The 109,892-nt window shown below is 58.9% G+C and carries 118 protein-coding genes, 4 tRNA genes and 2 pseudogenes (2 of these 124 running past the window's edge); 84 read left to right on the top strand and 40 right to left on the bottom strand.

The window, feature by feature from the left end; translation table 11 throughout:
* Both JZY08_RS09195 and ilvN read left to right on the top strand, forming a co-directional pair.
* Positions 1–694: the 3' end of an acetolactate synthase 3 large subunit gene (locus JZY08_RS09195; RefSeq protein ID WP_216329967.1), read on the top strand. Its footprint begins 1,100 nt before the window's first position; 694 of the gene's 1,794 nt are visible here — the last part of the coding sequence; its start codon lies off the left edge, out of view; the stop codon is at positions 692–694.
* 19 nt (positions 695–713) lie between these two features.
* Positions 714–1,286, top strand: a complete 573-nt coding sequence (gene ilvN, locus JZY08_RS09190) for an acetolactate synthase small subunit (protein ID WP_216329966.1) — start codon at positions 714–716, stop codon at positions 1,284–1,286.
* Between the two features lie 70 nt (positions 1,287–1,356).
* Here ilvN and JZY08_RS09185 read toward each other — a convergent pair whose 3' ends face one another.
* Positions 1,357–2,235, bottom strand: a complete 879-nt coding sequence (locus tag JZY08_RS09185) for a hypothetical protein (protein ID WP_216329965.1) — start codon at positions 2,233–2,235, stop codon at positions 1,357–1,359.
* A 39-nt stretch (positions 2,236–2,274) separates the two neighbouring features.
* On the opposite strand from JZY08_RS09185, the gene JZY08_RS09180 reads away from it, so the two are divergent.
* From JZY08_RS09180 to JZY08_RS09170, 3 genes are all read left to right on the top strand, one after another.
* Entirely contained in the window at positions 2,275–2,535 is a 261-nt protein-coding gene (locus tag JZY08_RS09180) for a hypothetical protein (protein ID WP_216329964.1), read from the top strand.
* A 259-nt stretch (positions 2,536–2,794) separates the two neighbouring features.
* Positions 2,795–3,163 carry a helix-turn-helix transcriptional regulator gene (locus JZY08_RS09175; RefSeq protein WP_216329963.1) on the top strand — a complete coding sequence of 123 codons (369 nt, stop codon included), beginning with the start codon at positions 2,795–2,797 and terminating at the stop codon, positions 3,161–3,163.
* Positions 3,156–3,686, top strand: coding sequence for an SRPBCC family protein (locus JZY08_RS09170; RefSeq protein ID WP_216329962.1), 531 nt, complete (start codon positions 3,156–3,158; stop codon positions 3,684–3,686). Before JZY08_RS09175 ends, JZY08_RS09170 begins: the two co-directional genes overlap by 8 nt.
* Positions 3,687–3,839: 153 nt before the next feature.
* On the opposite strand, the gene JZY08_RS09165 is transcribed toward JZY08_RS09170, so the two are convergent.
* A complete protein-coding gene (locus JZY08_RS09165) occupies positions 3,840–4,685 on the bottom strand; it encodes an aldo/keto reductase (RefSeq protein ID WP_137037930.1) in 846 nt (281 codons plus the stop codon).
* A gap of 163 nt (positions 4,686–4,848) precedes the next feature.
* On the opposite strand from JZY08_RS09165, the gene JZY08_RS09160 reads away from it, so the two are divergent.
* Positions 4,849–5,442 (top strand): LysE family translocator, encoded by a 594-nt coding sequence (locus JZY08_RS09160; protein ID WP_216329961.1) that lies wholly within the window; start codon positions 4,849–4,851, stop codon positions 5,440–5,442.
* Positions 5,443–5,446: 4 nt separating this feature from the next.
* On the opposite strand, the gene JZY08_RS09155 is transcribed toward JZY08_RS09160, so the two are convergent.
* The 3 genes from JZY08_RS09155 to JZY08_RS09145 are packed head-to-tail and all read right to left on the bottom strand — an operon-like array spanning position 5,447 to position 7,201.
* Positions 5,447–6,235: an anti-sigma factor gene (locus JZY08_RS09155; protein WP_216329960.1), complete on the bottom strand. Its 789-nt coding sequence runs from the start codon at positions 6,233–6,235 to the stop codon at positions 5,447–5,449.
* A complete protein-coding gene (locus JZY08_RS09150; protein WP_216329959.1) occupies positions 6,232–6,789 on the bottom strand; it encodes an RNA polymerase sigma factor in 558 nt (185 codons plus the stop codon). The genes JZY08_RS09155 and JZY08_RS09150 overlap by 4 nt, the downstream gene beginning before the upstream one ends.
* Positions 6,773–7,201, bottom strand: a complete 429-nt coding sequence (locus JZY08_RS09145) for a hypothetical protein (RefSeq protein WP_035242263.1) — start codon at positions 7,199–7,201, stop codon at positions 6,773–6,775. Before JZY08_RS09145 ends, JZY08_RS09150 begins: the two co-directional genes overlap by 17 nt.
* A gap of 94 nt (positions 7,202–7,295) precedes the next feature.
* Between JZY08_RS09145 and JZY08_RS09140 the strand changes: the two genes are divergently transcribed.
* The 3 genes from JZY08_RS09140 (at position 7,296) to JZY08_RS09130 (ending at position 9,338) form a co-directional block, all read left to right on the top strand.
* On the top strand, positions 7,296–7,655 hold the full coding sequence (locus JZY08_RS09140) for a helix-turn-helix transcriptional regulator (RefSeq protein WP_216329958.1): 360 nt from the start codon (positions 7,296–7,298) through the stop codon (positions 7,653–7,655).
* Entirely contained in the window at positions 7,652–8,134 is a 483-nt protein-coding gene (locus JZY08_RS09135; protein WP_216329957.1) for an SRPBCC family protein, read from the top strand. Before JZY08_RS09140 ends, JZY08_RS09135 begins: the two co-directional genes overlap by 4 nt.
* A 76-nt stretch (positions 8,135–8,210) precedes the next feature.
* On the top strand, positions 8,211–9,338 hold the full coding sequence (locus JZY08_RS09130; RefSeq protein ID WP_003495011.1) for an ATP-dependent RecD-like DNA helicase: 1,128 nt from the start codon (positions 8,211–8,213) through the stop codon (positions 9,336–9,338).
* 240 nt (positions 9,339–9,578) lie between these two features.
* Here the strand turns inward: JZY08_RS09130 and JZY08_RS09125 are convergent, their stop codons facing one another.
* Positions 9,579–10,274 (bottom strand): MerR family transcriptional regulator, encoded by a 696-nt coding sequence (locus tag JZY08_RS09125; protein WP_216329956.1) that lies wholly within the window; start codon positions 10,272–10,274, stop codon positions 9,579–9,581.
* A gap of 230 nt (positions 10,275–10,504) precedes the next feature.
* Between JZY08_RS09125 and JZY08_RS09120 the strand changes: the two genes are divergently transcribed.
* Both JZY08_RS09120 and JZY08_RS09115 read left to right on the top strand, forming a co-directional pair.
* Positions 10,505–11,260: a pyridoxine 5'-phosphate synthase gene (locus tag JZY08_RS09120; RefSeq protein WP_216329955.1), complete on the top strand. Its 756-nt coding sequence runs from the start codon at positions 10,505–10,507 to the stop codon at positions 11,258–11,260.
* Between the two features lie 71 nt (positions 11,261–11,331).
* Positions 11,332–12,597 (top strand): NAD(P)/FAD-dependent oxidoreductase, encoded by a 1,266-nt coding sequence (locus JZY08_RS09115; protein WP_216329954.1) that lies wholly within the window; start codon positions 11,332–11,334, stop codon positions 12,595–12,597.
* A gap of 241 nt (positions 12,598–12,838) precedes the next feature.
* Here JZY08_RS09115 and JZY08_RS09110 read toward each other — a convergent pair whose 3' ends face one another.
* Positions 12,839–13,885, bottom strand: a complete 1,047-nt coding sequence (locus tag JZY08_RS09110; protein ID WP_087744533.1) for an NAD(P)-dependent alcohol dehydrogenase — start codon at positions 13,883–13,885, stop codon at positions 12,839–12,841.
* Positions 13,886–14,078: 193 nt separating this feature from the next.
* On the opposite strand from JZY08_RS09110, the gene JZY08_RS09105 reads away from it, so the two are divergent.
* From JZY08_RS09105 to ilvC, 3 genes are all read left to right on the top strand, one after another.
* Entirely contained in the window at positions 14,079–14,987 is a 909-nt protein-coding gene (locus tag JZY08_RS09105) for an AraC family transcriptional regulator (RefSeq protein WP_137037923.1), read from the top strand.
* A gap of 400 nt (positions 14,988–15,387) precedes the next feature.
* Entirely contained in the window at positions 15,388–16,041 is a 654-nt protein-coding gene (locus tag JZY08_RS09100) for a TetR/AcrR family transcriptional regulator (RefSeq protein ID WP_003495025.1), read from the top strand.
* A 49-nt stretch (positions 16,042–16,090) separates the two neighbouring features.
* Positions 16,091–17,110, top strand: a complete 1,020-nt coding sequence (ilvC, locus tag JZY08_RS09095) for a ketol-acid reductoisomerase (protein WP_003495030.1) — start codon at positions 16,091–16,093, stop codon at positions 17,108–17,110.
* Positions 17,111–17,179: 69 nt separating this feature from the next.
* On the opposite strand, the gene JZY08_RS09090 is transcribed toward ilvC, so the two are convergent.
* Together JZY08_RS09090 and JZY08_RS09085 are read right to left on the bottom strand one after the other, a co-directional pair.
* Entirely contained in the window at positions 17,180–18,211 is a 1,032-nt protein-coding gene (locus JZY08_RS09090; protein ID WP_082182592.1) for an endonuclease/exonuclease/phosphatase family protein, read from the bottom strand.
* A 107-nt stretch (positions 18,212–18,318) separates the two neighbouring features.
* Positions 18,319–18,771: an RbsD/FucU family protein gene (locus tag JZY08_RS09085; protein ID WP_216329953.1), complete on the bottom strand. Its 453-nt coding sequence runs from the start codon at positions 18,769–18,771 to the stop codon at positions 18,319–18,321.
* 273 nt (positions 18,772–19,044) lie between these two features.
* Here JZY08_RS09085 and JZY08_RS09080 point away from each other — a divergent pair, with 273 nt between their 5' ends.
* The 5 genes from JZY08_RS09080 to JZY08_RS09060 all read left to right on the top strand — a co-directional run bounded on the left by JZY08_RS09080 (position 19,045) and on the right by JZY08_RS09060 (position 25,698).
* Positions 19,045–20,289, top strand: coding sequence for a PLP-dependent aminotransferase family protein (locus JZY08_RS09080; protein WP_216329952.1), 1,245 nt, complete (start codon positions 19,045–19,047; stop codon positions 20,287–20,289).
* 330 nt (positions 20,290–20,619) lie between these two features.
* A complete protein-coding gene (locus JZY08_RS09075) occupies positions 20,620–21,603 on the top strand; it encodes an ABC transporter substrate-binding protein (RefSeq protein ID WP_216329951.1) in 984 nt (327 codons plus the stop codon).
* Between the two features lie 9 nt (positions 21,604–21,612).
* Complete coding sequence (locus JZY08_RS09070) at positions 21,613–23,307, top strand: iron ABC transporter permease (RefSeq protein WP_216329950.1); 1,695 nt, start codon at positions 21,613–21,615, stop codon at positions 23,305–23,307.
* Positions 23,295–24,323 (top strand): ABC transporter ATP-binding protein, encoded by a 1,029-nt coding sequence (locus JZY08_RS09065; protein ID WP_003495042.1) that lies wholly within the window; start codon positions 23,295–23,297, stop codon positions 24,321–24,323. The genes JZY08_RS09070 and JZY08_RS09065 overlap by 13 nt, the downstream gene beginning before the upstream one ends.
* A gap of 265 nt (positions 24,324–24,588) precedes the next feature.
* On the top strand, positions 24,589–25,698 hold the full coding sequence (locus JZY08_RS09060; RefSeq protein ID WP_216329949.1) for an endonuclease/exonuclease/phosphatase family protein: 1,110 nt from the start codon (positions 24,589–24,591) through the stop codon (positions 25,696–25,698).
* Positions 25,699–25,716: 18 nt separating this feature from the next.
* Here the strand turns inward: JZY08_RS09060 and JZY08_RS09055 are convergent, their stop codons facing one another.
* Positions 25,717–27,456: a diguanylate cyclase gene (locus JZY08_RS09055; protein WP_082182586.1), complete on the bottom strand. Its 1,740-nt coding sequence runs from the start codon at positions 27,454–27,456 to the stop codon at positions 25,717–25,719.
* Between the two features lie 211 nt (positions 27,457–27,667).
* Here JZY08_RS09055 and JZY08_RS09050 point away from each other — a divergent pair.
* Positions 27,668–27,743 (top strand) — tRNA-Thr (locus JZY08_RS09050).
* A gap of 60 nt (positions 27,744–27,803) precedes the next feature.
* Here the strand turns inward: JZY08_RS09050 and JZY08_RS09045 are convergent.
* Positions 27,804–28,157, bottom strand: a complete 354-nt coding sequence (locus JZY08_RS09045; protein WP_003495084.1) for a nuclear transport factor 2 family protein — start codon at positions 28,155–28,157, stop codon at positions 27,804–27,806.
* A 396-nt stretch (positions 28,158–28,553) separates the two neighbouring features.
* Here JZY08_RS09045 and JZY08_RS09040 point away from each other — a divergent pair, with 396 nt between their 5' ends.
* A complete protein-coding gene (locus JZY08_RS09040; protein WP_003495086.1) occupies positions 28,554–29,156 on the top strand; it encodes a J domain-containing protein in 603 nt (200 codons plus the stop codon).
* Positions 29,157–29,175: 19 nt separating this feature from the next.
* Here JZY08_RS09040 and JZY08_RS09035 read toward each other — a convergent pair whose 3' ends face one another.
* Both JZY08_RS09035 and JZY08_RS09030 read right to left on the bottom strand, forming a co-directional pair.
* A complete protein-coding gene (locus JZY08_RS09035) occupies positions 29,176–29,787 on the bottom strand; it encodes a DUF922 domain-containing Zn-dependent protease (protein WP_035242298.1) in 612 nt (203 codons plus the stop codon).
* Between the two features lie 157 nt (positions 29,788–29,944).
* A complete protein-coding gene (locus tag JZY08_RS09030) occupies positions 29,945–30,400 on the bottom strand; it encodes a PRC-barrel domain-containing protein (RefSeq protein ID WP_003495090.1) in 456 nt (151 codons plus the stop codon).
* 141 nt (positions 30,401–30,541) lie between these two features.
* Between JZY08_RS09030 and JZY08_RS09025 the strand changes: the two genes are divergently transcribed.
* On the top strand, positions 30,542–30,976 hold the full coding sequence (locus JZY08_RS09025; protein ID WP_082182585.1) for a DUF1801 domain-containing protein: 435 nt from the start codon (positions 30,542–30,544) through the stop codon (positions 30,974–30,976).
* 12 nt (positions 30,977–30,988) lie between these two features.
* Here JZY08_RS09025 and JZY08_RS09020 read toward each other — a convergent pair whose 3' ends face one another.
* On the bottom strand, positions 30,989–31,957 hold the full coding sequence (locus JZY08_RS09020) for an alpha/beta hydrolase family protein (protein WP_216329948.1): 969 nt from the start codon (positions 31,955–31,957) through the stop codon (positions 30,989–30,991).
* Positions 31,958–32,147: 190 nt separating this feature from the next.
* Here JZY08_RS09020 and JZY08_RS09015 point away from each other — a divergent pair, with 190 nt between their 5' ends.
* Positions 32,148–32,747, top strand: coding sequence for a hypothetical protein (locus JZY08_RS09015; RefSeq protein ID WP_216329947.1), 600 nt, complete (start codon positions 32,148–32,150; stop codon positions 32,745–32,747).
* A gap of 82 nt (positions 32,748–32,829) precedes the next feature.
* Here the strand turns inward: JZY08_RS09015 and uvrB are convergent, their stop codons facing one another.
* Positions 32,830–35,781 carry an excinuclease ABC subunit UvrB gene (gene uvrB / locus JZY08_RS09010; protein ID WP_216329946.1) on the bottom strand — a complete coding sequence of 984 codons (2,952 nt, stop codon included), beginning with the start codon at positions 35,779–35,781 and terminating at the stop codon, positions 32,830–32,832.
* A 255-nt stretch (positions 35,782–36,036) separates the two neighbouring features.
* Between uvrB and JZY08_RS09005 the strand changes: the two genes are divergently transcribed.
* Both JZY08_RS09005 and JZY08_RS09000 read left to right on the top strand, forming a co-directional pair.
* A complete protein-coding gene (locus JZY08_RS09005; RefSeq protein ID WP_003495099.1) occupies positions 36,037–36,390 on the top strand; it encodes a DMT family protein in 354 nt (117 codons plus the stop codon).
* A gap of 45 nt (positions 36,391–36,435) precedes the next feature.
* Entirely contained in the window at positions 36,436–36,897 is a 462-nt protein-coding gene (locus JZY08_RS09000) for a GNAT family N-acetyltransferase (protein ID WP_253204006.1), read from the top strand.
* Between the two features lie 36 nt (positions 36,898–36,933).
* On the opposite strand, the gene JZY08_RS08995 is transcribed toward JZY08_RS09000, so the two are convergent.
* Positions 36,934–37,317, bottom strand: coding sequence for a helix-turn-helix domain-containing protein (locus JZY08_RS08995; protein ID WP_216329945.1), 384 nt, complete (start codon positions 37,315–37,317; stop codon positions 36,934–36,936).
* Positions 37,318–37,473: 156 nt separating this feature from the next.
* On the opposite strand from JZY08_RS08995, the gene JZY08_RS08990 reads away from it, so the two are divergent.
* Entirely contained in the window at positions 37,474–38,085 is a 612-nt protein-coding gene (locus JZY08_RS08990) for an NAD(P)-dependent oxidoreductase (RefSeq protein ID WP_216329944.1), read from the top strand.
* Between the two features lie 12 nt (positions 38,086–38,097).
* The gene (locus JZY08_RS08985; protein ID WP_003495107.1) at positions 38,098–38,574 is read left to right on the top strand and encodes a nuclear transport factor 2 family protein; all 477 of its coding nucleotides are present in this window, start codon (positions 38,098–38,100) and stop codon (positions 38,572–38,574) included.
* A gap of 66 nt (positions 38,575–38,640) precedes the next feature.
* Here the strand turns inward: JZY08_RS08985 and JZY08_RS08980 are convergent, their stop codons facing one another.
* The 5 genes from JZY08_RS08980 to rlmB form a co-directional block, all read right to left on the bottom strand.
* Positions 38,641–40,005 carry a PepSY domain-containing protein gene (locus tag JZY08_RS08980; RefSeq protein WP_216329943.1) on the bottom strand — a complete coding sequence of 455 codons (1,365 nt, stop codon included), beginning with the start codon at positions 40,003–40,005 and terminating at the stop codon, positions 38,641–38,643.
* Positions 40,006–40,051: 46 nt separating this feature from the next.
* The gene (locus JZY08_RS08975; RefSeq protein WP_216329942.1) at positions 40,052–40,453 is read right to left on the bottom strand and encodes a DUF2946 family protein; all 402 of its coding nucleotides are present in this window, start codon (positions 40,451–40,453) and stop codon (positions 40,052–40,054) included.
* 64 nt (positions 40,454–40,517) lie between these two features.
* On the bottom strand, positions 40,518–41,111 hold the full coding sequence (locus tag JZY08_RS08970) for a hypothetical protein (RefSeq protein ID WP_035224010.1): 594 nt from the start codon (positions 41,109–41,111) through the stop codon (positions 40,518–40,520).
* 8 nt (positions 41,112–41,119) lie between these two features.
* On the bottom strand, positions 41,120–41,512 hold the full coding sequence (locus tag JZY08_RS08965) for an acyl-CoA thioesterase (RefSeq protein WP_003495115.1): 393 nt from the start codon (positions 41,510–41,512) through the stop codon (positions 41,120–41,122).
* A gap of 76 nt (positions 41,513–41,588) precedes the next feature.
* Positions 41,589–42,476 carry a 23S rRNA (guanosine(2251)-2'-O)-methyltransferase RlmB gene (gene rlmB / locus JZY08_RS08960; RefSeq protein WP_082182576.1) on the bottom strand — a complete coding sequence of 296 codons (888 nt, stop codon included), beginning with the start codon at positions 42,474–42,476 and terminating at the stop codon, positions 41,589–41,591.
* Positions 42,477–42,686: 210 nt separating this feature from the next.
* Here rlmB and JZY08_RS08955 point away from each other — a divergent pair.
* From JZY08_RS08955 to JZY08_RS08945, 3 genes are all read left to right on the top strand, one after another.
* Positions 42,687–42,771 (top strand) — tRNA-Tyr (locus tag JZY08_RS08955).
* Positions 42,772–42,796: 25 nt separating this feature from the next.
* A tRNA-Gly gene (locus JZY08_RS08950) sits at positions 42,797–42,870 on the top strand.
* A 310-nt stretch (positions 42,871–43,180) separates the two neighbouring features.
* Positions 43,181–45,031, top strand: a complete 1,851-nt coding sequence (locus tag JZY08_RS08945; protein WP_216329941.1) for an ABC transporter ATP-binding protein — start codon at positions 43,181–43,183, stop codon at positions 45,029–45,031.
* Between the two features lie 59 nt (positions 45,032–45,090).
* On the opposite strand, the gene JZY08_RS08940 is transcribed toward JZY08_RS08945, so the two are convergent.
* The 7 genes from JZY08_RS08940 to JZY08_RS08910 form a co-directional block, all read right to left on the bottom strand.
* Positions 45,091–45,801 (bottom strand): anti-sigma factor, encoded by a 711-nt coding sequence (locus tag JZY08_RS08940; RefSeq protein ID WP_082182575.1) that lies wholly within the window; start codon positions 45,799–45,801, stop codon positions 45,091–45,093.
* On the bottom strand, positions 45,798–46,340 hold the full coding sequence (locus JZY08_RS08935; RefSeq protein ID WP_082184467.1) for a sigma-70 family RNA polymerase sigma factor: 543 nt from the start codon (positions 46,338–46,340) through the stop codon (positions 45,798–45,800). The genes JZY08_RS08940 and JZY08_RS08935 overlap by 4 nt, the downstream gene beginning before the upstream one ends.
* A 131-nt stretch (positions 46,341–46,471) precedes the next feature.
* On the bottom strand, positions 46,472–46,903 hold the full coding sequence (locus JZY08_RS08930) for a DUF2177 family protein (protein ID WP_082182574.1): 432 nt from the start codon (positions 46,901–46,903) through the stop codon (positions 46,472–46,474).
* Positions 46,904–46,917: 14 nt separating this feature from the next.
* Positions 46,918–47,295 (bottom strand): DUF2147 domain-containing protein, encoded by a 378-nt coding sequence (locus JZY08_RS08925; RefSeq protein WP_216329940.1) that lies wholly within the window; start codon positions 47,293–47,295, stop codon positions 46,918–46,920.
* Between the two features lie 30 nt (positions 47,296–47,325).
* Positions 47,326–48,558: a cyclopropane-fatty-acyl-phospholipid synthase family protein gene (locus tag JZY08_RS08920; protein WP_216329939.1), complete on the bottom strand. Its 1,233-nt coding sequence runs from the start codon at positions 48,556–48,558 to the stop codon at positions 47,326–47,328.
* Complete coding sequence (locus JZY08_RS08915) at positions 48,545–49,363, bottom strand: DUF1365 domain-containing protein (protein WP_216329938.1); 819 nt, start codon at positions 49,361–49,363, stop codon at positions 48,545–48,547. The genes JZY08_RS08920 and JZY08_RS08915 overlap by 14 nt, the downstream gene beginning before the upstream one ends.
* The gene (locus tag JZY08_RS08910) at positions 49,360–50,733 is read right to left on the bottom strand and encodes an NAD(P)/FAD-dependent oxidoreductase (RefSeq protein ID WP_216329937.1); all 1,374 of its coding nucleotides are present in this window, start codon (positions 50,731–50,733) and stop codon (positions 49,360–49,362) included. The genes JZY08_RS08915 and JZY08_RS08910 overlap by 4 nt, the downstream gene beginning before the upstream one ends.
* 191 nt (positions 50,734–50,924) lie before the next feature.
* On the opposite strand from JZY08_RS08910, the gene JZY08_RS08905 reads away from it, so the two are divergent.
* Together JZY08_RS08905 and JZY08_RS08900 are read left to right on the top strand one after the other, a co-directional pair.
* Complete coding sequence (locus JZY08_RS08905) at positions 50,925–51,713, top strand: DUF1295 domain-containing protein (RefSeq protein ID WP_216331532.1); 789 nt, start codon at positions 50,925–50,927, stop codon at positions 51,711–51,713.
* Positions 51,710–52,735, top strand: coding sequence for a cyclopropane-fatty-acyl-phospholipid synthase family protein (locus JZY08_RS08900; RefSeq protein WP_216329936.1), 1,026 nt, complete (start codon positions 51,710–51,712; stop codon positions 52,733–52,735). The genes JZY08_RS08905 and JZY08_RS08900 overlap by 4 nt, the downstream gene beginning before the upstream one ends.
* 61 nt (positions 52,736–52,796) lie before the next feature.
* On the opposite strand, the gene JZY08_RS08895 is transcribed toward JZY08_RS08900, so the two are convergent.
* Entirely contained in the window at positions 52,797–53,111 is a 315-nt protein-coding gene (locus JZY08_RS08895; protein ID WP_035242767.1) for a BA14K family protein, read from the bottom strand.
* A gap of 258 nt (positions 53,112–53,369) precedes the next feature.
* Here JZY08_RS08895 and JZY08_RS08890 point away from each other — a divergent pair, with 258 nt between their 5' ends.
* Entirely contained in the window at positions 53,370–53,819 is a 450-nt protein-coding gene (locus JZY08_RS08890) for a hypothetical protein (RefSeq protein WP_003495145.1), read from the top strand.
* Between the two features lie 471 nt (positions 53,820–54,290).
* Complete coding sequence (locus JZY08_RS08885) at positions 54,291–54,659, top strand: MliC family protein (protein ID WP_216329935.1); 369 nt, start codon at positions 54,291–54,293, stop codon at positions 54,657–54,659.
* A gap of 501 nt (positions 54,660–55,160) precedes the next feature.
* On the opposite strand, the gene JZY08_RS08880 is transcribed toward JZY08_RS08885, so the two are convergent.
* A complete protein-coding gene (locus JZY08_RS08880; protein WP_216329934.1) occupies positions 55,161–55,793 on the bottom strand; it encodes a TerC family protein in 633 nt (210 codons plus the stop codon).
* A 428-nt stretch (positions 55,794–56,221) separates the two neighbouring features.
* On the opposite strand from JZY08_RS08880, the gene tuf (JZY08_RS08875) reads away from it, so the two are divergent.
* The 11 genes from tuf (JZY08_RS08875) (at position 56,222) to rpoC (ending at position 70,952) form a co-directional block, all read left to right on the top strand.
* A complete protein-coding gene (gene tuf / locus JZY08_RS08875; RefSeq protein ID WP_003495154.1) occupies positions 56,222–57,397 on the top strand; it encodes an elongation factor Tu in 1,176 nt (391 codons plus the stop codon).
* Between the two features lie 154 nt (positions 57,398–57,551).
* Complete coding sequence (locus tag JZY08_RS08870) at positions 57,552–58,391, top strand: hypothetical protein (RefSeq protein WP_216329933.1); 840 nt, start codon at positions 57,552–57,554, stop codon at positions 58,389–58,391.
* Positions 58,392–58,562: 171 nt separating this feature from the next.
* Positions 58,563–58,638, top strand: a tRNA-Trp gene (locus tag JZY08_RS08865).
* Positions 58,639–58,824: 186 nt separating this feature from the next.
* Complete coding sequence (gene secE, locus JZY08_RS08860) at positions 58,825–59,025, top strand: preprotein translocase subunit SecE (RefSeq protein WP_003523719.1); 201 nt, start codon at positions 58,825–58,827, stop codon at positions 59,023–59,025.
* A gap of 21 nt (positions 59,026–59,046) precedes the next feature.
* Positions 59,047–59,577: a transcription termination/antitermination protein NusG gene (gene nusG / locus JZY08_RS08855; protein ID WP_137037899.1), complete on the top strand. Its 531-nt coding sequence runs from the start codon at positions 59,047–59,049 to the stop codon at positions 59,575–59,577.
* 146 nt (positions 59,578–59,723) lie between these two features.
* Positions 59,724–60,155, top strand: coding sequence for a 50S ribosomal protein L11 (gene rplK / locus JZY08_RS08850; RefSeq protein WP_003507702.1), 432 nt, complete (start codon positions 59,724–59,726; stop codon positions 60,153–60,155).
* Between the two features lie 2 nt (positions 60,156–60,157).
* A complete protein-coding gene (gene rplA, locus JZY08_RS08845; protein WP_003523724.1) occupies positions 60,158–60,853 on the top strand; it encodes a 50S ribosomal protein L1 in 696 nt (231 codons plus the stop codon).
* A 356-nt stretch (positions 60,854–61,209) separates the two neighbouring features.
* Positions 61,210–61,728 carry a 50S ribosomal protein L10 gene (gene rplJ, locus JZY08_RS08840; protein ID WP_216329932.1) on the top strand — a complete coding sequence of 173 codons (519 nt, stop codon included), beginning with the start codon at positions 61,210–61,212 and terminating at the stop codon, positions 61,726–61,728.
* Between the two features lie 58 nt (positions 61,729–61,786).
* Complete coding sequence (rplL, locus tag JZY08_RS08835) at positions 61,787–62,164, top strand: 50S ribosomal protein L7/L12 (RefSeq protein WP_035224052.1); 378 nt, start codon at positions 61,787–61,789, stop codon at positions 62,162–62,164.
* Between the two features lie 262 nt (positions 62,165–62,426).
* Positions 62,427–66,563 (top strand): DNA-directed RNA polymerase subunit beta, encoded by a 4,137-nt coding sequence (gene rpoB / locus JZY08_RS08830; protein ID WP_082182566.1) that lies wholly within the window; start codon positions 62,427–62,429, stop codon positions 66,561–66,563.
* Positions 66,564–66,743: 180 nt separating this feature from the next.
* On the top strand, positions 66,744–70,952 hold the full coding sequence (rpoC, locus tag JZY08_RS08825; protein WP_216329931.1) for a DNA-directed RNA polymerase subunit beta': 4,209 nt from the start codon (positions 66,744–66,746) through the stop codon (positions 70,950–70,952).
* 131 nt (positions 70,953–71,083) lie between these two features.
* Here the strand turns inward: rpoC and JZY08_RS08820 are convergent, their stop codons facing one another.
* From JZY08_RS08820 to JZY08_RS08810, 3 genes are all read right to left on the bottom strand, one after another.
* Positions 71,084–72,166, bottom strand: a complete 1,083-nt coding sequence (locus JZY08_RS08820) for a helix-turn-helix transcriptional regulator (RefSeq protein ID WP_216329930.1) — start codon at positions 72,164–72,166, stop codon at positions 71,084–71,086.
* Between the two features lie 99 nt (positions 72,167–72,265).
* Complete coding sequence (locus tag JZY08_RS08815; RefSeq protein ID WP_216329929.1) at positions 72,266–72,616, bottom strand: VOC family protein; 351 nt, start codon at positions 72,614–72,616, stop codon at positions 72,266–72,268.
* A gap of 10 nt (positions 72,617–72,626) precedes the next feature.
* On the bottom strand, positions 72,627–72,920 hold the full coding sequence (locus JZY08_RS08810) for a hypothetical protein (protein ID WP_035224059.1): 294 nt from the start codon (positions 72,918–72,920) through the stop codon (positions 72,627–72,629).
* Positions 72,921–73,450: 530 nt separating this feature from the next.
* On the opposite strand from JZY08_RS08810, the gene rpsL reads away from it, so the two are divergent.
* The 31 genes from rpsL (at position 73,451) to rplQ (ending at position 93,102) form a co-directional block, all read left to right on the top strand.
* The gene (gene rpsL / locus JZY08_RS08805; RefSeq protein ID WP_003507760.1) at positions 73,451–73,822 is read left to right on the top strand and encodes a 30S ribosomal protein S12; all 372 of its coding nucleotides are present in this window, start codon (positions 73,451–73,453) and stop codon (positions 73,820–73,822) included.
* A 78-nt stretch (positions 73,823–73,900) separates the two neighbouring features.
* Positions 73,901–74,371, top strand: a complete 471-nt coding sequence (gene rpsG, locus JZY08_RS08800; RefSeq protein WP_003507761.1) for a 30S ribosomal protein S7 — start codon at positions 73,901–73,903, stop codon at positions 74,369–74,371.
* A 34-nt stretch (positions 74,372–74,405) separates the two neighbouring features.
* Positions 74,406–76,505 carry an elongation factor G gene (fusA, locus tag JZY08_RS08795; RefSeq protein WP_080834948.1) on the top strand — a complete coding sequence of 700 codons (2,100 nt, stop codon included), beginning with the start codon at positions 74,406–74,408 and terminating at the stop codon, positions 76,503–76,505.
* A 65-nt stretch (positions 76,506–76,570) separates the two neighbouring features.
* Positions 76,571–77,746, top strand: coding sequence for an elongation factor Tu (gene tuf / locus JZY08_RS08790; protein WP_003495154.1), 1,176 nt, complete (start codon positions 76,571–76,573; stop codon positions 77,744–77,746).
* Positions 77,747–78,056: 310 nt separating this feature from the next.
* On the top strand, positions 78,057–78,365 hold the full coding sequence (rpsJ, locus tag JZY08_RS08785) for a 30S ribosomal protein S10 (RefSeq protein WP_003495158.1): 309 nt from the start codon (positions 78,057–78,059) through the stop codon (positions 78,363–78,365).
* Between the two features lie 169 nt (positions 78,366–78,534).
* Entirely contained in the window at positions 78,535–79,176 is a 642-nt protein-coding gene (rplC, locus tag JZY08_RS08780) for a 50S ribosomal protein L3 (protein WP_035242322.1), read from the top strand.
* Between the two features lie 12 nt (positions 79,177–79,188).
* Positions 79,189–79,809, top strand: a complete 621-nt coding sequence (gene rplD, locus JZY08_RS08775; protein ID WP_003495173.1) for a 50S ribosomal protein L4 — start codon at positions 79,189–79,191, stop codon at positions 79,807–79,809.
* Positions 79,806–80,099, top strand: coding sequence for a 50S ribosomal protein L23 (locus tag JZY08_RS08770; protein WP_003495178.1), 294 nt, complete (start codon positions 79,806–79,808; stop codon positions 80,097–80,099). Before rplD ends, JZY08_RS08770 begins: the two co-directional genes overlap by 4 nt.
* A 43-nt stretch (positions 80,100–80,142) precedes the next feature.
* A complete protein-coding gene (rplB, locus tag JZY08_RS08765; RefSeq protein ID WP_003507771.1) occupies positions 80,143–80,979 on the top strand; it encodes a 50S ribosomal protein L2 in 837 nt (278 codons plus the stop codon).
* A 15-nt stretch (positions 80,980–80,994) separates the two neighbouring features.
* Complete coding sequence (gene rpsS, locus JZY08_RS08760; protein WP_003507772.1) at positions 80,995–81,273, top strand: 30S ribosomal protein S19; 279 nt, start codon at positions 80,995–80,997, stop codon at positions 81,271–81,273.
* 2 nt (positions 81,274–81,275) lie between these two features.
* Positions 81,276–81,665, top strand: coding sequence for a 50S ribosomal protein L22 (gene rplV, locus JZY08_RS08755; RefSeq protein WP_003495184.1), 390 nt, complete (start codon positions 81,276–81,278; stop codon positions 81,663–81,665).
* Positions 81,665–82,396, top strand: a complete 732-nt coding sequence (gene rpsC / locus JZY08_RS08750) for a 30S ribosomal protein S3 (protein ID WP_003495188.1) — start codon at positions 81,665–81,667, stop codon at positions 82,394–82,396. Before rplV ends, rpsC begins: the two co-directional genes overlap by 1 nt.
* Before the next feature lie 38 nt (positions 82,397–82,434).
* Positions 82,435–82,848 carry a 50S ribosomal protein L16 gene (gene rplP, locus JZY08_RS08745; protein WP_003495190.1) on the top strand — a complete coding sequence of 138 codons (414 nt, stop codon included), beginning with the start codon at positions 82,435–82,437 and terminating at the stop codon, positions 82,846–82,848.
* A gap of 12 nt (positions 82,849–82,860) precedes the next feature.
* Complete coding sequence (gene rpmC, locus JZY08_RS08740) at positions 82,861–83,061, top strand: 50S ribosomal protein L29 (protein WP_003495193.1); 201 nt, start codon at positions 82,861–82,863, stop codon at positions 83,059–83,061.
* Positions 83,062–83,072: 11 nt separating this feature from the next.
* Positions 83,073–83,309: a 30S ribosomal protein S17 gene (gene rpsQ / locus JZY08_RS08735; RefSeq protein ID WP_003495195.1), complete on the top strand. Its 237-nt coding sequence runs from the start codon at positions 83,073–83,075 to the stop codon at positions 83,307–83,309.
* Between the two features lie 235 nt (positions 83,310–83,544).
* Positions 83,545–83,913, top strand: a complete 369-nt coding sequence (gene rplN / locus JZY08_RS08730) for a 50S ribosomal protein L14 (protein WP_003495199.1) — start codon at positions 83,545–83,547, stop codon at positions 83,911–83,913.
* A 12-nt stretch (positions 83,914–83,925) separates the two neighbouring features.
* The gene (gene rplX / locus JZY08_RS08725; RefSeq protein ID WP_003495200.1) at positions 83,926–84,234 is read left to right on the top strand and encodes a 50S ribosomal protein L24; all 309 of its coding nucleotides are present in this window, start codon (positions 83,926–83,928) and stop codon (positions 84,232–84,234) included.
* Positions 84,227–84,781 carry a 50S ribosomal protein L5 gene (gene rplE / locus JZY08_RS08720; RefSeq protein ID WP_003495201.1) on the top strand — a complete coding sequence of 185 codons (555 nt, stop codon included), beginning with the start codon at positions 84,227–84,229 and terminating at the stop codon, positions 84,779–84,781. The genes rplX and rplE overlap by 8 nt, the downstream gene beginning before the upstream one ends.
* Before the next feature lie 33 nt (positions 84,782–84,814).
* Positions 84,815–85,120: a 30S ribosomal protein S14 gene (gene rpsN, locus JZY08_RS08715; protein WP_003495202.1), complete on the top strand. Its 306-nt coding sequence runs from the start codon at positions 84,815–84,817 to the stop codon at positions 85,118–85,120.
* Between the two features lie 12 nt (positions 85,121–85,132).
* Positions 85,133–85,531, top strand: coding sequence for a 30S ribosomal protein S8 (rpsH, locus tag JZY08_RS08710; RefSeq protein WP_004442588.1), 399 nt, complete (start codon positions 85,133–85,135; stop codon positions 85,529–85,531).
* Between the two features lie 42 nt (positions 85,532–85,573).
* A complete protein-coding gene (rplF, locus tag JZY08_RS08705; RefSeq protein WP_003495204.1) occupies positions 85,574–86,107 on the top strand; it encodes a 50S ribosomal protein L6 in 534 nt (177 codons plus the stop codon).
* A 12-nt stretch (positions 86,108–86,119) separates the two neighbouring features.
* Entirely contained in the window at positions 86,120–86,482 is a 363-nt protein-coding gene (rplR, locus tag JZY08_RS08700; protein ID WP_035224069.1) for a 50S ribosomal protein L18, read from the top strand.
* Between the two features lie 119 nt (positions 86,483–86,601).
* Positions 86,602–87,171, top strand: coding sequence for a 30S ribosomal protein S5 (gene rpsE, locus JZY08_RS08695; RefSeq protein WP_003495208.1), 570 nt, complete (start codon positions 86,602–86,604; stop codon positions 87,169–87,171).
* A gap of 11 nt (positions 87,172–87,182) precedes the next feature.
* Positions 87,183–87,389, top strand: coding sequence for a 50S ribosomal protein L30 (gene rpmD, locus JZY08_RS08690; protein ID WP_003495212.1), 207 nt, complete (start codon positions 87,183–87,185; stop codon positions 87,387–87,389).
* Positions 87,390–87,405: 16 nt separating this feature from the next.
* Complete coding sequence (rplO, locus tag JZY08_RS08685; RefSeq protein ID WP_035224073.1) at positions 87,406–87,885, top strand: 50S ribosomal protein L15; 480 nt, start codon at positions 87,406–87,408, stop codon at positions 87,883–87,885.
* A gap of 334 nt (positions 87,886–88,219) precedes the next feature.
* Entirely contained in the window at positions 88,220–89,560 is a 1,341-nt protein-coding gene (gene secY, locus JZY08_RS08680) for a preprotein translocase subunit SecY (protein WP_003495216.1), read from the top strand.
* Complete coding sequence (locus tag JZY08_RS08675) at positions 89,557–90,147, top strand: adenylate kinase (RefSeq protein WP_035242327.1); 591 nt, start codon at positions 89,557–89,559, stop codon at positions 90,145–90,147. Before secY ends, JZY08_RS08675 begins: the two co-directional genes overlap by 4 nt.
* A gap of 305 nt (positions 90,148–90,452) precedes the next feature.
* Positions 90,453–90,821, top strand: a complete 369-nt coding sequence (rpsM, locus tag JZY08_RS08670; protein ID WP_003495222.1) for a 30S ribosomal protein S13 — start codon at positions 90,453–90,455, stop codon at positions 90,819–90,821.
* A 138-nt stretch (positions 90,822–90,959) separates the two neighbouring features.
* A complete protein-coding gene (gene rpsK, locus JZY08_RS08665; protein WP_003495225.1) occupies positions 90,960–91,349 on the top strand; it encodes a 30S ribosomal protein S11 in 390 nt (129 codons plus the stop codon).
* A 196-nt stretch (positions 91,350–91,545) separates the two neighbouring features.
* Positions 91,546–92,556, top strand: a complete 1,011-nt coding sequence (locus tag JZY08_RS08660; protein WP_003495228.1) for a DNA-directed RNA polymerase subunit alpha — start codon at positions 91,546–91,548, stop codon at positions 92,554–92,556.
* Between the two features lie 120 nt (positions 92,557–92,676).
* On the top strand, positions 92,677–93,102 hold the full coding sequence (gene rplQ / locus JZY08_RS08655) for a 50S ribosomal protein L17 (protein WP_003495230.1): 426 nt from the start codon (positions 92,677–92,679) through the stop codon (positions 93,100–93,102).
* Between the two features lie 136 nt (positions 93,103–93,238).
* On the opposite strand, the gene JZY08_RS27555 is transcribed toward rplQ, so the two are convergent.
* Positions 93,239–94,186: a hypothetical protein gene (locus JZY08_RS27555; protein WP_253204005.1), complete on the bottom strand. Its 948-nt coding sequence runs from the start codon at positions 94,184–94,186 to the stop codon at positions 93,239–93,241.
* 184 nt (positions 94,187–94,370) lie between these two features.
* On the opposite strand from JZY08_RS27555, the pseudogene istA reads away from it, so the two are divergent.
* A pseudogene (istA, locus tag JZY08_RS08645) lies at positions 94,371–95,930 on the top strand (IS21 family transposase).
* Complete coding sequence (gene istB, locus JZY08_RS08640; RefSeq protein WP_246669768.1) at positions 95,872–96,777, top strand: IS21-like element helper ATPase IstB; 906 nt, start codon at positions 95,872–95,874, stop codon at positions 96,775–96,777. Before istA ends, istB begins: the two are co-directional and overlap by 59 nt.
* A gap of 132 nt (positions 96,778–96,909) precedes the next feature.
* Here the strand turns inward: istB and JZY08_RS08635 are convergent, their stop codons facing one another.
* Both JZY08_RS08635 and JZY08_RS08630 read right to left on the bottom strand, forming a co-directional pair.
* Positions 96,910–98,076: an IS110 family transposase gene (locus tag JZY08_RS08635; protein ID WP_072495381.1), complete on the bottom strand. Its 1,167-nt coding sequence runs from the start codon at positions 98,074–98,076 to the stop codon at positions 96,910–96,912.
* Between the two features lie 225 nt (positions 98,077–98,301).
* Positions 98,302–98,799: pseudogene (locus JZY08_RS08630) on the bottom strand (DUF817 family protein); the annotation flags it as partial.
* Between the two features lie 55 nt (positions 98,800–98,854).
* Here JZY08_RS08630 and JZY08_RS08625 point away from each other — a divergent pair.
* On the top strand, positions 98,855–99,283 hold the full coding sequence (locus tag JZY08_RS08625; protein ID WP_216329928.1) for a DUF2809 domain-containing protein: 429 nt from the start codon (positions 98,855–98,857) through the stop codon (positions 99,281–99,283).
* Here the strand turns inward: JZY08_RS08625 and msrQ are convergent.
* A complete protein-coding gene (gene msrQ / locus JZY08_RS08620) occupies positions 99,237–99,884 on the bottom strand; it encodes a protein-methionine-sulfoxide reductase heme-binding subunit MsrQ (protein WP_216329927.1) in 648 nt (215 codons plus the stop codon). The two genes, JZY08_RS08625 and msrQ, sit on opposite strands and share 47 nt — an antisense overlap.
* A 2-nt stretch (positions 99,885–99,886) precedes the next feature.
* The gene (msrP, locus tag JZY08_RS08615) at positions 99,887–100,828 is read right to left on the bottom strand and encodes a protein-methionine-sulfoxide reductase catalytic subunit MsrP (RefSeq protein ID WP_216329926.1); all 942 of its coding nucleotides are present in this window, start codon (positions 100,826–100,828) and stop codon (positions 99,887–99,889) included.
* Positions 100,829–101,140: 312 nt separating this feature from the next.
* Here msrP and ilvD point away from each other — a divergent pair, with 312 nt between their 5' ends.
* Together ilvD and JZY08_RS08605 are read left to right on the top strand one after the other, a co-directional pair.
* Positions 101,141–102,976: a dihydroxy-acid dehydratase gene (ilvD, locus tag JZY08_RS08610; RefSeq protein ID WP_003495241.1), complete on the top strand. Its 1,836-nt coding sequence runs from the start codon at positions 101,141–101,143 to the stop codon at positions 102,974–102,976.
* A gap of 387 nt (positions 102,977–103,363) precedes the next feature.
* The gene (locus tag JZY08_RS08605; protein ID WP_216329925.1) at positions 103,364–104,365 is read left to right on the top strand and encodes a serine hydrolase; all 1,002 of its coding nucleotides are present in this window, start codon (positions 103,364–103,366) and stop codon (positions 104,363–104,365) included.
* A gap of 3 nt (positions 104,366–104,368) precedes the next feature.
* Here JZY08_RS08605 and JZY08_RS08600 read toward each other — a convergent pair whose 3' ends face one another.
* Complete coding sequence (locus tag JZY08_RS08600) at positions 104,369–104,722, bottom strand: lysozyme inhibitor LprI family protein (protein WP_216329924.1); 354 nt, start codon at positions 104,720–104,722, stop codon at positions 104,369–104,371.
* Positions 104,723–104,893: 171 nt separating this feature from the next.
* Between JZY08_RS08600 and JZY08_RS08595 the strand changes: the two genes are divergently transcribed.
* Together JZY08_RS08595 and JZY08_RS08590 are read left to right on the top strand one after the other, a co-directional pair.
* Positions 104,894–106,300 carry a DegQ family serine endoprotease gene (locus JZY08_RS08595; RefSeq protein ID WP_035242340.1) on the top strand — a complete coding sequence of 469 codons (1,407 nt, stop codon included), beginning with the start codon at positions 104,894–104,896 and terminating at the stop codon, positions 106,298–106,300.
* Positions 106,297–107,613, top strand: coding sequence for a replication-associated recombination protein A (locus tag JZY08_RS08590; RefSeq protein ID WP_216329923.1), 1,317 nt, complete (start codon positions 106,297–106,299; stop codon positions 107,611–107,613). Before JZY08_RS08595 ends, JZY08_RS08590 begins: the two co-directional genes overlap by 4 nt.
* Positions 107,614–107,693: 80 nt before the next feature.
* On the opposite strand, the gene JZY08_RS08585 is transcribed toward JZY08_RS08590, so the two are convergent.
* On the bottom strand, positions 107,694–108,008 hold the full coding sequence (locus JZY08_RS08585; RefSeq protein WP_216329922.1) for a DUF1883 domain-containing protein: 315 nt from the start codon (positions 108,006–108,008) through the stop codon (positions 107,694–107,696).
* A 253-nt stretch (positions 108,009–108,261) separates the two neighbouring features.
* Here JZY08_RS08585 and JZY08_RS08580 point away from each other — a divergent pair, with 253 nt between their 5' ends.
* Positions 108,262–109,892: the 5' portion of a methyl-accepting chemotaxis protein gene (locus tag JZY08_RS08580; RefSeq protein ID WP_216329921.1), read on the top strand. Its footprint extends 184 nt past the window's final position; only the first 1,631 of its 1,815 coding nucleotides appear in the window; it begins with the start codon at positions 108,262–108,264; the stop codon falls past the right edge of the window.

Raw genomic sequence — 109,892 nt, 5'->3', positions numbered from 1 at the left:
GCGCGCGCGCAATTCCTTCGCCTACAAGAATTCCAACGACGTCATCATGCCGCAATATGCCTTGCAGCGGCTTTATGAGGCGTCGAAGGGACGCGACACCTACATCACCACCGAAGTCGGCCAGCACCAGATGTGGGCGGCGCAGTTCTTCGGCTTCGAGGAGCCGAACCATTGGATGACCTCGGGCGGTCTCGGCACCATGGGTTATGGTCTGCCGGCGGCCATCGGCGTTCAGGTTGCGCATCCGGAAGCACTGGTTATCGACATTGCCGGTGATGCCTCGATCCAGATGTGCATTCAGGAAATGTCCTGCGCCATCCAGTACGGTCTGCCGGTGAAGATTTTCATCCTCAACAACCAGTACATGGGCATGGTGCGGCAGTGGCAGCAGCTTCTGCATGGTAACCGCCTGTCCAACTCTTACACCGAAGCCATGCCTGACTTCGTCAAGCTGGCGGAAGCCTATGGCGCAGTCGGGATGTATTGCGACGATCCGAAGGAGCTGGATGACAAGATCGCCGAAATGATCGCGGTCAACCGGCCGGTCATCTTCGATTGCCGTGTTGCCAATCTTGCCAATTGCTTCCCGATGATCCCGTCTGGTAAGGCTCACAACGAGATGCTGTTGCCGGATGAGGCGACGGATGAAGCTGTTGCCAACGCCATCGACGCCAAGGGCCGTCAGCTAGTCTGAGCCGGGAGAGGAAAAGGAAATGAACGCACACCTACAACCCACCGGCTCCGCCTATTTCATCCAGAAGGAAACGGCTGCCGTCGAAAATCATACGCTGTCGGTTCTCGTCAGCAACGAGCCGGGTGTTCTCGCCCGGGTCATCGGCCTGTTTTCCGGCCGGGGCTACAACATCGAAAGCCTGACGGTTTCGGAAACCGAGCATGAGGCGCATCTGTCGCGCATCACCATCGTGACGCGCGGCACGCCGATCGTGCTGGAGCAGATCAAGGCGCAGCTGGAACGCATCGTTCCGGTGCACCGGGTTCTCGATCTCACCGTTCGCGCCCGCGAACTGGGTCAGGAACGGCCGATCGAGCGCGAAGTGGCGCTCATCAAGGTCGCCGGCTCGGGCGAAGCCCGCGCCGAGACGCTTCGCCTTGCCGATGCGTTTCACGCCAAGGTCGTGGATGCGACGGTGGAGCATTTCATCTTCGAGATCACCGGCAAGTCGTCCAAGATCGACCAGTTCGTGGCCATCATCAAGCCGCTCGGCCTGATCGAGATTTGCCGTACGGGGATTGCAGCGATGAACCGTGGTTCGCAGGGGATGTAATTTCCGCAAGGAAAGTAATTGCTGTTGAATATCAAGCCCGCGCAACGTCGCGGGCTTGTCTTTTTTCCACCTACAGTCCGGTGCGCTTTCCAAAGGGTATGATGCGTGCGTTTCCTGTACGACCAGGATTCTGTGGTGGTTCATCCGCAGGTCGTGTCACGACGAGACGGCCGCCGATACCTTCGGCCAGCGCCTCGCTTTCGCGCATTTTCCGAAGCTCGGCTCTTGCTTCCGGCGTCGCGGTTCCTATCAGCCGTTCAACGCCATCGACACCGCCCGGGACCGTCAGCCGGCGTTTGATATCGTTCGCCCTATAGCCATGTTTGCGGGAGTAGCGAAGGGTCAATTGATATTGGTCCGGTAAGTCTTGTCCGGCCGTCGCGGCGACATGGCGAACCCGATAAGAAACGGAATCGTCCTCTATCCCAAAGACGTCGCCATCGGGGATAATATATCCGTTTTTCTCGGTAGCAATTTTGATGAAGGTCAGCGCGCCCGCATATAGTTCTGACCAGGGAACGGGTGCTGCTTCCACATTGATTTCGCGCCCGATATAGTCTGCTGCTCCCAACGTCTGGATGCCGACACATTGCTCCGTAGTACCCGGTGGTGGCTCGTCACGGTAAATGCGGGGGTGAACTGTCAGGGGTCCTATCGGCTCTTCGACAAATGCCGTGAAACTCTCGGCCGAAAACAGCATATTGCTCTGCGTCCAGTGGATGAGGCTTGCCGGCACATTTGCGCAGATCGTTTCGCAGGCGATGGACAAGCATCTTACCCGGTCCAGAAACTCGGCAAGCGAATGGCCGGGCTGGTACATGCCGAGTTCACTGAACAGGCTGGCAATGCCCTTTTCCTGCATCACTCCGCCAAACACGCCGTGCTGTATATAGACGAGCAGGTGGGATTTATGGCGCCGGATTCGGTCGATGGCATCGGGCACCAGCATGACGGAGATCGGCGAGCCGAGCGTGCCAGCGAAAACGCCATGATCCGCTGGACCCGCGACGAACTCGACAGTGAGCTGAAGATCGTTTGGCCCGAACATCTGCACATAGGTCGAAGACATTCCGGGGCACGCCAGGGTTACGCCGAGCCGGTTGAATACGGTCTGAAGCTGCTTAACCAGATTTGGCAGTGGCGAGGCGGCGATGTTGCCTTCCAAAAGTATGGCGGCCTGCATCTGGTTTGTATATTTCCCAATCATGATAATATTGATCCCGACTATTATGCCAATATCATGGGTTAATCAGGTTTCTTTGATGTAAATATAAACGGAGTAATTTAATCAATAGCGTTTTTTCCGTATTGCAAGTGTTATTATATTAGAATGTTTTGATGTTGTCGCCGCAATCGACGCGCATGCTTCTTCTGTTTGGCGATTGGCCATCTACGTTTCTGCACTGGTTCAGCCGGCGGCAGGCGATGACGTGGGGTGAGATTTGCCCTGCGTTTATATATTCAACCACATGGTTGACTTTCCGGACCGTCAGCTTATATTCAACAACATGGTTGAATTATCTGTTCCACATCTCGACACTGTCTTTCATGCGCTTGGCGATGCGACGCGACGCACGATGCTGCGCGATCTTTCCCGTGGGGAGCGAACGGTGAGCCAGTTGGCCGAGCCGTTCGACATATCGCTCGCGGCGGCATCCAAGCACATCAAGGCGCTGGAAAATGCCGGGCTTATCCGCCGCGAGGTGAGGGGGCGCACGCATGTCTGCCGCCTTGCGCCGGAACCCTTGGCAGACGCGCATGAATGGCTGGATTTCTACCGGCAGTTCTGGAACAGCCGCCTCGATATTCTTGAGCAGATGCTCAGGGAGGATGATCAGGGAAAGTTCCCTGCAAATGGAGGAAATGACAATGGCTGATATTGCAATGCCTGACACCTATGGCCGGCTCGTCGAGCCGACGACCATGAAGATAGAACGGCTCCTGCCGGGGCCGATCGACCGGGTCTGGGCCTATCTGACACAAAGCGACCTACGCCGCCGGTGGCTGGCATCCGGTGAAATGCGGCTTGCGCCCGATGCGCCGTTCGAACTGGTCTGGCGCAATGACGAGCTTTCCGACCCGCCGGGCCACCGCCCGGAGGGTTTTTCCGAAGAGGACAGGATGGCTTCGCGCATCATTACCGTTATTCCGCCGCATCGCCTCGTCTTCAGTTGGGGTGAGGGTGGTGAGGTATCGATCGAGCTTCAGGCTCTGGGCAAGGACGTGCTTCTGACACTGGTCCATCGTCGACTGGCCAATCGGAAGACCAGGCTCGAAGTCAGCGCCGGCTGGCATGCGCATCTCGATATTCTCGCTGCGCGTCTCCAGGAAAAGCAGCCCAAACCCTTCTGGGACAGCTGGCTGGGGCTGAAAGAGGAATATGAGCACCGCATACCATAACCAGGTGCTGCGTATTTTGAAAACTGACGGCGCGGTTTGCCGCGCCGTTATTGGCCGTTGCAGCGGCGCACCGAGGACCGGTTTTCTGCGCTCACATTTTGATTCAACGGCTTGTGTCCCTGATTCCAAAAAGTCTCTTAACGCTCTGTTATATCAAAGCATTTCCAGCGGTGCCTTGCGCATCGGCGGCGGGAAGGCGGCGTCTAATGCGGCCCAATCCTCATCGGTGATTTCGAGATCTGTCGCACCACGGTTCTCTTCCACGCGCGCAGTGTTTGCGGATTTCGGAATGGCGATGACGCCCTCCCTTTCCAGAAGAAAGGCCAAGGCCAGTTGCGCCGGTGTGGCCTGATAGGCTTTGGCGATGCGGATAAGCTCGTGGTTGTTGAGGATGCGACCCTGCTCGATCGGGGAATACGCCATCAGCGGCACGCCATGCCACTGGCACCAGGGCAGAAGCGAAAATTCCGGCCCGCGCCGGGACAGGTTGTAGAGCACCTGATTGGCGGCGCATTTTTTGCCGTCTGGAACGGCGAAAAGCGCCTCCATGTCGTCGGTGTCGAAATTGGAGACTCCCCAGTCGCCGATCTTGCCGTCCTTTTTCAGCCTTTCGAAAGCCGCCACCGTTTCTGTGAGCGGATGCTCGCCGCGCCAGTGCAGCAGATAGAGATCGAGATGATCGGTGCCGAGCCTTGCGAGGCTCCGCTCGCAGGCTTCAATCGTTCCTCTTGCGCTGGCGTTCCAGGGATAGACCTTGCTCACCAGAAACACCTCGTCGCGGCGGCCGGCGATTGCCGAGCCCACCACTTCTTCGGATCGGCCATCGGCGTACATTTCGGCCGTGTCGATCAGCGACATGCCGAGATCGATCGCCTTGCGAATGCTCTCGACCTCCTGCGCTGCGGATGATCCGCTCTCTCCCATGTTCCAGGTGCCAAGGCCAAGGGCTGGAACCTCTTTTCCGGATGGCAGGGTGACGGAAGGCATGTCGTCATACATGGGCTCGCTCCAGCGTTGGTTGAGGGGACAATAGCCATTTGTTACGACTTCTCAAACCCGGCAGGGGAATGATCGATCCATCAAAAAATTTGACTGCGCCGATCGGGTGAGCGGACTGGTTTGACGCTGGTTCGGCGGATAGGGTCTTTTCACAGGAGAGATCATGACTGTCGAAACCTTCGTTGCGCTGGTGCTGTTTGCCTTCACCACCTCCATTACGCCCGGCCCTAACAATCTGATGCTTTTTGCTTCCGGCGTGAATTTCGGTTTCCGCCGCACCATACCGCATATGCTGGGCATCGGGGCGGGGTTCCTCTCGCTGCTGATTGGCGTGGGATTTGGGCTTGGCGCGTTGCTGCACTCCGTGCCCCTGCTTTATACGGGGCTGAAATTCACGGGCGGGCTTTATCTTGTCTGGATCGCGTGGAAGATCGGCACATCCCGCAGCCTGAATGAAGGGACGGCCGCCTCAGTGCCGATGAGCTTTCTTGCCGCTGCCGCCTTCCAGTGGGTCAATCCGAAGGCGTGGGTGATGGCCGTGACGGCGATGGCGACCTATACGGATGAGGGGCAATATCTCATCACCGTTCTGATCGTCGGTGTGGTTTTCGCCGCTGTCAATCTCCCCAGTGTTTCGACCTGGGCGGGCTTCGGCTCGGCGCTGCGCGACTGGCTGTCCGTTCCCGTGCGGCTCAAATGGTTCAACATCACCATGGCCGTCCTTCTGGTCGTCAGCCTCTGGCCGATGCTGAAATAGGCGCCTAGGCCGGGAACTGGCGGTAACATTCCTCGGCGATCTTCTGCACCTCGTCACGCGTCAATTCGGCGGAAACGGCATAGCCCAGTTCGTTGTCGATCCAGTAGAAGGTCTCGATGCCATCGGCGCTGGCCATTCGGAAGCTGGTGGTGCGGTTTTCCTCGTTGTGGCCGATCAGCACCGTTACCCGGCGGCCGGTCTTGTCCTGATACATCAGCATCGCGCCGGGCTTGCCGCTGACGGGAATGAGACGCCCGCCAACGAGATCGTATCCGAGTTTGGAAAGATCGGGGATCGCGAAGGGGTAACCGAGCCGCTTGCCGAGCCACGTCGCGAGGTGCTGCTGCTCTCCGGCTCCGACTTCGACGGGATGGCGGACTTCACTCGCGTAAATGAGATAGGCCGATTTCGCCTGCGCGGGAATATCCGTCGGCAGCGATGCAAGCACCACGTCCTGCGGTGTGGAGAAGGATTGCGGCAAAAGCCTGCCGGCTACCGTACCTGCGGTGAAGATCAGCAAGGCGGCTGCCGTTCGCAGAAGAAGCGATTTCACCTGCCATGCAGGCTTTGTTTTTTTGGCGGTAAACATCGACATGTCGTGCGGATGCGAAGCGGCGTAGGCGGCGAATGTCTGTCGCAGGGTTTCGGCTTGTTTCTTCCAGTCCTCCACGCGGCTCTGCTCTTCCGGCCTTTCAGTCAGCCAGGCCTCGACAGCCGCGCGATCATCCTCGGACAAAAGTCCGTCGACATAGGCGTGCAGGTCGTCTTCGGTTATGGCGTCTGGCCGTTTCATCGTGGTCTCCGCAGGGGAATGATATTATCCGCCGCCAGGTGCTGGCGAAGGGTTTCGCGGGCGCGGGACAGTCTGGACATGACGGTCCCCACCGGGATCGACAATGTCTCTGCCGCCTCCTGATAGCTGTAACCTTCCACCGTCACCAGCATCAGCACCGCCCGCATCTCGGGTGAAAGAAGGGCGAGAGCGCCGTGCAGCCGGTCGTTCTCCAGCGTATCGCCGAGCGTATCGGCAACGGCGATGGTTTCATGGCCTTCAAGGCTTTCCGACGGATGACGTTTCTCGGCGCGGTGGCGGTTGCGATAAAGATTCGTCATTATCGTGTAAGCCCATGTTTTCAGGGCCGTTCCGCGCCATTGCCTTCTGTTGGTCAGCGCCTTTTCCACGCAGTCCTGCAGAAGGTCTTCGCCATCCGCGTCGGAACGGGAAAGGCTGCGGGAATAACGCCGCAGCATGGGTATCAGCGCCAGCATCTCCGTTTCGAAGTTGCCGGCTGCGGGGGAGAGGCTCCCCCGCTTTTCGCCATTCATGCCATCAGGGTTTTGCGGCATCCCATACACCGTTCATACCGTCGCCGGTGGCATCGCCTTTTTTCATGTCCTTGGCCCAGTAATAAAGCGGCATGCCGTCCTTTGCCCACTGCATCTTGCCGTCCTTGCGCGTCACGACGGAATAGGCTCCCTCGGCCTTGTCGCCCGTGGCTGCGAAAAACGGCGGCCAGTTCACCGCGCATTTGTCATAGCAATTGGATACGCCCTTCTTGTCGTTCTTGAAAGTGTAGAGCGTCATGCCTTTTTCGCCGGCAAGAACATTGCCTTTTTCGGTCTTGACCGTTTCGACCGCAGGGGCCGCATAGGCCGTTCCGGCAAAAGCCAGAACGAGGGCGGGAACGATAAAGCGCATCTTCATGGACATATCCTCCTTGGTTCGGGCGGCCTCTGCCGCCAGCACATCAAGAGACACCGCAGGGTTCCGGTTTATTCCGTGCCGCGACGTGTTTTTTGTGATTTTTAAACTTATCCATTGAGCTAAGTGTTTTGCCGTGATACTTAGCCTTATGGAAAACTATTCAGATGAACTCGATGATATCTTCCAGTCCCTTGCCGATCCGACCAGGCGAGCGGTGATTTTGAGGTTGGGGGGCGGGGAGGCGAGCATCGGAATGCTTGCCGAACCCTTTGACATGGCCCTGCCATCCTTCATGAAACACATCCGACAACTGGAGGGTGCGGGGCTGATCGTGACGCGCAAGCAGGGCCGGGTGCGGTTCTGCTCGCTGGAAAGAGGGCGGTTTTCGATGCTGGAGGGCTGGCTGTCGCAACAGCACGCCATCTGGGAGGGCCGGACGGACCGGCTCGAACAATTCGTCATGGCGCAACAGGACAGGTTGTGCAGCAAAGGGGAGAATGACCAATGACCGAGAGTTTCAATCCCGATCTCGACCTGAAGATTTCAAGGATCATAAGGGCGCCGCGCCGGCTCGTCTGGAATGCGTGGGTCGACAAGACCAGTCTCGAACAATGGTGGGTGCCGCATCCCGGCCAATGCCGCGTTGAGAAAATGGAGCTTTTCCCCGGCGGCGCTTTCGAGACGCGCTACAGTGAGGACGGCAAGGCATTCGGCGATCACATAAGCGGGTGTTTCCTGGCGGTGGATCATGAGGAGCGTCTGGTCTTCACCGATGCGCTGACGGCAGGCTTTCGTCCCTCCGCCCGCCCGTTCCTCACCGCCGTCATGAGTTTTCGCGACCACCCTGAAGGTATGGAATATGTGGCCTATGCCATGCACCGAAATCCTGGGGATCGCGACAGGCACGCCGAGATGGGTTTCTTTGACGGCTGGAACACGGTTGCCGAGCAACTGGCGCAGCTTGTTGAAAGGCAGTCGGTGAATTGAGGCCTTTCTCGCGGCATGATTCATCTTTCGTTCTTTTTCTGTTGCGCACGGTGCTCGAATCCTGCGATGAGGGCGCATGTTATTTTCACCGCAACAGGACGAAGCGCTCAAGGCTGTTTCCCGCTGGCTGAAGGAAGGCCGGACGCCGGTTTTTCGGCTGTTCGGTTATGCCGGAACCGGCAAGACGACGCTTGCCAAACATTTCGCGGAAAATGTCGATGGTGAAGTGCTGTTTGCGGCCTTTACCGGCAAGGCGGCGCAGGTGCTGCGCTCGCGCGGGGCGACCAACGCACGCACCATCCATTCGCTGATCTATCGCCCGCGCGGTGAAGAAACGGTGGAAGATGAGGAAACCGGCAAGACATCCGTCGCGCCGATGTTCTCCATCAACCGCCAGAGCCCGCTTGCCAAGGCGGCGCTCATCATCATCGACGAATGTTCGATGGTGGACGAGCAGCTCGGCAAGGATCTGATGAGTTTCGGCACGCCCATCCTCGTGCTTGGCGATCCCGGGCAGTTGCCGCCGGTTTCAGGCGGTGGTTTCTTCACCGAGCAGGAGCCGGATTATCTGCTGTCGGAGATCCATCGTCAGGCCAAGGACAATCCCATCATTCACCTTGCCATGGATGTGCGGGAAGGCCGCGAGATCATGCGCGGCGATTACGGCGCTGCACAGGTGATCTCCAAGTCCGAGGTGACGCAGTCGCTCGTGCTCGATGCCGATCAAGTGCTTGTCGGCACCAACCGCACCCGCCGCCGTTATAACCAGCGGCTTCGCGAGCTGAAGGGTTTTTCGGCAGATTATCCGCAATCCGGCGACAAGCTGGTTTGCCTGAGGAACGATCCGGCCAAGGGCCTGCTGAACGGTTCGCTGTGGCAGGTCATGAGTTCATCGCGCGAAACGGTGAAACCCGGCATCAACCTGATGATACGGCCCGAAGACGACGATATGGATCGCGGCGCGGCCAAGATCAAATTGCTGAAGGCCGCGTTCGAGGATGTCGAGACCGAAATTCCGTGGTCCACCCGCAAGCGTTATGACGAGTTCGATTTCGGCTATGCACTGACCGTGCATAAGGCGCAGGGTTCGCAGTGGAACAATGTGGTTCTCTTCGACGAGAGCTATGCCTTCCGCGATTCGCGCGAAAGGTGGCTTTATACCGCCATTACCCGCGCGGCGGAGACACTGACCATCGTTCGCTGAGATCACGGTAAACGATACTAAGCTTTTTTGGGACTGCGCATCTCTCTCACCTCATTCCTGTGCCTGTCACAGGAATCCAGCCGACGCGCGTCTGCGCGGCGAAACGAGCCCTTTCACCCCAAGGACCTGGGCTGGCGGATCCCTGTGACAGGCACAGGGATGAGGGCGGTAAGCGCCGCGGAACAGCAAAATTGCGCTGACCCGAAACGCTTGTGTCGTGCATTGTCGCTGGAAATGCTTTCAGGCGCGGATGACACCAAGCAAAACCGCCTTGGCGACCGCCTGAAAGCGGTTGCTGGCATTGAACTTGCCGATGATTTTCGCCTCGAGCACATTGAGGTCGGTTCCTGAAAGACCAAGGGCACGGGCGAGCCGCACCGGCGCATAACCCTCCGCCATCAGTTCAAGACATTTTCGTTCGGTGTCGGTCAGCGCGATGTCCCTTGCCGGAGGCCGTTCCTCGCCATCGAGCCCGTCCGCATCGCTGTCGGTGACGAGCAGTTCCTCGATCTGCTGCGCCTGACGCTGAAGGGTGGAAAGCTCGGCCGTCAATTCCCTCTTTCGCTGTCTCAGCGCGGCGTGGAAGACGTCGTCCGCCTCTTCCTGCGAAAGCGAGCGGACCAGTTTTTCCATGATCTCGGTAATGGAAGCAACGGAAATGCCCACTTCGCGGCAGACATTGATGACCGCCATGCGTCTGACGTTGCGGTGGGTATAGACCCGCATCTGGCCAATGCGTTTCGAGGTCAGCAGCGCCTTCTCCTCATAAAAATGGAGGGTCCGGTGCGTTACTCCGAAGATATTGGCCATGTCGGCGATGGGAACCGGTTCGGCGGGCAGGGAGGAGGGCAGACTTATATCCGGAAGGAAACCGCTGTTTCTTGGATTGGATTTGTCCTCGTCGCCGTGTTCAAACGGCATACGGCCATCCTGCATCGTTTCCCCCTTTTGCGCTCTTTGACAGTGTCTGTTTTTTAAGTGGCGTCGATCGCTTGTTCCCCCGCGACGACCCCTCTGATCAAGACATCATGCCAAACGCTACATAAGAACCGTAACGTGTATTGTGTGTTTTCGTTCCCGTATTCCAAAAAATTTTATCGGCCTCCTTGCGGTTGGCGTCAACCTGCGTGAAACAGGATGTCAATTCCGAACCGGAGCCCGATGTCATGCCAGCGAAACTTTCCGTCAATCTGAACGCAATTGCCATGCTGCGCAACCGTCGCGATCTTCCGTGGCCGGATGTCGCGCATTTCGGGCATTTGGCACTCGCTGCGGGTGCAAGCGGGCTCACTGTACACCCTCGTCCCGATCAGCGCCATATCCGCTTTTCGGATCTGCCGGTATTGCGCGCCCTGATCGATGACAGCTTCCCCGGCGCGGAATTCAACATCGAAGGATATCCGACCGAGGATTTTCTCCTTCTTTGTGAAAAGACGCAGCCGGAACAGGTCACACTGGTGCCGGACGACCCGTCGCAGGCGACGTCCGACCATGGCTGGGATTTCTGCAAACACGCCGTTTTCCTGAAAGACGTCGTGGGACGCCTGAAGGCCGGCGGCATGCGGGTCTCGCTTTTCGCAGATGGCGACGGCGAGCGCGAGCCGGTGGAACTGGCGGCCGAGACGGGTGCTGCCCGTATCGAGCTTTATACCGGACCCTATGGCGGCTGTTTTGACGATCCGCAAAAGGCTGACGCGCTTGTCGAAAAGCTCGGGCAGACGGCGGATCATGCAAGAGCGCTCGGACTTGCCGTCAATGCCGGTCATGACCTCACCGTCGCAAACCTGCCCAAGCTGATGAAACGCATCCCTGATCTGGCCGAGGTTTCAATCGGTCACGGATTGACGGCAGATGCGCTTGAATATGGCATGACTGAAACAGTCCGGCGTTTTTGTCAGGCCTGCGGTCAGGCTATTTCATAACCAAAGTCAATTTTTTCGCCTATGCTTTGGCTGCGCATGCTCCGTGCGCGAGCTTATGAAGGCAGAGACATATGCAAGAACATCATGTTGTCGTCGTGGGTGGAGGCTTCGGCGGTTTGCAACTGGTACATGGGCTGGAGGGGGCCCCTGTCCGCATCACACTGATAGACCGCCGCAATCACCACCTGTTCCAGCCCCTGCTTTATCAGGTCGCGACGACAGCGCTGGCGACATCCGAAATCGCCTGGCCGATCCGCCACCTCTATCGCGACCGCAAGGAGGTGACGACCCTGCTTGCGGAGGTGACCCGTGTGGACCGGGCGGCGCGGACCGTGCAGCTGAATTCCGGTCAAGTGATCGGTTTCGATACGCTGGTATTGGCCACCGGCGCGCGCCATGCCTATTTCGGCCGTGACGAGTGGGAGCGTTCGGCCCCCGGCCTGAAGACGCTCGAAGATGCGACGACAATCCGCCGCCGTCTGCTTCTGGCCTTCGAACGGGCCGAACTCGCGACCAGTGAAGAGGAACGGCAGGCGCTGTTGACCTTCGTCATCATCGGCGCAGGCCCGACGGGCGTGGAAATGGCGGGCATGATCGCCGAGCTTGCCCACAAAGCGTTGCCGCCGGAATTCCGCAATGTGGATACCAGAAAGACCCGTGTGCTGCTTGTCGAGGCCGGCCCTCGCGTTCTGCCGGTTTTCACCGAGGATCTTTCCGCCTATGCGAAGGAAGCTCTGGAGAAACTCGGCGTCGAGGTTCTGCTCGGCACGCCCGTTACAGCGTGTACCGATGAAGGCGTGACGGTGGGCGAGACCTATTATCCCTGCCGTACGGTCGTCTGGGCCGCCGGTGTGCAGGCGTCTCCCGCCGCGAAGTGGCTGGATGCCGCCGCCGACAGGGCAGGCCGCGCCATTGTCGGGCCGCATCTCAATCTGGAAGACGACGACAATATCTTCGTCATCGGCGATACGGCCGCCGTCAATCAGGAGAACGGCAAACCGGTGCCGGGCATCGCACCTGCGGCAAAACAGCAGGGCGCCCACGTCGCAAAGGTCATCAAGGCGCGGCTCTCCGGCAAGCCGTCACCGTCGCCGTTCCGCTATAGCCATCAGGGCAATCTTGCGACTATCGGCAAACGCGCGGCGGTGATCGATTTCGGCAGGTTCAAGCTCAGGGGCGTGCTGGCGTGGTGGATCTGGGGGCTTGCCCATATCTACTTCCTGATCGGAACGCGCTCAAGGCTTGCGGTGGCGTGGAGCTGGCTGTGGATTTACCTGAGCGGCCAGCACAGCGCGCGGCTGATTACGCAGAAAGAGACGTTGAAGGACGAGGCCTGAGGGCAGGGCGAGCAAAGGGCGGGAAGCATGGCTTCCCGCCCTTCGTGCTTATGACAGCTGCGCCAAAGCTCTCGCCGTCATGCCGGTCCCCGGAACAAGCCCGAGGATGATCCGGCATCCAGCCGACGCGCGTCTGCGCGGCGAGAAGAGGTTTTTCAGCCCAAAAACTTGGGCTGGCTGGACCCCGGATCTAGTCCGGGGTGACGGCGTGTGGACGTGGCGTGTGTGCCTAATCCAACGCTCACGCGTCGAGCGACGCCATATCGATGACGAAGCGATACCGCACATCGCTCTTCAGCACCCGCTCATAGGCTTCGTTGACGTCCTGGATGTTGATCGTCTCGATTTCCGAGACGATGTTGTGCTCGCCGCAGAAATCCAGCATTTCCTGGGTTTCCTTGATCGAACCGATCATCGAGCCGGACAGGTTCTTTGCGCCGAAGATCAGCGCGAAGGCGTGGACCGGGATCGGATGCTCAGGCGCGCCCACCACGACCATGCTGCCCTTGGGCTTCAGGAGGCCGAGATAGGCGTTCCAGTCGATGGCGACGCCGGCCGTGCAGATGATCAGGTCGAAGGTGCCGGCCAGCTTCTCGAAGGTCGAGGCGTCGCTGGTGGCGTAATAGTCCTTCGCGCCGAGTTTCAGGCCGTCTTCCTTTTTCGACAATGTCTGGGAAAGAACGGTGACATCCGCGCCCATGGCGGCACCGAGCTTGACGCCCATATGACCGAGACCGCCCATGCCGACAATCGCGACCTTCTGGCCGGGGCCGGCATTCCAGCGGCGAAGCGGCGAATAGAGCGTGATACCGGCGCAGAGAAGCGGTGCGGAAGCATCGAGCGGCAGGTTGTCCGGGATTGACAGGACGTAACCTTCCTTGACGACGATCGAGTCGGAATAACCGCCATGGGTCGCGGTCTTCGTGAAGGGATCGACGTCGTTATAGGTCTGGACGAGGCCGGGCATGTAGTGCTCGTTGTCGAGATCGCGTGTTGCGCAGCCGACGCAGGAATCGACGAAGCAGCCGACGCCGACGTGGTCGCCGACCTTGAACTTCGTGACCTTGGAGCCGACGGCTTTCACGACACCGGCAATCTCATGGCCGGGAACGATCGGATAAACGGCATTCTTCCACTCGTTGCGGACGGTGTGGATGTCCGAGTGGCAGATGCCGGCATATTTGATGTCGATGACGACGTCGTCATCGTTCGGCTCGCGGCGTTCGAAGGTGAACGGGGTAAGCGGCTTCGACGCATCGGTCGCAGCGTAACCTCTTGCTATAGCCATCTGAATATCCTTTCGGGGGTGGGGAAGTGACGGCGGAATATGCGACGGAAGCTTGGGAAGGCGTTAGAGCGATCCTCCAGCCTTTTTGCACGATCCTGCAAAAATATGCGGGCGTGCTCTTTGCGCGGGCCGGGAGGCTTTCTAGATAAATGACATCCGCTGCATTTCCTCCTTCAGTTAAGGGAATTCCCCTATGTCCTTGCCGTTCAATCTCTATCAGGAGATCGCCTCCATCGCCGCGCGATATGCCACCAGCGACGGCGAGGTGCAGACGGCGATCGAATCTCTCGGCATCAGCCGCCGCACAACGCCCAGCGCGCCGTGCCACGGCAGCTACCGCCCCTGTTTCGCATTGGTGATCCAGGGATCGAAAAGCGTCCAGCTGGGAACGGACACCATCAATTATGGCGCGGGCGACTATCTCCTGACATCGCTTGATCTGCCGGTTGCCTGGCGCGTGGTGGAGGCGAGCAAGGAGGTTCCGCATTTTTGCATCGCTCTTGCGATCGATAGTGAAAAGCTGCTCGACCTCATGCGGCGCGTGCCCATCGACCCGCCTGCGGAGCCGGCGAACGCGCAGCGCGGCATCGTCGTCAATGCCGCCACGCCGGAGCTGCTCGATGCGGCCATCCGGCTGATGCGCCTGCTCGATCGCCCGGCGGACATTGCGGCCATGGCGCCGCTGATCGAGCAGGAAATCCTTTATCGCATCCTGACCGGACCGGCGGGTGGGCAGCTGATGAACATCATCGCGGCCGGCAGCCACGGCAACCGCATCGCCCGCGCCATTGCCTGGCTGCGAGAGAATTTCGCGCGCCAACTGCGCGTCGAGGATCTTGCGGAGCATATCGGCATGAGCGTGTCGTCCTTCCATCATCATTTCAAGACGATTACGGCCATGACGCCGGTTCAGTACCAGAAGCAATTGCGGCTGCATGAGGCGCGCCGGCTGATGTTGCTGGAGCGGCTGGATGCGGGCACTGCCGGCCATCGCGTCGGTTACCAGAGTCCTTCGCAGTTCAGTCGTGAATATAGCCGTTTCTACGGATTATCGCCGTCGCGGGATATTGATGCATCGCGGGAGATCAGTGCGGCTGGGTAGGTTGGGAGGTTCTGTGTTGGTGGCAGATCGATGGTGGGTGGGGCTTACCCCCCTCTGCCCTGCCGGGCATCTCCCCCTCAAGGGGGGAGATCGGCAGGAGGCCCTACCAGCGCTCCATTCGCAAACGTTGAGATGGGCGAGACCCAACCACGAGTCGATCTCCCCCCTTGAGGGGGAGATGCCCGGCAGGGCAGAGGGGGGTAAGCCACACCCGCCATCGATCAGCCACCAACACAAAACCTCCTGATAAAGCTCCCCAAGCCGGCATTCACGCTGCACCGCACCGCGTCAATTCTCGTCCTCCCCTGAAGAATCCGCTTGACCGCGAAGCACCGTCCGCTTAAATGGCGCTCGAACCGTACCGTACGGTACATTAATCGAACCCCTGGAGTGGAAAGACTTGGCTTCCGACCCGATCACAGCGCAGGAATTTTCGCCGCGCCAGAACGCCGTTCTGGACCAGGCATTGCGTCTATTGGTCGAGGGCGGCGAGAAAGCGCTCACCACATCGGGGCTGGCGCGTGCCGCCAACTGTTCCAAGGAAAGCCTCTACAAGTGGTTCGGCGACCGGGACGGCCTGCTGGCGGCGATGATCACCTTTCAGCAGAGCAAAGTCCGCACCTTCGAAAAGGCGGGCGACCGCGTTTCCGCACCGCAGCTCGCCGATCACCTCGAGGTTTTCGCGCATGATCTGCTGGATGTGCTGGCAGGTGACGTGTCGCTGGCGCTTAACCGTCTGGCGATAGGGCAGGCGAGCCGCGACGGTTCCAAGCTCGGCGATCTTCTTCTGGAACGCGGCCGTCGCCAGATCGATCGCCGCGCCCGCGGGTTGATCGAGGCGGGTCGCCGCTCCGGTTATCTTCGTTTCGATGATGCCGAAGAGGCATATCGCAGTTTTTACGGCCTCATCGTTTCGGATCTGCATGTGCGCATGCTGCTGGGCGAGGCGCCGGACAAGGATTTTTCCGCCCGGGCGAAGAAGGCGGTCGTCGCCTTTCTGACCCTCTACGGCACGGAAAAGGTACATTCGGAACTCAGCGGCAAATCCGCCTGACATTCCGGTTCAGACAACTGAGAGACAAGCATTAGGGAAGGACCATAAAATGCGCGTTTATTATGATCGTGATGCCGATCTCAATCTCATCAAGTCCAAGAACGTCGTCGTTGTCGGCTACGGTTCCCAGGGCCGCGCCCATGCGCTGAACCTCAAGGATTCCGGCGCCAAGAACGTCGTCATCGCTCTGAAGGCCGGTTCGCCGACCGTCAAGAAGGCGGAAGCCGACGGCTTCAAGGTCATGACCGTTGCCGAAGCCGCCAAGTGGGGCGACCTTCTGATGATGGCGACGCCGGACGAACTCCAGGCCGACATCTACAAGGCCGACATCGCCGGCAACATCCGTGATGGCGCAGCAATTGCTTTCGCACACGGCCTCAACGTTCACTTCGGCCTCATCGAGCCGAAGGCATCGCTCGACGTCGTCATGATCGCACCGAAGGGCCCTGGCCACACGGTTCGCGGCGAATACCAGAAGGGCGGCGGCGTTCCCTGCCTCGTTGCCGTTCATCAGAACGCTTCCGGCAACGCGCTTGAACTCGCTCTCTCCTACGCCTGCGGCGTTGGCGGCGGTCGTTCGGGCATCATCGAAACCAACTTCAAGGAAGAGTGCGAAACCGACCTCTTCGGCGAACAGGTCGTTCTCTGCGGCGGTCTCGTCGAACTGATCCGCGCCGGTTTCGAAACCCTGGTCGAAGCCGGTTACGCACCGGAAATGGCCTATTTCGAGTGCCTGCACGAAGTAAAGCTGATCGTCGACCTGATCTATGAAGGCGGCATCGCCAACATGAACTACTCGATCTCCAACACGGCTGAGTGGGGCGAATACGTCACCGGTCCGCGCATCATCACCGCCGACACCAAGGCTGAAATGAAGCGCGTTCTGCACGACATCCAGACCGGCAAGTTCACCTCCGAATGGATGCAGGAATGGAAGGCCGGCGGCGCCCGCTTCAAGGGTATCCGTCGCAACAACGACTCCCACCAGATCGAAGAAGTCGGCGCAAAGCTGCGCGGCATGATGCCGTGGATCGGCAAAAACAAGCTGGTCGACAAGGCTGTGAACTAAGCTTCATTGACTGGTAGAGAATAGGAAGGCCGGAGCGAAAGCTCCGGCCTTTTTGTTTTCGATGTGCCATCACACGATGGCGTCGTCTTCCTCGACGATAACGGAAACCGGGAAGTGATCGGAGAACCCACCAAGGTTGACGTTTTTGACCGCATCGCCTTTCGACAGGCCGAAGCGGATCGGCCCCTCATTCTTGCTGTGGCTGACCATGGCGGCAATGGCTTCGATTTTTGCCGTCTCCTCGCGCGCCTTGAAGCCGCTGCTGCCGGTCAGAAGCGATCGGGAAACGAGGATCTGATCGAAGATATTGGCATCGCCATTGAAATAGAGCGTGCCATAGATCGTTCTTGCTGTGCCGACGGAATCAACCACCGGCTGGCGCAGGTAATTCCAGGTAAGATTGTAGAACATGGCCGATTGCGAGTTTTCGACATCGTCGCGCTCGCGGGTGGAATTGGCGTGGTAGCGCAGCGATGCATCGGAAGGGTCGTCGTTGAAGTCGCCGAAGGCGACAACGGCGATGTCGTTGCCTTTCTCTTCCCTGATACGCTGATGCCAGTAGCCCAGCGTTTCACCGGCGGTCATGCGAAAACCGGCGCTTTCCACCGCGCCGCCCGAGCGCGACGGCCAGTGGTTGGAGAGCGCGATAAGCTGGCGGCCGCCCTTGGTGATGAAAGTGCATTGGGTAATGTCGCGCGTGCCGGTGCGGCGCATCACGAAATGGCTGAAAATCTCGTTCTCGTTGATCAGCAGCTTTTTGCTGTCATAGATGAAGGCGGTATCGATGCCGCGCTGATCCTTGCTGGAATCGGCATGCACGACACGATAAGAACGTGCGGGCATGAGGTCGTTCAGATGTTCCGCGAGCGTCTCCAGAACGAAACGGTTCTCGACTTCGCAGACACCGAGCAAATCCGGTCCCGCGCCGCCGATCTGGCTTATGATCAGACCGAGCTGCTTGACCTTGGTCTTGAACAGATCCTCCGTCCAACCCTTCAGATCGTTCTTCAGCCGCTCGGCAATCCACGGCTCGCGCGCCGGATAACCCTCCGGCGCAAACAGGTTTTCCACATTCCAGAACGCCAGGACATATTGGGCCATGATCCGCACACCTCCGGTTGGTTTTTCAAGCCTAGTGGAAGTTTTTGCCACAACAACTTGAAATTGTCATGAAGGCCAGCGGATGGCGAAATTTCCCGTTCCCGGCCTCATTCGACCGGAGGGATGACACCCTTCGTCAGGAGGAAGCAGCCATAAAACCGGGTCTCGCCTGTCGTGATGACGCAATAGGCCTGTTTGGCTTTTTCGTAGAAGGCGAAGCGTTCGATGCCGTACATGGGGGCCGATTTTCCTTCCGCCGCATCGATTTCCTTCTGCACTTCGGCTTGCACCGGCTCCAGCTGATCCGGCGCTCCCATCACTTCCATGCGGCCGACCGAAGGCTGCAGCGGCGTATCGAGCGGCAGGACGGACAGGATGGCTTTCATGGCGCGGGCTGCGGAGACGTTGTCGATATCCAGTACCTTGCCAACGGTCGTGTGGCGGGAAACCGAATCGGAAGGGAAGTTGGTATCGGAAATCACCAGCGTATCACCGTGACCCATGGCGCGCAGCGCGTGCAGGACATCGGCATTCAGCGCCGGGTCGATATTTTTCAGCATGTCGTCAAACTCCCATGATGCTTTCGCCGCGTTGCGGCGCGCGCGCAATCCAGCCGGAAAACCATGTCGCGTCAATCGCAAAGGTGTGATTGTGAAGCTTTGCGCAAGGGTGTATTTGGCTTTGTCCGCAAAATCGGGCCTCAACAAGGGCCGGTTGCGGGCAATGTGCAGGGAGGCAGAAATAATTCGAAAAACTGATAAGTCAGTATTGCTGACGTATCGACATTTCTGTAAAGATGCACGCATAAAAACGACACAAGAGGAAACGTACCCATGCTCAATTGGGAACAAATTTTCGCCACGCGCTCTTCGCGCATGAAAGCGTCCGAAATCCGTGAGCTGCTGAAGCTGCTCGAGCAGCCCGATATCATCTCCTTTGCCGGCGGTATTCCGGACCCGGCACTTTTCCCCGCAGAGGAGTTTCAGCAGGCTTATGCGGAAATTTTTTCGGGTTCGCAGGTCAACTCGGCGCTGCAATATTCGGTGAGCGAAGGTTACAAGCCGCTGCGCGAATGGCTGGCGGGCGAAATGGCCGAGATCGGCATCGACTGCACCGCCGACAACGTCTTTATCGTTTCCGGTTCGCAGCAGGGTCTCGATTATCTCGGCAAGCTGTTCCTGTCGCCGAAGGATACGGCGCTGGTCACCTGGCCGACCTATCTCGGCGCGCTTTCCGCTTTCAACGCCTATGAGCCGAATTACGACCAGCTGAACCCCGGCGGCAACCGCACGCCCGAGGCTTACCGCGAAACTGCAGCCAAGCTCGGCGGCGCGGTGAAGTTCGCTTATCTCTCTGCCGATTTCTCAAATCCGACCGGGGAAACCGTTGATCTCGCCGGCCGCGAAAAGGTTCTGGCGCTGGCCGACGAGCTGGATATCGCCGTCATCGAAGACGCCGCCTACCAGTCGCTGCGTTATGATGGTGAAGCCGTTCCGCCGATCATGGCGCTCGACATCGCCCGCTCGGGCGGCATTGAGAACACCCGCACCATCTATTGCGGCAGCTTTTCGAAGACGCTCGCACCGGGCCTTCGTGTCGGTTACATCGTTGCCTCCGCGCCTGTTATCCGCAAGCTGGTGCTGATGAAGCAGGCTGCCGACCTGCATTCCTCGACCATCAACCAGATCGCCATCGAACGTGTCGCCTCGCGCGGCTTCGACAAACAGGTCGCCAAGATCAAGGCCGCTTACAGCGCACGGCGCGATGCGATGCTGTCGGCGCTCGACAGGTACATGCCGAAGGGCACACGCTGGACGAAGCCGGAAGGTGGCATGTTCATCTGGGTGACGTTGCCTGAGGGGATGGACGGCGCAGCTCTGCTGGCGAAATCCATCGCCACGGAAAAGGTCGCCTTCGTTCCCGGCCGGGCGTTCTTCGCGGATGGCTCCGGCACGAATACGTTGCGCATCAGCTTCTCCTGCGCCAACGAGGCGATGATCGAGGAAGGCATGATGCGGCTTGGCCGGTTGATCGCGACGGCGCAGGCGGAAACGAGCGAGGCGCTGCCGGCGATTTGAGGGCGGCGGTTCTCGGGAGTGACGGAGGGTGCGGCTTACCCCCCTCTGTCCTGCCGGACATCTCCCCCTCAAGGGGGGAGATCGACTCGCGGTTAAGGTATCGCCATCTCAACAGTTGAAAATGAAGTGGTGTCAGCGCCTTTTGCCGATCTCCCCCCTTGAGGGGGAGATGCCCGGCAGGGCAGAGGGGGGTGAGCCGCAAGCGCCAAGGTGCATTGTTACTCCTAACCGCGATGGCCCCAACAGATTACACCCCAAAAATCCTGCCTGTCACATACATGTTATGCAATCATGTTTTAGCGGTCCCACCAAACAACAGGGACTGGACCCATGAAAACGCTGCTCTCCGCTTTCACCGCCATCGTATCGCTCGGCTTCATCGCCACCGCCGCCAATGCTGCCGATCTGGTGCTTTATACCAGCCAGCCAAACGAGGACGCGCAGGCGACCGTTGACGGTTTCAAGGCCGCCAATCCCGGTCTCGAGGTTGAGTGGGTGCGTGACGGAACGCCGAAGATCATGGCCAAGCTGATGGCTGAGATCAATGCCGGCAATCCGGTTGCCGACGTGCTTTTGATCGCCGATACCGTGACGCTGGAGCGCATGAAGCAGGCTGGCCAGCTTCTCGCCCACAAGTCTGCGGAAGCCAAGAATATCGACGCCTCGCTCTACGATGCGGACGGCTTCTATTATTCCACCAAGCTCATCACAACAGGCATCATGTACAACACCGCCGCTGCGATGAAGCCGACCAGCTGGAAAGATCTGGCCAAGGCGGAAGCCAAGGGTCTCGTGACCATGCCGAGCCCGCTGACCTCTGGCGCAGCGCTGATCCACGCGCAGACGCTGGCCGCCGCAAACGGCCTCGGCTGGGACTATTACAAGCAGCTGAAAGCCAATGAAGCCATTGTCGGCGGCGGTAACGGTGCGGTTCTAAAGTCTGTCGCTTCGGGCGAAAAGGCCTATGGCGTCGTCGTCGACTACATGCCGATCCGCGAAAAGGCCAAGGGCGCACCGGTCGAGTTCGTCTTCCCGGAAGAGGGCGTTTCGGCCGTCACCGAGCCGGTTGCGATCATCAAGGGCACCAAGCACGAGGAAGCGGCGAAGAAGTTCGTCGATTACGTGTTGTCTGAAAAGGGCCAGCAGGGCTTCGTCAAGCTCGGTTACATCCCCGTTCGTGCCGATGCCGGCATGCCTGAAGGCTTCCCGGCTCGCGACAAGATCAAGGTTCTGCCGCTCAACGCCGCTGATGCGCTGAAGAATTCCGAACAGGACCTGAAGACTTTCTCCGACATCTTCGGCTCCAAGGGCTGATATAGCGGCATGTCCCGATCAAGTGCCTATGGAAACAGCCAGCCGCGCTGGCTGTTTCCTTTTGTGGTGAGTGTTGTTTTTGCACTCAGCGCCCTGCCGCTCGGCCGACTCGCCTATACCGGCATCCTGTCGTCACTCAATGGTGACATATGGCGGCTTCTGGCCGATCCGGCCCTGTGGGATGCGGCGCTGAACACGCTCTCCACATCGTTTTTCGGTATGCTGATTTCGCTTTTGATCGGCGGCGCTTTCGCGCTTTCGCTGACGCTTTGCGACATCCGCGGCAAGTCGATCCTGAGCTTCCTGTTCATGCTGCCGATGATGATCCCGCCGCAGGTGACGGCGCTGTCGTGGATCGGCATGACCGGTCCCTCGAGCACGCTGCTGAAGGCCATCGGCCTTGCGCCGCCGATGGGATCGCCGCAGCCGCTTTATTCGATTGCGGGCATCGCGCTTCTGCTCGGCGTGCAGCATGCGCCCCTTGTCTATCTGTCGCTGCGCGCCGGTCTGCTTGCTTTGCCGCAGGACGGCATCGAGGCCGCCAAGCTTTCCGGTGCCTCGCCACGCCGCGTGCTGTTCGATATCATCCTGCCGCTCTCCACGCCGGGATTGATCGCGGGCGCGGCGATCTCCTTCGTGTCCAATGTCGGCAATTTCGGCATTCCGGCAATCCTTGGCATTCCCGCCTCCATCTTTACCCTGCCGACGCTGATCTACAGCCGCTTTGCCAGTTTCGGGGCGAGCACCTTCGGCGATATCGCCATTCTCTCGACGATGATCGCCATCATCTCCGTGGCCGGGCTGGCACTTCAGGAGCGGGCGATGAAGGGCAGGGACTATCGGATCATCGGTCTTTCCGGCAAGGCTGCGACCTTTGGACTGTTGCGCTGGCGGCCGGTTGCGGAACTTGTGCTCTGGCTCGTCCTGTTCTTCATGCTGGTCGCACCGCTCGCCGCGCTGGTGGCAAGTTCGCTCGCCCCCGCCTATGGCGTGGCGCTCAGCCTCAAGACCGCGACGATGCATGCCTATGAGGAGCTGCTCTACCGGCAGAGCGTGACCCGCACCGCCTTCCGCAACTCGCTGTTTCTGGCAACAGCCACATCCCTCTGCCTGCTGGCGGTGACGGTGCTGACGGCCTATTTCCTGGTGCGCGGCAAGAGTCGTTTCATGTTCCTGCTGTCGGCGCTGGTGGATATTCCCTATGCACTGCCGGGCGTGGTGATTTCCGTGTCCTATGTGCTGCTTTTCGCAGCCCCCATCCCGCTGCTCGGCGTCACGCTTTACGGCACGATCTGGATCATATTGCTCGCCTATTTCTCCTCCTTCTTCGCCGTCAGCCTCAAGCCGATGGTCAGCGCTTTCCTGCAATTCGACCCGTCGCTGGAAGAGGCGGCAAGGCTCTCCGGCGCCGGGTTCTGGCGGCGGCTCAAGGACATCATCCTGCCGCTGGTCGGGCCTGCCGCGGGCGCCTCCGTCATCCTCGTTTTCCTGATCGCCTGCAACGAACTGACGGTTTCGGCGCTCCTTTGGTCCGCCGGCACGCAGACGCTCGGCGTGCTCATCTATAACCTCGATGACAGCGGCAGCTTCGATCTTGCCTCCGCACTTTCGGTGCTTGTCGTCATCATGGTGATTTTCCTCATGGCTCTGCTCGAAATTCTGGGGCGCTATCTGCCGAAAGGAGTGGTCCCTTGGCGAAACTGATCCTCAACCGTCTGACGAAAAGCTTTGGAGCCGGTTCGAAACCCGCCGTCGACGACGTGTCACTCATCGTGCGCGAGGGCGGTTTCCTGGCCTTGCTCGGGCCTTCCGGCTGCGGCAAGACGACGGTATTGCGCATGATCGCCGGTTTCGAGCAACCGACTGATGGCTCCATCCTGCTCGGCGAGCGGGTGCTGGCGGATGCTGGCAACATGGTGCCGCCGGAGCGGCGCAACATGGCGATGGTGTTCCAGTCCTATGCGCTGTGGCCGCATATGTCGGTCGCCGACAATGCCGGTTATCCTCTGAAAGTGCGCGGCATTTCGGGAGAGAAATATCGCGAGAAGGTGCGTCAGGCGCTGGCAGCCGTGCGCCTTGAAAGTTTCGCGGACCGCCGCCCAGCGGAACTTTCCGGCGGCCAGCGGCAGCGTGTGGCGCTGGCCCGCTGCCTCGTTACCGAACCTGATGTGGTGCTGCTCGATGAGCCGCTCGCCAATCTCGACCGGCATCTGCGGCAGGAGATGGAAGAGACGTTTCGCGAGTTCCACATCCGCTCTGGCGCAACGATGATCTATGTCACCCACGATCAGGCCGAAGCCATGGCGCTGGCGACCGATGTCGCCGTCATGTCGCAGGGCAAGCTGTTGCAGGTCGCGCCGCCGGCGGAGCTTTATGCGCGGCCGGAGGGCCGGCTCGTCGGCTCGCTGGTGGGGCAGGGGTCAATCCTCACCGTGCCGGTGCCGGAAGGCACCTCTCGGGATCTCGACTGGGCGACACTTCGGGCGGCTATGGAAAGCGGCCGGCAATTGCCGCAGGCTGACATTCTCGTGCGGCCGCAGGATGTGGTGCGGGATGCGGAGGGCATCACCTGCACCGTCACCTCGGTTCTCTATGAGGGCGAGCGTTATGCCCTGCGTCTCGACTTGCCGGACGGGCAGGTGCTTCGGGCGTATTCGCGGGAAGCTGTTGCAATAGGTGATCGTCTGTCGGTCGCCATTCGTGCGGCGTGGCGGCTTTAGGGTGAAAAGGGTTACTCCCTCATCCCTGTGCCTGTCACAGGGATCCATTCAGCCCAAGTCCTTGGGCTGAATGGACTCTTCTCGCCGCGCGGACGCGCGTCGGCTGGATTCCTGTGACAAGCACAGGAATGAGGGTGGAGTATGCTTCAGCGTGCGGAGTCCTACGGTCCATTGTGGTTAATCTGATCGAACGCGACTTGCCTCAGGCTACTGGCGAGGTGGAACGGGAGCGGTTAAGCTTTCCTTGCAGCAATAGGATTGATTCATGTCGCTTCGGCTCGCCACCTTCAATATCGAAAATCTCCTCACCCGCTTTGATTTTACCGGCTTTCGCAACCAGACGCGGCGCGACAGGGCGATCCAGCTTTTCGATATCAGGGACGAGGCGACCTATCAGGCGCTGGAAAGTGCGCGGACAGTCTCTTCCACCGACGATACGCGCCAGCTTTCGGCGCTCGCCATCGCGGATGCGGATGCGGATATTCTCTGCCTGCAGGAAGTCGACAACATGGCCGCCCTGCAGGCTTTCGAATATGGCTATCTCTACCGGATGGTCGGCAACGGCTACCTCCAGAAATATCTGGTCGAAGGCAATGACAGCCGCGGCATCGATGTCGCCGTCGTCATGCGCGAGGAGACGCGTGACGGAGACAAGATCGAGGTCGTCGACATCAAGAGCCATGCGGCGTTGACCTACCGCAATCTCGATCTCTTCAATCCGGCGCTGGCGACAACCAACCAGATCGACGACAAGATTTTCAAACGGGATTGCCTGGAAATCGATCTGAGGATCGGCGGTAAGCCGTTGACGCTCTACGTGACGCATTTCAAATCCATGACCAATTCCCGCGATCCGGTCGATGCCCGGCTCGCCACCATGCCGGTCCGCGAGGCGGAGGCCATGGCCGTTCGCCGCATCATTGAAAACCGCTGGGGTGCGGGCAATGTCCGCAACAAGAATTTCGCCATCTGCGGCGACATGAATGATTATCAGGAACGCATCGCGATTTCCGGCGACCGGCGCAACGGCTACAGCTTCACGCCCGTCGAGGAGGGGAGGAGTGCACTCGATATCTTCACGGCTGATGAGTTTGTGATCAATCCGATGTCACGCCGCGAAGTCATGGATCGCTGGACGCTGTATCATTCGCGGGGCCCGCAGGAGCAGCACCTGTGCCAGCTAGACTATATCTGGCTTTCCCCGCATCTTGCGCAGATCAATGCGACGAGGGTTCCCGAAATCATCCGCGCCGGCCAGCCTTACCGTACGGTTTTTCCGCCGGGGCAGGAGGTGGAGCGTTATCCGCGCACCGGATGGGACCGTCCCAAGGCCTCGGACCATTGCCCTGTCGTCATGACGCTGGATCTGATCTGATCTGTCACTACAGACTGACTAGCCGTTGGCGACCTTCGGAAAGTAGGTTGCCCAGACCCTGTTGCGGCCCGCACGCTTGGCCTCGTATAGCCGATCGTCCGCAATCGCGATCAGCTCGTCCCAGCTGTTGATCGTGCGCGCTTCCTGCCAGACCACGCCGAAACTCGCCGTCAGCGACAGCCCGCTTTGTTCATCGATGATCTGCGCTTCGATCAGGCGGCGCAGGCGATCTGCCGTGGCCGTGGCCGTGGCATGGCTGACATCCTGCAGCACGACCACAAATTCCTCGCCGCCATAGCGGGCCAGAATATCGTGCTTGCGCAATGCGCTCCTCAGGAGCCCAGCGGTCTTTTGCAGGGCGAGGTCACCCATGGCGTGGCCATAGCGGTCGTTGATCGATTTGAAATGATCGATGTCGACAATCATCACGCCCAGTGCCTGAAGCTGGTCCTCGCCGGTCAATATTGTGCGAACGGCTTTTTCCAGCGCGCGGCGATTGAAGACGCCGGTCAGCGCATCGGTTTCGGAAAGCGTGCGCAACTGTTCGGCTAGCGCGCGCTGCTGGTTCTCCATTTCCCCCTTCTGGCGAAGCTGTTCGCGCAGGAAATCGAGTTCCTGGAACATCTTCTTCACTTCCGGGGCGACCCTGTCCTGACAGAGCGCCTCTGAAAGATCGCCCGCGGCGATCGCGGCGATCTGCGTTCTGACGGATTGCATGGGCTGGAACAGCGCCGTCCTGTAGACCGACGCCAGCCGCAGCAGGACAAGAACAGCGATGCTGGCGATAAGGAGCGAAACCCCGCCATAGATCAGCGCCTCCTGCTTCTTTCTCTCCATTTTGGCCCGGGTTTCCGCGAGAATGAGGTCGCGCAGCGTATCTGAGGTCCGCATGCCGAGAATATAGTTTTCGGAGAATCCGCGAACGCTTGGGCGGGCGGACGGCATGACGATCGCAATCGTGTTCTGCGCATAGCGAAGCGCCTGGCCGAAATAATAGGTCTCAAAATCGCGAAACGCCTTGTCCAGGCGCGGTGTCGACAAATAAGCGGCGGTATAATTCCACAGCGACGATTTGAGCAGCATGAGGCTCTGCATCTCGGTGTCGAACTTTGCGCGATAGCTTAGCTGGTCCTGTCTGTTCGCCTGCAGGCTCATGACCACGTAGGAGCCGAGGCGGCCGATCCTGTCACGCATCACACCGGCTGTACCCGTCATCGCAATGTCGATCGCGACATCCGGCGTCTTCATGATGATGGACCGTGCAGCCCTGCCGCGAAGCAGATTGATGCTATCCGCCGCCTTGAACATCGATTTAATGGCATTGGCCATGGCACTTTGACTGCGCGCGGCGGGCGGAAGCGCTGCAACCTGATCCACCGCCTCTCGCGATTGCGCCAGTTTTCGGCGGGTGTCGGCAACGGCTTTTGCAAGTTCAGGCTGAGTCGCGATCTCCACGGCGAAAGAGGCTTCCAATTGAGACAACTTGTCGTCCGTTGCCTTGCGCGCCGCCGCAAGACCCTCGACCAGCTTAACATCCGCAGAGGTTGCTCCCATCAGATTGTTGGCGGGGCCGCGCTCGGCTGACACCAGCCATGCGGATTGGAGAGCGGTTTCGAAGCGGGTGAGCTGCTCGGAATTGTTGCGATAGCGCAGGTAGTTGGAGACGCTCGGCAGCGCGGCAAGGGTGGCCAGCAGGATAGAACTCACGGCGATGATGATCGTGCCTGTCAGCTGTATTTTCTGTATGCTCGCGCGCATCTGATGCGTTATTCCCGCTGGAATGGTTATGGTTTATCGCAATCTTAGCCGCCGCACGTAAATACTTCGCTTATTTTACAGGGTTTTCGCCACGATTGCTTCCATGTCGGCCAGCGTCCGACACGGTGTGGAAAACACCTCCAACGAGGGTGTGCGGAGAATTTTCGCTTTACACCAACTCAGAATCTGATAGTTGGCAAGGCACTGGCTTGCCCTTGTAGCTCAGTTGGTAGAGCACCTGATTTGTAATCAGGGGGTCACGAGTTCGAACCTTGTCGGGGGCACCAGTATTTTTTAAAGGCTTGTCCTTACCCCATCCGTTTTTTTAGCGTGTCTTTCGTCAATGCCTATGGCTTGATGTGATAGAGCTTGTGGACGATCGACCAGTTGCCCTCGCGTTCCAGCAACGACAGATATTCGTAAAAATCCATGCCGTCGAAACGGGTCGTCAGCTTCACGGAGGCGCTGTCGCCCTCCTTGTCGATTCCAAGGATTTCGAAGGTGGGGTCGTGATCGGGGAGGCCGCGTTCGCTTTTTCGCATCTGGTCGACGAAATCTTCCAGCGACAGCCATTCGGTTTCGCCTTCGTAAGTACCGACGATGTTGGCGCGCGGATCGAACACGTCACGCATCAGGCCTTCATCCGCATAGGCCATGGCATGCACATAGTCCGTGACGGTCTGGGTAATGGTTTGCGGCATCGGATCATTCCTCCCTTCAGATCCAAAAGCCAAGCTTACACCTGTTGATGACGTTCCACCATAACCCCCTGAAAACGTGCCGGTTACGTCCCTGGCAGTGCTGTTTCAGGAGTGGTTGCGGCAGGAATGGTGCGCGATGGGCGGCATGTTTTGCCGCCGCTTTCCACAATTTTGTCCCGCCTGCGATTATAGTCGCCTTGGGTCCGACAAATTTCGGTATCAAGGGCTCTTCCGCCGGTCGCGACGCGGCATATGGCAAGGCTTTTGTGTGGGCTTTGCCGGTTTAAGGGTCGGGGCGGGGTGCCGTGAGGGTGGATTTGGCCTATGATCCGCCCGTGCGGCGCACGGGGATGGTGTAAGGCACGCGGGTAACATGTTGCGTTTGAAGGTGTTTTTGTGATCGATCCTTATGTTTTGCTTGGCGTGGAGCGCGATGCCGACGAGGCGGCGATCAAGTCGGCCTACCGGAAGGTTGCCAAGGCTGCCCATCCCGACAGCGGCGGTGATGGCGAGCAGTTCGCACGCCTGCAAACGGCTTACGAGCTTTTGAAGGATCCGGTGCGCCGCAAGGTATTCGACGACACCGGTTACGATCCGCAGCTTGCCGATGCCAAGGACCTCAAGGGCCTGCTGATGCTTGAAACGCTGGTCAACGAGTTCATTCTGGACGAGCGCGAGCCCGGCAGCTTCGACCCGGTGGCCGCCATGCGCCGCAAGCTGACCGACGATATTCTGAAGAGCCGTTTCCACATTCTCGAGCTGGAACGCCACCGCACACGGGTGCGTAAACACATGGACCGGCTGGGCAGGAAGCCGGAGACCGATGTGCTGAGCTCCATGCTGCGTGCCCGCAGCCAGTCCATCGCCGAAGCCATCCGCAATGCGGAAGCCCAGATCGAGGCCATCGAGCAGGCCTATACGATGCTGGAAGGCTATTCCTACGAGCTGGAAAGCATATCCCTCTCCGAACCCTTGCTGAAAGGCGAGGCGGCGGAGTAGGCGTTGTCGCGGAGCCTCTTCAGGGGCCGTTGACGAGAGCCAGAATGAGCTGGTGCACCCGGCCGCCCGGGGAAAGCTCGTCCCGGTCAAAATCGCGCCCGCGCTGGCGCTGCTCGTTGGAAAGCTCGCCCAGCCGCTGCTGCAGAACGACGCGGACCTTCTGACATTTCGGGTCGTTTTCCGCTCTGAGGCCGGTGCTGAAGGCCTCGATCTTTCTCACCATATCGAGAATGTGTTCGCCATGCACACGCTCATGGGTTTCCACGCCGGAAATGAAGGTTTTCCAGCTGGCGGCGACAGCCTGCGGCAATCTGGCCGGGGCTTTCGGCCAGGTATAGATGATGGTGAGATTGGGCCGTGCCGTTGCCAGCACGCAGGCGCCGTCCGGCTGCGGGCGGTAGTCCCGCCGCCATGTCAGCTTGAAAGTGGTGTGGGCGATGGCCTGCACGCCGGCTGTCGGGCCGCGTTCGCCGATGGACTGGTAAAGGGCACCGCCCGTATCGCCGCTGATCGCATAGGTTTTAATCTGCTCTGCGGGCTTCCAGTCGGCTGTCTGTGCTGACAGCGGAAGGGCACTCAGCAATATCGCCACAGCGCTGATGGTGAGGGAAGAGAGAGTTTTGGCGGGCACGCATCGATCCTTGGTGTCTTGCGCGCCGAAGATAGGCGAGAGCCGGGCTGCTAGGCAAGCGCAGCGAGAGAAGGATTGCCGGAAACTGCGCGAAAATTCCACGCACGAAAAACCCCCGCGACGGATCGCGGGGGTCAAGCTTGCGACTGCAGGGGTATCAGTCGTCCAGCTTGTCGTAGTCGAGCTTGGGCGCGTTCTGCAGCGCTTCCTTGGTTGTGTCGACATAGGCCTTCCAGGTGCCGTTGTCGTTGTGAACCGCGACGGAAGCCGGGTCGAGCACCACATAGCTCTTGTCGATGCCGAGGAAGCCGCCAACGCTTGCAACCAGGCCGATCACAGATTTGCCGTCGCCGATCACGACATCCTCGATTTCGCCGATATTTTCATTCTGGGCGTTATAGATATCCAGACCGTCGAGCTGGGAGGCGGTGAGGTCGGTCTTCTGGACATTGACGAATTTCAGCGGGCCGTTGGCCTTGGTGCCCATGGTGATACCCGGGCCGGACAAAGTGGCATCGGCGCCGGCAGCAGGGGCGGTGGCAGCCGTCTGGGCAAATGCCACGGAAGACGTGAGCGCTGCTGCGGCAGCGAGAGCGATGACCTTGATTTTCATGATGTTTCTTCCCTTTGTATGCTGAACCTTGCGTTCGGGGAAGAAACGGTGGAGCGGGAATTTGGTTCCGCATGGGACGACAGGAAAATTTGGTTTATGCTGGTATAGGGAGCACTGGCACGCGGAAACGGGGAGGACGTTATGGCAAAAAATACGATCAGCAGGGACGCGGAAGAGACCGCACCATCGGTTCTCATCGACCGGAAGATCGCGGAGCTTGGCGACTGGCGGGGCGAAACGCTCGCCCACATCAGAGCGCTGATCAGGAAGGCCGATCCGGATGTGACGGAGGAGGTGAAATGGCGCGGTGTGCCCGTCTGGGAGCATGCCGGCATCATCTGCACCGGCGAAACCTACAAGAGCGCCGTGAAAATGACGTTTGCCAAGGGTGCCTCTCTCGAGGACCCGGCCGGTCTTTTCAATTCGAGCCTTGAGGGCAATACGCGGCGCGCCATCGACTTTCACGAGGGAGATGAGATCGACGGGGGGGCGCTTATGGCGCTGATCCGCTCGGCCGCCGCATTGAACCTTGCCGGAAAAGCCGGGAAGAAGCGGGCGAAGAGCCAGGCTGAATAGTCCAGAAGGTGGTCAATCCTTCGCGATGTCCGTTGCCTTGTCCCATTCGCTATCGATGAACTTCAGTGCGTCGATGATCGAAACCTTCCAGACGGACCAGACATGATCGCCATCGGTGATCCGCAACTCCGATTTGCGGTCATCGGCCTGGAGCGTTTCGTGCAGGGCGATGGCGCCGCGCCAGAGGAAGAAACCATCGTCGTCGCCGACCGTCAGATAGGTGGCAGGCAAATCCTGGCTTTCGGCGACGTGCTGTGCGACGAGCGTGAAGACGTTTTTTTCGTTGAAAAGTCTTGCGTCGAAGGGCGTGCCGAAGGCACCGGAGAAGTGATCGCCGGTGGAGGGCAGCACGACGCCGCTGGTGACGGTGGTGCGGTCGATGCGGTGGAAGAAGGCGCTATCCTGAATGAGCTTCAGTTCGGCGGGCGTCTTGTCGAGATCCGATGCGGGCACGTTCTGCCAGATTGCGCCGGACAGGCTGGCCACTGCGCCATAGAGGTCCTCGTGGCCATAGGCCAGATGCAACGCACCGAAGCCGCCCATGGAAAGTCCGGCAATGGCGCGCCCTTCGCGGTCTTTCCGCACCGGCAGCGTTTTTTCCACCTGATGGCGCAGATCGCCGGTCAAAGCAGTCTCGTAGTCGCCGGGACCGCCGACGGCAGCGGAATCCACATACCAGCTGTTTTTAACGCCGGGCATGACGACCACCAGCGGACGGATGGCGCCGGCCGCGATGAGCGTATCGAGCGTCTTTTCGATACTGCCGAGATTGCGCCAGCTGTTCTGGTCGCCATCGTGGCCGTGCAGGAGATAGAGCACCGGCCAGCCGTTTTCCGGTGGAGCGCCATCCGGGCGGTAGATGTTGACGGGGAGCGGCGCATTCAGGACCGCACTGTGGAACGTGGCGTCCTCGATCTGGCCGGCAAAGCTCGGGTTGCAGGAGAGGAAAAGGTATGAGAGGGCCAGATTTCTGAGATGCATGCCGTGTCTCCTTGCTGCTTGCCATTCCATAAGGGCGGTCAACGTCTAAGGGAACCGTGAGTTCCGGGAGACGTAACACTGCTGCAATGTCACTCCCTGACATCTGCGGACCGGTATGACGGTGTCAGGTCCGGAAAGGATTGTTCCCGCCAAGGCCATTGCACACATTTGATAATTTCGGATTTAGAACATGGTGCCATTGATGTTATCGCGTTTCACACGATCGCTTATTTTACTTTTTTTCCTTACCGGCTGCATGACCACGCCCATCTCGAGTATTCCCAAGCTGATGCGGCTCGACTTTCTGACGATGAATTTCGAGCATGTGCGTGTAGGGTTGCAGCTTCCTGCCCATCTGTCGTTGGGTTCCGGTGATGCGGTGATGATTGTTCGCAGCGTTACAGACGGCGTAAAGGGCGAGACTGTCGAGACATTTGCGTTGATCGAGGATAAGGACGCCGCGGCCCGCGCGCAGTTCCACGCGGAAAAGCGGGCGGGGACCGCCACAAGCGTGTGGAGAATAAAGCCTGAAGAGGTTTCACGGCTTGCAGCATTGCAGGAGAAGGTGCGCCTCTCCCGCATCGAGGGGCCGCGCATCAGGGGGAGTACTGAGATCGAGATATTGCGGGCCTGTGTCACAGGCGTTCTCCCGACCGGCCCGGTCTATTTCTCGACTTACATCAAGCCTGCGGAAAATGAAGACTACATTGCCATGACCGTGGATGCGGATCTGACGAAAGTGTTTGGTGCGGGCCAGGTCGCGGCACGGATCAGACAGTGCGAAAGCTGATCGCCGTTGCCGGAGCGCGTGAGTGCTCCGGCCATGTTTTTCGCAATATACATATCTGGGACTGAATATCGCCGGGAGGGCGTCAGCGCCCCGGCCGGCCCGTCTTGCCCTTGGTGCGGCTTTTGCGCTTCTGTTCGCCGGGATCCTCATAGGAACCCGCGCCGATCTTGCCGCGCACGAGAGGGCGGGGATCATCGGTCGCACGTTCCGGCTGACCTTCCATGAGCGGTGAGAAACGTTTGCCGGCCTCTGTCTCGGGTTTGCCGGGAACTTCGCCACGCACCGGCTTCTCGGTGCGACCAACGGTCATCTCGTCCAGCGTGTTCTTGCGGAACAGCGGTTTGCCCGCGTCCGAACCGGGGCCCATTTCGTCCAGCGCCGGCTTGGCGAAGAGGGATTTTTCACCTGTGGCGGCCTCTGTCCTGCCGGATGTCTCCCCCTCAGGGGAGATCGACAAGTGGCTGCGCCTGTTGTTTTTTCCACCGCCTTCAATGGCGCGGGCCTCTTCCTTCGCCATCGGGTCGTCCATGGTGGCGAGTTCGGCGGCCTTGAGGCGCTTGATTTCGTCGCGCAGGCGGGCGGCTTTTTCGAAGTCGAGATCGGCCGCGGCATCGCGCATGGATTTTTCCAGCGCGTTGAGGTGGGACTGCAGATTGTTGCCGACCAGATGGCCGCCATCGGCGAAGCCCTTGCCGGAAGCGCCTGATATATCGGCCCTTACGTGATCGCGCTCATAAACAGAATCAAGAATATCGGAAATTTTCGCCTTGACCGATTCCGGCGTGATGCCGTGTTCGGCGTTATAGGTCATCTGCTTTTCGCGGCGGCGGGAGGTTTCCTCCATCGCCCGCTTCATCGAGCCGGTAATGTTATCGGCATAAAGGATGACCTTGCCGTCGACGTTACGGGCCGCGCGGCCGATTGTCTGGATCAGCGAGGTTTCGGAGCGCAGGAAGCCTTCCTTGTCGGCATCGAGGATCGCCACGAAACCGCATTCGGGAATATCGAGACCCTCGCGCAGAAGGTTGATGCCGACAAGCACGTCGAAAGCGCCGAGGCGCAGATCGCGGATGATCTCGATGCGCTCCAGCGTATCGATATCCGAGTGCATGTAACGCACGCGGACGCCCTGTTCGTGCAGATATTCGGTCAGGTCCTCGGCCATGCGCTTGGTCAGCACGGTGCAGAGCGTGCGATAACCCTTGGCGGCGGTCTCGCGGATTTCTCCGAGAACATCGTCCACCTGGCTACGGGCGGAGCGCACTTCCACCGGCGGATCGATAAGGCCTGTCGGGCGGATGACCTGTTCGGCAAAGACGCCGCCGGCCTGTTCCATCTCCCACGAGCCGGGGGTGGCCGAAACCGCCACGGTGAGCGGGCGCATCGCATCCCATTCCTCGAAGCGCAGCGGCCGGTTATCCATGCAGGAAGGCAGGCGGAAGCCATATTCGGCCAGCGTTGCCTTGCGCCTGAAGTCGCCGCGATACATGCCGCCGATCTGGCTGACCGAGACGTGGCTTTCGTCGATGAACAGCAGGGCGTTGTCGGGGATATATTCGAACAAAGTCGGCGGCGGTTCGCCCGGGTTACGGCCGGTGAGATAACGCGAATAGTTTTCGATACCGGCGCAGGAGCCGGTCGCCTCCAGCATCTCGATATCGTAGCGGGTGCGCTGTTCGAGTCGCTGGGCTTCCAGCAGGCGTCCTGCCTTTTCCAGTTCGGCGAGACGGACCTTCAACTCTTCCTTGATCGACTTGATCGCGCCGTTCAGCGTCGGGCGCGGGGTTACATAGTGCGAATTGGCGTAAATCTTGACCGATTGCAGGTCGCCGGTCTTCTGGCCCGTCAGCGGATCGAATTCGGTGATGGAATCGATCTCGTCGCCGAACATCGAGATACGCCAGGCGGCATCTTCAAGGTGGGCGGGGAAGATTTCGATGGTATCACCGCGCACGCGGAACGAACCGCGCTGGAAATCCATGTCGCGGCGCTTGTATTGCTGGGCCACGAGGTCGGCCAGAAGCTGGCGCTGGTCCAGCCGGTCGCCCACCTGCATCTGGAAGGTCATGGCGGTGTAGGTTTCCACCGAGCCGATACCGTAGATGCAGGAGACGGAGGCGACGATGATGCAGTCGTCGCGCTCCAGCAGCGAGCGGGTGGCGGAGTGGCGCATCCGGTCGATCTGTTCGTTGATCGAGGATTCCTTCTCGATGAAGGTGTCGGAGCGCGGCACATAGGCTTCCGGCTGGTAATAATCGTAATAGGAGACGAAATATTCCACCGCATTGTCGGGGAAGAAGTTCTTGAACTCCGAATAGAGCTGCGCAGCCAGCGTCTTGTTGGGGGCGAGGATGACGGCGGGGCGCTGCGTTGCTTCGATCACCTTGGCCATGGTGAAGGTCTTGCCGGAGCCGGTGACGCCGAGCAGCACCTGGCTGCGCTCGCCGGAATCGATGCCTTCCACCAGGTCGGCAATGGCAGTCGGCTGGTCGCCGGCGGGCTGGTAGTCGGAGGCCATGCGGATGGCGACGCCACCTTCCGATTTCGGCGGCCGGGCCGGGCGGTGCGGCGTCCAGAGCTTGCCGTCCTTGAACAGCGGATTGCCGCTCTCGATCAGTTTCGACAGCGCATCCACCGTTGCGGTGACGGCGCCCGGCGCGAGATTGGCGGCCTCCTCCAGCGACACGTCCATGCCCGCAACCGGATTGAGACCGGCGGCGGCCCGGGTTTTCGGATCACTCGACGCGCCGATGGAAACGCCACGGGCGGTCTTGGACGCGGTGGTGTTCTTCGCTGTCTTCGAGGCCGCCTTTTCCGCTTCCTTGCGGGCTTCAATCTCGATCTTCTTGCGGTGCTTGCCCGCTTTCGAGGCGACTTCGCGCTGGGTTTCCACCGAGCCCGCCTCGGCTTCCGCCTCCAGCTGCTTCACCCAGTCGGCGACGCTGCCGCTGAGCGGCGCTCCTTCGAACGACGATTGCGGGGCTTCCTCGAAGCCGGAGTTCGAGGGCGAGGGATTTTTCGGTGATCTGGCCATGCGCGAAATATGGAGGGAGTCACGCGCAAAGGGAAGGGGAGGCCGCGAAAAAATGAGTACAAAAAGGAAACAGGCATGCGGAACAAAATTAAGGCGGATGCGTTGCGTAGCGGCTGAATGCAGCTTTACCGAAAGCTGTCGAAAATCGATTCCGGTTTTCGCGCCGATGCGCTAGAGCAAATCCATGCGGGCGGAATGAAGGTTGCGTTTTCAAACTGCCTTTCATGACCTCCCTCCCTATTTTCAGGAACCATCATGCCGTTTTCGATCAGCCCTGCCCACATCTGGCCTGTCCTGATGCTCGTCGCCTCCAATGTTTTCATGACTTTCGCCTGGTACGGGCATCTCAAGCACAAGGGCAGTGCGCTCTTCCTTGCGATCATCGCAAGCTGGGGCATCGCCTTCTTCGAATATATGCTCGCCGTGCCCGCCAACCGCATCGGCTCGGAGGTCTATTCCACCGCGCAGCTCAAGACCATTCAGGAGGTCATCACGCTTGCGGTCTTCGCGCTGTTTTCGATCTTCTGGCTGAAGGAAAGCATCACCATCAATCATGTGATCGGTTTTGCGCTGATCGCTTTCGGCGCGTCCTTCATTTTCCGGTCCTGAAACGGCACCCGCCAAGACTGGACACAACAAGAAGGTGATCTATCGATGAAAATACGCTCTGCAAGCGTTGATGATGCTGCCGGAATGGCGGCGGTTCAGAACGAGATATTCGCGGCCGGCCTTCGAAAGGTTCCGACAGACGTTGCGACCGTGCTGGAGAATTACATCGAGCACGCGGACCGTATCGAATGCGTGGTTGCCGAGGATGAGGACGGGCGCATTCTGGGGTTTCAGTCGCTGCGTTACGCATGGGCTGACAATCCCTACGGCGTGGCGGAAGGCTGGGGCATTATCGGTACTCATGTGAGCCCGCAGGCGGCCCGGAGAGGCGTGGGATCCGCCCTCTTTGCCGCCACGCGCAAGGCGGCGGAAGATCGCGGCCTGAAAAACATCGACGCCAGCATCGGCGCTGACAACCCGCTCGGGCAGGGCTATTATGAAGCGATGGGCTTCACCACCTATCGCCAGCCGGAAGGGCTGGTCTGCAAGGTCTATCGGCTGGGCTAGACAGGGCCTCGTTGCGGATCGGTGCTGGCTTGACGGTTAACTGCGGTTGTCATTTTCGGCGTAAGCCAGCCGCGCCTTGCAGATGCGGACGTGGTTTTCGTCGGCCCATTGCACCAACAACTGCATCGGCACCAGAAACGAACGACCGAGATTGGTGAGTTCATATTCCACGCGTGGCGGCACCTCGGCATAAAGCGTGCGGCGGATGAAGCCGTCTTCTTCGAGCCGTTTCAGCGTGCGCGACAGCATTTGCTTGGAAATATCATCGATCCTGCGGTTCAGTTCGTTGAAGCGCAGGACGCCGCCCTGCAAGGCTTCCAGAACGAGAAGGCTCCATTGATCGCCGATGCGATCCAGCACGTCGCGGATGGGGCAGGGCTGGTCGAAGGCGAAGTTTTCTTTGGTTTGCGTATCCGGCATTTTCTCGCCTTTTTCCCGTATTTTTTCACTTGCAGGTCATCGCCATGTGACCAGATCAGCGGTGGCTGACTTCTTGCGGCTAAGGCTGCGATACCATAGCTCTTCTTTGCGGTCTATTATTTAGACCAATGACAATAACAACAAAGGAAAGAAGCCATGGCTAAAATCGCGCTTATCGGAGCCTCCGGCAATGCCGGGTCCCGCATTCTGAAGGAACTTTCCGACCGTGGACATCAGGTGACGGCGATTGCCCGTAGTCCCGAAAAGATCGCCAGCCTGCCGAATGTGGTGGCAAAGAAGGGTGATGTCTTCGATCAGGCGGGGCTTTCGGAGCTGCTGAAGGGTCACGATGCCGTGATCAGCTCGGTGCACTTCACCGCCAGCGATCCGGCGACGTTGATCGAGGCCGTGCGCGCATCCGGCGTTCAGCGCTATCTCGTGGTTGGCGGCGCCGGCAGTCTCGAAATCGCACCGGGTCAGCGTGTGGTCGACCTACCGGATTTCCCGGCCGCCTACAAGGCCGAGGCCACCAAGGGTGCGGAGTTTCTGGATATTCTGAAGCAGGAAAAGCACCTCGACTGGACCTTCCTGTCGCCGTCAGCCGAATTCGTGCCGGGTGAAAGAACCGGCAAATTCCGCATCGGCAAGGACAGCCTCCTCAGCAATGGCGAAGGCAGCCGCATTTCCTTCGAAGACTACGCCATCGCCCTTGTCGATGAAATCGAGAAGGCGCAGCATTCCCGCCAGCGTTTCACCGTTGGTTATTGAGAGGTGTCACCCATGAATTTCGTAACACGCCGTCTTGCCATCGCCGCTTTCGCGCTCGTGCCCGCCTTGATGGCCGCGCCCGTTCTGGCGCAAACCGCAACGCGGGATTTCGCGCAGGAAGAAGCCAATCGCAAACTGGTGATCGAGTTCTACGATACGGTCTTCAACAAGCATGAGGTAGACAAGGGCGCCGCTGTCCTCGTCGACAGCTACAAGCAGCACAACCCGATGGTGCCGGACGGCAAGGCGCCGTTCGTCAATTATTTTACCGGCTTCTTCAAGGAGAATCCGCAGTCGAAGGCGCGGATCGTTCGCAGCGCCACGGATGGCGATCTGGTCTATCTGCACATTCATTCGACGGAAAATGAAAGTGATCGCGGCAGGGCCATCGTCGATATTTTCCGGGTCACCGACGGCAAGATCACCGAACACTGGGACGTGATCCAGGAGGTTCCGGAAAAGGCGGCGAACAACAATACCATGTTCTGAGGCGGCTTCCGCCCTCTGGCCAAAAGCATGGAACCGGCCGGGATTGCTCCCGGCCGGTTTGTCTTTTCAGAGCGCGCGCCGCCTCTGGCGTGCCTGAACGGCCATATCCAGCGCCAGCATTGCCAGCAGGCTCGCGCCCACCAGCGGAAACAGGATGCCGCCGATGGCGAGCAGAGCGATCAGGCCACGCAGGACGCGTTTTTCCTGCGGCAAAGGCGGCACGCCGAGTGAACCTTTCGGGCGACGCTTCCACCACATGATGCCGGCGGATACGGCAAGCAGGACAATGCCGATACAGGCCATCACGAGTACGATCTGATTGGCGAGGCCATATTGCTGGCCCAGATGCACGTTGATGCCCCATTCCAACGCCTTGCCGAGCGGGCCGTAATCGGCATAACTCATGTCGATCAGCGGTTCGCCGCTATATTGATCGAGATGGACGACGCGCTGTTGCTCCAGATCGTCCGGATAAATCGAGCCGCTATAGACCCCTGTCGGTTTCCCCGGAAGCGCCACCGCATAACCGGGGGCAAGGCCAAGTCCGTCGAAACGGGCGATTGCCTCATCTATTCCGATCGGTCGGCCTTCGGCAGCGGCCGTCGATTCCGGAATTTTTGCCTGTTCCAGCGACCAGCTCGTTTTTGCCACGTGATCGAGATGGTCGCCGGACATGGGAACATCGGTGCGCACCCCCGCCGGATATCCGAAATTGCTGCCATTTGCCCATTCATTCACCTTCGCACCCCACACGCCCGACCAGGGCATGCCTGTAACGGCAAGGAAGACGATGAAAAAACCGACGAAGATACCGGTGACGGCATGGGTGTCGCGCCAGAACACCCGTTTTTTCGGTGTGCCGCGCACCGTGACGACGCCACCCGTCTGCTTGCGTGGCCACCAGAGATAGATGCCGGTAGCGACAAGGAGGATGGACCACCCGGCGGCGATCTCGATCAGATAACGGGTGTAGGTGCCGAAATATTTCAGGCTGTGCAGGTAACGGATCGTCCACATGACGGTGCCGCGATCCGGCAGGGAGCCAGTTACCTGCGCCGTATAGGGGTTCACGTAAACGGCGCGCTTCCCATTCGCCGTATTGACGGTGATTTCCGTTGAGGCGCCCGGATCGGCAGGTGTCGTATATTTGACTGCCGTGCCTGGAACGGCTGCGAGGGCTGCCGCCACGATCTCGGAAGGCAGTGCTTTGGGGGCGTCCTGCACCACCTCTATGCGCTTCAGATCCGAATGAATGAGATTGTCTATTTCGTCGCGAAACAGATAGAGCGCGCCGGTGACGGCGAGCGATATCATGAAAGGCAGGACGAAGAGGCCGGCATAGAAGTGCCAGCGCCATACGGCGCGGTAAAGATTGACGGACGAGGAATGCGCAGGCGCGCGCTCGCCCTCGAAAGAGGTCGTAACGGACATGAATGTCTCCGCAAGAAGATTGATTTTCCGGCGAGCCGGGAAGGTCTCAGTTTTGCGGAGCGGAAGGCGGCGCGCGCGGACGCGATTCCCGATTGGGTGGTGATGGCGGCAAAGCCGCGTCGAAGTTCACAAACGCGACTTCGTCCGTCGGCGTGATTCTGTCCGCCCGTTCGACAGGCGTGACTGGAAGAGTGGCGATCGTGGCCGAGGCGAGACGGCAGAGCGTGCCGCAGCAGTCCGCGGCAATCTTGCTGGCGGGGTCCTGCTTGCCGCCGCCCTCAGGCATATGGCTGGAACAGATGATCTCATCCGCGGCAAGCGCGGCCATCGCCATATTGCCGCTGGTCAGGCCATTGGCGAGACCCTGCAAAAGGAAAAGCAGAACCGCCAGCGTGGCGATGGCGCCAGCCGAACTCCTGTCCTGCATGATCCTGCGAATAAACCCCATGGAATCGAAATGTCATATTTGCGGCGAATTGTCACCGCGACACAATGACAAGAGGTGCGGTTCTTCAGGCCAGCAGGTCGTAGGTGCGGAAAATCCAGGCGATCTGATAGATCAGCGCGAAAACCACAAGAAACCGGTGAAAGCGGCGATTGTCGATGAAAACCGCCAGCGTGAACAGAATGACGTAAATAGCTGTACGGATGAGATATTCTGCGCCGAGGGAGGAGAGATAGTCCTGTCCCTTCAGCAGCGTGTCGCCGACATCGGTGATAAAAAGCGCGGCCAGAAAGGCGAAGAACCAGCTTTTCCGCGAAAAGAAATAATCCTCATACCCCTTATATTCCTTCATCTCCGTCGGAAACAGCAGCACGCAGAGGAAATAGAACAGCGAGCAGAACAGGATGAGGAAGAGGAACGCGCCGAAGCCCAGCACGTGGCCGGTGGCGGAAAGCCGGTGCTCCCACCACCAGAAATGCACCAGCATCAGAAAGAGGAAAGCCACCCAGCCGATATGCAGGGGATAGATGCGCTCCTTCTTGGGATGCTGGACGAAACCGGCAAGGCCGGTCAAAAGGCGGGCGAGGCTGAGGCCGACCACCATGCCCATGACGGCACGGATGTGCGAATAGGCTTCCGCAGCGTTGACGGCGGCCTCCATGGTGTGCCTTACTCCGCCGCAGGAATGGGCGTCGGTTGCCCATGTTCGTCCATCGCCACCATGATGAAGGTGCCGGCGGTGACCTTTTCCAGCTTGTCGTAACGTGACCGCTGCGCCCAGGCTTCCACGGTCAGCGTGATGGAGGTGCGGCCGACACGGGCGATATCGGTATAGATGGAGAGCGTGTCGCCAATCTTCACCGGCAGTTCGAAGGCCATTTCCTTGACCGCCGCCGTGACGACGCGACAGCGCGAACGCTCCGCCGCGCGGATGCCGCTCGCCAAGTCCATCTGGGACATGACCCAGCCACCGAAAATATCACCGGCCGGATTGGCGTCTGCCGGCATGGCGAGCGTTCTGAGCGTCAGCTCGCCGGTCGGTTTGATGGGCAGGTCGGTCATGTCTCAATTTGCTCCTTGCGAATGTCAGAGGCGCAGCATGCGTTGCGCTTTGCGATTTCGCAAGGAAGGGAAAGCCTCAGGACGAGGCTTTGCCCAGAAATTGCTGCGTTGCGTAAAGGGCGATGGCCGCCGCATTCGACACGTTGAGCGATTTGATCTCGCCCGGCATATCGAGACGCGCGAGCGCGGACACGGTTTCGCGTGTTTTCTGGCGCAGTCCCTTGCCTTCGGCTCCCAGTATCAGTGCGATCTTTTCGCCGCTGAAAGTCTGTTCGATGGGGGCGGGGCCTTCCGAATCCAGTCCCACGGAGAAGAAGCCGAGCTTGTGCAGCTCGCCCAGCGCATCGGCCAGATTGGTGACCTGGATATAGGGGATGAGTTCCAGCGCGCCGGAGGCGGATTTCGCCAGGACGCCTGACTCGGTCGGGCTGTGGCGCATGGTGGTGATGACGGCGCCGGCATTGAAGGCGACTGCCGAGCGCATGATGGCGCCGACATTGTGCGGATCGGTCACCTGATCGAGCACAAGAATGAGAGGGCTGTCCTTCAAGGCGTTGAGCTTCTTGACCGGCAGCGGCTTCGTTTCCAGCATCACGCCCTGATGGATCGCCTCGGGGCCGAGGACCTTGTCGATATCCTGCGGTGAAACCATCTCGACCGGGAAGGGCTGGGCATCCGCCTCGCCGATATCCAGACGCGCAAGGGCGTTCTGGGTCACGGACAGCTTGATGAGTTGCCGCTCGGGATTGGCAAGCGCCGCGCGCACGGTATGAAGACCGTAAAGATGGACCTGATCGGGTGCCAGCTGCGGCGGCTTCCAGTCATCCGCACCGCGGTTCCTGCGCTTGGGCTGTTGCGGGGTTGGAATTTCACCCCGCTCGCGTTTGGCGTCGCGCACGGCACGGCGCAGGGTGGCGTAATGCGTGTCGCGGGTGGATTTGTTGTTGGGATCGTCTTTGCTCATGGCGCCTTATATCTCCGCAAAGAGGCGCGCACCAGCCCCCGCGATAATCCACAGGGCTGTAAAGATGTTTGAATTTTTTCCCGAAAATTCGTGAAAGGGCGTGTTGACAGAAACGAACGAGGCCGTCATATACGCGCCACAGACGACGCAACGGCGCTTCGCCGCAGCGAAATCTTAAAGAGCTTGGTCGCTCGATCCTAGCAGAAAGCTGGAGGGATGCCCGAGTGGTTAAAGGGGACGGACTGTAAATCCGTTGGCTACGCCTACGTTGGTTCAAATCCAACTCCCTCCACCATTCTGCACGGATCGAAATCACCACCGCGGGTATAGCTCAATGGTAGAGCAGCAGCCTTCCAAGCTGAATACGCGGGTTCGATTCCCGCTACCCGCTCCACTTCTCCCCCTACATTATCAATTGCGCCCAACACTCTGAATTTGCCGCATTTATCGTGTGCGCAAAAAGCCTTCCGGCATCGTCATCAGCATTTGTTTTATTGATCCAGCCAGTTCGATGCCCTGCATCGGAATTCAGGCGCGGGCTTTCATCGTCTCATGGTCTGCACATTGACGTCGATCTCTGTTGCGGCCGTGCGACGGCCGCACCTCCCATTGTTTGCAATTGAGGTCGCGGGCGGCACGTGGTTCCATGACGGATGCGTCGCTGATTCCTCCCCGTCGATACCAAGTTGTGATCCGAGAGGCCCATGTCGATTTCAGATACGATTTTCCGCCCTTTCGAGACGTTGATACGGCCGCTCGACATTCCCTTTCATCCGCTGCCGTCGAAAGGCCCGGTCGCGGTGCTTTTGCATTTCATTTCAATGTTTCGCGGCGTCCTCATTGCTCTTGCCCTGTCGTCCATGGCCGTGGAAGCCATCAATCTGTCGATCATCTGGGGATTGTCGGTCATCGTCGACGGCGTGACGGCGCAGGGTGCGGAAGCCTTTCTGCGAAACGAATGGCCGATGCTCGCCGTTCTCGGTGTGCTGATCTTCCCGGCCATGCCGGTCGCGTCGTTTCTTCTCAACACGCTCACCTCGCACACGCTCGGCATCGCGATGCCGGCGGCCATTCAGTGGCAGGGTCACAAGGCGGTGGAGCGGCAGGATCTCGCATTTTTCCACGAGCTTTACGCCGGGCAGGTCGCTTCGCGTCTTTCGCAGGTGTCGTCAGCCGTTCAGCAGCAGATCATCAACGCCTTTCAACTTGCACCGCGCTTCCTGCTGCAGATGGTCGGCTCCCTCGTTCTGCTCTGGGCGCTGTCCTGGCAGCTCGCCTTGCCGGTGCTCATCTGGATCGTGCTGAATGTGGTGCTGGCCGTCAAACTCGCTCCTGTCTTCACCGAGCGGTCGCGGCGGTCGGCAAAACAGCGGAGCCTCGTCTCGGGCGCAATCACCGATCTCTATAGCAACATGCAGATGATCAAGCAGTTCGCAGCCGAAGATAGTGAGGCCGGAGCCATCCGCCGTATCCTGAACAAGGCCGTGCATACACAGCATAGGGAACAGCGTGTTTATCGCGCATCGGAACTGGTCGTCGTCGCGCTCAACATGGCATTGTGGCTGGCGATCCTGTCCCTCGGTTTTTCCGGTCTGGTGAAGGGCTTCATAACGGTCGGGGAATTTGTCGGCGCCGTTTACATCCTGCAACGGCTGTCGGGCCATACGTTCACCTTCCTGCAGATGGGCCAGCAGATATTTCAGGCGATCGGCACCATCAAGGACGCCATGCCCGTGATGACGACGCCGCCGACCATTACCGATAAAGCGGACGCTGCCGCGCTCACCGTTTCGCGTGGCGAAATACAGTTCGACCGCATCCGCTTCGCCTACAAGTCGGGCAGGCCGGTGATGGATGATCTGTCCCTGACCGTCCGTGCCGGGGAGAAGGTCGGACTTGTGGGACTGTCGGGCGCGGGAAAGACGACGCTGGTCAATCTGCTCCTGCGCTTCTACGACATTCAGGGCGGGGCCATTCGCATCGACGGTCACGATATCCGCGATGTCACGCAGGCCAGTCTGCGCCGCAATATCGGGGTGATTGCCCAGGATGTGGCGTTGCTGCACCGTTCCGTCGGTGACAACATCCGCTATGGGCGGCCGGAGGCGACGCAGAACGACATCGAGCAGGTGGCGAAAGTGGCGAAGGCCGACGCTTTCATTGCCGATCTTGCCGACAGCGAGGAGCGCAAGGGATATCAGGCCTTTGTCGGAGATCGCGGCATCAAGCTTTCGGGCGGACAAAGGCAGCGTGTCGCCATTGCCCGCGTGCTTTTGAAAGACGCTCCCATCCTGATACTCGACGAGGCGACGTCCGCGCTGGACAGCGAGTCGGAGGCGGCCATTCAGGACAAGCTCAATCTGGTGATGGAGGGCAAGACCGTCATCGCAATTGCGCATCGCCTGTCCACCATCGCCAGCATGGACCGGATCATCGTTCTCGATCATGGCCGGATCGTCGAAGAAGGGCGACCGGAAGAGCTGGTCGAGCAGGGCGGGTTGTTTGCGCGGCTCTGGAAACGTCAGAGCGGGGGCTTTATTCCGGAAGACGAGTGATCGAGCGACGGGCGGGAGACGCGTCGCTCGGCGATACCTTGTCGCTGCCTTAAGTCGCCTTACAGGTGGCGTGCGGTGCCGACGGCTATCACAGGACCGGTCGCCTGACCGGTTGGCGAGCCGCCGAAAGGCTCGACACTGATGGCGAAGGTCGTGCCTTCACTGATATTGCCACGCATATCCGCGGGAATGATGAGGTCGCCATTCGCGCCGGGCTGGAACACGCCGAGCGAGCGCGTCTTGCCGCCATCCATCACCAGCCAGAGTTCCAGTGACTTCTCGTCGATCTTGCCGGTTGCGACAGGAACGATGCGCATCCGTCCCGATTCTGCATCATAGGAGGCGAGAAGGTTGACCTGGCTGTCCGTTGTCGCGAGTTCGGCGACCAGCGGGGTGGTATCCTGCCATTTTTCGGGGAATGCGGCGTAAACGACGGCCGCCACGGCGGTTGCACTCGTTGCAACCGATATCCACCGCCAGAAGGATGCCGAACTCCACAGGCTGCCATTGGTGTTGATATCCTGGCGGCCGAACAGGCGTTCTTCTATGCGGGCAAGAACAGTTGCGCCCGGCATCTGCTCCTCATACTCGGCATTGAAGTCGGAGAATTCCATCTCCCAGCGCTGGACGAGTTGCGCGAAGGCCTTGTCGTCCTGCATGCGGCGTTCAACCTCGCGCCGCTTTTCGATCGGCAGCACGCCAAGCACATATTCGCCGGCGAGGACTTCGTCGCGCGAATGCATGCCGTCGCTGTGTTCGCCCGTCGTCATCGCTGCATGCACTCTCTGAGTTTGAGAAGGCTGCGTCTCAGCCAGGTTCTGACCGTGTTGAGCGGCACCCGCAATTCCTCGGCGAGTTCGAGATAGCTTAAACCCTCCACATAGGCGCGGCGTATCGCCTGCGCATGAACGTTTTCAAGTTCACGCATGCACTCATCGATCCTGCGGCCCTCATCCGCCAGAACGATCTGCTGCTCCGGATTGCGGATGCTGTCGTCGGCAATGTCATAGGCCTCGTCAATGTCATCAGTCGACGGTTTGCGCGCCCTGATCGTATCGATCGCGTGGTTGCGGGCAATGGCGGCAAGCCATGTCGCCGGTTTGCCGGCACTTGCGGCAAATGTGCGGGCGCGCTGCCAGACCTTGATATAGATCTCCTGGAGGGCCTCTTCGGCTTCGGTCCTGTCACGCAGGATCTTCAGGCAAATCGCAAAAAGCTTCGGGCTCGTGGCCTGATAAAGCGATACGAATGCCGAACGATCGCCCATGCCGACGCGGTTGATAAGGCTTGCGATCTCTGTGCCTTGCATTCGAACGTCCCTTGCTGCGCTTCCTTTATAAGGTTGTCTTTTGTGGGAAGGCAAGGCATGCGCAAAATGAAGTTCGCGTCTTTCACGCCAGGGGATGGCCGGGTGGAAGAAGCTGTCGAGGCTTGCCGTGGTCATAATACACCTGCCGGATTTTCCAGCGGACCGACCAGCCTTACCGTGACGAGGTAACCGATGATGGCGGCCGCTGCGGAGACGAAGGTTCCCCACAGGAGGTCTGCGATGGTCAATGTTGTTGACCAGTTTTTCAATGTCGCCTGATTGGTGAGATCATATGTGGCATAGGCCATGAAGCCGACGGCCGCACCATAAAGCAGCGCGGTCGTCCATTGGCCCGACACCAGCGCCGGCCGAACCGCGAGGAAGGTCAATCCTGCCGCGTAGATGAGATAAAAGACGATCGCCGGGGCAAGCCGGAAGTTTTCCGCCAGGAGATCGCCGATGGCCGGGCGATAGAGCCGCGATGCCATGGTGCTCAGCCAGATGAAGTCGATCACCAGAAAAGCGATGAGCGTGAAGAAATAGGCTGCGATATAGGTCTTCATCGGTCTTTTCCTTTTTAATCGATCCGGGTCCAGCTGATGCCCTTGCACAAGAGACCGGCGACGATGCAGCCCTTGGTGGTCATGCTGCTGCCATCGACCGTCACGGTTATCCTGTAGGATTTGTCGCGTTGCGGATCGAAGGCCGTGCCGGAATAGACGCCTTTTTCATCGGGCTTTATATCCATGATCAGCCGGTCGCCGGTCTTTTCCTTGGGCGTGCCCGGCTTGATCCAGGTGTTGGTGGCGCAGATATTGTCGCCGCAGGGCGCGATCAGCACTTTGGCGTTGCCGTCGCCGCGCGCCCAGTTGCCGTCGATGTCCGCTGCCCCGGCTCCGAAGGCCGCAAGCATCGGACATAGGGAGGATGCGATTATCAATGCTTTGATTTTCATCGTCTTTCTCCGCAATTGTTGCCCCGCGTTTTACTTATGCTCAATCGTGTAGAAGCCGACATTGATGGTCCCCTCGGTAAAGCCGGCTTCGCAGTAGCAGAGGTAATAATCCCAGAGCCGCCGGAAGCGGTCGTCGAAACCAAGGAGCGAAATCGTCTGCCATCGCGCATGGAAACGCTGCCGCCATTCCGCCAGCGTGCGGGCGTAGGACTGGCCGAAAAGCTCCGTATCGGTCAGGCTCAGGCCCGCTCTGCCAATTGCTTTTTCAAGCGCTTCGTCAGATGGCAGGAAGCCGCCCGGAAAGACGTATTTCTGGATGAAGTCAGCCTTGCGCCGGTAATTGTCGAACCGACCAGGTTCGATGGAGATGATTTGCAGCACCGCGCGGCCGCCGGGTTTCAGGCAGCGTTTCAGCGTTTCGAAATAGCTCGGCCAATAGGCTTCCCCGACCGCTTCGAACATCTCGACGGAAACGATACGATCGAATTTACCGTCGACATCGCGATAGTCTTCCAGTTTCAGATCGATGCTTCCCGCCCTGTCCGCTTTTTCGGCTGCTGCTTTTGCCCAGTTCAATTGTGAGGGCGAAAGGGTGATGCCTGTCACGTCGGCATTGGCCTCGGTAGCCAGGTGGATGGCGAGTGCGCCCCAGCCGCAGCCGATTTCCAATATGCTTTCGCCGCCATTCAATTGGAGTTTGTCCGCGATGCGGTCGAGTTTTTTCAGCTGGGCCGCCTCAAGCGTCGGCGTCGTGTCGTCGAAGATCGCGGAGGAATAAAGCATCGAGGGATCGAGCCATTGCCTGTAGAACTCGTTACCCAGATCATAATGCGCCTCGATGTTGCGACGGCTGCCGCGTCTGGTATTGGCGTTGAGCCTGTGACCAAGGCGGTTGAGAAGGCGCATCGGCGGGCTGCCGCGCATCGAACCCGTGAAGGCTTCGCGGTTCTGGGCCGCAAAACGGATCAGCGTCGTAAGATCCGGCGTCGTCCAGTCGCCATCGATGAAACCCTCGGCAAAACCGATATCGCCGTTGAGGATCAGCCGCCTCAGCGCGCGCCAGCGATCGAGGACAAGCGTTGCCTCGCAGCCGTCTTTTTCGCCGTATTTTTCAACGACGCCGCCGCCTGGAAGAATGACGCGCAGCCTTCCGGTTGAGACCTTGTTCAGCAGCCTGCCCATGAGCCAGCCGCCGGGGCCGGCGCTGCGGTTGGAAAGTCTGTTTTCGGCCGATGCTTGCGTAAGATTGTCAAACGGGGTCATTTATCTTGGCCTCGATTTGCGGCGATGAAGGATGAACGAAAGAGATGGGTGAAGAGGGCGGCAGCGGACGCTTGCGGAACCGCACGCCCTTCAGCCAGATTTTGAGCGCTTCCCAGTGAATGCCGCCGATCACCCTGAGCGTGAGAAAGGGGATGGCGAAGAATGCTTTCAGAAGGGCGGCGTCGGTCAGTTCGACGCGCCGGGCGAGGTGCCGGGCGGTCAGAACCGGCCCTTCGCCGTCGAAGGTGTCGATGACGATCTTCAGCCTGTCACCGGGCGGTATGACGCGGAAAACATAGTGGAGGTCCATGTCCATGAACGGTGAGACATAGAAGGCCTTGTCGCAGCGCTGGACGATTTCCGCCGCACCGTCTGCCTCAACCGGGATCAGATAGGAGTGTCTTTCGCCGAACGTATTGTCGACTTCCCAGAGAATGGCCTTCAGCGATGCGTCCTGCCCGTAGCAGAAGAACACGCTCAGCGGGTTGAAGGCCCAGCCCAGCAGACGCGGCATGGTGAGCAGACGTATCGGCCCGCCATCCACCGGCACGCCCGCCGCCAGCATCGAGGTCTCGATCTGCTGGCGAAGTCCGATCGTGCTCCTGTCGCCGCGGTCCCTGCGATGGAAAGAAAACAGGTTGAACCGGTCCACGGAGAAAAGTCGCAGCTTTTTGTCGAGCGTATCCAGCTCGTCGAGGTCGAGAAGCAGCGAATAAATCCGGTAGGCCAGCCTGTGCGCTTTCGGTTTGAAGCGCGCATGGGTCACATGTCCGGGAAAGAGTGCGGAGGCGAGGTGAGGCATCATGCTATCGCCTCTATGAGTTCGGTGTCGGTCGCAATCGCCGTCATATCAAGGCGAACAATCCGGCCGCTGTCTTCGGCGACCTGCCAGGGGCGCTTCAGCCCGCCCAGGTCTTCCGCGACCGCAAGGCCTGCCTGAATGCCGTCTTCATGAAAACCCGAGCCGAAATAAGCGCCGCAGAACCATGTGTTTCGCAACCCCTGCAGGGCCCAAAGTTCCTGCCGCATCTGTTCGGTGCCGGCGTCGAAAACAGGGTGGTGGTAGGTTTCCTCGGCGATGATCTTTCCCTGCTCCGGCTCCCGCGCCGGATTGAGCGTTACGAAGGTGTCAGGGGTGTCGCCCAGCGGCTGAAGCTTGTTCATCCAGTAGGTGATGCTTGGCTGACCCGTTTCAATGCGGGTATCTGCCACATAGTTCCAGCTTGACCAGGCGGCGCGCCGGCGCGGCATGAAACTGCTGTCGGTATGAAGCACCGCCCTGTTTTTCGTGTAGGTGAATGCCCCGAGAATGCGCCGTTCGGCGCGCGTTGCATCGCTCAGCATATTCAGTGCCTGATCGGCATGCGTTGCGATCACCACATCGTCAAAACGCTCGAATTCGCCACTTTCCCCGGCGATTTCGACGTAACCCGGGATACGGCTGATATGTTTGACCGGCGTCGACAGCCGGATGCGGTCGGCGAATGGCGTCGTGATGCGTTTGACATATTCCTGAGCGCCGCCGACGACAGTGCGCCAGACGGGCCGGTTGCGCAGCAAAAGCAGGCCATGGTTGCTGCAGAATTTTATGAAATGCGCCGCCGGGTAACGGCCCACCTCCATTGCCGGCGTGGACCATATGGCGGCCGCCATGGGATAGAGGTGGTCATCTCGGAACGCCGACCCATAGTGATTGCGCGACAGGTAATCGTCGAGCGACATGTCGCCCATGACGGGCAGGTCGCGCGGGGCGTTGCGGTAAAAGCGCAATAGATCTGACAGCATCGCCCAGAAGCGTGGCCTGATGGCGTTTCTCTTCTGCGCCAGAAGGCCGAAGCCGGTGCCGCCGGAATATTCGAAACCGCCGTCATTCAGCGAAACGGCAAAGGACATGTTGGATGCCGCGGTCGGCACATCCAGTGTTTTGAAAAGTGCTGTGAGATTGGGATAGGTCGTTTCATTATAGACGATGAAACCGGTGTCTACGGAAACAGGTCCTTTTTCAGTCGGGAAAGTCACCGTGTTGCTGTGGCCGCCGACGCGGTCCGCCGCCTCGAAAACCGTGACATCATGCCGTTGCGACAAAAGCCAGGCTGCGGACAGGCCGGAAATGCCTGTTCCGATCACGGCGATGTTTCGCCGGCTGTCTTTTCTTTTGGCTTCGGTGTCGAACATGTTTCCTCGCTATTGCATTCACAATTCAGCCTTTGGGACTGCGACAGATACGAGGGAGCTGATCGATAAGTTTCACGGCCGCGCAGATTTTTCGGAATTTTGTCTGCTGCCTGAAACTCTTTTGCCGTCTCGGCCGTAGTTGCATCACCAAAGGCGGCGTGATGCCCTTTGATACAGCGAGCGGAATGGTGATGATGTCTGTTGTGGTAGCCCTTGCCGTATTGATGTCGCTTCTGATGGCGGCAGCCTGGGCGTTGCAGCGATTGACGGGCTCAAGCGGCTGGATCGATACCGTCTGGTCCGCGAGTGTGGGGCTCGGCGGCATTGTCGCGGTCCTGTTTTCCGATGGAGATGCCTGGCGTCGGGGAGCTGCTGTTTTTCTCGTGATCGTGTGGTCGCTGCGGCTTGCCGGTCATATCGGTCTGCGCACGAGGGGCGGCGGAGAGGATCCGCGTTATGCGAAACTGATCGAGCAATGGGGCAGCAATGCTTCGCTGCGGCTTTTCGGTTTCCTCCAGATCCAGGCCATCGCCGCCTTTGTGCTGGTGCTCGCCGTCTATCTCGCCGCCAGCAACCCTCAGGCTTTTCCACGCTTTACCGATCTGATTGCCTTACTCGTCGCGGCCGGTGCGCTTGTCGGTGAAGCCATATCCGATGCGCAGCTTTCGCGGTTCAGAAAAACACCGGCGGCCAAAAACAGCGTCTGTGAGATGGGTCTCTGGCGCTACTCCCGTCATCCGAACTACTTTTTCGAATGGCTTTTCTGGTGTGGCTTTCCATTGCTGGCCATCCATGCGCAACCCTGGTCATGGATGTCGCTTGCCGCGCCGGTCATGATGTACTGGTTGCTCGTCCATGTCTCCGGCATTCCGCCACTCGAAGAACACATGCTGAAGTCGCGCGGCGAAAAATTCCGCGCCCTGCAGAACCGCGTCAACGCTTTTTTTCCGGGGCCACGTAAAAACGAGGATATGCCATGAACATGCTCGCATTCGCCATCAATGCAGCCGAGCGCGCGCCGCTGAGCGACAGCATCACCCTTGCCGGCATCGACCTTCTCTGCGCGCGCACCAAGCGCCGGCTTGCCGGCCTGCCGGCGGACGCCGAGCCGGCATTTGCGGCAGACATGGTGAGATTTCCCGTCGCTACCCATACGGACGACGCAAACAGGCAGCATTACGAAGTACCGGCGGAGTTTTTCGCGATCGTTCTCGGCGCGCAAAGAAAATATTCCTGCTGCTTTTATCCCGATGCTGACACCACGCTTGATGACGCTGAAACTTTTGCGCTGGCACAAACCGTGTCACATGCCCGCTTGCAGGATGGCATGGATATTCTTGAGCTCGGTTGCGGCTGGGGCTCGCTCTCCCTTTACATGGCAGGCCGTTTTCCCAATGCACGGATTACGTCTGTTTCGAACTCTGCTTCGCAGCGCCAATATATAATCGAGCGCGCGAAAGAGCGCGGGCTCTCCAATCTGTCTGTGGTAACGGCTGATATGAATGATTTCACGACCGACGGCCATTTCGATCGTGTCGTATCGGTGGAAATGTTCGAGCACATGTCGAACTGGCAGACGTTATTTGAGCGCGTCCGCTCGTGGTTGAAGCCGGAAGGCAGGTTCTTCCTGCACGTCTTCAATCACCGCGACCGATCCTATCGTTTCGATCATGGCAATCCGGCAGACTGGATCGCGCAGCATTTCTTCACCGGCGGCATCATGCCGGCTTTCGATCTTCCGCATCGTTTTGACGGGCTTTTCAACGTGGAGCGGGATTGGCGCTGGTCAGGATCGCATTATCGCCGAACGGCTCTCGACTGGCTGAAGAATTTCGATCGGGAGATAGATCGCATACGGCCAATCCTACAGCGCGTTTATGGCGCCGATGCGAGATTGTGGGAAAGACGCTGGCGGCTGTTCTTCCTCGCGACGGCAGGCCTCTTCGGACATGATGACGGAGAGGTATGGGGCGTCGGGCACTATCTGATGAGACCTGCCTAGCTTGCCAGATGCGCTTGGTACTACTGGGTCGGGGCTGGCCCGGCCCGGCATCCGAGTTTGGTCAGTAGGGCGAACGACACTGCATCCGCGTCCCGGCCGACGCCATATAGGTGTTGTCGGTCGGATGGTAAGATGTGTAACGCGCCGCGCACCATTTGATATGGCTGACTTCTTCCTGAGACAGGGCGTATCCGTTCGACGCGCCTTCCTCACCCTTTCCTGCGGCAAAGGCCGATGCGGGGGAGGCGGGCTGCGTCTTTTCCTGCAAATCCCTGGCAGGTTGTATGATGCTCAGCGCATGGGCGGGCACGACGGAAGCGGCAGATAATGCGACGCCAAGAGCGAGCGCGGAGATGGTCTTCGGCATCCTCAACATCGATAAATCCTCGTTATTCGTTCGAGATGCTAACGAAAATTTAGGAAATTCGTTCCCGATGGCTATTGACGCCACACGAACACGTGATTCTCCGAGGGGCCCGAGTGACCTGAAGTTGAAGTCCATCGGCGCCACACTTCCATGCTGGCGGAGATGGCGTGCCGTCAATTCGACGTCGGGTCCTTGCCGCACTGCTCGTTGACAAGCGGAAAATCCGGTCGGATAGTCGGCCGGCAATCATGCAAACGGGAGTCTTCAATGATTAACAGGGTTGTCATTCTCTCATCCTTTGCGCTGCTGGCTTCGGCGGCGTTTGTCTCCCCCGCAGCGGCACTCACCATGAAGGAGTGCAGCGTGAAATATCAGGCGGCGAAAGCCGACGGATCCGCCAAGGACGTCAAGTGGAACGATTATCGCGCCAAGTTCTGCGGCAGCGATGCGGCGGCCGAAGACGCCGCCGATGACAAGCAGGTCGCGGCCACAACTGAGAAAGAACCCGAAAAGGCGACGATAAAGGCCCCGAAGGGCGTCGCTTTTCCGAGTGCTGTCGATAAGAAATATTCAAGCGAGACCCCTGGTAAGGCCCGCCTGAAGACCTGCGTCGATTCCTATCACAAGAACAAGAATGACGGCACGCTCGGCGATCTGAAATGGATCCAGAAGGGCGGCGGCTACTGGAGCCTGTGCAATACGGCACTGAAGAGCTGACACGGTTCCGTGACGGTTGACGTCGCTGACCCGCCGAGGCGTCATGAGGCCTGCAAACCCCGCTCGACCAGGGTGGGGTTTGCCGCAGGCAACCCCGTTTTCGGGTGGGTAAAATCTGCGAATGGTTTGCTTTTCAACATCTTGATAGAAAGAGCTAACCCTGCGGTTTGACCCGCATACAGCAATTCAACGGTTGAGGTTGTCGCGTGATGGCCGACCGATAATGTGGGCGGATGACCAGACGATTTCGAAACTATCTCGCCGTGCTGGCCATATCATTGCTGATGTGGACGGTTATTCTGGGCGTCGTTTACTGGTTCTTCCAATAGAAATTGCCGCAGTCTCTCGACTGAAATCAATCACGTCCTGCTTCCCCGGCTAACGCAAATTTCAGGTGTGTGGCAATGAGCGGCCCCATTTTGGCTTTTCTGGCGTGGCCTTATGGTGGCGCCACATCAGGAAAGGGCCATCATGAAAGAATCACTCGCCGTCATGTGTTTTACCGTCTTGTCTTTGTCAGCCGCTTCCAGCGCGCTTGCCGAGGATCTGGTGATTCCACTTCCGAAGGATACGACGGTCGAAAAGGTCGAGACCGTTTATCAATGCGCCGCCGATAAGGTCGAAGCGACCTATTTCAACGCCGGTGATATCAGCCTTGTCCGGCTGGGGCTGAAGGACGGCGTCGTTGTTGCCGCAAACGTCATTTCAGGCTCGGGAGCCAGATACCAGGGCGGTGTCCATGTCTGGTGGTCGAAGGGTGAGGAGGCTGATTTTTACGATTTGATGGCGGACCCGGAAATGAAGAAACCGGTTCATTGCGTGGAAGTGAAGAAGACCTGATCGTCGGCGGCCGACTGAAGGGAGCGGCGGCAGGGCGGTTGTAAAAACCTTGCCATGCCGCCGGTCAGTGTTGAATTGCGCGCGTGATGTGTTCAGCCAAGAACGAGCGACACGAGCAGCGCCAGCAGGATGAGAGAGCTTGCGACAACGCCAAGCTTCACCCGTCTAAGGCGGCGGGTACGACCGCCGCTCCAGTCATAAGCCATTGGCAGCTTTACCTTTCTTTTTATTATTATGACTTATTACTAGCTCCCTAGGCTTGCCCGTGGCTGACCTCAATTGCCAGAATGTATAGGCGAGAAATCGCGATTTCCCTGTCTTATCCGAATGTTGCAGCGCTTCGGGCGGCTGATTCCCTTTACGTCTTCTCCGAATGCCGGATGCTGATTTTCGAGGCCGAATGAGGCGTTGGAAGCGGCGGCTCCGATGTTCGCACGGCACAAAAAAGGCCCGGAAAACTTTGTTTCCGGGCCTGTCGATCGCTGGTCGTTTCGGGTTGGTTCAGCCGAAGTAAGGCGTGATGTAGGGCCAGACCTCGATCACGCCGTGGTAAAGCATGTTGAGCGCCACATAGATGATGACCATCAGGCCGAGATAGGAAATCCAGCGGTAGCGGTGCAGCAGCTTGGCGACGAAGTTGGCGGCAAGACCCATGAGCGCGATCGAAACGACGAGGCCGATGATGAGCACCGTCACATGTTCCTGCGCGGCGCCAGCCACGGCAAGGACGTTGTCCAGCGACATGGAGACGTCGGCGATGACGATCTGGGTTGCGGCCTGGAAGAAAGTCTTGTGACCCTTTGTCAGATCGGCCTCTTCGTCCGTCACCTCGTCTTCGATGGAACCTGCGGCCTCGCGCAGTTCTGACCACATTTTCCAGCAGACCCAGGCCAGCAGCAGGCCGCCGAAAAGTTGCAGGCCGACGATGGACAGAAGCTGGACGGTGACGGCGGCAAAGCCGATGCGCAGAACCGTGGCGGCGATGATGCCGACCAGGATCGCCTTGCGGCGAAGATGCGCGGGAAGGCCGGCGGCGGCAAGGCCGATGACAATGGCATTGTCGCCCGCCAGAACGAGATCGATCGCAATGACCTGTAAGAATGCCGTAAAACCGGCGGCTGTGAAGATTTCCATGGGATGGTCCTGAAACGGATGGAAGGTCGCGCGGGAGAACGCGGCTGATCGAGATGTGGCATGGGTGCGCACCCGGCGCATCGTTCCGCTCGCCCGTCTCCCCCCGGCGATGACGTTTCCTTAAGCCATGATGACGGTCGAGGTAAAGAAGTTGTGATGAAGAAAAAGCTTGTTTAGCAATTCGATTGTGCGAAGAGGAGCGTCTGTGGGTTCCCGCCCGCTCATTCCCTCCGCTCCTGTTGCGGCAAGGTTGAAGCGGCTTTGAATATCGTAAAGCGCACACCATATAGGCGCCTTGAGGCACGCGATCAGCGTGTGCGAACGCGCTTTAACAATTAAGTCTTGCGCATTCGCTTACAAAGCCTTAAACGGCGACACCAAACCGGTTCGCCGGGGAAACTACTTCACGTTCACAGGAAGCAATTCACATGGCAAAGAGCAAGTTTGAGCGCAATAAGCCGCACGTCAACATTGGCACGATCGGTCACGTTGACCATGGCAAGACGTCGCTGACCGCCGCGATCACGAAGTTCTTCGGCGAGTTCAAGGCGTATGACCAGATCGACGCCGCGCCTGAAGAAAAGGCACGTGGTATCACGATTTCGACGGCCCACGTTGAGTATGAGACGCCGAACCGTCACTACGCGCACGTTGACTGCCCCGGCCACGCCGACTACGTGAAGAACATGATCACCGGTGCTGCCCAGATGGACGGCGCGATCCTGGTTTGCTCGGCTGCTGACGGCCCGATGCCGCAGACCCGCGAGCACATCCTGCTTGCCCGTCAGGTTGGCGTTCCGGCAATCGTCGTGTTCCTCAACAAGGTCGACCAGGTTGACGACGCCGAGCTTCTCGAGCTCGTTGAACTGGAAGTTCGCGAACTTCTGTCGTCCTACGACTTCCCGGGCGACGATATCCCGATCATCAAGGGTTCGGCACTTGCTGCTCTTGAAGACAGCGACAAGAAGATCGGTGAAGACGCGATCCGCGAGCTGATGGCTGCTGTTGACGCCTACATCCCGACGCCTGAGCGTCCGATCGACCAGCCGTTCCTGATGCCGATCGAAGACGTGTTCTCGATCTCTGGCCGTGGTACGGTTGTGACGGGTCGCGTTGAGCGCGGTATCGTCAAGGTTGGTGAAGAAGTCGAGATCGTCGGCATTCGCCCGACCTCGAAGACGACGGTTACCGGCGTTGAAATGTTCCGCAAGCTGCTCGATCAGGGCCAGGCCGGCGACAACATCGGTGCGCTGGTTCGCGGCGTTACCCGTGACGGCGTTGAGCGTGGTCAGATCCTGTGCAAGCCGGGTTCGGTCAAGCCGCACAAGAAGTTCATGGCAGAAGCCTACATCCTGACGAAGGAAGAAGGCGGCCGTCATACGCCGTTCTTCACGAACTACCGTCCGCAGTTCTACTTCCGTACGACGGACGTGACGGGTATCGTTTCGCTGCCGGAAGGCACGGAAATGGTTATGCCTGGCGACAACGTCACCGTTGAAGTCGAACTGATCGTTCCGATCGCGATGGAAGAAAAGCTGCGCTTCGCTATCCGCGAAGGCGGCCGTACCGTCGGCGCCGGCATCGTGGCTTCGATCGTCGAGTAATATTCAAACCCGCAAGGGCTTGAGGAAAACCCCGCTGGAGACAGCGGGGTTTTTGCTTTGTACGGTGCTGGGGATTTTAACGCGCTCCCAGATTCAACAATATTGTCGCCCCTCTCAACCTATGAGATAGATATTCAACGCTGGGGGGTGCGGCATGTTTTTGAAATATACTTTGATACTGCTGAAATCTTTTACGCTTCTGGTCGTCGGTGTTGTCGGACTATGGTTCGTGTTGCTCACGGTTTACGTGGTCGCGCCGACCGAGCTCACAGATTCGGCTTCCGAGGAATTCACCTACGGCCTGGAATCCGCCTACAGCCCCGTGACAAAGTTTTTCAAGCGGGTGGCTCGTAGCGACAGGGCACCGTTCGAGCTGGCTTTCGGATTTGATCCCCGGTGGGCAGGCAGCGATTCGGATATCACATTGTGGCTTGGCCGTTGCGCGGGTAGTTATCCGGACGTCAGTACGGCTGCGAAATTCGTTTCCGGCTTCACGGCGTTGCAGGATCGTATCCCACGAGAGCGAAATCTAGCGAAATATGAAATGCAGAGACTGCAGGAGAGATCCAGAAACTTCTCCATCACTATCATTTGTCTCGGTATGCTGACGACGATATTTGCAGGCCTGAATTCATCGGAGTATTCGCAAGCGGGCAGGCGCTTTGGCTCCCATATAAAAGTTCTCGCCATTGTTTTTCCCGCAACCGTTACGGCCGTCACGGCCTTGTCGTCCCTTCTTGCGGGGCAGGATCAGATTGCCAAACAGGCACAAATCCACTTTGGGCTTATAACGTTGAGTTCGGAAATCTCATCGCAGGTTTTAACGATGAATTGCCCGTCCACCGGTACCGAAGCCGCTCCGCTACTTGCGACGCTGGGTGATTGGAGCAGACGGTTCAGCGATATCGTTGCAAGCGCGAACAGGCCGGGGCCAGAGCAGCAGCCTAAACATGCCACCAGCGCCGATGTTGCCTCGGAAGAAGCAGGTAGATAGATGGCTCGATTTATCCTCCACAGGGCGCAGGAACTCACGCTGACCTTTGTTGTGCAATTCGCTGGATGATGTGTGAAAAAACAAAAAACACACTTGCCATTCTTTTCCCTGCACCTTAAAGGAGCGCATACCGAATTGACCAAGCGATTTTCGCGGTCAGTTTTGGTCTGAAGGGGTATAGCTCAGCTGGTAGAGCGGCGGTCTCCAAAACCGCAGGTCGGGGGTTCGAGCCCCTCTGCCCCTGCCACTTTCCATTCGCAAGCGCGGGTCTTCGCTGCGTGGCAGATGGGTGCCGGATTTCCGGCGAATTTCGCCGAATGTCGATTTCCTCTTGTTAAAAGGGGAATCGGTGTTTATGTAGGGTCAAAACAGACACGCGGTGCGTGGGGCTGATCAGTATCGGCTTTACGCGCCGTAATTGCGTGGGCAGTCAATGGCATCCAAAACCAATCCGTTTACGTTTCTGCAGCAGGTTCGCGCCGAAGCGTCAAAGATCACTTGGCCATCGCGCCGCGAGACCATGATTTCGACGGCTATGGTGCTCGTGATGGTCATTTTTGCGGCTCTGTTCTTTTTTGCTGCTGACCAGCTCATCGGCTGGCTGCTCAGCCTCGTGCTGAACGTCGGTCGGTAACGAATTGAACGGAGAATAAAAATGGCAGCGCGTTGGTATATCGTTCACGCCTATTCGAATTTCGAAAAGAAGGTCGCCGAGTCGATCGAAGAAAAGGCCCGCCAGAAGGGCCTTGATCATCTTTTCGAGAAAATCCTCGTTCCGACCGAAAAGGTTGTCGAGGTGCGTCGCGGCCGCAAGGTCGACAGCGAGCGCAAGTTCTTTCCAGGTTACGTGCTGGTGCGCGCCAACCTGACGGATGAGGCCTATCACCTCATCAAGAACACGCCGAAGGTTACCGGTTTCCTCGGGTCGGACAATAAGCCTGTTCCGATTCCGGATTATGAAGCCGAGCGTATCCTTGGTCAGGTTCAGGAAGGTGTCGAGCGTCCGAAGTCTTCGGTTTCGTTCGAGATCGGCGAGCAGGTTCGCGTTTCCGACGGTCCGTTCGCGTCGTTCAACGGCGTGGTTCAGGATGTCGACGAAGAGCGTTCGCGCCTGAAGGTGGAAGTTTCGATTTTCGGCCGCGCTACGCCGGTCGAGCTGGAATACAATCAGGTCGAGAAGGTCTGATTGGAGGGGTGAAACCCCAAGCCGCGTGGAAGGCAAACTGGCTCTCTAAGCCGGGGCAGGGCGCCGCACCACGCAACCGCAGCCGCCGGAGCGATCCGGCTAGAAGAGAAGCCGGGCAACCGGTTTGAATTGAAAGGCAGAGAGATATGGCTAAGAAAGTTGCAGGCCAGCTCAAGCTGCAGGTAAAGGCCGGGGCGGCCAATCCGTCCCCGCCGATCGGTCCTGCACTTGGTCAGCGTGGCATTAACATCATGGAATTCTGCAAGGCGTTCAATGCCGCCACGCAGGAAATGGAAAAGGGTATGCCGATCCCGGTCGTCATCACCTATTACCAGGACAAGTCCTTCACCTTCGTCATGAAGCAGCCGCCGATGACGTATTGGCTGAAGAAGGAAGCCAAGATCACCTCCGGTTCCAAGACGCCTGGCAAGGGCGCCAAGATCGGCTCCATCACCAAGGCTCAGGTCAAGACGATCGCAGAAGCCAAGATGAAGGATCTGAACGCAGCCGACATCGAAGGCGCAATGGCAATGGTTGAGGGCTCCGCCCGCGCCATGGGCCTGGAAGTGGTAGGTTGATCATGGCCAAGGTAGCAAAGCGCATTCAGAAGATCCGCGAAGGTGTGGATCCCAACAAGCTTTACGTTCTCACCGACGCCATTTCGATGGTCAAGGAACGTGCTGTCGCCAAGTTCGACGAAACCGTTGAAGTTTCGATGAACCTCGGCGTTGACCCGCGCCATGCGGACCAGATGGTTCGTGGCGTTGTCAACCTGCCGAACGGCACCGGCCGTGACGTTCGCGTCGCCGTTTTCGCCCGTGGCGCCAAGGCTGATGAAGCCACGGCTGCTGGCGCTGACGTTGTTGGTGCAGAAGAACTGGTTGAAATCGTTCAGGGCGGCAAGATCGACTTCGATCGTTGCATCGCGACCCCGGACATGATGCCGCTCGTCGGCCGTCTCGGCAAGGTACTCGGCCCGCGTGGCATGATGCCGAACCCGAAGGTCGGTACGGTGACGATGGATGTTGCCGGCGCCGTCAAGGCGTCCAAGGGCGGCGCTGTCGAGTTCCGCGTCGAAAAGGCCGGTATCGTACACGCTGGCGTTGGCAAGGCTTCGTTCGACGCCAAGGCTCTTGAGGAAAACATCAAGGCTTTCGCCGATGCCGTCATCAAGGCAAAGCCGACCGGCGCCAAGGGCAACTATGTCAAGCGCGTCGCAATTTCCTCGACCATGGGTCCGGGCGTCAAGATCGACCCTTCGTCGGTTACGGCTTAATCAATTCTCGCGTTTCCTTCGGGGAGCGTGACTAAAAGAATTTCCGGCTCTCAGGGAGCCGGAGATTTCCGGGGAAACCCGGAACTCCTGTCCGAGATTGCAGGTGGCCACGTCTTTCGGGATTTGGCCTTAATCATTCAACCTGCATGAGACGGGTGAGGCTGGATTTGAGGCATCTTTCGATGCCTGACTGTCCGGTTCGAACCTGGTGTGCCTGTGCCTGAAGCCGTTTGCGGCGACAGAGCGGGGGACAGGATCCTCGAGCGTCGCTCGGGATCTTTGTAAAAAGGTCCCTTGGGGCAAAGGCAAACCCGACGGGTTCACACTTATGTGGCCCCGTCTACTGGAGACAGACAGTGGAAAGAGCGGAAAAACGCGAATTCGTCACGGAGCTGAACGAAGTCTTCAAGGCTTCCGGTTCGGTTGTCGTGGCCCACTATGCTGGTGTCACCGTTGCGCAAATGAACGACTTCCGTTCGAAAATGCGCGCTGCCGGAGGCACCGTCAAGGTCGCGAAGAACCGCCTGGCCAAGATCGCTCTTCAGGGCACGGAGTCGGAAGGGATGACAGATCTCTTCAAGGGCCAGACGCTGATTGCATACAGCGTCGACCCTATGATCGCTCCGAAAGTCGTCATGGATTTCGCCAAGACCAACGACAAGGTCGTTGTTCTCGGCGGCGCCATGGGTGCAACCACGCTCAACGCCGATGCAGTCAAGTCGCTTGCGACCCTGCCTTCGCTGGACGAGCTGCGCGCAAAGCTGCTGGGCCTTCTCAATGCCCCGGCAACTCGCGTCGCTACGGTTGTCGCCGCACCTGCAAGCCAGCTGGCTCGGGTGTTCTCGGCTTACGCCAAGAAGGACGAAGCCGCTTAAGGCGGTTTTTCGCTGTAAATATTCAAACCGGTTCGAACCGAATTAAAGGAACTGAAAAATGGCTGATCTCGCAAAGATCGTAGAAGACCTCTCCACCCTGACCGTTCTGGAAGCTGCAGAACTGTCGAAGCTTCTCGAAGAAAAGTGGGGCGTTTCCGCTGCTGCTCCGGTAGCAGTTGCTGCTGCTGGCGGCGCTGGCGTTGCTGCTGCTGTTGAAGAAGAAAAGACCGAATTCGACGTGATCCTCGTTGACGCTGGCGCCAACAAGATCAACGTCATCAAGGAAGTTCGCGCTATCACGGGCCTCGGCCTGAAGGAAGCAAAGGACCTCGTTGAAGGCGCTCCGAAGCCGGTCAAGGAAGCCGTTTCCAAGGCTGAAGCTGCCGACCTCAAGAAGAAGCTTGAGGACGCAGGCGCCAAGGTTGACGTTAAGTAATCTTGCGATTGCTGGCGGGAAGGGGCTTCAGGCCCCTTTCCGTCGTTATCGTTTTTAAAACTTATTACCCAAAAGCCGCTTGAAAATGGCTTTTGGGTAATGGGTTCTTCAAGAGAATGGTTCCGAACCGGCTCATCTAGGCAATCCGGCCTGATCGATCCGGGATGTGGAACGAGATTGATGATACCCATTGCTTGACGGGATCGACTGGCCATCGGTTCCCGTCCGTTGCAGGCCCGGATGCAATTTTAAAGGAGCGACGATGGCTCAGACCCTTTCGTTTAACGGTCGTAGGCGCGTACGCAAGTTTTTCGGCAAAATTCCAGAAGTAGCGGAAATGCCGAACCTCATCGAGGTTCAGAAGGCTTCGTACGACCAGTTTCTCATGGTTGACGAGCCCAAGGGTGGCCGTCCCGACGAGGGATTGAATGCCGTATTCAAATCCGTATTCCCGATCACCGATTTCTCGGGCGCATCCATGCTCGAATTCGTATCCTACGAATTCGAAGCGCCGAAGTTCGACGTCGAGGAATGCCGTCAGCGCGATCTGACCTATGCTGCGCCGCTGAAAGTGACGCTGCGCCTCATCGTGTTCGATATCGACGAGGATACAGGCGCGAAGTCCATCAAGGATATCAAGGAACAGTCCGTCTACATGGGCGACATGCCGCTCATGACCAATAACGGCACGTTTATCGTCAACGGTACCGAGCGCGTCATCGTTTCGCAGATGCACCGTTCGCCGGGCGTGTTCTTCGATCATGACAAGGGCAAGAGCCATTCTTCCGGCAAGCTGCTCTTCGCCGCCCGCGTCATTCCTTACCGCGGTTCCTGGCTCGACATCGAGTTCGACGCCAAGGACATCGTCTATGCGCGTATCGACCGTCGCCGCAAGCTGCCCGTGACCTCGCTCCTGATGGCGCTCGGCATGGATGGCGAAGAAATCCTGTCGACCTTCTATACCAAGGCTACCTACGAGCGCTCCGGTGACGGCTGGCGTATTCCGTTCCAGCCTGACGCACTGAAGAATGCCAAGGTCATCACCGACATGATCGACGCCGACACCGGCGAAGTCGTTGTCGAAGGTGGCAAGAAGCTGACCCCGCGCCTTATCCGCCAGCTCGTGGACAAGGGCCTGAAGGCACTCAAGGCGACTGACGAAGACCTCTATGGCAACTTCCTTGCCGAAGACATCGTCAACTACTCGACGGGCGAGATCTATCTCGAAGCCGGCGACGAAATCGACGAGAAGACGCTTGGTCTCATTCTCCAGTCCGGCTTCGACGAGATTCCGGTCCTCAACATCGACCACGTCAATGTTGGCGCCTACATCCGTAATACGCTCTCTGCCGACAAGAACCAGAACCGTCAGGAAGCGCTGTTCGACATCTACCGCGTCATGCGTCCGGGTGAACCGCCGACCATGGATTCGGCGGAAGCGATGTTCAACTCGCTGTTCTTCGATGCCGAACGTTACGATCTCTCGGCCGTTGGCCGCGTGAAGATGAACATGCGTCTCGACCTCGACGCGGAAGACACCGTGCGCACGCTGCGCAAGGAAGACATCCTCGCGGTCGTCAAGATGCTGGTCGAACTGCGTGACGGCAAGGGCGAAATCGACGACATCGACAACCTCGGCAACCGCCGTGTTCGTTCGGTCGGCGAGCTGATGGAAAACCAGTACCGCCTCGGCCTTCTGCGCATGGAACGTGCGATCAAGGAACGTATGTCCTCGATCGAAATCGACACCGTGATGCCGCAGGACCTGATCAACGCGAAGCCGGCAGCCGCCGCCGTTCGTGAATTCTTCGGTTCCTCGCAGCTGTCGCAGTTCATGGACCAGGTGAACCCGCTTTCGGAAATCACTCACAAGCGCCGTCTTTCGGCTCTTGGACCGGGTGGTCTGACCCGCGAGCGCGCCGGCTTCGAAGTCCGCGACGTTCACCCGACCCACTATGGCCGTATTTGCCCGATCGAAACGCCGGAAGGCCCGAACATCGGTCTGATCAACTCGCTTGCCACCTTTGCCCGCGTCAACAAGTACGGCTTCATTGAAAGCCCGTACCGCAAGATCATTGACGGCAAGGTGACGACGGACGTGATCTACCTCTCCGCCATGGAAGAGGCCAAGTACTACGTCGCACAGGCCAATGCCGAACTCGATGGCGAAGGCGCCTTCACTGAAGAGTTCGTCGTCTGCCGTCACTCGGGCGAAGTCATGCTCGCACCGCGCGACAACATCAACCTGATGGACGTTTCGCCGAAGCAGCTCGTTTCGGTCGCGGCGGCTCTCATTCCGTTCCTGGAAAACGACGACGCCAACCGCGCTCTCATGGGCTCGAACATGCAGCGTCAGGCCGTTCCGCTTCTGCGGGCGGAAGCGCCGTTCGTCGGCACCGGCATGGAACCGATCGTTGCCCGTGACTCCGGCGCTGCCATCGCGGCTCGCCGCGGCGGTGTTGTCGACCAGGTGGATGCGACCCGTATCGTTATCCGCGCTACGGAAGACCTCGATGCCGGCAAGTCGGGCGTCGATATCTACCGTCTGCAGAAGTTCCAGCGTTCGAACCAGAACACCTGCGTCAACCAGCGTCCGCTGGTCGCCGTCGGCGATCTGATCTCCAAGGGTGACATCATCGCGGACGGTCCGTCGACCGACCTCGGCGACCTGGCACTCGGCCGCAACGCGCTCGTCGCGTTCATGCCCTGGAACGGCTACAACTACGAAGACTCGATCCTGATGTCGGAGCGTATCGTTTCCGACGACGTGTTCACCTCCATCCACATCGAAGAATTCGAAGTGATGGCACGCGACACGAAGCTTGGTCCGGAAGAAATCACGCGCGACATTCCGAACGTTTCGGAAGAAGCGCTGAAGAACCTCGACGAAGCCGGTATCGTTTACATCGGTGCGGAAGTTCAGCCGGGCGACATCCTCGTCGGCAAGATCACGCCGAAGGGCGAAAGCCCGATGACGCCGGAAGAAAAGCTTCTGCGCGCCATCTTCGGTGAAAAGGCTTCCGACGTTCGCGACACGTCCATGCGCATGCCTCCGGGCACGTTCGGTACGGTCGTGGAAGTCCGCGTCTTCAACCGTCACGGTGTGGAGAAGGACGAGCGCGCGATGGCTATCGAGCGCGAAGAGATCGAGCGTCTGGCAAAGGACCGCGACGACGAACAGGCAATTCTTGACCGTAACGTCTACGGCCGCCTGATCGACATGCTGCGTGGTCACGTTTCCATCGCCGGTCCGAAGGGCTTCAAGAAGGGCGTCGAGCTTTCCAACGCTGTCGTCTCCGAATATCCCCGCTCGCAGTGGTGGATGTTTGCAGTCGAAGACGAGAAGGCTCAGTCCGAACTGGAAGCGCTTCGCGGCCAGTACGACGAATCCAAGTCGCGCCTTGAACAGCGCTTCATGGACAAGGTCGAAAAGGTCCAGCGCGGCGACGAAATGCCTCCGGGCGTCATGAAGATGGTCAAGGTCTTCGTTGCTGTTAAGCGCAAGATCCAGCCGGGCGACAAGATGGCCGGCCGTCACGGTAACAAGGGCGTCGTCTCGCGTATCGTTCCGGTCGAGGACATGCCGTTCCTCGAAGACGGCACGCATGTCGACATCTGCTTGAACCCGCTCGGCGTGCCTTCGCGCATGAACGTGGGCCAGATCCTCGAAACCCACCTCGCATGGGCATGCGCAGGCATGGGCAAGAAGATCGGCGAGATGCTCGAAGAGTATCGCAAGACGATGGACATCAGCGAGCTTCGCACCGAACTCACCGAAATCTATGCGAGTGAATCGCATGACGAGGTGCAGCGCTTCGATGACGAATCGCTGGTCAAGCTTGCCGAAGAAGCCAAGCGCGGTGTTTCCATCGCGACCCCGGTCTTCGACGGTGCGCATGAGCCCGACGTTGCCGCGATGCTGAAGAAGGCAGGTCTGCATGAATCCGGTCAGTCCGTTCTTTATGACGGTCGTACCGGTGAGCCGTTCGACCGCAAGGTCACCGTCGGCTACATGTACATGATCAAGCTGAACCACCTTGTCGACGACAAGATCCACGCTCGCTCGATCGGTCCTTACTCGCTCGTTACCCAGCAGCCGCTGGGCGGCAAGGCGCAGTTCGGCGGACAGCGCTTCGGGGAAATGGAAGTCTGGGCTCTGGAAGCATACGGCGCGGCTTACACGCTGCAGGAAATGCTCACCGTCAAGTCGGATGACGTGGCGGGCCGCACCAAGGTCTACGAAGCGATCGTCCGTGGCGACGACACCTTCGAGGCCGGTATCCCCGAGAGCTTCAACGTTCTCGTCAAGGAAATGCGGTCGCTCGGTCTTTCGGTCGAACTGGAGAACTCGAAGATCGAGAACCAGCCCGAAGACCAGCTGCCCGACGCGGCGGAATAAAAATGAGAGAGGCGGGCGCCTTTTGGGCGCCTGCCGGCTCCCGCATCGGCCAGGCCGCTGTGGGACACTTTCGCCGCATTGTGCGGTTAAATCCGTATTTAAAGCTCTGGACGGTGACCCGGGAAGAAGCCGGTCCAGATGCAAACAGGGGCAGCAGCTAGCCTCTCAAGGAGACAAGGCATGAACCAAGAGGTCATGAATCTTTTCAATCCTCAGGTGCCTGCGCAGCATTTCGATTCCATCCGGATTTCGATCGCTTCGCCGGAAAAAATCCTGTCGTGGTCCTACGGCGAGATCAAGAAGCCGGAAACCATCAACTACCGTACGTTCAAGCCGGAACGCGACGGTCTCTTCTGCGCGCGCATCTTCGGACCGATCAAGGACTATGAGTGCCTGTGCGGCAAGTACAAGCGCATGAAGTACAAGGGCATCATCTGCGAAAAGTGCGGCGTCGAAGTCACGCTGTCACGCGTTCGCCGTGAGCGCATGGGCCACATCGAGCTCGCAGCGCCGGTTGCCCATATCTGGTTCCTGAAGTCGCTTCCTTCGCGTATCTCGACCCTGCTCGACATGACGCTGAAGGATGTCGAGCGCGTTCTCTATTTCGAGAACTACATCGTCACCGAACCCGGCCTCACTTCGCTGAAGCAGAACCAGCTTCTGTCCGAAGAAGAGTACATGATCGCCGTCGACGAGTTTGGCGAAGACCAGTTCACCGCCATGATCGGCGCTGAAGCCATCTACGAGATGCTGGCTTCGATGAAGCTCGAAAAGATCGCCGGCGACCTGCGTGCCGAACTTGCTGAGACCACGTCTGATCTCAAGCAGAAGAAGCTGATGAAGCGCCTGAAGATCGTCGAGAACTTCATGGAGTCGGGCAACCGTCCGGAATGGATGATCATGAAGGTCGTTCCGGTCATTCCGCCGGACCTGCGCCCGCTGGTTCCGCTGGATGGCGGCCGTTTTGCGACGTCTGACCTTAACGATCTCTATCGTCGCGTCATCAACCGTAACAACCGTCTGAAGCGCCTGATCGAGCTTCGTGCGCCTGGCATCATCATCCGCAACGAAAAGCGTATGTTGCAGGAATCCGTCGATGCGCTGTTCGACAACGGCCGTCGCGGCCGCGTCATCACGGGCGCCAACAAGCGTCCGCTGAAGTCGCTCTCCGACATGCTCAAGGGCAAGCAGGGCCGCTTCCGCCAGAACCTTCTCGGCAAGCGCGTCGACTATTCCGGCCGTTCGGTCATCGTGACCGGTCCGGAACTGAAGCTGCACCAGTGCGGCCTGCCGAAGAAGATGGCGCTCGAACTGTTCAAGCCGTTCATCTACGCCCGCCTCGACGCCAAGGGTTATTCCTCGACCGTCAAGCAGGCCAAGAAGCTGGTTGAAAAGGAAAAGCCGGAAGTCTGGGATATCCTCGACGAGGTCATCCGCGAGCATCCGGTTCTCTTGAACCGCGCACCGACGCTGCACCGTCTGGGTATCCAGGCTTTCGAACCCATGCTGGTCGAAGGCAAGGCGATCCAGCTGCACCCGCTCGTCTGCACGGCCTTCAACGCCGACTTCGACGGTGACCAGATGGCTGTTCACGTTCCGCTCTCGCTGGAAGCCCAGCTGGAAGCGCGCGTGCTGATGATGTCGACCAACAACATCCTGCATCCGGCAAACGGCCACCCGATCATCGTTCCTTCGCAGGACATGGTTCTCGGCCTGTATTACCTGTCGATCATGAACCAGAACGAGCCGGGCGAAGGCATGGCCTTCTCGGATATCGGTGAGCTTCATCACGCGCTTGAAAACAAGGTCGTGACGCTGCATGCCAAGATCCGCGGCCGCTTCAAGACCGTGGATGCCGATGGCAAGCCGGTTTCGAAGATCCATGAAACGACCCCAGGCCGTATGCTGATTGGCGAACTTCTGCCGAAGAACGTCAACGTGCCTTTCGACGTCTGCAACCAGGAAATGACCAAGAAGAACATCTCCAAGATGATCGACACGGTCTACCGTCATTGCGGCCAGAAAGACACGGTCATCTTCTGCGACCGCATCATGCAGCTCGGCTTTGCCCATGCCTGCCGCGCCGGCATTTCGTTCGGCAAGGACGACATGGTCATTCCGGACAGCAAGGTGAAGATTGTCGGCGACACCGAAGCCTTGGTGAAGGAATACGAACAGCAGTATAATGACGGTCTCATCACCCAGGGCGAAAAGTACAACAAGGTTGTCGACGCCTGGGGCAAGGCTACCGAAAAGGTCGCCGAAGAGATGATGGCACGCATCAAGGCTGTCGAGTTCGATCCGGAAACGGGCCGCCAGAAGCCGATGAACTCCATCTACATGATGTCCCACTCGGGCGCCCGTGGTTCTCCGAACCAGATGCGTCAGCTGGGCGGCATGCGCGGCCTGATGGCGAAGCCGTCGGGTGAAATCATCGAGACGCCGATCATCTCGAACTTCAAGGAAGGCCTGACCGTTAACGAGTACTTCAACTCGACCCACGGTGCCCGTAAGGGTCTCGCAGACACCGCCCTGAAGACGGCGAACTCGGGTTACCTTACCCGCCGTCTCGTCGACGTGGCGCAGGATTGCATCGTCAACTCCGTGGATTGCGGCACTGACAAGGGCCTCACCATGACTGCCATCGTCGATGCCGGTCAGGTCGTTGCTTCGCTGGGCGCACGTATCCTCGGCCGTACGGCTCTTGATGATATCGATCATCCGGTTTCCGGCGAGAACATCGTCAAGGCCGGCACGCTTATCGATGAGGCCGATGTGGCCGCCATCGAAAAGGCTGGTATCCAGTCCGTCCGCATCCGTTCGGCTCTGACCTGTGAAGTGCAGATCGGTGTCTGCGGCGTCTGCTACGGTCGTGACCTTGCACGCGGTACGCCTGTCAACATGGGCGAAGCCGTTGGCGTCATCGCGGCACAGTCGATCGGTGAACCGGGCACGCAGCTCACCATGCGTACGTTCCACCTTGGTGGTACGGCGAACGTGGTCGACCAGTCGTTCCTCGAAGCGTCGTATGAAGGCACGATCCAGATCAAGAACCGCAACATCCTGCGGAACTCCGAAGGCGTTCTCATCGCCATGGGCCGTAACATGTCCGTTACGATCCTTGATGAGCGCGGCGCGGAACGTTCCTCGCAGCGTGTCGCTTACGGTTCGAAGATCTTCGTGGATGATGGCGACAAGGTTAAGCGTGGCCAGCGTCTTGCAGAGTGGGACCCCTACACCCGTCCGATGATGACGGAAGTGGAAGGTACCGTTCACTTCGAAGACCTCGTCGATGGTCTTTCCGTTCTGGAAGCGACCGACGAATCCACCGGCATCACCAAGCGTCAGGTCATTGACTGGCGTTCGACGCCGCGCGGTTCGGACTTGAAGCCCGCAATCGTCATCAAGGACGCTTCCGGTGCTGTGGCGAAGCTTGCTCGTGGTGGCGAAGCCCGCTTCCAGCTCTCCGTCGACGCCATTCTGTCGGTCGAGCCGGGTTCGAAGGTCTCCCAGGGTGACGTGCTTGCACGTTCGCCGCTGGAAAGCGCCAAGACGAAGGACATCACCGGTGGTCTGCCGCGCGTTGCCGAACTGTTCGAAGCCCGTCGTCCGAAGGACCACGCCATCATCGCCGAGATCGATGGTACGATCCGCCTCGGCCGCGACTACAAGAACAAGCGTCGCGTGATGATCGAGCCTGCGGAAGACGGCGTCGAGCCGGTCGAATACCTGATCCCGAAGGGCAAGCCCTTCCATCTTCAGGAAGGCGACTACATCGAGAAGGGCGAATACATTCTCGACGGCAACCCGGCACCGCACGACATTCTGGCGATCAAGGGCGTGGAGGCTCTGGCTTCCTACCTCGTGAACGAAATCCAGGAAGTCTACCGTCTGCAGGGCGTTGTGATCAACGACAAGCACATCGAAGTGATCGTTCGCCAGATGCTGCAGAAGGTTGAAATCACCGATGCCGGCGACAGCCAGTACATCGTTGGTGACAACGTCGATCGCATCGAGCTTGACGACAACAACGACCGCCTGATCGAAGAAGGCAAGAAGCCTGCCTATGGCGAGCCGGTTCTGCTCGGCATCACCAAGGCTTCGCTGCAGACGCCGTCCTTCATCTCGGCCGCATCGTTCCAGGAAACCACCAAGGTTCTCACGGAAGCTGCGATTGCCGGCAAGACGGACACGCTGCAGGGCCTCAAGGAAAACGTCATCGTCGGCCGCCTCATCCCGGCCGGTACTGGCGGCACCATGACGCAGATCCGCCGCATCGCCACCTCGCGCGACGACCTCATCCTCGAGGAACGCCGCAAGGGTACGGGTGCAGGTTCTGCGAACCAGATGCTGCAGGACATGACCGATCAGGTTCCGGCTGCGGAATAAGGTCAGGGCAGGGGCTTTACGAAGCCCTGCCGAAGTTCAGTAACGAAAACGCCCGGAGTAATCCGGGCGTTTTTTTGTTTTTGGGCTGGGTGGAGCGTCAGATCTGTCCGCCTGTCAGCGAGCGCGTGTTTTCAGGCCTCACCGCCGATGGTGTAGCGCGTCAAGACGGAAAGCCGGCGAACGAGATCGGTCTGGCCCGTGCTGCCGGTCTTGGCATAGATAGACTTGGCGTTACTGCGGACGGTCTCATGGGAGATCTTCAATTGCTTCGCCACGGAAGGAAGCGAAAGTCCCTTCATGATTTCCAGTGCCACGCGGGCCTCACCCTTGGTGAGATCGTAGAGGCTCTTCAGGAGGGGCGTCGCGTCAGCAACCGTATCCGTGGGTTGCGATATCAGCACGATGGCGGAACCGTTCGGCGACAGGTCAAGCGCATCCTTGCGAAGCGGTATGACGTGAAGGATGCAGGTTCTGTCTTCCGTCGGCAGCGGGAAGGAGCCGACGCTGTGTCCGGCGAGCGCCTTGTAGAGCAGCCGGTTCACTCTTTCGTCGGAGATCACAATCCTGTCGCGGGCCCGGGTGGAAATGCATTTCTGGATCGTCTGGAACAGGGTGTTGGCGGAAAGAACGCGGCCGCTCGCCTGAAGCACGGCCGCCGGCGCGCCTATGGCGTTGAGGCCAAGCGTCATGGCGTCGGCCTTCTGGCGCTGCAGCCCTGTTGCGAGCGTGAGGCTGCGGGCGATATGCGGCCTTAGCTGGCCGAGTGCGGCCATGGTTTCCGGCCCGATGACGCCGCTGTCTAGCTTGCGCTCAAAAAGCACCGTCATTTCCGGGTGGTTGGGCGGCGCGACCTGCGTCGCCACCCCATATCCCAGCCCGCGCGGCATGAGAAAGTCGCGCACGATCGGTAAACCGGCCCATTCGTCATGGGTGAAGACATCGAAATCATGCACGAAGGAAAATTGCCCCTCACGGATCGCACGGGTGAGGCGGTCGTTGCGATGATTCCAGCCGCCTTCCATGAAGGCCTGCATCAGTTCCTGGAAATTCGGCGTGAAGAGCCAAGCCTCCTCTTCGCCCTTGCCCCAGGTGAGGGCGCCGCCCCAGAAATCGAGTCGCTGTCCAATTACGGCGATGACCTTCGCCCAACGGTCCGGGAAAAGCGCTGCCTCGTAAATGTCATCAAGAATGTCTGCCGACGATGTATTATTCAACCCGCCACCGAAATGCTGCGCCGGGACCACTTTAAGCTGATATTTTCGTGTTGTTCAATAGATGTGTCGAATAATACTATTGTACTAAAAGTATATAATCTATGAGTGACTTAATATATTGACCAGCTTTCCGAATGGATCGCGCATAAACAGGCGACGGACACCCCATGGCTCCGTTACCGGGCCATATTCAATCGGCAGTCCCGCCTTCAGTATTCTGGCATGAACCTCGTCGAAATTGTCGACTTCGATGGAGAGGTCCGGAACGGCCGTGCCGGAGCCGCCTTCACTGGCAAAGCTGATCTGCGCCAGGGATTCGAGCGGACTTGCATAGGTCACGATCCAGCCATGATCCATCGCGACGGTCATGCCGAGAATATCGCGATAAAAGACACCCGCCCTCGCAAGGTCGGGTGTCGCGATATTGGCGACGATGCGTCTGACCGTCATCTGGCGGGCCTCAGGCGAAGCGGATGATGGCGACTTCGCCTTCCAGTGCGCCCTGGTAGGCGGAAGCGTGCGGCTCTTCATCCGGGACTTCGGTCAGCATGCCGATCTGGTCGAGGTCGGCTTCGATGAAACCTTCCTCGGAAAGCGCGTTCAGCGTTTCACGCACGGCGGTGTCATCATCCGGCGCGCGCAGGATGACGTGGATGTCGATGCCCTCGGAATTGTCGTTCTCGTAAGCCTTGCCGATGACGATGAAGACCATCGGCTCGTCGCGTCCGTTGTCGTTGTCGGGGAGGGTGCTCATGACGCGGTTCCTTGATGTGTCGTTGCGAGTGCGCGGGTCGGCCGGAATCGGTCTTGCGCGCGGCGGGTGAAGTCTCTGACCCACTTGAGGGAATCAATAGACGGATTTTGTGAAAAGCCAAAGGCCGGAGGTCAAAATCGCTGTTGCTGGCGACGACTTATGTTAGAAGAAGCGGGAAATGGCGTGCGCGCGGGCTTTGTGGCCGCGGGGGCCGGCGCAAAATGCGGATTCGCCCTTGACGAAAGCTGGCTAAAACAGTAGTACGCCCGCCATCGGAGCCTCTGTGGATGCTGGCCGTTCGGGATAGGTTTTTCCTGAACATCATCTCAACCGAGACTCCATTGCACGTAGAAGACACGAATGTTGCACGCAAGACGCCTCATCCGGCGTCCTCTGCTCTTGGTGGTCCATCCGTGAAACCGGATCGGGCCACGTTTTGCGCATGAGGATATATGCGTGCTTCGTCGCCGGAAACGGCATAGCCGCCACCCGTGAGGGTGGCTAAAGTAGTTTTTGCAAGGGATGGTTATATGCCTACCGTAAACCAGCTGATCCGCAAGCCCCGCCAGGCACAGGTAAAGCGCAACAAGGTTCCTGCTCTTCAGGAAAACCCGCAGAAGCGTGGTGTTTGCACCCGCGTTTACACGACGACCCCGAAGAAGCCGAACTCGGCTCTGCGTAAGGTTGCCAAGATCCGCCTCACCAACGGCTTCGAAGTCATCGGCTACATTCCGGGCGAAGGTCACAACCTTCAGGAACACTCCGTGGTCATGATCCGCGGCGGCCGCGTAAAGGACTTGCCGGGCGTGCGTTACCACATCATCCGCGGTGTTCTCGATACCCAGGGCGTCAAGAACCGCAAGCAGCGCCGCTCCAAGTACGGTGCGAAGCGTCCGAAGTAATTCGGGTTCAAACAAATTCCGGCGCTGCGCGAGGTTCTCCGCGTGGTAAAGCGTCAATAACATTGAGAGACAAAGAATATGTCCCGTCGCCATAGTGCAGAAAAGCGTGAGATCAACCCGGATCCGAAGTTCGGTGATCTGGTCGTCACCAAATTCATGAACGCCATCATGCTTCACGGCAAGAAGTCTGTTGCGGAAAGCATCGTTTACGGCGCATTCGACGTCGTTCAGGGCAAGACGAAGCAGGAGCCGCTCGGCGTGTTCCACTCCGCCCTCGACAACGTTGCTCCGCACGTTGAAGTGCGTTCGCGCCGCGTCGGCGGTGCAACCTACCAGGTCCCGGTCGACGTTCGTCCGGAGCGCCGTCAGGCTCTCGCCATCCGCTGGCTGATCACTGCTGCGCGCAAGCGCAACGAAACGACCATGGTCGATCGCCTTTCCGGCGAACTCATGGACGCAGCGAACAACCGCGGCTCCGCTGTCAAGAAGCGTGAAGACACGCACAAGATGGCCGACGCTAACCGCGCATTCTCGCATTACCGCTGGTAATCTTAAACGGTCGCATATCGAAAGGCAGTCCATTATGGCTCGCGAATATAAAATCGAAGACTACCGCAATTTCGGTATCATGGCGCATATCGACGCCGGCAAGACGACGACCACCGAGCGTATCCTTTATTACACCGGTAAGTCGCACAAGATCGGCGAAGTTCACGATGGCGCTGCCACGATGGACTGGATGGAGCAGGAGCAGGAGCGTGGTATCACCATCACCTCCGCAGCCACCACGACCTTCTGGAAGGGTCGCGACGGCAAGATGCGCCGCTTCAACATCATCGACACCCCCGGCCACGTCGACTTCACCATTGAAGTCGAGCGTTCGCTGCGCGTTCTCGACGGTGCCATCGCGCTGCTCGACGCCAACGCCGGTGTTGAGCCGCAGACGGAAACCGTCTGGCGCCAGGCCGAGAAGTATCATGTTCCGCGCATGATCTTCTGCAACAAGATGGACAAGACCGGTGCTGACTTCTACCGCTCGGTAGAAATGATCAAGACCCGTCTCGGCGCAATCGCCGTTGTCATGCAGCTGCCGATCGGCGCTGAGACCGAGTTCAAGGGCGTTATCGACCTGATCGAGATGAACGCACTCATCTGGCGCGACGAATCGCTCGGCGCTCAGTGGGACGTCGTCGAAATCCCTGATGACATGAAGGCCAAGGCTGACGAATATCGCGAAAAGCTGATCGAGACCGTTGTCGAGATCGACGAAGAAGCGATGGAAGACTACCTGAACGGCATCATGCCTGACAACGACAAGATCCGTGCGCTCGTTCGCCGCGGCACCATCGACGTGAAGTTCCACCCGATGTTCTGCGGTACCGCGTTCAAGAACAAGGGCGTTCAGCCGCTTCTCGACGCCGTCGTCGACTACCTGCCTTCTCCGCTGGACATTCCGGCGATCAAGGGTATCGACTTCAAGACCGAAGCCGAAATCGAACGTCATGCCGACGACAGCGAGCCGCTTTCCATGCTCGCGTTCAAGATCATGAACGACCCCTTCGTCGGTTCGCTGACCTTCGCACGTATCTACTCGGGCAAGCTCGAAAAGGGTACGTCTGTCATCAACACGGTCAAGGACAAGCGCGAGCGCGTCGGCCGTATGCTGCAGATGCACTCCAACAGCCGTGAAGACATCGAAGAAGCCTTTGCCGGCGACATCGTTGCTCTGGCTGGCCTCAAGGAAACCACCACTGGCGATACGCTCTGCGATCCGCTGAAGCCGGTTATCCTCGAGCGCATGGAATTCCCCGAGCCGGTCATCCAGATCGCGATCGAGCCGAAGACCAAGGGCGACCAGGAAAAGATGGGCCTCGCGCTCAACCGTCTGGCTGCTGAAGATCCTTCGTTCCGTGTCAAGACGGATGAAGAATCCGGTCAGACGATCATCGCGGGCATGGGCGAACTTCACCTCGACATTCTCGTTGACCGTATGCGTCGCGAGTTCAAGGTTGAAGCAACCGTCGGCGCTCCGCAGGTTGCCTATCGCGAAACCATCACGCGTCAGCACGAAGAAGACTACACGCACAAGAAGCAGTCCGGTGGTACCGGTCAGTTCGCTCGCGTGAAGATCATCTTCGAACCGAACCCCGAAGGCGAAGACTTCAAGTTCGAATCCAAGATCGTCGGCGGTGCTGTTCCGAAGGAATACATCCCGGGCGTTCAGAAGGGTATCGAAAGCGTCCTGTCTTCCGGTCCGCTCGCTGGCTTCCCGATGCTCGGCGTCAAGGCGACCCTGATCGACGGTGCATTCCACGACGTCGACTCGTCGGTTCTCGCCTTCGAAATCGCATCGCGTGCCTGCTTCCGTGAAGCAGCGAAGAAGGCTGGTGCACAGCTTCTCGAGCCGATGATGAAGGTCGAAGTCGTTACGCCGGAAGATTACGTCGGTGACGTTATCGGTGACCTCAATTCCCGCCGTGGTCAGATCCAGGGTCAGGAAAGCCGTGGTATCGCCGTTGTCATCAATGCGCATGTTCCGCTCGCGAACATGTTCAAGTACGTCGACAACCTGCGCTCCATGTCGCAGGGCCGTGCTCAGTACTCGATGACGTTCGATCACTATTCGCCGGTTCCGTCGAACGTGGCGCAGGAAATCCAGGCTAAGTACTCCGGTCAGAAGTGATCGGGGTACGCCCCACCGAATTTTGAAGATTATTCCCGTCAAGGGACAAGAATGGAGAGCCACTAATGGCAAAGAGCAAGTTTGAGCGCAATAAGCCGCACGTCAACATTGGCACGATCGGTCACGTTGACCATGGCAAGACGTCGCTGACCGCCGCGATCACGAAGTTCTTCGGCGAGTTCAAGGCGTATGACCAGATCGACGCCGCGCCTGAAGAAAAGGCACGTGGTATCACGATTTCGACGGCACACGTTGAGTATGAGACGCCGAACCGTCACTACGCGCACGTTGACTGCCCCGGCCACGCCGACTACGTGAAGAACATGATCACCGGTGCTGCCCAGATGGACGGCGCGATCCTGGTTTGCTCGGCTGCCGACGGCCCGATGCCGCAGACCCGCGAGCACATCCTGCTTGCCCGTCAGGTTGGCGTTCCGGCAATCGTCGTGTTCCTCAACAAGGTCGACCAGGTTGACGACGCCGAGCTTCTCGAGCTCGTCGAGCTGGAAGTTCGCGAACTTCTGTCGTCCTACGACTTCCCGGGCGACGATATCCCGATCATCAAGGGTTCGGCACTTGCTGCTCTTGAAGACAGCGACAAGAAGATCGGTGAAGACGCGATCCGCGAGCTGATGGCTGCTGTTGACGCCTACATCCCGACGCCTGAGCGTCCGATCGACCAGCCGTTCCTGATGCCGATCGAAGACGTGTTCTCGATCTCTGGCCGTGGTACGGTTGTGACGGGTCGCGTTGAGCGCGGTATCGTCAAGGTTGGTGAAGAAGTCGAGATCGTCGGCATTCGCCCGACCTCGAAGACGACGGTTACCGGCGTTGAAATGTTCCGCAAGCTGCTCGATCAGGGCCAGGCCGGCGACAACATCGGTGCGCTGGTTCGCGGCGTTACCCGTGACGGCGTTGAGCGTGGTCAGATCCTGTGCAAGCCGGGTTCGGTCAAGCCGCACAAGAAGTTCATGGCAGAAGCCTACATCCTGACGAAGGAAGAAGGCGGCCGTCATACGCCGTTCTTCACGAACTACCGTCCGCAGTTCTACTTCCGTACGACGGACGTGACGGGTATCGTTTCGCTGCCGGAAGGCACGGAAATGGTTATGCCTGGCGACAACGTCACCGTTGAAGTCGAGCTGATCGTTCCGATCGCGATGGAAGAAAAGCTGCGCTTCGCTATCCGCGAAGGCGGCCGTACCGTCGGCGCCGGCATCGTCGCTTCGATCGTCGAGTAATTTCGCCTTTTGAAATTCAGGCCCGGCGGCGGTGTCACAAACACCGCCGCCGGACTTTTGATAAAAAGCCTGGCGGCGTTGCATTTTTAGTGCTTGAAAAATTCGGTGAAAGCGCGTAAACGCGCACTCACACTCACCGCTGGATTCGCAAGCAATTGCGGAACGCGGTGTTTTAGCAATACAGACAACTGAAATGATTGGGGTGCAGGGGCATCCCTCTCGATTTTTGAAAATCTGCGGCGCCACGATCAATAGAAGTTCATGTGTTTCCGCGTGCGGAAACGAATAACAAAGAACAAGGACAAGACGAATGACCGGCCAGAATATCCGTATCCGCCTCAAGGCGTTCGATCACCGGATCCTCGATGCCTCTACCCGTGAAATCGTGTCGACCGCAAAGCGCACCGGCGCCAGCGTTCGCGGCCCGGTTCCGCTCCCCACCCGCATCGAAAAGTTTACCGTCAACCGCTCTCCTCACGTTGATAAGAAGAGCCGTGAACAGTTCGAAATGCGGACGCACAAGCGTCTTCTCGATATCGTTGACCCCACCCCGCAGACTGTCGATGCTTTGATGAAGCTCGACCTCGCTGCTGGCGTTGACGTGGAAATCAAGCTCTAAGACCCGGCCCGACCCATCCAAAGGTGAGGGCTGAAATAACAAGGAAGGTACGTGGAGACATCCAACGACTTCCAAACCGGAGACCGGAAACATCGTGAGATGTCGAAGGGTACTCCTTAACAAAGGCCAGAGAGGGTTTTCCCTTCAAGGCTCGCAAGAGGATGAACCAATGCGTTCAGGTGTGATTGCACAGAAAGTGGGTATGACACGCGTCTACAACGACGCAGGTGAACATATCCCTGTAACAGTATTGCGACTGGATAACGTACAAGTCGTTGCCCAGCGCACGGAAGACAAGAATGGCTACACCGCAGTTCAGCTCGGTGCCGGCCAGTCCAAGGTCAAGAACACGACGAAGGCTCTTCGCGGTCATTTTGCCGCTGCCAATGTCGAACCGAAAGCTAAGCTCGTCGAGTTCCGGGTTTCCCCCGAGAACCTGATCGACATCGGTGCAACACTGACCGCAACTCATTTTCAGGCCGGCCAGCTGGTCGACGTGACAGGAACCACGATCGGTAAAGGTTTTGCCGGTGCTATGAAGCGTCACAACTTCGGTGGTGGCCGCGCTTCGCACGGTAACTCCGTATCGCACCGCGCACACGGTTCGACTGGTAACAACCAGGATCCGGGCCGCGTGTGGAAGGGCAAGCGCATGGCTGGTCATATGGGCCAGACGCGCGTTACGACCCAGAACCTCGAAGTCGTTTCGACCGATGAAGACCGTGGCCTGATCCTCGTGAAGGGTGCCGTTCCCGGTTCGAAGGGTTCCTGGATTGTTGTCCGCGACGCCGTCAAGTCGGCTGCGAAGTAAGGGAGCCTTATCATGGAATTGAACGTCAAGACCCTCGAGGGAAAAGACGCCGGCAAGGTTTCTCTGTCGGACGAAATTTTCGGCCTCGATCCCCGCCAGGACATCCTGGCCCGCATGGTTCGCTGGCAGCTTGCCAAGAAGCAGCAGGGAACTCACAAGTCCAAGAACCGGTCGGAAGTTTCCCGCACCGGTGCTAAGATGTACAAGCAGAAGGGTACGGGCCGCGCTCGTCACCATTCGGCTCGCGCACCGCAGTTCCGCGGCGGCGGCAAGGCCCACGGCCCGGTCGTTCGCAGCCACGCACACGATCTTCCGAAGAAGGTTCGTGCGCTTGCGCTTCGTCACGCGCTGTCTGCAAAGCTGAAGGCTGAAGAACTGATCATCGTTGATCAGCTCGTTGCATCTGAAGCAAAGACCAAGGCTCTGCTGGGCAGCTTCGCTTCGCTTGGCCTGACCAACGCTCTCGTTATCGGTGGCGCCGAACTTGATGGCAACTTCAAGCTCGCAGCCCAGAACATTCCGAATGTGGACGTTCTGCCGGTACAGGGCATCAATGTTTACGACATCCTGCGCCGTGGCAAGCTGGTGCTTTCCAAGGCTGCTGTAGAGGCTCTGGAGGAGCGGTTCAAATGACGGATCTTCGCCACTACGATGTGATCGTATCTCCTTCGATCACGGAAAAGTCGACGCTGGTATCCGAACAGAACCAGGTCGTATTCAACGTCGCCAAAAGCGCTTCCAAGCCTGAAATCAAGGCTGCCGTGGAAGCTCTCTTCGGCGTCAAAGTCACGGCTGTGAACACGCTTATCCGCAAGGGTAAGACCCGTCGTTTCCGTGGGTTCGCCGGTAAGCTGAAGGACGTCAAGAAAGCCGTCGTAACGCTCGCCGAAGGTCAATCCATCGACGTGTCCACCGGACTCTAAAGGTTAGGCCCAAGCGGGCAAAGACCCAAAAGGGAACAAGAATATGGCATTGAAAAGTTTCAATCCGACCACGCCGAGCCAGCGTCAGCTGGTTATCGTGGACCGCGCTTCGCTCTACAAGGGCAAGCCGGTAAAGGCTCTCACCCAGGGCCTCAGCTCCAAGGGTGGCCGTAACAACCAGGGCCGGATCACCGTCCGTTTCCAGGGTGGCGGTCACAAGCGGACCTACCGTCTGGTTGACTTCAAGCGTCGCAAGTTCGACGTTGAAGGCACCGTTGAGCGTCTGGAATACGACCCCAACCGCACCGCGTTCATCGCGCTGGTTACGTATACCGACGGCGAACAGGCTTACATTCTCGCGCCACAGCGTCTCGCTGCTGGTGACAAGGTGATCGCCTCCGACAAGGCAGTGGACGTGAAGCCCGGCAACACCATGCCGCTTCAGTACATTCCAGTTGGTTCGATCATCCACAACGTCGAGATGAAGCCGGGCAAGGGCGGTCAGATCGCTCGCTCCGCCGGTACGTATGTCCAGCTCGTCGGCCGCGATGCCGGTATGGCCATCCTGCGTCTCAACTCGGGCGAACAGCGTCTGGTGCACGGCTCGTGCCTGGCATCGATCGGCGCTGTTTCGAACTCGGATCACGGCAACATCAACGACGGCAAGGCCGGTCGTTCGCGTTGGCGTGGCAAGCGTCCGCACGTTCGCGGCGTCGTCATGAACCCGGTCGACCACCCGCACGGTGGTGGTGAAGGTCGCACGTCGGGTGGTCGCCACCCGGTTACTCCGTGGGGCAAGCCCACGAAGGGCAAGCGCACCCGTTCGAACAAGTCGACCGACAAGTTCATCATGCGTTCGCGCCATCAGCGCAAGAAGTAAGAGAGGAAGTCTCAAGTGGCTCGTTCAGTTTGGAAAGGTCCGTTTGTTGACGGCTATCTTCTCACTAAGGCTGAGAAGGTGCGCGAAAGCGGACGCAACGAAGTAATCAAGATCTGGAGCCGTCGCTCCACGATCCTGCCGCAGTTCGTCGGTCTGACCTTTGGCGTCTACAACGGCAGCAAGCATGTGCCCGTCTCTGTCAATGAAGACATGGTCGGACACAAGTTCGGTGAATTCTCTCCGACCCGTACCTATTACGGTCACGGCGCGGACAAGAAGGCAAAGAGGAAGTAATCATGGCGAAGGCTAAGACCGAACGCCGGCTGAAGGACAATGAGGCTCAGGCCATTGCCCGTACGCTCCGCGTCAGCCCCCAGAAACTCAACCTGGTTGCCGCTCTTATCCGTGGCAAGAAGGTAGATCGCGCTCTCGCCGAGCTCGAATTCTCCCGCAAGCGCATTGCAGGCACCGTCAAGAAGACGCTTGAATCTGCGATTGCCAATGCGGAAAACAACCATGACCTCGACGTCGACGCTCTCGTCGTCGCCGAGGCCTATGTTGGCAAGTCCATCACCATGAAGCGTTTCCACGCCCGTGGCCGTGGTCGTGCTTCCCGCATTGAAAAGCCGTTCTCTCACCTCACGATCGTTGTTCGTGAAGTTGAGGAAAAAGGGGAGGCCGCATAATGGGTCAGAAAATCAATCCGATCGGCTTCCGCCTCGGCATCAACCGTACCTGGGATAGCCGCTGGTACGCTGACACTGCTGAATACGGCAAGCTTCTGCATGAAGACCTGAAGATCCGGGCTTACCTGATCAAGGAACTCAAGCAGGCCGGTATCGCCAAGGTGGTCATCGAGCGTCCGCACAAGAAGTGCCGCGTTACGATCCACTCGGCTCGCCCGGGTCTGATCATCGGCAAGAAGGGCGCGGACATCGAGAAGCTTCGCAAGAAGCTTTCCGAGATGACCAACTCCGAAACGCACCTCAACATCGTTGAAGTGCGCAAGCCGGAAATCGACGCGACGCTGGTTGCCCAGTCGATCGCTCAGCAGCTCGAGCGCCGCGTGGCTTTCCGCCGTGCGATGAAGCGTGCTGTTCAGTCCGCAATGCGTCTTGGCGCCGAAGGCATCAAGATCACCTGCGGCGGCCGTCTCGGTGGCGCAGAAATCGCTCGTACCGAATGGTACCGCGAAGGCCGCGTTCCGCTGCACACTCTGCGTGCGGACATCGATTACGGCACGGCTGAAGCGGAAACCGCATTCGGTATCTGCGGCATCAAGGTCTGGATCTTCAAGGGCGAAATCCTTGAGCACGATCCGATGGCTTCTGAGCGTCGCGGTCTCGAAGGCGATGCGCAGGGCCCTGCAAGCCGCGAGCGTGGCGATCGTCCCGATCGTCGTCGCGAAAACGCTTGATTGACGCTGGCGAAAGATAAGCTCGGAGAAGTAAGAAAATGTTGCAGCCAAAGCGTACTAAGTACCGTAAGCAGTTCAAGGGACGCATTAAGGGCGTCGCCAAGGGCGGCTTTGACCTGGCATTCGGTGAATTCGGCTTGAAGTCGCAGGAACCGAACCGCGTGAACGCGCGCGAGATCGAAGCGGCCCGCCGCGCGATCACGCGTTACATGAAGCGCGCAGGTCGTGTGTGGATCCGCGTATTCCCCGACGTTCCGGTAACGGCAAAGCCGACCGAAGTTCGTATGGGTAAGGGCAAGGGTTCGGTCGATTACTGGGCATGCAAGGTCAAGCCCGGTCGTATGATGTTCGAGATCGACGGTGTGTCCGAGGAGATCGCCCGCGAGGCGCTTCGTCTCGGCGCTGCCAAGCTCTCGGTCAAGACGCGCTTCGTACAGCGCATCGCAGAGTAAGGAGCAAGGCACATGAAAGCCGATGAAGTTCGCGGCCTCAGCGCCGACCAGCTCAAGGACAAGCTCGCCGATCTGAAGAAGGAGCAGTTCAACCTGCGCTTCCAGAAGGCAACTGGCCAGCTGGAGAAGTCCTCGCGCATCAACGAAGTCCGCAAGGACATCGCCCGCGTTAAAACCATTGCCCGCCAGAAGGCGGCAGAAGCCAAGGCCTAAGGAAAAATAATATGCCGAAACGCATTCTGCAGGGCGTCGTAGTGTCCGACAAGAACGAGAAGACTGTCGTTGTCCGCGTTGAGCGTCGATTCGCTCACCCGCTGCTTCAGAAGACCGTTCGCCGTTCGAAGAAGTACAAGGCGCACGACGAAAACAATCAGTATAAGGTCGGCGATGTCGTTTCCATCGAGGAATGCGCACCGATCTCCAAGGACAAGCGCTGGACGGTCGTTTCCGCCCAGGCTTAATTTCAACAGAATCGCGCCAGGTCTCTTGTACTTGGCGCGAAATCCTGTATGAAGCACCGCAAGGACGCTCGTGAATCGAGCGTCTTTTGCTTTGATGCGCACGGAAGGTCCCTCGGGAAACCACCCTGTCACGACATTTCCGCGCAAGACGAAGATATATTCATAAGCTGGGGCAGGGGGCTCGCTCGGGAGAGTTTGCCCAACCGTTCCGGTAACAACAAGAAGGCGACCTGACATGATTCAGATGCAAACAAACCTCGACGTGGCGGATAATTCCGGCGCACGTCGTGTCATGTGCATCAAGGTGCTGGGCGGCTCGAAGCGCAAATATGCTTCTGTTGGCGACATCATTGTCGTTTCCATCAAGGAAGCTATTCCGCGCGGCCGCGTCAAGAAGGGCGACGTGATGAAGGCGGTTGTCGTTCGCACCGCCAAGGACATCCGCCGCGCTGACGGCAGCGTCATCCGTTTCGATAACAACGCAGCCGTTCTTATCGACAACAAGAAAGAGCCGATCGGCACCCGTATCTTCGGACCGGTTCCGCGCGAACTTCGCGCCAAGAACCACATGAAGATCATCTCGCTGGCTCCAGAAGTGCTGTAAGGAGCTATAGCGATGCAGAAAATTCGTAAAGGCGACAAGGTTGTCGTATTGACCGGTAAGGACAAGGGCCGTACCGGCGAAGTAATCCAGGTGATGCCGAAAGAAGACCGTGCCGTTGTGCGTGGCGTAAACATGGTGAAGCGTCACCAGCGCCAGACCCAGGCACAGGAAGCCGGCATCATCAACAAGGAAGCATCCTTGCACATCTCCAACATCGCCATCGTCGACAAGGATGGCAAGCCGACCCGCGTTGGCTTCTCTGTTGTGGATGGCAAGAAGGTCCGCGTGGCCAAGCGTTCGGGAGAAGTGATCGATGGCTGATAAGTACGAGCCGCGTCTCAAGACGGAATACGTTTCCCGTATCCGTGGCGCCATGCAGGAGAAGTTCTCCTACGCCAACGTGATGATGATCCCGAAGCTTGAAAAGATCGTGATCAACATGGGTGTTGGCGAAGCGACTGCCGATTCCAAGAAGCCCACGATTGCTGCCGGCGATCTGGCTGCAATTGCCGGCCAGAAGCCGGTCGTTACCCGCGCTCGCAACTCGATCGCTGGTTTCAAGGTTCGCGAAGGCATGCCGATCGGTGCGAAGGTTACCCTTCGTGGCGCACGCATGTACGAATTCCTTGATCGTCTGGTCAACATCGCGCTGCCGCGCGTTCGCGACTTCCGGGGTCTGAACCCCAAGAGCTTTGACGGCCGTGGCAACTTCGCCATGGGCATCAAGGAACACATTGTGTTCCCTGAGATCAACTACGATAAGGTTGATCAGATGTGGGGCATGGACATCATCGTTTGCACGACGGCGACGTCGGACGACGAAGCTCGGGCTCTGCTTACAGAGTTCAACTTCCCGTTCCGTCACTAACCGTAACGACGAGCGTAGAAAAGGAACTCCGATATGGCGAAAACAAGCGCAGTTGAAAAGAACAAGCGCCGCCGCAAGTCGGTCGCCCAGCAGGCCACCAAGCGCGCTGCACTGAAGGCGATCGTGATGAACCAGTCCCTTCCGATCGAAGACCGGTTCAAGGCCACTCTGAAGCTCGCTTCGCTGCCGCGTGACGGCTCGAAGACGCGTATCCGCAACCGCTGCGAAGTAACGGGCCGTCCGCGCGCGTTCTATCGCAAGCTCAAGATGTCGCGTATCGCGCTTCGTGAGCTGGGCAATTCCGGCAAGGTGCCGGGCATTGTCAAGTCGAGCTGGTAAGGAGACGGGCACATGACCATGACTGATCCTTTGGGTGATATGCTCACCCGCATCCGCAATGGTGCTGCTCGCCGCAAGTCGTCGGTAAGCACGCCTGCTTCCAGCCTGCGCGCACGCGTTCTCGACGTGCTTCAGTCTGAAGGCTACATTCGCGGTTATTCCAAGGTCGATTTCGAAAACGGCAAGTCCGAATTCACCATCGAACTGAAGTACTACGAAGGCGCATCCGTGATCCGTGAGATCGGCCGCGTTTCCAAGCCGGGCCGCCGAGTTTATGTCTCGGTTAAGTCCATTCCGCAGGTCGCGAACGGCCTCGGCATCACCATCCTTTCGACCCCGAAGGGCGTGATGGCCGATCACCAGGCTCGCGAACAGAACGTTGGTGGCGAGGTTCTTTGCTCGGTCTTCTAAGGCCAAAGCAGGATCTCCATAACGAACAGACAGGATTGAATAATGTCTCGTATCGGTAAAAAGCCCGTTCCGGTTCCAGCAGGTGTTACGGCCAATGTCGACGGCCAGAAGGTCACTGCTAAGGGCCCGAAGGGTGAACTGTTTTTCGTCGCTAATGACGACATTCAGCTGAAGCTCGAAGATAACGGCGTTTCCGTAACGCCGGCTAACGGCACCAAGGAAGCTCGCTCGAAGTGGGGCATGTCCCGCACGATGATCGAGAACATCTTCAAGGGTGTTAAGGACGGCTATGAGCGCAAGCTCGAAATCAACGGCGTTGGTTACCGTGCCGCCATGCAGGGCAAGAACCTGCAGCTGGCTCTCGGTTTTTCCCACGACGTTGTTTACGAGCCTCCGGTCGGCATCACCATTGCCGTTCCGAAGCCGACGGAAATCATCGTTTCCGGCATCAACAAGCAGCAGGTCGGTCAGGTAGCCGCGGAAATCCGCGAATACCGCGGTCCCGAGCCCTACAAGGGCAAGGGCGTGAAGTACGCTGAAGAGCGTATCGTCCGCAAAGAAGGCAAGAAGAAGTAAGGATCACGCGAAATGGCTAGCAGGAAAGAAGCACTTGCACGTCGCGCGAGCCGTGTGCGCCGCCAGATCAAGGCGGTTGCCAATGGCCGCCCGCGCCTGTCGGTTCATCGCTCGTCGAAGAACATCTACGCACAGATCATCGATGATGTTGCTGGCAAGACGCTCGCGTCTGCCTCCACGCTCGAAGCAGATCTGCGCGGCTCGCTCAAGACCGGCGCCGACGTTGCAGCAGCAGCTGTCGTAGGCAAGCTCGTTGCCGAGCGCGCCGTCAAGGCTGGCGTCAAGGATGTCGTATTCGACCGTGGCGCGTTCATCTATCACGGCCGCATCAAGGCCGTGGCTGAAGCTGCCCGCGAAGGCGGCCTGAACTTCTGATTTTTTTCCGCCCGGACAACGATCCGGGCGGAATTTCACCGGGCCATGCGGGTCTCCTCAAAGAGGCCGGTGGTCTTTTCGTTTGCCGTTCCACCCGTAAAAGAAAAAGGACAAGGACAATGGCACAGGAAAAAAGAGGTTCTCGCGACGATCGCCAGAACCGTGAAGAGCGCGATAGCGAATTCGTCGACAAGCTGGTCGCGATCAACCGCGTTGCAAAGGTTGTTAAGGGTGGCCGTCGCTTCGGCTTCGCCGCTCTCGTCGTCGTCGGCGACCAGAAGGGCCGCGTTGGCTTCGGTCACGGCAAGGCTCGCGAAGTTCCGGAAGCCATCCGTAAGGCTACCGAGAGCGCCAAGCGCGATCTGATCTTCGTTCCGCTGCGCGATGGCCGCACTCTGCATCACGACGTCAATGGCCGTCACGGCGCAGGCAAGGTTCTGCTGCGTTCGGCCAAGGCCGGTACCGGTATCATCGCCGGTGGCCCGATGCGCGCCGTTTTCGAAACCCTGGGTGTTCACGACGTTGTTGCCAAGTCGACCGGTTCTTCGAACCCGTACAACATGGTTCGCGCAACGTTCGACGCTCTGAAGCATCAGGTTCATCCGAAGGACATCGCTGCACAGCGCGGTCTCAAGTATGCAACGCTTCAGGCTCGCCGTGCCGCCTCCGGCAACGCTTCTGAAGAATAAGGAGCTGGATCATGGCCAAGAAGACTACTGAAGCCAAGAAGACTGTTACGGTCGAACAGATCGGCAGCCCTATTCGCCGCCCGGCAATCCAGCGTCAGACGCTGGTCGGTCTGGGTCTCAACAAGATGCATCGTCAGCGCACCCTGGAAGATACTCCTGCGGTTCGCGGCATGATCCGTGCGGTCCAGCATCTCGTTCGCGTCGTTGACGAGAAGTGAGACGGAGTAACCTATCATGAAACTCAATGAAATCAGAGACAACGAAGGCGCCTCCAAGGATCGTATCCGCGTAGGTCGCGGTATCGGTTCCGGCAAGGGCAAGACCGGTGGTCGCGGTGTTAAGGGTCAGAAGGCTCGTTCGGGCGTAGCCATCAACGGTTTTGAAGGCGGTCAGATGCCTATCTACCGTCGTCTGCCGAAGCGCGGTTTCAACAACATCTTCGCTTCCGAATATGTTGTCGTATCGCTCGGCCGCATCCAGACCGCCATCGACGCCAAGAAGCTCGACGCTTCCGCAACGATCGATGCTGCTGCTCTCAAGGCTGCCGGCGTTATCCGTCGCGCCAAGGACGGCGTTCGCATCCTCGCGGACGGCGAACTGAAGGCCAAGGTCGCTTTCGAAGTTGCCGGTGCTTCCAAGCCCGCAATCGAAAAGATCGAAAAGGCTGGCGGCTCGATCAAGCTTCTCGCAGTTGCAGCAGAAGCCTCCGAGTAATATATAGACTTCAGACGCCCGGGGCTCGTCGCTCCGGGCGTTTGCGCTCCCTGGCCTATGGTGCTTTCGATCTAAATCGATTTATACAGGCATCAAGGCAAACTCTTCGCGGTTCGGCTTTCAAGCGGTCCGCATGCGGCATAAAGTGCTGCAGGGAGAGCCTCACAGTTCTTGAACTTCCATAGGGGAGGGGATAGGACATAAAAAAACAGGGTGAGGCATGATGGCGGCGCAAAGCCGTGTTCGTCCGAAGCCCGGTTTTTGAACCGGTATCTTTTAGACCTTTCCGCATTGGCCGGTTTTCCTGGCCGGCAAGGGTCGTTCGGAGAAATTTATGGCTTCAGCAGCGGAACAACTGGCTTCGAACCTGAATTTTTCGACCTTCGCTAAGGCGGAGGATCTGAAAAAACGTCTCTGGTTTACTCTTGCCGCACTTCTCGTCTACCGTCTCGGCACCCATATTCCGCTTCCGGGCCTGAACCCCGAAGCCTATGCGCAGGCCTTCCAGGGCCAGGCCAACGGTATTCTCGGTCTTTTCAACATGTTTGCGGGTGGCGCCGTCGAGCGTATGGCGATCTTCGCGCTCGGCATCATGCCTTACATCTCCGCTTCGATCATCGTGCAGCTCATGACCTCGGTCGTGCCCTCGCTCGAAGCGTTGAAGAAGGAAGGCGAAGCCGGCCGCAAGATCATCAACCAGTATACGCGCTACGGCACGGTGCTGCTCGGCACGCTGCAGGCCTACGGTATTGCAGTTGGCCTCGAGAGCGGTGCTGGCCTTGTGGTCGATCCGGGCTGGTTCTTCCGCGTTTCCACCGTCATCACACTGCTTGGCGGCACGATGTTCCTGATGTGGCTCGGTGAACAGATCACCTCGCGCGGTATCGGTAACGGTATTTCGCTGATCATCTTTGCGGGCATTGCCGCAGGTCTGCCCAAGGCGCTCGCCGGCACGCTCGAACTCGGCCGCACCGGCGCGCTGTCGACCACGCTCATCCTTATGGTCGTTGTCGTCGCCATCGGCGTCATCGCACTGATTGTTTTCGTGGAGCGCGCCCAGCGTCGCCTGCTCATACAATATCCGAAGCGACAGGTTGGCAACCGGATGTTCCAGGGCGATACGTCGCACCTGCCGCTGAAGCTCAACACGGCCGGCGTCATTCCCGCGATCTTCGCATCCTCGCTGCTGCTTCTGCCCGCGACGGCTGCCGGCTTCGCCGGAAACACCAATCTGCCGGGCTGGGCGACGTCCATCATCGCGTCGCTGCAGCATGGGCAGCCGCTGTTCATGGCGCTGTACGGCCTGCTGATCGCGTTCTTCGCGTTTTTCTACACGGCTATCGTCTTTAATCCGAAGGACACGGCCGATAACCTCAAGAAGCACGGCGGCTTCATTCCGGGCATTCGTCCGGGCGAGCGCACCGCGGAGTACATCGATTACGTCCTGACCCGCATCACGGTGGTCGGCGCGATTTATCTGGTCTTCGTGTGTATCCTTCCTGAGACACTTATCGCACGTACGGGCATTCCGTTAGCCCTTGGTGGTACTTCGCTTTTGATCGTTGTCAGTGTAACTCTTGATACGGTTGCGCAGATTCAGGGTCACCTGATCGCGCAGCAATATGAAGGGCTGATCAAGAAGTCGAAGTTGCGTGGAGGAAAGAGGGGACGATGAGACTGATATTTTTGGGTCCGCCGGGTGCGGGCAAGGGAACCCAGGCCAAGCGCCTGACTGACAAGTACGGGATCCCGCAGCTTTCCACCGGTGACATGCTACGCGCTGCGGTCAGCGCGGGCACCGAAATCGGCAAACGAGCCAAGGCGGTCATGGATGCCGGCGGGCTCGTGTCCGACGATATCGTCAATCAGATCGTTTCCGAACGCATCGAAGCGCCTGACTGTGCCAAGGGCTTTATTCTCGACGGCTATCCGCGCACCGTTCCGCAGGCCAAGGCGCTTGCCGAGAACATGCGCAAGAAGAATCTTGCCCTTGATGCCGTGATTGAACTGAAGGTGGACGAAGAGGCGCTGATTCGCCGAATCGAAAACCGGGTCGCGGAAACCGTCGCCGCCGGCGGCACCGTTCGTTCCGACGACAATCCGGAAGCCTTCCGTAAGCGGCTGACGGAATATCGCGAAAAGACCGCGCCGCTGTCGAACTATTACAGCGAGCAGGGTGAGCTTGTGACGCTCGACGGCATGGCTGATGTCGATGCCGTTACTGAAGCCATCGAAGGCGTTCTGGAGAAGGCCTCGGCCTGATGGCCGGTGCGGGATGGTGAAAGCCTTGTTGGTTTTGCCCAATATCCCGCTCTCCGGATCGAGCAGATCCTTTGGATCGTAAAAGAATCTTGGCGGAGCCGGTTGCTTTTTTGCGCTGATTCCGTTAAACACCGCGCCAACTCGCGACATCCCAAGCGACTGGCGCGGATTTCCCTTAGGGAAGGGAGATCCGGGTTCAGTCGTTTTGACTTGTCACGGACATCAATTTTGAACTGGCGGTCGTGTCGGCCGCTCGAATGGAATCACCACTTGCCGGATGGCAACTGGAACCAAGGAGAAGAGACGTGGCACGTATCGCTGGCGTCAACATCCCGACCGCGAAGCGCGTTGTTATTGCGCTGACCTACATTCACGGGATCGGTCCGAAATTCGCGCAGGAAATCATGGAAAAGGTCGGTCTTCCGGCTGACAAGCGCGTCCATCAGCTGACGGATGCTGAAGTTCTTCAGATCCGCGAAGCCATCGACCGCGACTACCAGGTCGAAGGCGACCTGCGTCGCGACACGTCGATGAACATCAAGCGTCTGATGGACCTCGGCTGCTACCGCGGCCTGCGTCACCGTCGTGGCCTTCCGGTCCGCGGTCAGCGCACGCACACCAACGCCCGCACCCGCAAGGGTCCGGCGAAGGCTATCGCTGGTAAGAAGAAGTAATTTTCCGGTTCTCCGGAAAGGGGAGGCTGGTGCGGTCTGCGCCAGCCTTTCTGAGTTTGGCGTGAAGCCCGGATACGGGTCGATCGCCGGTGTAGCCGCTGGTGTTACGGCGGTGAAGAGATCAATGAAAGGTATAAAATGGCCAAGGAAGCCGCACGTGTTCGCCGTCGCGAACGTAAAAATATCACGTCGGGCGTCGCGCACGTCAACTCGACCTTCAACAACACGATGATCACCATCACCGACGCACAGGGCAATGCCATTGCCTGGTCGTCTGCTGGTGCCAAGGGCTTCAAGGGTTCGCGCAAGTCGACCCCGTTTGCTGCCCAGATCGCTGCTGAAGATTGCGCGAAGAAGGCTCAGGAACACGGCATGAAGTCGCTTGAAGTTGAAGTTTGCGGTCCGGGTTCCGGCCGTGAATCGGCACTTCGCGCTCTGCAGGCTGCCGGTTTCATGATCACTTCCATTCGCGACGTGACGCCGATCCCGCACAACGGTTGCCGTCCGCGCAAGAAGCGCCGCGTCTGACGCGACCGTGGTTCGGAAATTCCGCCTTGTCCTCAGGTCAGGCGGAATTTTCGTGTATCTGGCGTGTGCGCGTCGATTTCAATCGACGGACTTGCGCTCAAGAACCCACTGATGAACCGCTGAATTAGGTTCCTCTCAGTGTTTTCATGCTCGGTCCGTCACGATTGGATGGTGGCGGCGAACGGAAGGTTTAAAGATGATTCAGAAGAACTGGCAGGAACTTATCAAGCCGAACAAGGTCGAGTTCACCTCGTCCAGCCGCACCAAGGCAACGCTGGTTGCCGAGCCGCTGGAGCGTGGTTTCGGTCTTACCCTCGGCAACGCGCTGCGTCGCGTTCTGTTGTCTTCTCTGCGCGGCGCCGCTGTGACGGCTGTGCAGATCGACGGTGTTCTGCACGAATTCTCCTCCATTCCCGGCGTTCGGGAAGATGTGACGGATATCGTGCTTAACATCAAGGAAATCGCCATCAAGATGGATGGTGACGATTCCAAGCGCATGGTCGTGCGCAAGCAGGGCCCGGGTGCCGTAACCGCTGGTGACATCCAGACGGTTGGCGACATCGAGATCCTGAACCCCGACCACGTGATCTGCACGCTGGACGATGGCGCTGAAATCCGCATGGAATTCACCGTCAACAACGGCAAGGGTTACGTACCGGCTGAGCGCAACCGCGCGGAAGATGCCCCGATCGGCCTCATTCCGGTGGACAGCCTCTATTCTCCGGTCAAGAAAGTGTCCTACAAGGTGGAAAACACCCGTGAAGGCCAGGTTCTCGACTATGACAAGCTGATCATGACGATCGAGACCAACGGTTCGGTTTCCGGCGAAGATGCCGTTGCCTTTGCCGCTCGCATTCTTCAGGACCAGCTGGGCGTCTTCGTCAACTTCGACGAGCCGCAGAAGGAAGCAGAAGAAGAATCGGTCACCGAACTTGCGTTCAACCCGGCGCTTCTCAAGAAGGTCGACGAGCTGGAGCTGTCGGTTCGTTCGGCAAACTGCCTGAAGAACGACAACATCGTTTACATCGGCGACCTGATCCAGAAGACCGAAGCCGAAATGCTTCGCACGCCGAACTTCGGTCGCAAGTCGCTGAATGAAATCAAGGAAGTTCTCGCTTCCATGGGCCTGCACCTCGGTATGGAAGTACCGGCATGGCCGCCTGAGAACATCGAAGATCTCGCCAAGCGTTACGAAGACCAGTACTAACAATCAAAAAGGCAGACCCTTTAAAGACTGCCTTTCCCCGTCAAACAGCAGGTAAGTCACCTGCATGTGCCAGGAAACGGCAGGCCTTAGAGAAGGAACCTGCGTAGAAGGAGAATAGCAATGCGCCACGGAAATTCAGGCCGCAAGCTCAATAGAACCGCCAGCCACCGTAAGGCAATGTTTGCCAACATGGCTGCTTCGCTCATCACCCATGAGCAGATCGTAACCACGCTTCCCAAGGCGAAGGAAATCCGCCCGATCGTCGAGCGTCTCGTCACCCTCGGCAAGCGCGGCGACCTGCACGCTCGTCGTCAGGCGATCTCGCAGATCAAGGATCAGGACGCTGTTCGCAAGCTGTTCGACGCGATCGCTTCGCGTTACGCAACCCGCAATGGCGGCTACCTGCGCATCATGAAGGCCGGCTTCCGCCAGGGCGACAACGCGGCTCTCGCCGTCGTTGAATTCGTCGAGCGCGACGTTGACGCCAAGGGCGCAGCCGACAAGGCTCGCGTTGCTGCAGAAGCTGCTGCTGCCGAAGCCGCATAAGGTCTGACGCCGTTCAGGCGTCGTGAGTTAAAAAAGCCGGGCGAGAGATCGCCCGGCTTTTTGCGTCCTTAATGGCCTTTCGATCTTGAAGGAAGTTTTCCGTTTCGGACGACGTATGTTCGAGCAACACTCGACTTTAACTTCGAAATGGCCGGTTGTAGTAAACGTCGGTCCCGTCATCCTTCTCAATCAAGTCGGCAGTACGTTGAAGCAGCCAACGAATACCGTCGTCATCGCTGCCGAACTCGGCATTCGATTTGTTCCAGAGTTTTCCAATCAAACTGTTTGGGATATCTGGGCGCAGTGTGGATCGCAAAAATGCGAGGAGTTCATTGCGTTCCGTTTTTGTCAGATGCATGAGACCAAAAAGCAGTACCGCGTCGAGACTTTCAAACAACTCGAAGTCCTGGATCATATAGCTTGTGAACTTCAAGAAAACGGTGGGCGGGGTGACGTTCTTCCTCATTGGCTCATCGTTTCTGGGGTAAGCCGTATTGATATAAAAGCCGTTCGGGCGGTCGCGATCATGGATAATCTGCACGCCAACCTCGTAGGCAACGCGCAAATATGCTTCTGAGTACGGCGTCTCTCTAAAACCCTCGACACCTGTGCGATGGCCGAATCTCGTTATTAGAAAAGCTTGTTGCAAGATACCTGAGGAGACAAGCCTTACAGTTTCGATATTGCGAGCAATAGTTTTATTCACAAAGTAATCAGTATCTCCATAACTGTCGAAGCTGCCGTTTCGATACATAACGAAGGGTCGAGGCATCCACCATCTTGCTGGAGGTCCCATCCGCAGTAGTATTTCCATATCGGTTTTGCCGACATGGTATCGTAGCGTATGCGCGCCACGGTAGTTTTCTTCCTTGCGTAAATCTACCTTCGGGGTATTTTTTTCCGAAGAAGGAACTTCGTCTTGCGAGCCCGAATGATTGACTGCAGTCCATTCTCCACCGCGTGGATCACCTGCGGGTATTCTGGGTTGATCTGGATTGAAATTGGCCTTTGTTCGGTGAATCTGCAGACGGGCATAAGATAAATACAGGCGACAGATTTTGAGTTTTCTTTCAAGCTTCTCCACAGCTGGTAGTCTCCAAGTTCATAGAACTAACGAGATTAAATCTGTTTTTAGCGACGTGGAAAAAATGGCTGTGATTAGGCATGGAATAAGGACCCCGCACATGGGGTGATCGGCGTCCAAACGGGACCCCCATCTGCAATGGGGTTACAACAGCCTCCGGTTTCATCGGAGGCTTTTTGTTCGGATGCTTATTGTGGAAACAATTCTGAAGATACGGCGGCTAGCCCATGTTCAGGGCAAGTCGATCAAGGCGATCTGCCGGGAGTTGGGCATATCGCGGAAAGTGGTGCGGAAGGTTTTGCGCACCGATGAGACGGAGTTCAAATACGAACGGACCCGTCAACCTCAGCCGAAGCTCGGCCCCTGGCGCGGTCAGCTCGATGGAATGCTCCTCGCCAATGAGGCCAAATCTTCTCGCGAACGGCTGACACTGATCCGGATATTCGAGGACTTGCGCGACCTCGGCTACGAGGGCGGTTACGACACAGTCCGGCGTTACGCCCGAACATGGGCGAAGGAGCGCGGGTCCGTGACGGCGCAAGCCTATGTGCCGCTCTATTACGCGCCGGGCGAGGCCTACCAGTTCGACTGGAGCCACGAGATTGTCGTGCTGAACGGCGTGACGACGACGGTGAAGGTTGCGCATATCCGGCTCTGCCACAGCCGGATGATGTATGTGAGAGCCTATCCGCGCGAGACGCAAGAGATGGTCTTCGACGCCCATGACAGGGCGTTCGCTTTCTTCGGCGGGGCCTGCACGCGCGGCATCTATGATAATATGAAGACCGCGGTGGAGACGGTCTTCGTCGGCAAGGAACGGCAATACAATCGCCGCTTCCTACAGATGTGCAGCCATTACCTGATCGAACCGGTGGCCTGCACGCCGGCGTCGGGGTGGGAGAAAGGCCAGGTCGAGAACCAGGTCAATCTGGTGCGCGAACGCTTCTTCACGCCGCGACTGCGCTTCAAATCCTACGATGAACTGAATGGCTGGTTGCTGGACAAGTGCATCAGTTACGCCCGCGCTCATAAGCACGTCGATCAGACGGAGCGCACGATCTGGGAGGTGTTCGATGCGGAGCGGCCGCACCTGGTCGGCTATCCCGGCAAATTCGACGGCTTCCACGCTGTGCAGGCCTCGATCGGCAAGACCTGCCTCGTGCGTTTCGACAACAACAAATACTCGGTACTGTCTACGGCAGTCGGCCGCCCTGCCGAGATACATGCCTATGCAGATCGCATCGTCATCCGGCAGGATGGCGTGGAAATCGGCCAACACGATCGCTGCTTCGGCCGTGGCGAGACGATCTATAATCCCTGGCATTACGTGCCGGTCCTGACCCGCAAACCGGGAGCACTGCGCAACGGTGCGCCGTTCCACGACTGGGTTTTGCCCGCCGCCATGGAGAAGGTGCGCCGCCGGCTGAAGGCAATGCATGACGGCGACCGGCAGATGGTGTCGATCCTCGAATGCGTGGGCCTGGACGGGCTCCCCGCCGTCGAAGCGGCCTGCCAGGAGGCGATCGATCAGGGCGTGTTCTCGGCCGCCGTCATCATCAACATTCTGGCCCGCAAGCGTGATCCGCAGCCGGCCGCCATCCTTTCCATCCCCGATGCGCTTCGCCTGACCCATGAGCCTCTGGCCGACTGCGCCCGTTACGACAGCCTGAGGAGGGCAAGCTGATATGGAACGATCCCAAATCCTCGACATGATGGGCACGCTGAAGCTGTTCGGCATGCGTAGCGCCTATGACGAGATCATGGCCTCCGGCATCAAGCGACAGCACGAACCGCCGCGCATCGTCGGTGACCTGCTTCAGTCGGAGATCGCCGAGAAGCAAGCGCGCTCCATCAAATACCAAATCACCGTCGCCAAACTGCCGCTGGCCAAGGACATCGACGACTTCGACTTCACCGACACGCCGGTCAACGAAGGCCTGGTGCGCCAACTCGCAACCGGGGCCTTCCTCGCCGAGCAGCACAATATCGTTCTGGTCGGCGGAACCGGCACGGGAAAGTCTCACCTGTCCATCGCCCTTGCTCGTGCTCTGATCCGCAATGGCGCACGCGGCCGCTTCTTCAACGTCGTCGACCTCGTCAATCGGCTCGAGACGGAGGCACGTAGCGGCAAACAGGGACGGCTGGCCGACTTCATCACCAGGCTCGACTTCGTCATCATGGACGAACTGGGCTATCTCCCATTTGCCCAGGCGGGCGGCCAGCTCCTCTTCCACCTCATCAGCAGGCTCTACGAGCGGACGTCCATCATCGTCACGACGAACCTGGCCTTCGGCGAGTGGCCGGCCGTATTCGGCGACGCCAAGATGACCGCCGCTCTGCTCGACAGGCTCACCCACCATTGCGAGATCGTGGAAACCGGGAACGAATCCTGGCGCTTTAAAAACCGCTCTCAAAGCTCACATGAGGATTTCGTCGTCAAGATCAATCATCGTTTCATAGCGTGCCCCTTCGATTTCGTATCGAACCCATGGTCTGAGCCACCTTGCTTGACGCGGCACGTTTCCTTCACCGGTTCAAACTCACATACGGTCGCCGTTTTGTCCGGCAGCACCATTATCCCGCTTGCGTAGCGGCAAGGCTCAGGAGAACGGGACCAATCTAAAGCGCGGCATTTGAAGCCCGACTTCGAGGCGGTTCGCTCACCTGGATCCGCCAGGAGTGATCAGTCCTGGAAGATTGTGTGTTCGGCAATTTTTTGGTTGTCAGGCGGTCTTCATGACAGCCCCCTCGATGAGAACACCCGCAGTGACAAATTTCCACAGTGCGATAAGGAGTTTGCGCGCCAAGGCAACTATCGCGGCTTTCTTTAAGCGTCCACCATTCGACTGAACCCGATCCACAAACCAACGGCTGAGCGCTGATGCTGGCTGATTGCGTAGCCACAGCCACGATAGTTGGATCATCGTAGTGCGCAGCCGAGGGTTCCCTGCCTTTGAGACACCCTGCTCGTGGTCGATGGTCCCGCTCATCCATGGGGTTGGTGTCAAACCGGCATAGGCGGCAATCTGCCGCCTATTATCAAAATGCCGGGACAGGGCTTCGGTCCAAAGAACGGCGGCAAATTCAGCGCCAACACCCTTCAAGGACAGCAGCATCGCTGCGGGCGAGGTTGCCTCAACCGCTGGCTGGTCCTCCATCGATAGAAGAGAATTACGCTCGCTCTCCACTGCAGCGATCTGCTCTAGCAGCAACTCGAGACGGTCGAGTTCCCGATTGATTTGAGCCTTCAAGTGTTTCGGTAACTCACGCCCATCTCCAGTCTGAAGCTCCTCCAGCCGCTGACGGCGATCTTTACGGAGCGGCTGATAGCCGCTGACGCCTTGAGTAAAGAGTAGCCCCTTCACGCGATTGACATGCCTGACCCGCTCAGCAATCAAAACTTTGCGTTCCCGGCAAATCCGACGCCGATCTTCGTCACTCGGATCTGGCGCTCTGACCATCGCACATACGCGTGGCTCGCCGCGCTTGAACGCGAGCAATGTGCGCGTCAGAGCCTCTCCATCGATCTTGTCGGTCTTAGCACGCCGACGTCGACGGGAAGTCGCGATCGAAGCTGCGTCGACGACGTAACTCTCGATGCCGTGAGCCTCCAGCACGCGGTGTATCCAGAAGCCGTCCAATCCTGCCTCCTGGATCGTTACGATGGGAAATAATTTCCCTGTTCTCAATCGCGCCTTCTGCTGTAGCTGCTCAAATCGTTCCAGCAACTCGGCTACATTGCCACCGGCCACTACATGCTTCGACATCTTCTCGCCGCTGCCTGGCGACAACGAAGTGATCAACCAGGTCGATCGGCTCAGTTCCAATGACACAAAAATTGCGCCAAGATCGATGCGGACAGCGGTCGGTTGAATGGATGCAGGTTCCATAAACTGCTCCTCCTGAGCGAGTGTTTAGATGCAACCTCACTCTGCCAGAGCGGCGGCCGCTGTTCACTCCTCATGGGATCTAAAGCCGAAAAGACAAACAACCCGCGCCCGCAGGCCCTTGCGCTAAATGGAGAGCCCCGGGCCTACGCGCGCTGACCCGATGCAACTAGAGGCAGGGGTCCCTTTTGGGAGCCGATAAGGGGTCCCGTTACGACGCCGATTGACAGGATAGTGGCGAATGCGCACATCCAGCAGCCGCCATGCCTGAATGATGTAACTGCCGACGGCGGCATACATGAAACCGGAGAACAGCGGCACGCCGAGGACTTTGCTATAGGCGAAATCCGGATAGGACCATGACTGGATGGCGCTCGATGTCTTGAACACTTCCAGTCCGAAGCCGACGATATGGAACAGCAGGATGGCCTTGGCCTCGTCAAGCGTTTCGAGCCTGCTCCAGATCATGAAGAACTGGATGCCGAGCGCAATGATCAGCAGCACGTCATATCGGGGAATGCCGAGCACACCGCCATGCGGTACCACGAAGATGGAGACGAAGAACAAGCCCGCGAACATGCAGGCGCGGGCTTCCTTGATGCCGAAATACAGAAACTCTACGATAAAACGCCGGATGCCCTTGAGTTCGCCCCAGGGATAGGTATCGCAGAGGAGATTGTCCAGGACGGAGAGGCGGCTTGCGGCCGTGCTTGTTGATGTGCTCATTTCCGTCCCCGATCTCACTTCGTTACCTTTCATACGAAAACCCGGAGGAAGCCGTATGGGCCTGCCGCGCGTATCCCCATCTTATTTCGCCCGCATCCGGCTTCTGGCGGGGGCTATGGCGGTGATCGTCTGCGGCCTTTGCCTGCGCAGGTTCGGTTACGACGTGGGACTGCCGTTCGTGGCGGTAAAATATGGCGGATCCGTGCTCTGGGGAGCGATGGTGTATCTGCTGCTGGCGGCCGCCTTTCCCTCCCGCTGGCACGGCTATGAGGTTCACATCGCCATTCTTGCCGTCGTTCTTGTAGAACTTATCCGGCTTGTTCATTTCCCGGCGCTGGATGCGTTTCGTGCTACGACGGCCGGCGCTTTGCTGCTCGGCCGTGTTTTTTCGCTGTGGAATATAGTCTGTTATATCGCGGGGATTGGGGCCGCCGCCATTATGGCCGGACGGGTCTGGCGCGCTTCGCCCTCTTCATCGACATGATCGATGGCCGCACGAGCCGATACCCGAGCAGCACCACCATCGTGCTGATATAAAACACAGGCTCCAGCGTGATCGATTTTCGCGCCAGCACGAAATGCAGCACGCCGACGATGAGCACGAGATAGACGAGTTTGTGCAGTGTGTTCCAGCGGCTGCCGAGCTTGCGGATGGACCAGCGGTTGGAGGTGAGCGCCAGCGGAACGAGCATGAGAAGCCCGGCCATGCCCAGCATGATATAGGGCCGCTTCAGAATATCACCGGCGATGGAACTGATGATCAGGCCGCGATCCAGCACCAGATAGACGGTGAAATGGGCCAGCACATAATAGAAGGCGATCAGCCCCAGCGCGCGGCGATAGGCGATGAGATTGATGTTGAACAGGTCGCGCAGCGGCGTCACGAGCAAGCCCAGACACAGGAAGCGCAGCGCCCAGATGCCGAGCAGGTGCTCGAAATCCTTGACCGGATTGAAGCCGAGGCCGCCGGTTGCGGCGAGATAGAAATACCAGAGGCCCGGACAGAGGCCGATGACATAAAGCGACCAGATGGCCGCCGGCTGGTAACGCTTCGGCAGCGAGGGAAGCGGCAGGGCGAAGGCCATGGTCAGTAATTCGCTTTCAGATCCAGCCCGGTATAAAGGCTTGCCACCTCATCATAACCGTTGAACATCAGGGTCGGGCGGTTCTGCGTGCCGAAAAAGCCGCCTTCGCCGATGCGCTGTTCCGTTGCCTGGCTCCAGCGGGGATGGTCGACATGCGGATTGACGTTGGAATAGAAGCCGTATTCACGGGCGTTGGAGTTTTTCCAGGTGGTTTCCGGCTGTTCCTCGACAAGCGAGATCCGCACGATGGATTTGATGCCCTTGAAACCATATTTCCAGGGAACGACGAGGCGGATCGGCGCGCCATTCTGGTTCGGCAATGTCTCGCCATAAAGGCCAACGGCGAGGATGGTGAGAGGATGGCGCGCTTCATCGAGGCGCAGGCCCTCGACATAAGGCCAGGACAGAGGCTGGAAGAGGCCGCTCTGGCCCGGCATTTCCTCGGGCCGCACCACGGTTTCGAACGACACGTATTTCGCGCTGCCGAGCGGCTCCACCTTGTCGAGAAGGGCGGCGAGTGGGAAGCCGATCCATGGAATGACCATCGACCAGCCCTCGACGCAGCGCATGCGATAGGTGCGCTCCTCCAGCGGATATTTCATGAGGTCTTCGATGGCGAATTCCTGTGGCTTGGAGACGAGGCCGTCCACCTTCAACGTCCAGGGATTGGGCTTGAATTTGCCGGAGTTTTCCTTGGGGTCGGATTTTCCAACGCCGAATTCGTAGAAATTATTGTAGCTGGTGACCGCATCGAGCGGGGTGAGCTTTTCATCCAGCTTGTACGCACCGGCTGTTGCCGACAGCGGTGCGGCAATCGCCTCGCGGCCAGCCAGCCCTACTGCCGCAAGCCCTGCCGCCGTGCTGAGGAAGCCGCGTCTGGAGAGGTAGACATTCTTTGGCGTGATTTCTCTTGCCGCGATTACGGGCGGACGATAGGCGGGCATTCAAACCTCCACAAAAGCCGGGTGCATCGGCGATAAATCGATTATGATAGCCAATACGGTCGCTGCACAGATATGTTTCAGCGCTCTGTGTAAAAACAACGATGGGACGGCGGAAATCGCGCATTTGTGATGAGATGCCACCCGAATTGCCGGACATAGATGGAGCGTACCGTACCGAACCGTACTGTTTTGCCCGAAGGTGACAGTGACAGGGCTTGCGGTTTGCGCTAGAAAAACCGCAAAATGGGGCAGGGGGCATTTGACCGCTTCGGCGGAAATGCGCTTTTCTGCCATGAGATCGAGGAAAACACCATGCCAGCCTATCGCTCCAGAACGACAACCCACGGCCGCAACATGGCGGGCGCGCGCGGCCTTTGGCGCGCCACCGGCATGAAAGATAGCGATTTCGGCAAGCCGATCATCGCGGTGGTCAATTCCTTCACCCAATTTGTGCCCGGTCACGTGCATCTGAAGGACCTTGGCCAGCTTGTTGCCCGCGAAATCGAGGCGGCAGGCGGCGTCGCCAAGGAATTCAACACCATTGCGGTCGATGATGGTATCGCCATGGGCCATGACGGCATGCTGTATTCGCTGCCTTCGCGCGAAATCATCGCGGATTCGGTGGAATATATGGTCAATGCCCATTGCGCCGACGCGATGGTGTGCATTTCCAACTGCGACAAGATCACGCCCGGCATGCTGAATGCGGCGATGCGCCTGAACATTCCCGCCGTCTTCGTTTCCGGCGGCCCGATGGAAGCGGGCAAGGTCGTCCTGCATGGCAAGACGGTCGCGCTCGATCTGGTCGACGCCATGGTCGCGGCTGCCGACGACAAGATTTCCGACGAGGACGTCAAGATCATCGAGCGTTCCGCCTGCCCGACCTGCGGTTCCTGTTCCGGCATGTTCACGGCCAATTCAATGAACTGTCTGACCGAGGCGCTGGGTCTGTCCTTGCCCGGCAACGGCTCGACGCTCGCCACCCATTCGGATCGCAAGCGCCTTTTCGTCGAGGCCGGCCATCTGATCGTCGATCTGGCCCGCCGTTATTACGAGCAGGATGATGAAACCGTCCTGCCGCGCACCATTGCCAACAAGGCGGCATTCGAAAACGCCATGTCACTGGATATTGCCATGGGCGGCTCCACCAACACGGTGCTGCATATTCTGGCGGCCGCGCATGAGGGCGGCGTCGATTTCGGCATGGAAGACATCGACCGTCTTTCGCGCAAGGTTCCCTGCCTTTCCAAGGTTGCGCCCGCCAAGCAGGACGTGCACATGGAAGATGTTCACCGCGCCGGCGGTATCATGCGTATTCTCGGCGAGCTGGAGCGTGGCGGTCTTATCAATCGAGACACCTATACGGTGCACGAGGCGACGCTGGGCGACGCCATCGATCGCTGGGACATTACCCGCACCAACAGCGAAACGGTGCGGCAGTTCTTCAAGGCGGCGCCGGGCGGCGTGCCGACGCAGGTGGCCTTCAGCCAGTCCTCGCGCTGGGACGATCTGGACACGGATAGCGACAACGGCGTCATTCGTTCGGTCGAAAAGCCTTTCTCCAAGGATGGCGGTCTGGCCGTGCTTTACGGCAATATCGCGCTCGACGGCTGCATCGTGAAGACGGCGGGTGTCGACGAATCCATCCTGAAATTCACCGGCCCGGCCGTCGTTTACGAAAGCCAGGATGCGGCGGTGAAGGGCATTCTAGGCAATGAGGTCAAGGCGGGCGACGTCGTCGTCATCCGTTACGAAGGGCCGAAGGGCGGGCCGGGCATGCAGGAAATGCTCTATCCGACCAGCTACCTCAAGTCCAAGGGCCTCGGCAAAGCCTGCGCGCTGATCACTGATGGTCGTTTCTCCGGCGGTACTTCGGGCCTCTCCATCGGTCACGCCTCGCCGGAAGCGGCGCAGGGCGGCGCAATCGGCCTCGTACGCCAGGGCGATCTCATCGAGATCGACATTCCGAACCGTACGATCAACCTCAATGTGCCGGATGCGGAACTCGCGTCGCGTCGCGCCGAACAGGAAGAGCGTGGCTGGAAGCCGGAGGCGCCGCGCAAGCGTAACGTGACGACGGCGCTGAAGGCCTACGCCGCTTTTGCGTCCAGCGCGGACAAGGGTGCCGTTCGGATCTTGCCGGAGTAAGCGCCTTTTCGGCGGTTTCGGGCAAGGGCGAAGGTGCGCAACCTTCCTCCGTCATCCTCGCCTTGAGGCGAGGATCCATAAGCCGTGAACGCCATGGATCCTCGGGACAAGCCCGAGGAAGACGTTGAATGTGAGGATAGATCTATCATCCTTGACCAGCCGCCCTTTCGGGGCGGCTTTTTATTGCGCTTTTGGCGAATGCTGCTCGCGGTTCAGAAACAGAATCAATTGCCTCAGAGCTTGATTCTTAAAGCCGGCGCAACCCGCTGTTTTACCGTTGTAAATTCGAAAACTCCCGGCCGGATGCCCGCTATCCCCGCGGTCACGTTGGAGTGATTTCGTCCAGCGGGGCTTTTCCACGGCGTGGTGATTGCTAACTTCAACAGCATGAAAAGAAGAACCGCACTCGCCCTCATTGCGTCCCTGCCTGTTGCCCATCTTGCCCGCGCGCAAAGCGCCGGCAACGGCGTCCGTTTCGAACCATTGCTGCGGAATGCGGATGCGCTTTCGAGCCTCAAGGCCGTCATCGTCAGTGTCGATGGCGGGGAGGTGGCCAGCCGCGCCTATCATGGCGCCGGCCTCAACGGTTCCACCAACATCAAGTCGGCCTCGAAATCGGTCATTTCGGCGCTGGTCGGCATGGCGATCGATCGCAAGATACTTGATGGGGCCGACCAGCTGATTGCCACTATTCTGCGCGGTGATTTTCCGCAGAACCCCGATCCGCGTCTGGAAAGGGTGACAATCGGCAACCTGCTTTCCATGCAATCGGGTCTGGAGCGCATGTCCGGGCCGAATTACGGTCGCTGGGTCGCCAGCCGCAACTGGGTGCGGATGGCTCTGGGGTCTGGGTTTGCCGGAGATCCGGGCGGCGGCATGCTTTATTCCACCGGCTCCACGCATCTGCTTTCGGCGATATTGACCAAGGCATCCGGCCGCTCGACGCTCTCTCTGGCGCGCGACTGGTTCCGGCCGCTGGAGGGTTTCGCCATCGGCGGCTGGGAGCGTGATCCACAGGGCATCTATCTCGGCGGCAACCAGATGGCGATGACGGCGCGCTCGCTGCTTGCCTTTGGCGAGCTCTACCGGCTGGGCGGGGTGACGCCGGGCGGCGAGCGGCTGATTTCGCAAAGCTGGATCGACCAATCCTGGCAACAGCGCACCAATTCCGTCTTTAACGGCGATGGTTATGGTTATTGCTGGTTCATCAAGGAGATGGCGGGTTCGACGGTCTATTATGCCTGGGGTTATGGCGGGCAGATGCTTTATATCGTACCCGCCAAACGACTTTCCGTTGTCATGACCTCACGCGAGGACGCGCCTTCGGCCAGAACCGGCTATCGCGACCAGCTGCACGAGCTGATGGAGAACATCATCCGCGTGGCGTGACAATCAAAGCGGTCTGTTGATGCTCTGGAACGCTTCGCCGAGCTTGTTCATGTGTTCCTCGTAAGCGCCGGTGAGGCAGGCGACATCCGCCGCGCATTCCTGGCGCCTCTTCAGCCATTGGCTCTGTTCGTCACGCAACGTGTCGCGTGCGCCCATCGCCATCAGCTGGGTGAGGATGTCGAAGGTGGTGGCCATCTTCACATCCTGGTCGTTGAGGGCGCGGTTGTCGCAGATCGCCTTTTCGTCCGCCGCAAGATCGGGTTTCGTGCAATCGAAACTTGCCGCGCTGGCCGGCGAAACAAGAGCGGAGAAGGCGAGGATAATGCTGGAGGCAAGAAGTGTGCGTTTCAGATGCATGGGGCGTCTCTTTTGAGGACAGTCTGGTGGGTGAAACCGAAAAACAGCGTGGTTGGTTCCAACTGCCGGCGCTTGTCCCCGCACCGAAATGGCCGGCCATCATCTTGCCGCTCTTTGCTTTACAGGCTTTGACGTTATAACTCCATCATACTGATGACCATGAGGAATCACATGCGAAGCGTGTTGAAGTATCTGTCCACCGGCTTTCTTGCCGCGCTCGTTCTCCTGCCCATGGGCGCGCAGGCGCAGGACAACAGGGCCGTGCCGTCGAGCCACACGGAAATGCAGCTGTCCTTTGCGCCGCTGGTCAAGCGTACCGCAGGGGCTGTGGTGAACGTCTATGCCGAGCGTGTCGTGCAGCGGCGTCTTTCCCCCTTTGCTGGCGATCCTTTCTTCGAGCAGTTCTTCGGACAGCAGATGCCGAACCGCACGGAAAAACAGTCATCGCTCGGATCGGGTGTGATCGTCACCGCCGGCGGCCTCGTGGTGACCAACAATCACGTCATCGACGGTGCTGACGACATCAAGGTGGCGCTGGCGGATGGGCGCGAATTTTCCTCCAAGGTGCTGTTGAAGGACGACCGCATCGACCTCGCCATTCTACAGATCGATGCAAAGGAACAGTTTCCGGTGCTGTCGCTCGGTAATTCGGATGCGCTTGAGGTCGGCGATCTCGTTCTTGCCATCGGCAACCCCTTCGGTGTCGGCCAGACGGTGACGAGCGGCATCGTTTCCGGCCTTGCGCGCAACCAGGTGACGCAGGGCGATTTCGGCTTCTTCATCCAGACAGATGCTTCCATCAACCCTGGTAATTCCGGTGGTGCGCTGATGAACATGGCGGGTGAGCTGATCGGCATCAACACTGCCATCTTTTCCAAGGGCGGTGGGTCGAACGGCATCGGTTTTGCCATTCCCGCCAATCTGGTCCGGGTGTTCGTCGCTGCCGCCGAGCGGGGAGATGCGAGTTTCCAGCGGCCCTATATCGGCGCAACCTTCGATCCCGTGACCTCCGATGTCGCCGAGGCGCTCGGCCTGCACCGCGCCCGCGGCGCGCTCGTCGTCAGCGTCGTCAAAGGCGGCCCGGCCGAAAAGGCGGGCATTGAGCCTGGGCAGGTCGTCACCGCCGTCAATGGTTTCGAGGTCGAGCATCCGGATGCACTCGGTTATCGCCTGACGACCGCCGGCATCGGCAAATCCGCCGAACTGACTGTGATGGACAAGGGCAAAGAGAAAAAGGTGACCATCGCGCTTGATACGGCGCCGGAAACCGCGCCGCGCGACGAGCGGCTGCTCGAGGGCCGCAACCCCTTTGCTGGTGCCACTGTCGCCAATCTCTCGCCGAAGCTTGCCGATGAGCTGCGCATGCCTTCGCAGGTGACCGGCGTTGTCATCACCGACGTGAAGCGCGGCTCGCCGGCCTATCGCGTCGGCTTCCAGCCGAAGGATGTCATCCTGTCGCTGAACGGTGCGGATATCGGCTCCACGGCTGCGGTCGAGAGGGCGCTGGATGACAATCCCGGTTTCTGGCGGGTGGAAATCCTGCGCGACGGTCAGCGTATCCGGCAGTTCCTGCGATGAGCGACGACCTCTTTGCCCCGCAAGTGCCCGTGGAGGTCGCCAACCGGCGGCCTCTTGCCGATCGCCTGCGTCCGAAGACGCTGGCGGAGGTGAGCGGGCAGCCGCATCTGACGGGCGAAGAGGGCGTTTTGCGCCGCATGATCGATAGCGGTTCGCTGGGGTCGATGATCTTCTGGGGGCCGCCCGGAACCGGTAAAACGACGGTTGCCCGCCTGCTTTCCGGCGAGGCTGGTCTGGCTTTCGAGCAGATATCGGCGATCTTTTCCGGTGTCGCGGATCTCAAGAAGGTTTTCGAAGCGGCGCGCACGAGGCGGATGAATGGGCGGCAGACACTGCTTTTCGTCGACGAGATTCACCGTTTCAACCGCGCCCAGCAGGACAGCTTTCTGCCGGTCATGGAGGATGGCACCATCATTCTGGTGGGCGCGACCACCGAGAACCCGTCCTTTGAACTCAATGCCGCTCTTCTGTCGCGCGCGCGGGTGCTGACCTTCGGCTCGCACGACGAGGACAGCCTCAGCGAACTTCTGAAGCGCGCCGAGGAGGCGGAGCAAAAGCCCCTGCCGCTGACAGAGGAAGCCCGTGCGAGCCTGATCCGCATGGCCGATGGCGATGGGCGCGCCGTGCTGACGCTTGCCGAAGAGGTCTGGCGTGCCGCGCGCAAGGATGAGACTTTCGATACCGAAGGCCTGACGCGCATCGTGCAGCGCCGTGCCCCGGTTTACGACAAGAGCCAGGACGGCCACTACAATCTCATTTCCGCGCTGCATAAATCCGTGCGTGGTTCGGACCCTGATGCGGCACTTTATTACCTCGCCCGCATGTTCGATGCCGGCGAAGACCCGCTTTATCTGGGGCGGCGGCTGGTGCGCATGGCTGTTGAGGATATCGGCCTTGCCGATCCGCAGGCGCTTGCCGTCTGCAACGCCGCCAAGGACGCCTATGATTATCTGGGCTCACCGGAAGGCGAGCTGGCGCTGGCGCAGGCCTGCGTTTATCTCGCCACTGCGCCGAAATCGAATGCCGTTTATACCGCCTTCAAATCGGCGATGCGGGCGGCCAAGGAAAACGGTTCGCTGGTGCCGCCGAAGCATATCCTCAACGCGCCGACCAAGCTGATGAAGGGCGAGGGCTACGGCGACGGCTACCGTTACGACCATGACGAGCCGGATGCCTTTTCAGGGCAGGATTATTTCCCGGAAAAAATGGGGCGCACGACCTTCTACGATCCGCCCGACAGGGGTTTCGAGCGGGAAATCCGCAAGCGTCTCGACTGGTGGGCGAAGCTGCGCCGCGAGCGCGGTTCGCGTTAAGCGCCGTCTTCACAAAAAGAATCAGGCGCTTGCCAAAATGAGTCGCAAAGCCGCAGCATCCATTTGTTTTTAAACGGAAATCAGGACGCTTTGCGGTGCTGCATGGCCTGCGCCGGCGCTGGCAGCATCTTGACCGAGGATTCCGCCAGGCCGCTATGCCCTTCCGCATCGATCACCAGATGCCAGTGCATTGTCTCGGGAATGCTGATGCGGATCGGTGATTTTTTCGCGACGCCACCGAGATATTTGAAATCGAGCAATTCGGTAAAACGCTGGAAATTCGCGCTCGTCATCAGCCGTACATTGTTGACGGCCGACAGGGAGATTTCAATGGTCGTCCCAGCCCGCAATTCCTTCAGGTCATAATGCGTAAAGCGGAAATTCGGCCGTGCCATCGCGCGCCTCCCAATACCGTATATTTTGGCAGATGAGGATAGGACCTCAGGGTTAACGAGCCCTTTAAAGCCGCAGGGCAGTTGTCGGATTTCGGGCTGCCGTGGCGTTCTTGACCGACTGCGAAGAGTATTGGCGGGGCTCAGAAAGCCGTTATGGGATAGTACTAACGTATAACATGCGTATTTAATGATAATAAATTTTTCAACCTTAACATCGTCTGGTCGAAGTGCCGTCAGCGGCGTTGGGGGGAATATGAAAAACGTTACGATATCTATGCGCCTTTATGCGCTCGTTGCATTGTTTCTGGCAATATTGACCGCAGCGCTGACATTCAGCCTCTTCGAAACCTTCCATGAAATGGAGCGCGAGCGCAAAGCGGGGCTTGCATCCATGAACGAAACAGCTGTCGCCATTCTCGAACAATATTATCGTCTGGAGCAGAGCGGCGCCCTGACGCGGGAGGCAGCGCAGCAGCAGGCCAAGACCACGATCGCGGCGATGCGTTATGGCAATGGCAGCGGCTATTTCTGGATCAACGACATGCATCCCAAGATGGTGATGCATCCGATCAAGCCCGAGATGAACGGCACCGATCTAACCGCCAACAAGGATCCGAACGGCAAGGCGCTGTTCGTTGAATTCGTCAATACGGTGAAGGCGGGAGGCCAGGGCTTTGTCGACTATTACTGGCCGAAGCCCGGCGCGCCCGACCCTGTCGAGAAATTCTCCCATGTCGCCGGTTTCGCGCCCTGGGGATGGATTGTCGGTACCGGTGTCTATGTCGACGATCTTGAGGCGGTTTTCTGGAGCGACGCCTATTTCAATATCGGACTGTGCATCTTGTCCGCCCTTCTGGTGATCGGCGTGGCCGCAGCCGTCGTGCGCAGCGTAACGCGGCCGATCGATCTTATCCGCCAAAGCATGAAGCGGATCGCGGATGGTGACGGCGAGGCCGAAATCCAGTTTGCCGACCGTCGCAACGAAATCGGCGCCATTGCTAAGACCTTGCTGGTGCTGCGCGACAGCGTCAATGAACGCAGCGCCCTGCAGGCCCGCGAGGCGGATCAGCAGCGGGCATTGGAAGAGGCGCGGCACGGCAATGAGATGGTTCTGCGTTCCGCATCCGAACGTCAGGCCCATGCCATGAATGCTCTCGGCAACTCGCTGGAAGCGCTCGCCAATGGTGATCTGACCGTCGAGCTTGTCGATATCGGCGCCGAATATGAAAAGCTGCGCATGGACTTCAACCGGGCCGTCGGCGCGCTGCATGGCGCCATCGAGGCGATTGCCAGAACCGGCGATGTCGTCAATGACAGTGCTGCCGATATCAGCGGCGCAACCGGCAATCTCTCGCGCCGGACAGAACAGCAGGCGGCGGCGCTGGAGGAGACGGCAGCGGCTCTCGACGAGATCACGGCCACGGTGCGCACCGCTTCCGAGCGTGCCAATGAGGCGCGGCAGATGGTGCAGGACACGAAAACGAGCGCCGGGCGCTCCGGCGAGATCGTGCGCAATGCCGTCGACGCCATGGGCCGTATCGAGGACTCGTCCAAACGTATCGGGCAGATCATTTCCGTCATCGACGAAATCGCTTTCCAGACCAACCTTCTGGCGCTGAATGCCGGCGTGGAGGCTGCAAGGGCGGGCGAGGCGGGGCGCGGTTTTGCCGTGGTGGCGCAGGAGGTGCGCGAACTTGCGCAACGCTCCGCCAATGCCGCCAAGGAGATCAAGACCCTTATCAACCGCTCTGCGGAAGAGGTCGGCGGCGGTGTGGCGCTCGTGCGCTCCACGGGCGATGCGCTGGACGAGATCGTGGAACTGGTCAATCGCGTCGAGGGCCACGTCAACTCCATCGCCACGGCGGCGCGGGAGCAGGCGACGGG

The sequence above is a fragment of the Rhizobium sp. X9 genome (assembly GCF_018873185.1).
Lineage (GTDB): Bacteria > Pseudomonadota > Alphaproteobacteria > Rhizobiales > Rhizobiaceae > Agrobacterium > Agrobacterium oryzihabitans.
The sequence above is the reverse complement of the archived record's forward strand: the minus strand, read 5'-3'. Positions and strand labels throughout refer to the sequence as shown.

Coding starts and splice junctions, on each gene's coding strand:
- JZY08_RS09085 (WP_216329953.1), bottom strand. CDS start 18,771: ATGCTGAAAAATATCGACCCGGCGCTGAATGCCGATGTCCTGCACGCG.
- rplO (WP_035224073.1), top strand. CDS start 87,406: ATGAAACTCAATGAAATCAGAGACAACGAAGGCGCCTCCAAGGATCGT.
- JZY08_RS09125 (WP_216329956.1), bottom strand. CDS start 10,274: ATGCAGGATGGCCGTATGCCGTTTGAACACGGCGACGAGGACAAATCC.
- rplX (WP_003495200.1), top strand. CDS start 83,926: ATGCAGAAAATTCGTAAAGGCGACAAGGTTGTCGTATTGACCGGTAAG.
- JZY08_RS09110 (WP_087744533.1), bottom strand. CDS start 13,885: ATGGCTATAGCAAGAGGTTACGCTGCGACCGATGCGTCGAAGCCGCTT.
- JZY08_RS09020 (WP_216329948.1), bottom strand. CDS start 31,957: ATGCATCTCAGAAATCTGGCCCTCTCATACCTTTTCCTCTCCTGCAAC.
- JZY08_RS08870 (WP_216329933.1), top strand. CDS start 57,552: ATGTTTTTGAAATATACTTTGATACTGCTGAAATCTTTTACGCTTCTG.
- rplL (WP_035224052.1), top strand. CDS start 61,787: ATGGCTGATCTCGCAAAGATCGTAGAAGACCTCTCCACCCTGACCGTT.
- JZY08_RS09080 (WP_216329952.1), top strand. CDS start 19,045: ATGCTCAATTGGGAACAAATTTTCGCCACGCGCTCTTCGCGCATGAAA.
- JZY08_RS08605 (WP_216329925.1), top strand. CDS start 103,364: ATGAAAAGAAGAACCGCACTCGCCCTCATTGCGTCCCTGCCTGTTGCC.
- JZY08_RS08660 (WP_003495228.1), top strand. CDS start 91,546: ATGATTCAGAAGAACTGGCAGGAACTTATCAAGCCGAACAAGGTCGAG.
- JZY08_RS08970 (WP_035224010.1), bottom strand. CDS start 41,111: ATGGAGGCCGCCGTCAACGCTGCGGAAGCCTATTCGCACATCCGTGCC.
- JZY08_RS08810 (WP_035224059.1), bottom strand. CDS start 72,920: ATGAGCACCCTCCCCGACAACGACAACGGACGCGACGAGCCGATGGTC.
- JZY08_RS08625 (WP_216329928.1), top strand. CDS start 98,855: ATGGGCCTGCCGCGCGTATCCCCATCTTATTTCGCCCGCATCCGGCTT.
- JZY08_RS08595 (WP_035242340.1), top strand. CDS start 104,894: ATGCGAAGCGTGTTGAAGTATCTGTCCACCGGCTTTCTTGCCGCGCTC.
- JZY08_RS08890 (WP_003495145.1), top strand. CDS start 53,370: ATGATTAACAGGGTTGTCATTCTCTCATCCTTTGCGCTGCTGGCTTCG.
- JZY08_RS09155 (WP_216329960.1), bottom strand. CDS start 6,235: ATGAAACGGCCAGACGCCATAACCGAAGACGACCTGCACGCCTATGTC.
- JZY08_RS09175 (WP_216329963.1), top strand. CDS start 2,795: ATGGTTGAATTATCTGTTCCACATCTCGACACTGTCTTTCATGCGCTT.
- JZY08_RS08930 (WP_082182574.1), bottom strand. CDS start 46,903: ATGAAGACCTATATCGCAGCCTATTTCTTCACGCTCATCGCTTTTCTG.
- JZY08_RS08935 (WP_082184467.1), bottom strand. CDS start 46,340: ATGCAAGGCACAGAGATCGCAAGCCTTATCAACCGCGTCGGCATGGGC.
- JZY08_RS08770 (WP_003495178.1), top strand. CDS start 79,806: ATGACGGATCTTCGCCACTACGATGTGATCGTATCTCCTTCGATCACG.
- rpsL (WP_003507760.1), top strand. CDS start 73,451: ATGCCTACCGTAAACCAGCTGATCCGCAAGCCCCGCCAGGCACAGGTA.
- JZY08_RS08590 (WP_216329923.1), top strand. CDS start 106,297: ATGAGCGACGACCTCTTTGCCCCGCAAGTGCCCGTGGAGGTCGCCAAC.
- JZY08_RS08600 (WP_216329924.1), bottom strand. CDS start 104,722: ATGCATCTGAAACGCACACTTCTTGCCTCCAGCATTATCCTCGCCTTC.
- JZY08_RS08920 (WP_216329939.1), bottom strand. CDS start 48,558: ATGACCCCGTTTGACAATCTTACGCAAGCATCGGCCGAAAACAGACTT.
- JZY08_RS08905 (WP_216331532.1), top strand. CDS start 50,925: ATGATGTCTGTTGTGGTAGCCCTTGCCGTATTGATGTCGCTTCTGATG.
- JZY08_RS09000 (WP_253204006.1), top strand. CDS start 36,436: ATGAAAATACGCTCTGCAAGCGTTGATGATGCTGCCGGAATGGCGGCG.
- rpsK (WP_003495225.1), top strand. CDS start 90,960: ATGGCCAAGGAAGCCGCACGTGTTCGCCGTCGCGAACGTAAAAATATC.
- JZY08_RS09055 (WP_082182586.1), bottom strand. CDS start 27,456: ATGCGCGCGAGCATACAGAAAATACAGCTGACAGGCACGATCATCATC.
- JZY08_RS09005 (WP_003495099.1), top strand. CDS start 36,037: ATGCCGTTTTCGATCAGCCCTGCCCACATCTGGCCTGTCCTGATGCTC.
- tuf (WP_003495154.1), top strand. CDS start 76,571: ATGGCAAAGAGCAAGTTTGAGCGCAATAAGCCGCACGTCAACATTGGC.
- JZY08_RS08815 (WP_216329929.1), bottom strand. CDS start 72,616: ATGACGGTCAGACGCATCGTCGCCAATATCGCGACACCCGACCTTGCG.
- JZY08_RS09140 (WP_216329958.1), top strand. CDS start 7,296: ATGGAAAACTATTCAGATGAACTCGATGATATCTTCCAGTCCCTTGCC.
- rplV (WP_003495184.1), top strand. CDS start 81,276: ATGGCGAAGGCTAAGACCGAACGCCGGCTGAAGGACAATGAGGCTCAG.
- rpsQ (WP_003495195.1), top strand. CDS start 83,073: ATGCCGAAACGCATTCTGCAGGGCGTCGTAGTGTCCGACAAGAACGAG.
- JZY08_RS08985 (WP_003495107.1), top strand. CDS start 38,098: ATGAATTTCGTAACACGCCGTCTTGCCATCGCCGCTTTCGCGCTCGTG.
- JZY08_RS08940 (WP_082182575.1), bottom strand. CDS start 45,801: ATGACGACGGGCGAACACAGCGACGGCATGCATTCGCGCGACGAAGTC.
- tuf (WP_003495154.1), top strand. CDS start 56,222: ATGGCAAAGAGCAAGTTTGAGCGCAATAAGCCGCACGTCAACATTGGC.
- rpmD (WP_003495212.1), top strand. CDS start 87,183: ATGGCCAAGAAGACTACTGAAGCCAAGAAGACTGTTACGGTCGAACAG.
- rplA (WP_003523724.1), top strand. CDS start 60,158: ATGGCCAAGGTAGCAAAGCGCATTCAGAAGATCCGCGAAGGTGTGGAT.
- JZY08_RS08945 (WP_216329941.1), top strand. CDS start 43,181: ATGTCGATTTCAGATACGATTTTCCGCCCTTTCGAGACGTTGATACGG.
- JZY08_RS09070 (WP_216329950.1), top strand. CDS start 21,613: ATGTCCCGATCAAGTGCCTATGGAAACAGCCAGCCGCGCTGGCTGTTT.
- rplE (WP_003495201.1), top strand. CDS start 84,227: ATGGCTGATAAGTACGAGCCGCGTCTCAAGACGGAATACGTTTCCCGT.
- JZY08_RS08885 (WP_216329935.1), top strand. CDS start 54,291: ATGAAAGAATCACTCGCCGTCATGTGTTTTACCGTCTTGTCTTTGTCA.
- fusA (WP_080834948.1), top strand. CDS start 74,406: ATGGCTCGCGAATATAAAATCGAAGACTACCGCAATTTCGGTATCATG.
- rpmC (WP_003495193.1), top strand. CDS start 82,861: ATGAAAGCCGATGAAGTTCGCGGCCTCAGCGCCGACCAGCTCAAGGAC.
- rlmB (WP_082182576.1), bottom strand. CDS start 42,476: ATGAGCAAAGACGATCCCAACAACAAATCCACCCGCGACACGCATTAC.
- rplP (WP_003495190.1), top strand. CDS start 82,435: ATGTTGCAGCCAAAGCGTACTAAGTACCGTAAGCAGTTCAAGGGACGC.
- JZY08_RS09030 (WP_003495090.1), bottom strand. CDS start 30,400: ATGAAAATCAAGGTCATCGCTCTCGCTGCCGCAGCAGCGCTCACGTCT.
- rpsN (WP_003495202.1), top strand. CDS start 84,815: ATGGCGAAAACAAGCGCAGTTGAAAAGAACAAGCGCCGCCGCAAGTCG.
- ilvN (WP_216329966.1), top strand. CDS start 714: ATGAACGCACACCTACAACCCACCGGCTCCGCCTATTTCATCCAGAAG.
- nusG (WP_137037899.1), top strand. CDS start 59,047: ATGGCAGCGCGTTGGTATATCGTTCACGCCTATTCGAATTTCGAAAAG.
- rplC (WP_035242322.1), top strand. CDS start 78,535: ATGCGTTCAGGTGTGATTGCACAGAAAGTGGGTATGACACGCGTCTAC.
- rplN (WP_003495199.1), top strand. CDS start 83,545: ATGATTCAGATGCAAACAAACCTCGACGTGGCGGATAATTCCGGCGCA.
- JZY08_RS09060 (WP_216329949.1), top strand. CDS start 24,589: ATGTCGCTTCGGCTCGCCACCTTCAATATCGAAAATCTCCTCACCCGC.
- rpoB (WP_082182566.1), top strand. CDS start 62,427: ATGGCTCAGACCCTTTCGTTTAACGGTCGTAGGCGCGTACGCAAGTTT.
- JZY08_RS09135 (WP_216329957.1), top strand. CDS start 7,652: ATGACCGAGAGTTTCAATCCCGATCTCGACCTGAAGATTTCAAGGATC.
- JZY08_RS09105 (WP_137037923.1), top strand. CDS start 14,079: ATGTCCTTGCCGTTCAATCTCTATCAGGAGATCGCCTCCATCGCCGCG.
- ilvD (WP_003495241.1), top strand. CDS start 101,141: ATGCCAGCCTATCGCTCCAGAACGACAACCCACGGCCGCAACATGGCG.
- JZY08_RS09165 (WP_137037930.1), bottom strand. CDS start 4,685: ATGTATGACGACATGCCTTCCGTCACCCTGCCATCCGGAAAAGAGGTT.
- msrP (WP_216329926.1), bottom strand. CDS start 100,828: ATGCCCGCCTATCGTCCGCCCGTAATCGCGGCAAGAGAAATCACGCCA.
- secE (WP_003523719.1), top strand. CDS start 58,825: ATGGCATCCAAAACCAATCCGTTTACGTTTCTGCAGCAGGTTCGCGCC.
- rpsE (WP_003495208.1), top strand. CDS start 86,602: ATGGCACAGGAAAAAAGAGGTTCTCGCGACGATCGCCAGAACCGTGAA.
- JZY08_RS09075 (WP_216329951.1), top strand. CDS start 20,620: ATGAAAACGCTGCTCTCCGCTTTCACCGCCATCGTATCGCTCGGCTTC.
- JZY08_RS09015 (WP_216329947.1), top strand. CDS start 32,148: ATGGTGCCATTGATGTTATCGCGTTTCACACGATCGCTTATTTTACTT.
- rpsG (WP_003507761.1), top strand. CDS start 73,901: ATGTCCCGTCGCCATAGTGCAGAAAAGCGTGAGATCAACCCGGATCCG.
- rpoC (WP_216329931.1), top strand. CDS start 66,744: ATGAACCAAGAGGTCATGAATCTTTTCAATCCTCAGGTGCCTGCGCAG.
- JZY08_RS09160 (WP_216329961.1), top strand. CDS start 4,849: ATGACTGTCGAAACCTTCGTTGCGCTGGTGCTGTTTGCCTTCACCACC.
- rpsH (WP_004442588.1), top strand. CDS start 85,133: ATGACCATGACTGATCCTTTGGGTGATATGCTCACCCGCATCCGCAAT.
- JZY08_RS08900 (WP_216329936.1), top strand. CDS start 51,710: ATGAACATGCTCGCATTCGCCATCAATGCAGCCGAGCGCGCGCCGCTG.
- istB (WP_246669768.1), top strand. CDS start 95,872: ATGGAACGATCCCAAATCCTCGACATGATGGGCACGCTGAAGCTGTTC.
- JZY08_RS08895 (WP_035242767.1), bottom strand. CDS start 53,111: ATGTTGAGGATGCCGAAGACCATCTCCGCGCTCGCTCTTGGCGTCGCA.
- JZY08_RS08635 (WP_072495381.1), bottom strand. CDS start 98,076: ATGGAACCTGCATCCATTCAACCGACCGCTGTCCGCATCGATCTTGGC.
- JZY08_RS09090 (WP_082182592.1), bottom strand. CDS start 18,211: ATGGCCCAATATGTCCTGGCGTTCTGGAATGTGGAAAACCTGTTTGCG.
- JZY08_RS08980 (WP_216329943.1), bottom strand. CDS start 40,005: ATGTCCGTTACGACCTCTTTCGAGGGCGAGCGCGCGCCTGCGCATTCC.
- JZY08_RS09150 (WP_216329959.1), bottom strand. CDS start 6,789: ATGCCGCAAAACCCTGATGGCATGAATGGCGAAAAGCGGGGGAGCCTC.
- JZY08_RS09185 (WP_216329965.1), bottom strand. CDS start 2,235: ATGCTGGTGCCCGATGCCATCGACCGAATCCGGCGCCATAAATCCCAC.
- JZY08_RS08675 (WP_035242327.1), top strand. CDS start 89,557: ATGAGACTGATATTTTTGGGTCCGCCGGGTGCGGGCAAGGGAACCCAG.
- JZY08_RS08880 (WP_216329934.1), bottom strand. CDS start 55,793: ATGGAAATCTTCACAGCCGCCGGTTTTACGGCATTCTTACAGGTCATT.
- JZY08_RS08995 (WP_216329945.1), bottom strand. CDS start 37,317: ATGCCGGATACGCAAACCAAAGAAAACTTCGCCTTCGACCAGCCCTGC.
- JZY08_RS09170 (WP_216329962.1), top strand. CDS start 3,156: ATGGCTGATATTGCAATGCCTGACACCTATGGCCGGCTCGTCGAGCCG.
- rpsJ (WP_003495158.1), top strand. CDS start 78,057: ATGACCGGCCAGAATATCCGTATCCGCCTCAAGGCGTTCGATCACCGG.
- secY (WP_003495216.1), top strand. CDS start 88,220: ATGGCTTCAGCAGCGGAACAACTGGCTTCGAACCTGAATTTTTCGACC.
- rplD (WP_003495173.1), top strand. CDS start 79,189: ATGGAATTGAACGTCAAGACCCTCGAGGGAAAAGACGCCGGCAAGGTT.
- JZY08_RS09025 (WP_082182585.1), top strand. CDS start 30,542: ATGGCAAAAAATACGATCAGCAGGGACGCGGAAGAGACCGCACCATCG.
- JZY08_RS09130 (WP_003495011.1), top strand. CDS start 8,211: ATGTTATTTTCACCGCAACAGGACGAAGCGCTCAAGGCTGTTTCCCGC.
- rplB (WP_003507771.1), top strand. CDS start 80,143: ATGGCATTGAAAAGTTTCAATCCGACCACGCCGAGCCAGCGTCAGCTG.
- JZY08_RS08925 (WP_216329940.1), bottom strand. CDS start 47,295: ATGAAAATCAAAGCATTGATAATCGCATCCTCCCTATGTCCGATGCTT.
- JZY08_RS08990 (WP_216329944.1), top strand. CDS start 37,474: ATGGCTAAAATCGCGCTTATCGGAGCCTCCGGCAATGCCGGGTCCCGC.
- JZY08_RS08975 (WP_216329942.1), bottom strand. CDS start 40,453: ATGGGGTTTATTCGCAGGATCATGCAGGACAGGAGTTCGGCTGGCGCC.
- rplQ (WP_003495230.1), top strand. CDS start 92,677: ATGCGCCACGGAAATTCAGGCCGCAAGCTCAATAGAACCGCCAGCCAC.
- rplR (WP_035224069.1), top strand. CDS start 86,120: ATGGCTAGCAGGAAAGAAGCACTTGCACGTCGCGCGAGCCGTGTGCGC.
- rpsC (WP_003495188.1), top strand. CDS start 81,665: ATGGGTCAGAAAATCAATCCGATCGGCTTCCGCCTCGGCATCAACCGT.
- rplK (WP_003507702.1), top strand. CDS start 59,724: ATGGCTAAGAAAGTTGCAGGCCAGCTCAAGCTGCAGGTAAAGGCCGGG.
- JZY08_RS09115 (WP_216329954.1), top strand. CDS start 11,332: ATGCAAGAACATCATGTTGTCGTCGTGGGTGGAGGCTTCGGCGGTTTG.
- JZY08_RS08915 (WP_216329938.1), bottom strand. CDS start 49,363: ATGATGCCTCACCTCGCCTCCGCACTCTTTCCCGGACATGTGACCCAT.
- rplF (WP_003495204.1), top strand. CDS start 85,574: ATGTCTCGTATCGGTAAAAAGCCCGTTCCGGTTCCAGCAGGTGTTACG.
- JZY08_RS08585 (WP_216329922.1), bottom strand. CDS start 108,008: ATGGCACGGCCGAATTTCCGCTTTACGCATTATGACCTGAAGGAATTG.
- JZY08_RS08910 (WP_216329937.1), bottom strand. CDS start 50,733: ATGTTCGACACCGAAGCCAAAAGAAAAGACAGCCGGCGAAACATCGCC.
- JZY08_RS09180 (WP_216329964.1), top strand. CDS start 2,275: ATGATCCGCTGGACCCGCGACGAACTCGACAGTGAGCTGAAGATCGTT.
- JZY08_RS09045 (WP_003495084.1), bottom strand. CDS start 28,157: ATGCCGCAAACCATTACCCAGACCGTCACGGACTATGTGCATGCCATG.
- JZY08_RS09120 (WP_216329955.1), top strand. CDS start 10,505: ATGCCAGCGAAACTTTCCGTCAATCTGAACGCAATTGCCATGCTGCGC.
- uvrB (WP_216329946.1), bottom strand. CDS start 35,781: ATGGCCAGATCACCGAAAAATCCCTCGCCCTCGAACTCCGGCTTCGAG.
- JZY08_RS08965 (WP_003495115.1), bottom strand. CDS start 41,512: ATGACCGACCTGCCCATCAAACCGACCGGCGAGCTGACGCTCAGAACG.
- msrQ (WP_216329927.1), bottom strand. CDS start 99,884: ATGGCCTTCGCCCTGCCGCTTCCCTCGCTGCCGAAGCGTTACCAGCCG.
- ilvC (WP_003495030.1), top strand. CDS start 16,091: ATGCGCGTTTATTATGATCGTGATGCCGATCTCAATCTCATCAAGTCC.